The following is a 115,343-nucleotide window of genomic DNA, read 5'->3' as shown; positions in this document are numbered from 1 at the left end:
CGAACTGCGCGCCGAGTTCGCTCTTCAGATACGTGCGCGGCGCGTCGATGTCCTCGCAGATGCCTGCGCGCGTCGCCAGCGGATTACGCGGAATCCACATCCATCCGCCCGACCACGCGGTCGTGCCGCCGAATACGTCTTCCTTCTCCGCAACCATGACGTGCAAGCCCTGCGCCGCCGCCGTCACGGCAGCCGACAGCCCGCCCGCACCGGAGCCCAGCACCAGCACATCGCATTCGAGTATCGCTTCACGCTTCATCTTCGGCTCTGCTCTTTCAGAAACTATGGAACTAACTTTCTTTGTGGAATACTATTCCACAAATTGCGATCTTGCAAAGTTTTTGTGACGACGAGGAGAAACGACATGCGGGTACTGGTAACGGGTGGTAGCGGCTTTCTGGGCGCGTGGATCATGCGGCGGCTGCTTGCCAGCGGCATCGAATGCGTTGCGTTCGATCTGCAGGCGAAGCCGCAGTTGCTGCATGCGCTGTCGCCGGAGCAGGCGGAAACCGTCCAATGGCGAACGGGCGATATCGCGCAAGCCGCCGACGTCGCACGCGCGCTGGACGGCTGCGATGCCGTGATCCATCTCGCGGGCATTCTCACGCCGGATTGCGCGGCCAACCCCGTGCGCGGCGCGCAGATCAATCTGATCGGCACGCTGAACGTCTTCGACGCGGCACGCGCGGCGGGTCTGCAGCGTGTGCTCTACGCAAGCAGCGCTGGCGTGTTCGGCCCCGACGACGGCGCGACCCCGTTTCCGCAGACGCACTACGGCGCATTCAAGCTCGCCTGCGAAGGCTCGGCGCGCGCGTACTGGAACGACCACGGCATCGCGAGCGTCGGCTTTCGCCCGCTGGTCGTCTATGGCGCGGGACGCGAGACGGGATCGAGCGCCGGTCCGAGCCTTGCGTGCCGCGCGGCCGCACGTGGCGAGCGCTACACGATGCCGTTCACGGGTTCGACAGGTTTCGTCTACGCCGACGATGTCGCCGCCGCCTACGAGGCGGCCTTGCTGCGCGATGTGGAAGGCGCCCACGCGTTCACGCTCGCAGGAGAGATCGCTTCCGTGCAAACGGTGATCGACGGAATTGGCACGATCGTGCCGGGCGCGCGCATCGATGCCGCGGGTGCTGCGCTGCCCATCGCGACTGCGTTTCCGCACGATCCCGCCCTGGAGCACCTGTTGCCGGGTCTGCCGCAGACCTCGCTCGAAGCAGGTCTGCGGCAGACGGTAGCGTTCTACCGCCACACGCACGCCGCACATCACTGACAATAATTCGACCTCAAAGCGCGGGCGCGACGGGCGCGCGCGCCGCCACGGCCCGATGCACGGCGAGCGTCGCGGCCAGCGTGCGCGCGGCGTCCTCGACCGAACACAGCGGCGCCTCCTCACGCGCGATCACAGCGGCGAAGTGGCGCAACTGCTCGTGATACGGATCGGCGCTGTGCGGCGTGCTGCGCTCGACGGTCAACGGTTCGTGCCAGCCTTTGCGCGCGCGGTATTCCCATACGTCGAGTTGCGGCAGCGTCAGCGACGCGTCGGTGCCGATCAGAAAATGCGTGTTCACCTGCTGGCGCGGATAGTGCGCCGCTTCGCCCGCCGCAAGGTCCCAGTTCCAAGGTGCGGCCGCGCAGTCCGAAACGGCGAGCGTGCCCAGCGCGCCGCTAGCGAAGCGCAGCAACACGGCGGCCGTATCCTCGACGTCGAAACCCCGCACGGCATTCGACGTCAGCGCCTGCACCTCGACGATCTCGCCGAGTAGAAACCGCATGATGTCGATGTCGTGGATCAGATTGATCAGCACGGGCCCGCCGCCCGCGCGCCGCCGCCATTCGACGTCGAAATAGGCGTCGGGCTTGTAGAACGTCGCGAGCGCGTTCGCGGTAACGGGCGTGCCCAGCCGCCCGGACACGACGATTTCCTTCGCGCGCCGCAGGATCGGGTTGTGCCGCCGATGATGCCCCACCAGCAGCGGCACGTTCGCTGCGCTGGCTGCGCGGCTCAACTGTTGCGCCGCTTCCACGTCATCGGCCACGGGCTTTTCGATCAGCGCCGGAATGCCGCGCGCGAGGCATGCAAGGCCCACGTCGACATGCGTCGCGTTCGGTGTCGCGACGATCGCGCCTTCGGGACGTATTTCGTCGAGCATCGGCGTGTAGTCGGCAAACCAGCGCAACCCTTCCTGCCGCGCGAATTCGCGCGCGGCGGGCGACGGGTCCGCAATCGCCACCACCTCTGCCTGTGGATGCAGCCGCGCCCGTTCCACGTGCATCCGTCCGATCGCGCCCGCGCCGATCACCGCCAAACGTCTCCTTGCCATGTCCTTCATCTCCTCAGGTTGAACACAAGGGTTATTCGAGGCTTCCAGGTGAATACCCGGATTCTATGAAACATGCTTTAATTGTTGAATACTATTCCAATTCAAACTACAGTTCATCAAAAGTTTTGGTTGTCGAAAATTTGCGAACGGATACGGACAGGAGCGGAGAGACATGAAGGACGAACACACACAACTCAAGCACCACGAAGCGCAGAGTGCGCCTGACAGCGCGGGCATGACGCGGCGCGCATGGCTCGCCACGGCGGGCAAGACGCTCGCGAGCGGCGCGGCCGTGCTGGCGGCGCCCGCGATCGTGCGCGCGCAAGGCGAGCAGCCGCTCAAGCTCGGCCTGCTGATGGCCAAGCAAGGCGTGTGGACCGAACAGGGCGAAGTGATCGCGAATGGCGTGAAGCTGGCGCTCGACGATGCGAACAACCAGGCGCGCGGCCGCCGCGTGGATCTGGTCTGGTACGACGAGCCGAATCCCCAGTCGGCGCAGCAGAACATGCAGAAGCTGATCGAGCAGGACAAGGTCATCGCTGTGATCGGCGGCACGAATAGCGGCACGTCGCTGGCGATGTCGTCCGTCGCGGCTCGCACGAAGACACCCTATATCGCCCCGAACGCCGCCGCGCGCGAGCTGACGGGCAGCAGCTGCAATCCGTACACGTTTCGTGTGCTCAGTCCGACGCCCGTCACGTGCCGCGCGCTCGCGCCGTCGCTGCTCGCGATCGGCAAGAAGTGGCACTTCCTCGTCGCGAACTACGCGTATGGGCAGGATATCCAGCGCTCGATGTCCGAGTTGCTGAAACAGTCGGGCGGCACGATCGCGGGCGCGGATGTGACGCCGCTCAACACCACCGACTTCAGCTCGTTCATCCTGAAGATTCGCCAGTCGAAGCCCGATGTCGTGCTGCTCGGCCTGCCCGGCGGCGATCTCTCGACCTTCCTCAAGCAGTACGCGGAAATGGGCATGAAGGACAAGATCCCCGTTGCCTGTCCCATCATCGGCGATTCGGATCTGTGGTCGATCAACGTGGATGCGGCAACCGGCTACTACGGCAAGCCGTGGCACTACAGTTCGCCGGGCCATTCGCCCGAAGAACTCGCGTTCATCAAGAAGTACACGGCGAAGTACGGCAAGCCGCCCGCCGACAAGGCGTGGATCGGCTGGTTCACGACGCGCGCGCTGCTCGCGGGTGTCAACCAGGCAAAGAGCACATCCGGGCCGGACATCGTGCAGAGCCTGGAGACCGTGCAGTTCGGCGACAGCAGCGGGCCTGCCTATTTCCGCCCGTGGGATCACCAGATGTTGCGCCGCTGGACGGTCTTCAAGGTGAAGGATCACATCACCGACAAGTGGGACTGGCTCAACCAGGTGTCGGCCGTGCCGCAGAACCCTGCCGAACTCGACAGCCTTTACGGCACGAAACAGGAAATCGGCTGCACGATGGCTGCGCGGTAGAGCACGGCGAACCTTGCTGCGGCATCGGCGGGCCGTTGCGTGAACCTCATGCAGCGGCTCCATCCGTTCCGCAATGTCCTGCGGTTATCTGCATTCAGCTGGAGTACAGGCATGGCAGAAATGGTGTTGTCCCAGATCGCCAATGGGTTGGTGCTGGGCTTTCTCTACGTGTTGCTCGCGATCGGTCTGTCGATCATCTGCGGGCTGCTTGGCATCGTCAACTTCGCGCATGGCGCGCTGTTCGCGCTTGGCGCGTACTTCGCGATCGCGCTGTCGACGCAGTTCGGCTGGGCCGCGGTGATCGTCGCGCCCGTCCTCGTCGCGCTCGCGGGCATGCTGATCGAAGTGATTTTCATCCGGCGGCTTTACGGCAAGGAGCCTTTGCTCGGCCTGATCGTGACGTTCGCCCTGTCGCTGTTGCTGACGGCGCTGATCCGTCTGGTGTGGGGCGCGGGCGGCCTGCCGTTCAGCCCGCCTGCGGCGCTCAGCGGCTTTCTCGTCTATGGGCCGCTGCTCATCACGAAGTATCGTCTGTTCGTGCTCGCCGCGACGGTCGCGATTCTGCTCGCGCTGTGGTGGTTCATGAAGTTCACGCCCTATGGGCGCATCTTGCGCGCGGGTAGCCGCGACCCCGAGATGGTGGGCCTGCTCGGCATCAATCTGCCGCGCGTGCTGACGGGCGCGTTCGGTCTCGGCGCATTGCTCGCGGGCGCCGCGGGCGTGCTCGCCGCGCCGCTGCTCACCGTCACGCCCAGCATGGCGACGGCAGCCGTGATGCCCGCCTTCGTGATCGTGACGATCGGCGGTCTGGGCTCGTTTGCGGGCGCGGTCGTCGCGGGCCTGCTGGTCGGCGTGGTGACGGCGCTCGCCGTGCAGTTCTTTCCGGAAGGGTCGTCGGTAGCGATGTATGTCCTGATGGCACTCGTGTTGCTCGTGCGTCCGCGCGGGTTGTTCGGCGAACGCTGGGAGCGCTTCGAATGAATATCAAACTGTTGACCCGGCACCCCGTTGCGCTGCTCACCATGTGCCTCATCGTCGTGTCGATCGCGCTGACCGCGAGCGGCACGCCGCTGGAACGCGCGACGCAGATCGCCATCTACACGCTCTACGGGATGGGCGTTAATCTTCTGGTCGCTTATACGGGCCTCGTGCCGTTCGGCGCCTCGGTGTTCTTCGGCACATCGACGTATCTGGTCGCGATCTCGCTGCAACGCCTGATCGGCAACGAAATCGTTGCGCTGGCCGCGAGCGTGATAGTCACGGCCGCGATGGCCGCGTTGATCGGCGCGATCGTGCTCAAGCGGCGCGGGCTGTATTTCTCGCTGCTCACGCTCGCCTGCTCGCAGATCGCCTTCGAAATCGCCTTCAAGTGGACCGACGTGACGGGCGGCGAGAACGGCCTGCAAAACGTGCCGCGCCCAACCTTCGCGACGACCACGGGCTTTCATGTGTTCGCCTGCGTCACGGTAATCGCCGTCGCCTATGGCCTGTGGCGTCTCGTCCATGCGCCATTCGGGCGCGCGTTGCAGGCGCTGCGCGACAACGAGCAGCGTGCCGCGAGCCTCGGCTACGACACGTACCGCCTGAAGCTGTATGCGTTCGTGATCTCCGCGGCGGTGATCGGTTACGCGGGCGGGTTGCTGTGCCTGATGCTGCAAGGCGCGTATGCGAACAACCTCAGTTGGGAGCATGCAGGCGACAGTCTGCTGATGACCGTCCTGGGCGGCGTGCACCAGTTTCTCGGGCCGTTGTGGGGTGCGATTGCGTTCATCCTGCTCGAAGACAAGTTGAGCAGCCTCACCGAACACTGGTGGCTGATGTTCGCCCCGATCATCATTGCGTTCGCGTTCTTCTCGCCCGAAGGCATTCAGGGTCTTGCGCAACGCCTGCTGCGCCGGCCGCGCTGGACGCTCGTGCGCGACACCATTCCCGCGCGCCCCGAAGTGATCGCGCCGTATCGCGCGAGCCGCATCGATATGAATCCGGATGCGCCGATTCTCAGCGTACGCGGGCTGTCGAAACAATTCGGTTCGCTCGTGACAGCCGACAAGATCGACCTCGACGTCTATCCGTATCGACTGCACAGCTTCATCGGACCAAATGGAGCGGGCAAGACGACCTTCTTCAACATGCTGACGGGCGTGCTGCCGCCATCGTCGGGCACGATCACGTTCGACGGCAAGGATGTCACGCGGCTCGCGATGTTCCGCCGCGTGCGGCTCGGCATGAGCCGCTCGTTCCAGATTCTCAGCGTGTTTCGCAACCTCACCGTGTTCGAGAACGTGCGCGTCGCCGTGCAGGCCGCGCAGCGTGAACGGCTCGGCTTGTGGCACGACGCGCATACTATTGACAAGCAGAACGCGCAAACGTGGTCACTGCTTTCGGCTGTCGGCCTGGTCGAGCGCGCGGCGGATTCGTGCGAAAGCCTTTCGCACGGCGAACAGCGGCTGCTCGAAATCGCGTTGTCGCTCGCGACGCAGGCCCGTCTGCTGCTGCTCGACGAACCGCTCGCGGGCCTGGCCGAAGCGGATCGCGCCAACGTCGCGCGCATCGTTCGGGAACTCGCGAACCATCACGCGGTGCTGTTGATCGAGCATGACATCGACCGTGTGCTGACGATCTCCGACCGCGTCAGCGTGCTGCATCGCGGCCATCTGATCGCCGACGGCTCGCCCGCCGACGTCGCAGCGCATCCTGAAGTGATCGAGGCATACATGGGTCACGCAAAGGGCCAGCGCCCCGTCGATGCCCGTCTCGCCCAACGCGTCACGCACCGGCGCGACACGCCGGCGAGCAGGAATGTGCTTCTGCAACTGCGCAACGTGAAGGCGGGCTACGCGGGCAACACGATCCTCGACGGCATCGATTTCACGCTGCACGAAGGGGAAGTCATCGCAATTCTCGGACGCAACGGCGTCGGCAAGACGACCGCGTTGCGCGCGGCGACGGGCGTCGCGCAGATCAGCGCGGGCAACATCATGTTCGACGGACACGACATCACGACGCGACCCATGCACGAGATCAACCGGCTCGGTCTCGCGATGGTGCCCGAAGGCCGCCGCCTGTTTCCGAATCTGACCGTCTACGAGAACTTGCGGCTCGCTGCGCGCAAGGGCGGCGCGAGCGTCGACGAGATTTACGCGCTGTTCCCTCGGCTCGCGAATCGCAAGGACGTGCGCGCCGAACATCTTTCGGGCGGCGAGCGGCAGATGGTGGCCATCGCGCGCGCGTTGATGGCGCCCGCCAAAGCGATCCTGCTCGACGAGCCGTTTGAAGGTCTTGCGCCTGCCGTCGTGCAGGAAGTGCTCGACGCCGTCGTCAAGCTGCGCGAACGCGCGAGCGTCGTTATCGTCGAACATCAGGCGGATATGGTGTTGCCCATCGCCGACCGCGTCTATGTACTGGTCAACGGCCGCGTCGCCTATGAAAACACGGCTGACGCGCTCGCTCAGGACAGCGCGACGCAGGCCAAACTGCTCGGCATCGTGCATGACGATGCCCGTTCCACTCTGGAGGTGAAAACAGCATGACCCAATCGACTGCAACCGAAGTCGCCGTATCGCTCGACGAGGGACTCAGCGGCGCGACGCGCGTGTATTTCATTGTCGGCGATCCCATTGCACAGGTGCGCTCGCCCAAAGGCGTGACGGCGGCAATGCGCGAAGCAGGACGCGACGCGCTCGTGGTGCCCGCGCATGTCGCGCCGGACGACCTCGCGGCATTCTTCGCGGGTGTCGCGCCAATGCGGAATGTCGACGGCGTGATCATCACCGTGCCGCACAAGTTCAGCGCGACCGCCTTCTGCTCGAGTCTGTCGGATGAGGCCGCGTTTCTCGGCGCGGTGAACACGCTGCGGCGCACGGCCGATGGCGGCTGGCATGGCGGTATGTTCGACGGCACCGGCTTCGTCGCGGCGCTGGAAGATGCGGGCTGCGATCTGCATGGCAAACACGCGCTGCTGATCGGCGCAGGCGGCGCGGGCTCGGCCATCGGCCATGCGCTCGTCAGCGCGGGCGTTGCTTCTCTCGATGTGCGTGACAACGATACGGCGCGCACTCAATCGCTCGTGACCCGGCTCGCCGCGATGCAACGCGGCGCCGTGCACGTGGCGGCAGCCGACGTCGAAGCCGGTTCGTTCGACGTCGTCGTCAACGCATCGCCAATGGGCATGCGCACCGACGATCCGCTGCCCATCGACGTATCGCGCCTGCCCGCCTCCACCTTTGTCGGAGACGTCGTCACGAAGCCGCCGCTCACGCCGTTCATCGAAGCGGCACGCGCACGCGGTTGCACGACCGTGACGGGCACGCAGATGTTCGCGCGCGTGTGCGATCGCATGGTCGAGTTTCTGCTCGACGCCAACGCATGAACGCGGCGCAGCGGGTCGCCGTCGTCACGGGCGGCGCGGGCGGGATCGGCCGAGCGATTGCGGCGCGCCTGCAACGCGACGGGATGCGCGTCGCGCTGTGGGATCTCGATGCAAGCGCCGCACACGATGCCGCCGATAAGCTTTCCAACGGCAAGGACGACGCAGCCATCGGCGTGCACGTGGACGTGACGAACGAAGCCTCCGTTGCGGCCGCGCTCGACACGACGCTCGAACGCTTCGGCGCGCTGCATGTGCTGATCAACAGCGCGGGCACGACCGGCCCGATCGCGACTGTCGCCGACAGCGCGCTCGACGCATGGCAGCGCTGCATCGACGTCAACCTTCGCAGCGTGTTCCTGTGCTCGCGCGCCGCCGTCAAACCCATGCTCGATGCGGGCTTTGGCCGCATCGTCAATCTCGCGTCGATTGCGGGCAAGGAAGGCAACCCGTCGATGTCCGCGTATTCGGCAGCCAAAGCCGGCGTGATCGCGTTCACGAAGTCGATGGGCAAGGAACTGGCGCTGACGCCGGTGCGCGTGAACTGCATCGCGCCCGCTGTGATCGAGACACCGTTGCTGCAACAGATGACCCCCGACGCGCTCGCCGCGAGTCTTGCAAAGATTCCGATGCAGCGCGCGGGAACAGCCGACGAAGTCGCGAGCCTGGCGGCGTGGCTGGCATCGGGTGAGTGCTCGTTTTCGACGGGCGCGACCTTCGATCTGTCAGGCGGACGCGCGACTTATTGACGTCGGTTCGTCTGACGGACACAACCAACCCGACAAGGCAACGAAGGAGACATTGGACATGAATTCAGGCGGCAGTATCCATTGGGACGAAGAAGTCGACGTGCTCGTGTTCGGCGCGGGCGCGGCAGGCATGACGGCCGCGTTGATCGCGCATCATGAGGGCCTCGACGTGCTCCTGTGCGAAAAGACCGACGCGGTCGGCGGCATCACGTCGACGTCGGGCGGCACGACCTGGGTGCCGGGCACGCAATTGAGCGTCGATGCGGGCGTGCCCGACAGCGTCGACGACGCGCGCCGCTTTCTGCAATCGGTAGTCGGCGAACGCGGCGGCGACGAAGCGCGCGAAGCCTTCCTGCAAAGCGGTCCGCTCGCCATCGATGAATTGCAGCGCATCAGCGACGTGAAGTTCGTCGCAGCGGCCGCGCATCCGGACTATGTGACGGGGCCCGGCGCGGCATTCGGCGGCCGCGCGCTCGCGCCACTGCCGTTCGACGCGCGCGTGCTGGACAAGGATTTCGCGCGCGTACGACCGCCGCGCAAGGAGTTCATGGGTCTGGGCGGGATGATGGTCAATCGCAGCGACCTCGGCGCGCTGCTCAGTCCGTTCGGATCGTTCAGCAATTTCAGGCGCACCGTCGAAGTGGTCGGCCGTTATGTAATCGACCGCATGCGTTTTCCGCGCGGCACGCAGCTCGTGATGGGCAACGCGCTCGCCGCCCGCCTTTTCTACAGCCTGCGCAAGCGCGGCGTGGCCGTGCGCTTCGAAACACCGCTCGTCGAACTGGTTCGCGAACAAGGTCGCGTGACGGGCGCCGTGGTCGGATCGCGTGACGGCAAGCAGCGGCGCATTGGTGCGCGTCGCGGCGTCGTGCTCGCCACGGGTGGCGTCACCCGGCATCCCGCGTTGCGCAAACAGCTGTTTCCGGCTGCCGCTCAACCGCTGTCGCTGTCGCCCGACACCCACACGGGCGACGGTGTCGGCAGCGCACTCGCCGTCGACGCGCGACTCGAAAACGGCGGCGACAGCCCCGGGCTCTGGATGCCCTGCTCGATCCGCCGTTCGCCCGGCGGCGACGATAGCGTGTGGCCGCACATCATCCTGGATCGCGCGAAGCCGGGGCTCATCGCGGTGAACAGCCGGGGCGAGCGGTTCGTCAACGAATCCGGTTCCTATCACGACTTCGTGATGGGCATGTTGCGCGACGACGGGCATGGTCCAAGCGTACCAGCGCATCTGATCGTCGATGCTGACTTTATCCGCGACTATGGTCTGGGCCTGCTGATGCCGGGACGAAGCCGCGCGCGCGTTGCAGCGTTCGAGCGTGCCGGGTATCTGATCAAAGGCGATACGCTGGCCGCGTTGGCGGCGAAGTTGAACGTAGACGCGGCGGGGCTTGCGCGCACCGTCGAGACCTACAACCGCGATGCCGCGTTGGGCAACGATCCTGCGTTCGGCCGCGGTTCCAGCCCGATGAGCCGGTTCAATGGCGACGCGGCGCAGAAGCCCAATCCATGCATCCGCCCGTTGGGTAAAGGTCCGTATTACGCCGTGACCGTGTGGCCAGCCGACCTCGCGTGCAGTGCGGGACTCAGCGGCAATGCGAACGGCGAACTGCTCGATGTGAACGGCAACGTGATACCTGGACTCTTCGCGTGCGGCAACGATCTCGCTTCGATCTTTCGTGGCACGTATCCCGGACCCGGCACGACGTTGGGCCCGGCAATCGTGTTCGGATGGCGCGTCGCGAAGTACATGGCGGGTAAGCTGGATGACGCCGCTTCACATAGCCTGACGCGCAAGGATGCCTGCATGAACGATTTGCCTTGAGCGGTATCGTGATAGGGGCAACGGGTGACGCCACAAGCAGGCATCACCCTTGGCGTCAGCGCAATCAATGTTGGCCGTAATCAAGCGTCGCCGGATCGGTGCGCCCGAAGCTGAGATAGAAGGGGTTCACGAGGCCCGTGCCCGGATCGACGAGGGTCGAATAACCCAGCGTGAACAGGTTGTAGCGGCGCACCTCGCCGTACTGCGGCGCATTGCCGGGATCAGGGTCGTTCGTCACCGGCACGTAAAGCGCCCCGTCCGGCCCGAATACGAGCGATAGCGCGATGGCTCGCGGGAGGTGCCGGTCCAGGTCGATGCGCTCGAAATGCTCACGGTCGAATGCATACCAACGATGGCCGTCCCTGTGCGTTGCATGCGGGATGATCAGGATCTTGTCTGAATCCCATCCCTCGTATTTCACGGGATCCTGGCGAAGGCTCGTCACATAGAGATCGCCATTGCGCCCGAATGCGAGACCTTCTGGCCGTTGCAGATCGTTCGCGTTCTTGCTGCAATCGATCGAATTGGATATCAGCACGTCCACGAAAGCGAGGCGTCGCGGATCGAACCGCACGACGCCGCCGCCACACGGTTCCGGCAAGTTGCGCAGCGTCACGTACAGCAGACCATCCGGTCCGAGCACGATGCCACGCGGATGAAACTGCGGACCGGTCGTGCCCGGATGATCGATATTCGGGTCGAGATTCTTCCGGAACTTCGCCTTGTGTCCATCGATCCTGAACGCGAGGAGCGCGCCCGACGGTCCAGGCGTGTCGCCGAGATCGGCGATGAACAGCATGCGACCTGCTCTGCCCATGTCGACCAGCACGATGCCACGCGGCGCATAGGGTCCGTGCTCATCGTCACGCGAGATCAGCGGCGCGATGAAATGACCGTCGCTGGCGTCATAGCGAAAAATCTCGCCGTTGAAGGGCTGGCCGATATTCTGATTCGACACGAGCACTTCGTTCCAGCGCTGGTCGAAGATAATGCCCGTCGGGCCACGCAGCCCTCCGCTGCCCGGCTTGATTGATCGGTCTGGAAGATACTCGCCGGTTCGTGAGTCATAGAACCGTACGTCGTTGGCAGAGGCAGCAGGATCGGTTACCGCAAGCACGTCGGAAAAGCGACCTGTGCGTGCGTCGTCGGCCAATGCTTGCGGTGCGATGGCGACCTGCGCCGCCATCAATAGCCCAAGACCGGATGCGAAAATATAGTTCATGGCCATTCCTCGGTATGACTAACTAATTATTGACTCGATACGGCAAGACATTTAAAGCAGATCGACGGTTGACCGACCGTGAGCGGTCGTTGAAATTACACAAAAAATTCAGGCAAAAATTGCCCTCACCCGTCGTATCGACGACAGTGCAATGCGAGAAAATTCAACGGGTGTGCGGCGCCGTTATCTTGACTTCATGATTGGACGCAACCGGCATGACTGCATCATCAGGTTGTTGTCATGGTTTTCATGGGTTCGCGTAATCGCGCCGTAACTCTATTGATAGTGCAGATAGCTTAGGAAACAAGGGGTTTTATTCACAGCTTGTGGCCTTTTTATAAAGCTCGAAAGGTCGGTGTCGTTAAGGTCAAATTGTTCGCGATAGCCTTGAGTCCGAAGCACCCTGCCTAGCGACCGTGCGCCTCACGAAGGCACGCATCGCCTTTGCGTCTGGCGATGGCGGCGCTCGCCGCGGCATAGTCCTCCGAGAACGCTCGCTGCGCGAAACAGGGCGCCGACTGCGCGAGCAACGCATCGACCTTTGCGAACTGCTTGTCGAACACCCAGGGCCGGCGTGCAAGCGTACGGTCATTGAGCCAGTATGGACTCCAGTCCCGGGTCGTCTCGATGATCTCGCGCGCGAATTCCGGCCCGTACTCGAGCCCGCCCTCGATCACGACATCGACATACGACTCGACCAGCGGAAACCTGGCATCCGGAACCGGAAGTCCTTCGCCCGGTGCCTTGCCTTCGGCTTTCGGCACATAGACCCAGACGGTTCCCTGCGCCGGCAAAGGTTGCCACGACACGGGCTCGATGAGCGCGCGCGGCACTTCGACGCGCACGTATCCCTTCTCGCGCTCGTCGAATGCGGACATGTCGTTGCCGACGACGGGATAGATCACGCCGTTGATCGTCATCGGCGCCTCGCCTTCGAACGGACGCCGCAGGCCGAGCGCCGTGAAGCCGGTGCGCGCGCGGTCGCTCCAGCTGCGCACATAGCCGAAGGCCGCCGAGACGCGCACCGGAATGGCCGCAACCGGTTTGCCAGCTGTGTCGTTGCGCGAAGGCGTGTTGATCAGCGAGCCGTAGCCGAAGATGAACTGCGTCGGCTGATCGGGGAGACGCGTTCCCCAGAAGTCGGCGGTCTGTGCGTGCGCCGCCGAGCCAATGAGCGCCAGTGCGACAATGAATCCCCGAATCTTTGTCATCGCTGACATCGTCAGATCTCCGTCGAGTGCGTTGCCGTAGAGATGATTTCCCTTGCCTGTTTGCAAGGATAATCTCTAATGCGCTCCAGAGTTCACTGACGACAGTTGGTGCGTTGTACTCGTTGAATTCGCACACTCGCCCGAGTAAATGTTTCCGTCTGGCAGATGCCTCTCACTTGTTCTCTTCAGCGTTCCATGTGTGCGCAGTCGTGTGCCATTTTCCGTCCGCGCTCTTGGTCATCACCTTCAGCAGTACGCCCTTGAATTGCGTCTTTTTGCCGTCCTTCTCCAGCACAGCGGTCCAGTTGGCCGTTTCGTACATCACGTTGCCGGCCCGGCTCGCGTGCACGACGTCGATCGTATGGTCGTGAACGCCCGCATCGAAGTAACTCTTGAAGAGCTTTTCTATTTCCTCGCGCCCCTGCACGGTCTTGCCATTACCCGGCGACACGATCGCCTTTTCGTCGTAAAGCGCGGCGAGTCCGTGAGCGTCGCCTTTGTTGAAGTGCGAGTTCCAGGTTGAATTCGCCTCTTCGACGAGCTTGTCCTGAGCGAATGCTGGACGCAGAGCAACGAACGCGAACAGTGCAAAAAGACCGCACGTGCCGAAGTACCTCAAGGTCCTCTTCATCGCTTGTCTCCAGTGATGGAAATGGGTGAACGGCATGGATGCCAGTTACGCGCCGCACTTCCATTCGCGGTCGACTCACGTCGGTCGCTCGCAGTGCGTGGAGTATATGAATGGGTGTCGTCGTAATCAATTAATGGAGAATGTGGCGACGGAGTGAACCGGCTATTGGAATGACGGCTTTCTACGTTGCACTAACGACAATGATTGGGCGCCTCGTTTCATCGCGCGAAGGTCTTCACATACCGCCAACTCACAAGCTGCGAGACCGCTTACTCTTCCACGCCGTCATGCAGATGGCTTGCGAGGTAATCAATCAGCGCTCGCATCTTCGACGGAAGAAAGCGGTTAGGCGGATACAACAGCCAGACGGGGCCCATGTAAGAGCGCGCCTCGAATTCCCAGTCGACGAGCACCTGAACGAGGCTGCCTTGCTGTAGCGCCTCCGCAGCAGCGAAGTCGGGCAAGCCCGCAATGCCCAGATCCTGCAACGCTGCCTCGAGACGGGCACCCGCATGATTGGCGATATAGCGCCCGCTCACTTCCAGCGACTGCGTCTCGGTGCCGCGCCGGAAATGCCATCGGTTGTCGTCGACCGTTTCACCGAGATACAGGCAGTCGTGGCGGCTGAGATCGCGTGGCACGATGGGTGTCCCGTGCGCTTCGAGATAAGCGGGCGACGCGCACAGCAGCCATTTCACGGTTCCCAGCCGCCGCGCAGCCAGACCTAACGGCGGCGAACGCGTCAAGCGGATCACCATATCGACGTCGTCCCGCAGCGGATCGACTTCGCGGTCGGCGAAGATCAACTGGACGTCCACGTCCGGCAAGCTACGCAGAAAACCCGGGATGAGCGGATGGATGACGGCCTTGGCGAAGGCAACCGGCGCGCTGACGCTGACCTTGCCGCGCGGCTCGCCAAGCCCTTGTCCGGCCACATCGACGGCACCTGATGCCGCGCCCACCATGTCGCGGCAATAGCGGTAGACCTGCGCGCCCGAATCCGTGACCCGGATGCTGCGCGTGGACCGCTCCAGCAAGCGCGTGCCCAGCGCCTCTTCAAGGCGCTTGATCTGCCGGCTTACCGTCGACGGCGTGCTGCCCAACTGGCGCGCCGCCTCCGAGAAGTTGCCCGCATCGACGACGCGGGCAAAAGTCGCCATGTCCGGTAACAACGCAAAAAGCTCAGTGGGATTCATAGCCGTGCTCACGTCGACGCATTTGTGCATTCGCGACATAAAAGATGTTCCGCGAGACCCGATTATAGTTTCGCGCGCAATACTCGACAATCTGGACTGTTCGAATCGAGACAGAAGGTCCGCCATGTCGACACAAAAACGCCTGCTCTGGATTTCCGACCTGATGCTGCTCGCCGTCGCGATGGTGTGGGGTACGAGTTATGGGGTCGCGAAAGGCGCGCTCGCGTTCTATCCCGTGCTGGGGCTGTTGGCGCTGCGCTTCGGGATAACGTTTGCCGTGCTGTCGCCCGCGTTGGTGTGGCTGCGGCAGGCGAAGGCGTCCGAACTGGCCGGCACGCTTGGCACGGGTGCGCTGCTGCTTGGCATCCTGATGGCCGAGACGTTCGGCATATCGCTGACGCGTGCTTCGAATGCAGCGTTTCTCATCAGTTTGTGTGTGGTGCTCACGCCGCTCGTCGAATGGGCGTTGCTGCGGAGAAAGCCGTCGCGCGTCGAGCGTATTGCCGTCGTATTGTCGTTGGCGGGCGCCATGCTGGTGAGTGGCGGCGTGTTCACTCCGACTGCTGGCGACGCGCTCATCCTGCTGGCTGCGCTGCTCCGCGCGCTGATGATGTGCGTGACGAGGCGCGTGATGCGCGACTCGACGCTCGCTCCGTTGTCGGTGACGGCGGTCCAGGCGGGCACCGTCGCGTTCGGCAGCATCATCGTGGCACTCGTGTGCCCGTCGCAGCCGTGGCCTGCGCTGCCGACGTTAGCTGCGCATGGCAGCTTCTGGATGAGCATCGCTTATCTGGTGGCTGCGTGCACGCTGTTCGCATTTTTCGCGCAGAACTTCGCCGTCAAGCGCAGTAGCCCCACGCGTGTCGCGTTGCTGATGGGAAGCGAGCCGGCGTTTGGTGCGTTGTTCGCGTATGCGTGGCTTGGGGAACACCTGTCTGTCTGGGGTTGGGTCGGAGGCGGGTTGATGGTGTTTGCGTCGGTGCTTGCGACGGTGCGGTGGCAGAGGCGTGGTACGTCGGTCGAAGTGCGTGTGGTGGTTTCGAGTGACGCTTGATGGAGCGGCGGGTGTCCTGCGTCGGTAGCGAGTTACCTCGAATCGTTTTGCGGCAACCAACCCTCCAAGGCCATCGAACGAAATCCAACTGACGCTCACCGCACGTCACGCCTTCAATGCATCAATCACCGCGCGCAAGCCCGCAGGCTGATGCTTTCGACTGGGGTAATACAGGAAGATGCTCTCTTCAAGCGGGCACCAGTCTTCAAGGCAGCGCACAAGCCTGCCATCGCGCAAACAGGACTCGGCGCGCCGCTCCCATACATACGCAAGGCCAATTCCGCGTGAAGCGGCATCGACCATGAGTTCCTGACTGTCGACGGTCAACGGTCCATCGACCTCAACGTGAATGAATTCGCCATTGGCTTGAAACTCCCATTGAAGGATCGTGCCGCTCGGAAACGCGTAGCGGATGCAGGCATGGTCATGCAGGTCGTGAGGCGTAGACGGAACGCCGTGTTTCTCGAAGTAGGCAGGTGAACCGACCACAGCAAAGCGCAGATTCGAGCGTATGCGTACGGCAACCATGTCCTGCGACAGGCGTTCGCCAAGACGGATACCTGCGTCGAAGCCCTCCTCGACGATGTCCACGCGGCGGTCCGTCGCCACGATTTCCACACGCAGGCCGGGATTGGCTTTCAACAGTTTTTCAATCGCGTCACCAAACACGAACGGGGCAATGGTATTGGGGACGTTGAGCCGGACCGTGCCGAAAGGCGTATCGCGCCAGGAGTTCAGATCGTCGACGGCCACGCGGATATCCGAAAGCGCCGGACTCAGCTTCGCAAATAACATTTGCCCTGCATCCGTCAATGAAACATTCCGCGTGGTGCGATGGAGCAGGCGCACTCCGACGCGAGTTTCGAGGTTTCGGATCGCGTGACTTACAGCGGAGGCGGACGTACCGCGTTCAATCGCCGCTTTCCGGAAGCTGCGATGCGTCGCGACGGCGGCGAAGGCGGCCAGCTCCGATAGCTCACTATTTTCAATCATTCGTTTCGATCATTCGTGAATCTGGCTCAGCAACGCGTGCATGATTGACCATCTTATCTGATCGGTCGATCGCGTCCAGACTGACAGCGTTCATTGCAGACGTATGCACTGCGGTGCAAATGAACCGGGAAGACCGCAATGAATACTTCATTTCAAAGCTGGAGTCAGGACAGACAATCATGCGAGCACTTTTACTCGATTCTTACCAGAACGGCCGCTTTCGCGCAGCGGACATCGAGTCGCCCCTTCCCGCACACGGTCAGGTACGAATTCGTGTCCACGCAAGCGGCGTCAATCCAATCGACACAAAGATCCGCCGAGGCGAGGCGTCATTTGCGATGCCGGACTTGCCGGCTATTCTGGGCACGGACGTTGCCGGCGTCGTCACAGAAGTCGGAGCAGGCGTAACCACGCTTGCCGTCGGTGACGAAGTGTATGGCATGGCGGGCGGCGTGCGCGGACTACCGGGCTCGCTCGCGGAATTCATGACGGCCGACGCGTCGATGCTCGCGAAAAAACCTCGCAATCTCAGCATGCGAGAGGCGGCTGCGCTGCCACTCGTCGCGCTCACCGCATGGGAAGGTCTGGTAGACCGAGCAAATCTGCAACCGGGCACAAGGCAAAAGGTGCTGGTTCAGGGCGGTGCAGGCGGCGTCGGGCACATTGTCGTCCAGCTCGCAAATGCACTTGGCGCCGAGGTCTATGCAACGGCAAGCAAGGCAAAGCAGGAGCTAGTGCGGAAGCTGGGCGCCACGCCCATCGACTACACGAAAACGACCGTCGAGCAATACGTGCAGCAATATACAGACGGTAAAGGCTTCGACGTCATCTACGACACCGTCGGCGGCGACACGCTCGAGGCGTCGCTCGGCGCCGTTCGCCACTATGGCCGCGTCGTGAGCTGCGCCGCGTATGAAACCCACAATCTTGCGACGTCGTCTTTTCGCTGCGCGGATATCAGTGGCGAGTTCGTGCTGTACCCAATGCTAAGCGGCGAGCGTCGCGCGCATCAAGGCGCGATTTTGCGCAAGCTGACCGAACGAATCGAGACGGGTGAAATTCGCCCTGTGCTGGACCCGCGCCGGTTCACACTCGACACTGCCATGGAAGCGCACGATGCCGTGGAAAAGGGCGCCAACGTGAAGGTCGTTGTCGACGTGGTGACGGCCGCGTAAGCGGGTGTTCGATCGGCGCTTTCGCCGATGCGCAGATTAAGAGGAATCCAGAATGCCGAAGGAATACATCAATCCGCCAGATCTTTCCAGACATACGTACTACACCCGCATCCTCAGTATCACCGAGCCTTCGAAGCTGATCTATATTGCGGGGCAGGTGCCGGCCGACAAGCATGCGAAGCCCGTTCATGCCGGAGACATTCGCGCTCAGTTCATCGCGGTCCTCGATGCATTGACCGTGCAGTTGGAGGCTGTCGGCGCGACGTGGGACGACGTCGTATTCCGGCGTGCGTATGCGGTCGACGTTCCGGGTTTCGTCGAGCACTGCGTTCGTGACGAGACGTTCCCGGTGCCGTGGAATCGCGAACGTCCGTCGCCGAGCACGCTGATCGGCGTCACCGCGCTCGCTCACCCGGACTATCTGGTCGAACTCGAAATCGCGGCGGTGATGGCCGGTTGAGCGCCATGCGCACATGCGCAAGGCATTGCTGTGAGGTGAAATCGAAGTTTGAAGGAGGACGAAGATGAGTTCCGTTACACACCACGCTGGCGGTTTGCGCGAACGTCTGATTGGCGCATGGAAGCTCGTGTCTTATGAGGAGCGGCCTGCCGACGGCTCGCCGTCGATCTATCCGTTGGGCGAGCAACCGCAGGGCCTTATCATGTACACCCCGGACGGTTATATGTCGGCGCAGCTGATGCGCCGCGAGCGCAAGCCGTTTGCGGGCGGCGACTGGTTCGACGGCACGCCGGACGAATATCGTGAAGAAGGCACATCGTATATCGCGTACTCCGGTCGCTTCGATGTTGACGAGGACAACGAATCGTTGACGCATTCGATGTTCGTCTCGCTCTTTCCGAACTGGCTTGGCAATACGCAGCCGCGCGTCGTGCGGATGGAAGGGGACAGGCTGCAACTTCGCACTGCTTCCCCGTTCCCTTCCGGCGGCCACACGGTGATGTCCTATATCACGTGGCAGCGTGCGGAACCGAATTGAGGTGAAGCGCGAACGCCGGCGTTGCGGTTACATGGAATACGTGAAAGACATTGGCCGACTCGAATATTCGGAAGAACTGCCTAAGCCCACGAGCCCGCGTGAATCGAATCAGCCCCCGAGTTCAATGCGGCCATTCAGAATAGGCGTCAAAAACCATCCCGCAGCAAGAAGAACTGTAGCCTGGTTCCCGATTTAGACTCCCACTGCCCTTGCTGCGTGTCGGGCGAGCCGCTTCCCTTGAAGCTGGCACTTACCGCGCCGTTAACGCGATCTTCTTGCGGTATTTATTACAGAAATAGCACCCGCTCGCTGCTGAACGCTTCAGCGCCAGATTCATACTGATCCACGCTGCCGGTCCGATTCGACCCGTGAGCCGGGCATCGATACGACCAGGGGTTTTGCATCCTGAGGAGCAAAGCCTTTATCGGCCGCACGCCATTCCACGACCGACCGCGACGATCGCTTCGTGCGCGCGCTCAATGCCAAAAGCATAACTCGCTCTATCAGAAACAGTCAGGTTTCCGCCGGACTGTCACCGACCTGCTTTCCGCCATCGAGCAATAGCGCATAGTCATCAATCGAGCGTGATGCATCTCGGTTTGAAGCTTAAAGTTCACGCAAAGATCGCCGTTAAATAGGCTTGGCCGTGTCTGAATTGTGCCGTGAGGGTGACCTCCATCCAAAGACACTGGTCAATAGCGTCCGCACTCTCAATCCACAAATAAAAAATCATGGATAACAAAACGCTTTCAACTTCTGCCGTCGCGAGTTTGATCGTTGCAGCAACAGTACTGTCGGGCTGCGCTTCACTTCCGAAAACAGATCTCACCGCCAACAATCGTGAAAAGCTCCATTCGATCGCTATGCTCGATGTCCCCGAACCGCGCGGAGCGAGCGTGGTCAACCTCGGCGGTGCTGCCGGAGCATTTGGATTGATTGGTGGACTGGTGCAAGGTGGGATCAACGCCAATCATACGAGTACCTACACGCAGCGTGTGACAAGCGAAAAGATTGCCTTTGCGCCCGTCGTCAACGACAGCCTGACAACGCGACTGTCCAGCAACGGCTACGAAATTGTTTCGTTGCACGATCAGCACGTCAAGCTCTCGAGCGACGGCAAGTCCGACGACTTTTCCGATGTCAAGACCGACGCCGACGCCATCCTGAGCGTGTGGATTACTTCGTTTGGTTACGTATCCCCGCCGGAATCGAGCGATTTCATTCCGTGGGTCGTTGTCCGCGCTCGTCTGCTCGACTCGAAGTCCAGGCAGGACATGTACTTCAAGACATACGCCTGCGGCTGGGATATCAGGGGCAACTCTGTCCACGTCGTAGCGGACACGAAATATCACTATGGCAGTTTCGGCACCTTGATCGACCAGTTCGATCAGTCGGTCGCAGGTCTCAAGGATTGCGAGCAGGCGGTTGTCGCCGCAATTGGGCAGGATCTGATGAAGTCGCAGTAAGGGTGGTGATGCGTGCGGCCGTCCTCGGCATGGCGAAGCGCGGCCATGCCGACAATGGCCGCGCGTGATCGACGCGTGCGTGTGCGCAACCTGGCATCGTGATTCGACGCATAAGCCGAACGGTGGGCGAGGTTCGAGCGAAACATCCCGCCGTTGCCGGGGACGCAGTCGATGATGAGCTGCGTGTGCTGTCCGTATTCGAACTGCGATTCGCCCATACTGCTGAACCTATCATCGCCATATCGCCTATTGCATAAGCGAGGCAATATGCGGCTCATCGCATGGCGACGCGGCGACGCCTCGTTGACCACCGCTATATCCGTCCGTATATTTTGAAGGATCGTCTCATGTAACAGGGTTCAGATTGCGATGTCGAAGGAAAGCATCGACTCTCATATGCTCAGAGTCCTCCATACGCTGCTCACGGAATCGAGCGTATCGCGCGCCGCCTCACTGCTTGGCCAATCGCAGCCTACTGTCAGCCTGGCGCTTCGCCGCCTGCGCGAACTGACGGGCGACCCCTTACTCGTGCGTAGCGGCAGCCGCATGGTGCCGACCAGTCATGCGCTGACGCTGATCGCCCCCGCCGCGCAAGCATTGAGCCACATCGACGCGATTCTTCATCCGAATACCACGTTCGATCCCGCGACGACTACGGGCACCTTTCGCATCGGCACACCGGACTACCTCGACGTGTCGTTCGTGCCCGCCGTCATCGATGCGTTCCACTCGGCGGCGCCCAATGCGAAGCTCGAATTCAAGCATCTGATGATGATCGACGGTGGCTACGAGAATGGACTGGAAACGGGATTGCTCGACCTTGTGATCGGCAACTGGAAAACGCCGCCCGGGCATCTGCATTTGCAGCCTTTATGTCAGGACGAACTGGTTTGTCTCATGCGCAACGATCATCCGATCGCGCGCGGCAAACTGACGAAAGAGGCCTATGAAAGGGCGGAACATCTGGCCGTGACGACCGTCAATACAACCGCATGGGGCACCATCGATATCGAACTGGCGCGCAACGGCCTGTCGCGTACGGTCACCACGACACTGCCCTACTTCGGCATGGCGCCCTATGTGCTGGTCCGTTCGGATCTGCTCTTCACCACGACCCGTACGCTCGCAAGCCATTACGCGAGCGTCCTTCCTTTACGGATCGAAGCGATACCCGGCGGTGCACCTGCGCTCACGTACTATCAGCTTTGGCATGATCGCGCACATCGATGCGATGCGGCTGTCTGGTTGCGTCGACTAGTCGTGAATGTGGCAAGGACGCTTTCCGCCTGAACGGCTCGACAATTCAGAATGAGATCCCGCGTTCCAGACACGCAACGGAAAAAAGCGCCGCAAGCAAAACTTGCGGCGCAAGGACGGCCCTGTTTGCATGCCCGCGTGACAGGCCGCGAGCATGCAGCCGGAATGCCGTGACGCTGGTCGGTCGATCGGAAGCGGCGTTGTTGTAGTTGAAATGCGGGTTGGCGTGTCGATCGGCGTTCGCGCCGCGGCTCGTTTCACGCAGGCGCGGCCATCATTGCCTTGATCAGTTCTGCTTTTGCCGTCGTTGCCTCACCCAGCAATGCAAAGCCGAGAAGCCGGCGATCAAGCGGGTGTTCACAAACGGCTCGCAATCTGTCCGGCGAGACGCCGTCCGCGCTTTCGAACAACCATTCGCCCGCCTCAGCGGGCGGCACGATAATGGTCGGCGCCGCAGGCACTTTCACGGTGATCGGCATGACGGGAAAATCGACCCGCGTCGGTTCGACGGTTAGCGTGCGAGCCAGCGCTCGCGCCGCGTGCATGATGGGGAGCACATAGGGCTGCGCTTTGCCGTCAATTGCCGCGCAATCTCCTAACGCATAGATATCGGCGGCACTCGTTCGGCACCATGCGTCCGTGCGGATACCGTTCTCGATCGCGAGACCCGCATCGGCTGCCAGCGCAGTTCGAGGCGCCAGGCCGATCGCCGACACTACAAGGTCTGCGGCAAGTCGCTCGCCATCGGAACAGCTCAACTGGTACCCCTGTTCCGATCGCGTTATTGCAGTGACGCTCGTACCGAGGTGCGCTCGAACGCCGTGCCGTTCGAGCGCCGCGGCGAGTGCCGCTCCCACAGGCTCAGGAACCAGGCGCGAGAGCGGCGCAGCGGCAGGATCGATTAGCGAAACCCGATAACCGGCCAATGCGAGGTCATTCGCAAACTCGCATCCGATCAAACCCGCGCCGAGAATCGCGACGGACTGCGCGGACTGCAGCCGCTCCCTGAACCGCGCGTAATCGGCGAGGCTGTTGACCGAAAGCACGTCGGACGCGCCATCGCCCTGCATCGGAACACGACGCGCGTCGGCACCGATCGCGAGAACGAGCCGTGCGTACGAAAGCGGCTCCCCGCCGACGACAATCTCGCGACTGTCCGGCACGATCCGCTCCACGCTGCGATGCGTGAGCACGCAGGCGTTTAGTTGCATCGCCATCGTGCTCGCATCGAACAGAGCCAGCTCCGTTGGCTGCTTCTTCATCGCAAGCGCATTCGACAGCGTGGGCTTCGAATAGAAGCAGCCATCGCTTTCGCTGATCAGCACGATCGGCACGTTTGCGTCGAGCTTGCGCACTTCACGCGCGACCGTGTAGCCGGCCAGGCCCGTTCCGACGATGACGATTGCGTCAGTCGTCTCCATAGCGGACGTCTTCATGCTGTCACCAACTGCATGTCGAAATCCTGCTTTCCGGTACCGCAATCCGGGCACACCCAGTCTTGCGGCACATCCTCCCAGCGCGTACCGGCCGCAACGCCGGCTTCCGGTATACCGAGCGCTTCTTCGTATCGAAACCCGCAGATCACGCATTCCCAGATCTTCATGATGTCTCTTCCTGTTTTTCCATCAACGCACGTAGGCCTGACCCAACCCAATCTCCGACAGTGCGCGGCGATACGCGCCAGACGAACGATCAGCGAGGATCGGCGCCTCTGCCGTCCGATCGATCGGGAGATCTTCCGGCCGTTGAAGTTCGACGATCGCACGGTCCTCCTCGAACACCTGGCGGTTGAACTCGTAGACATCGTCGAGCGGCAAATCCGTATCGAAGTTTCTGGCAATCGGCACGAACAACCGCGTCTTGCGCGCGGACACGGGGCTAGCAGCGTTCAGGATGGAAAGACGCCCATTCTCCGGAAAGTGCACAGTCAAGCGGGCAAAGAACGGTGCATCGACTTCGAATACGCGCCGCCACAAAAAGCCTTCGGGCGCGCGATGCTGCATCGACTTCGGAAAATTGCTCACGGTACTGACATACTCGGCGTGCATGCCACGCTCACGCCGCTCGACGGAATATTGCGGCACCACCGGGTTGTGCCGGTCGGCGAAACTGCCGTGATGGATCCAGGCAAAGTGAGCGACGTCGATAAAGCCTTCCGTTTGCCGGCCCGCTGACGCATTGATATCGATCGATGGCGGCAGTATCTGTTGAAACCCTGCCGTGTTCCATGCGGGAAAATCGGGCAGTGGCTGCGCACCACCGCCCAGCGAGACCCATACGAGTCCGTAGGCCTCTTGCGTTGCATACGTCGTGAGTTGCAAGCGCTCAGGTATCGATCCTTCCGTTTGAGACGGAATGAATTTGCACTTGCCGTCCGCGCCATAAGCGAGACCGTGGTATGGGCACACGATCTGCCCGTTCTCGACCCAGCCGCGGCTCAACGGCGCACCGCGATGCGGGCAGATATCGCGCGCCGCGACGACCTGTCCGTTCGAACGAAACACCACGAGCGGTTCGTCGAGCAACGTCACGGCAAGCGGCTTGCCGTCGAGGTCTGAACTGAAGGCGACGGGATGCCAGTATTGGGCCAGGATATGCCAGTCGTGGGGATCGAAGGTACAGTCACGCGGCAAGTTGGGGAAGCGCTGAAACGTCAGCGGTGATGCGTTAGGCGTCGCCATGCATGTCTCCATGTTCTCGGAAGCTTTTGCAGTCTTGCGAACGACAACTGCGTGGAGACAACGATAGCTGCACGGCCCGGGCCGGCCAATCCGCAGGCGGACATTGACTTCATGTCGAACAGGTAATGTTCGGCTTAGCCGCGAGGGATGTGCACGCCCGCCGGCCTTCTGGCGTCGCCCCCTCGCGGTCACTCAAACTATGGCCAGAGCAACGACTGCTACCAAGACGGACCGGACCGTCGCACGGGTCCCGCAACCTGCATGTCGGACGATCGCGTACCACCCCTGTCGAATTTTCATGGTGGTGCCACACTGCGCAAGCAGGGAAACAGCACTCCCCCGCTTTCGCTCTCTGTGATTAGACTGTACCGACCGACCCGTCTTGCGCTTTTTGTCACCCAGCCGATTCGCCAGCAAGCGTCATGTTCGAAGGCGAATTGCCCCTAATAGTTGCAGTAACTGCAGCAAAGCAAACTATCTCGTTGTACCAACGGGCCATTCCGTTACCCCATATCCCGATAGCCGGCTCCGGAAAGACTCGATTGTCCCAGGAGCAAGCACCCAAAGTATTCACGGAGCATGAAAGGACAGTAACGAGCTTCCAGCGAGGGCCTAACGATGAGATTTTCGCGCAGAGATTTTCACCGTGTAAGCATGGCAATGGCAGTTGGGCTGGCTGCCAGCACCAAAGCCTCTGAAGTTGCAGCCGACGAATCGCCAACGCCTCTCGCGTCCGGGGCGGGTAGCGCGATGCAGCCGCTTGGCGGGCAGCCACCTGCCGGCTCGGCTCCATCGGTTAAGGATTTCGACTATCAGATCAAGTATCAACGGGCGTTCGAAGCGGTTCTGTGGAACATGCCCGCGATCGCCATCTACAGCTTCCGCCGGGCTGCCTTCGACAATCTGGGTGTCAAGGACAACGACATCATTTCCTATTCAGCTCCGGCTACGCCGAAGCTCGAGGCCATCACGGCGAATAGCACAACGCCCTATATCACCGCGTTTACCGATCTGAGGAAAGGCCCTGTGGTACTGGAGGTACCCGCTGCCGGCCCTGAAGGCAGCGTCTATGGGCAGGTTGTCGATGCCTGGCAATTCACGATCGCGGACGTCGGACCTTCCGGACTCGACAAGGGCAAAGGCGCGAAGTTTCTCTTCACGGCCCCGGGCTATAAAGGCACCGTTCCGAAGGGCTATCTTCACGTCGCGTCGCCGAACTTCAGGATCGCGCTGGCCTTCCGCTCCGTTCGCGCACCAGGCAAGAGCGCGACAGACGCTTATCACTATGCTCATCGGCTGCGGATGTACTACCTGTCGGAGGCAGCGAATCCGCCCAAGCAGCGTTTTATCGATCCCATCGACGAGCGCTACCCCACGCTACCGTTTTTCGACGAACGTCATTTTGACGACATGTACGCCATCATGAGCGTCGAGCCTGTGAATGCTCATGACAAGATCATGATGGGTATGCTCACGTCGTTAGGGATCGAGAAAGGCAAGCCTTTCGCGCCGGATGAAACGACGAGGAAAGCCATGCGCCAGGCGGCGATTGATGCGTGGTTTTACCTGCAACACTGGTACGACCATTTTCCGCGAGAGAAGCTGTTCTGGCCAGATCGGCACTACGCGTCGCTTCTTCAGGCGGACAAAAACAAAACCTTCACGTTCGTCTACGACGACAGAATCGACCTGATCAACCGCGCGGCCGAATATTTCTGGTGCACCTATATGCCGCGAAGGTTGACTGACGACCCCGCCACGCAGTATCTGATGGCGCTGGCGGATAACAACGGCAACCTGCTCGAGGCAGGCAAGCTCTACAAGCTGGACGTGCCGGCACAGATGCCCGTCAAGCAATTCTGGGCATTGACAGTGTATGACCGGGCGACGAACGCATTCATCTACAGCGATTCCAACCGCACGACGCTCTCGTCATACGACCTCGACTCGATGAAGAAGAATGCGGACGGTAGCGTCACGCTTTATGTCGGCCCCAAAGCCCCCGAGGGCCTCGCATCCAACTGGATACCAACCGAAGGGAGGCGTCCGCTACCCGCGATGCGTCTTTATGGCCCAACCGAAGCGCTCAACAACAAGACTTTCAAACTGCCAGACTTTCAACTTGCCTGACTCGTCTTGAATGGATTGGACCTTCGTCGGAGAGGATTGCGAAAGGGTCCGGATTTCTTTTCCATTATGTCGAAGGTCAAGCATTCCCCTCGCCACAGCAGGACTGCACTTTTCGATTTTGACGAAGTCAAAGGAGTACAGCCGTGAATACATCACAATCAGTTGTCGAAAGGAATCTTGCTGTCGCGCTGGTCGCGGTTGCCGTTGCGGGCTATTGCGCACAGGCATTCCCTCAATCACAGCAGCCAACACCCGTTCAGGCTCTTGCAGCGAGCCATGACGCGCTGGCGAACGCGCCGTTTTCCGGGGACTTTCCCACCAATGAATCGGCAGAACTGCTTCGGGACGAATTGTATTTCCAGCGAGCCGTCCAGGTTTATTTATGGTCCCTACCCGCCATCAACATGTTCGCGATGAAGGAGGGTTCGGAGAAAACCTACGGGGCTGGATACAACGTCCTTCCAGTCTGGAAAGAACGCCTTAACGCACAAACGAAAGTCACCACACCCAACTCCGATTGTCTTTACGCGATGGGTTACGTCAACCTTGCGAAAGACGGGCCCATCGTCGTCGAGGTTCCCCCCCGGAATCAGGGCATTCTTGACGACTTCTATCAGCGGCCGCTCTCGGGCCCAACGATCGGCGGCAAAACCTATACGGGCGATTTTGGATTTGCCGGGCCTGACGGCGGCAAGGGCGGCAAGTATCTGATCGTCCCATGGAACTACAAGGGAGCCGCGCCCAAAGGCTATTACCTATACCGCTCCCGTACCAACAATGTGTTCGTCTTTTACCGGGGCTTCTTCACCGACCCGAAAGATCTGAAACCCGCTAACGCCTTGATCGCGGGCACGCGCATTTATCCCTACGGCAAAAAGGATTCTGCCGCGCAGATGCAGTTTCCGGATGGGTCGGCAACACCGGCCGATATGCTGTTCCCGCATGACGGCACCTATTTCGACATGCTGGCCCGTTTTGTCGATCAGGAAACAGTCGACCCCGCAGATATGGACTGGCGCGGCATGATGGCGGCGATCGGCATTGAAAAAGGCAAGCCGTTCCAGCCCACGGCCCGGCAGCGCGAGTTGCTGGACAAAGCAGCCAAAACTGCGTTCAAGATGAGCAAGGTCGAAATATGGAACGGACTGGTGGATCAGCCCGAGGCCAAATACTATCCAGACCGGCAATGGGTCAACGTTTTCGCTGGCCAAAACCCGTTGTTTCAGGCAAGCGGTTCGTTCACCAATCTGGCTCAACGAGATGCGTACTTCACGACTGCTTACGCAACGAGCCCGGGAATGGTCGTAGACCTTATCGAAAAGGGCGCGAAATATCCGTCGACCTGGCGCGATGCAGACGGTAATTTTCTGGAGGGTGGAAGCAGCTATCAGCTTCATTTGCCGCGTGATATTCCTGCTGCCAACTTCTGGTCGGTCACAGTGTACGACTCGATCAACGCCTCTGGGCTGCAAAACGGTCAACCCTTGCCTTCCCTGAATTCAATGGACAAGCCGGTGCAAAACACCGATGGCTCGTACGATCTCTACTTTGGCCCGAATGCGCCGGCCGGTAAGGAGCGTAACTGGGTGAGGACGGTTCCTGGCAAGGGCTATTTCATTATTCTGCGTCTATATAGTCCCAAGGAGGCGTTCTTCAAGAAGACCTGGAAGCCTGACGACGTCAAGCACATGACGCAATAGACATGCAGCTGCGGCGAGGAGGCCGCTCACTTCGAGTTGGGTGAGCGGTTGCTTGCGAAGTTAAAGCTGACCTTTAAACGACCAGTGAGCGGCATATCCGAAGGGCCGGATTTGGCCGACTGCTGTGCGATGCGGTTGGCAGAACCCGATCCTTCTGAGCCGTTCAGGTTGTCCTGACGTCGATGGCTGCTGTGGGAGTGTTTCGGACATTTGAACGTCTCCGCCATCGCCCGCGCCACAAAGCCCCAACGCTGAATTCAGCGCGCGAGGCATAAGACGTCCCAGCACCAAGAAGCGCGTCCTGCGTTAACCGTGACGCCGAATTCATCGCACACGCGCCGCTTCGGGGCACGCCTTGCCTCCCGCGCCAGTCAGCACCGTAAAGACACCCCGGCTAACCAGATCGAGTGTGGAAACGAGCTTACCATTGCGCTCGATCCACGCCTGAGACGGATACTCGCCCGACGTCGTGGTAGGGTGACAGGTAGAGTTCGGGGTCGCGGGCCGGCGCAGGAAACGTGGCGGCATCACGCACGATCGCGGATGACGTCGTATAACACTGTCCCTGTTCGACACCATGGCAGTTGAACTGATAGTTCTGCATTTCCACGCTCTTGCAAGGCCTTAGAACGCCGCTTGCCCGTCTCGCCTGGTGAGAACAATTCGTCGAGGGAAGCCCAGCCGTCGGCAGCACTTTGACGTTCATTAAAACCGGCGCCTTCGTAATCGACAGCATTCCGACGACCGATGTAATCGCCTGACCAATGCACTCTGGGCAGCGACTGGCCCAGTATGATGGCATGGCATTGCCGCACTTGCGCGCCAGAAGCCGGTGCACCGCATGTGCCCGGCGAAGCGCGCAGAATCATGCCATTCAACTTATCCAGCGCGCGAGATCGCGCCACTCCGAGGAGTTACCCATGCCACTTGCCTCTGCCACTGCTCGCCTTGCGGCCGACGCGCCCAACTACCTCGTCGCCATCGAGGCTGGCCTTCACCCGCTGACGGGCGACGAAGGTCCCCACGAAGGGGGCGAGGATCGTGGCCCCGCGCCATTCGCGTTCGTGCTGTCCGGGCTTGCCGCGTGCACAGCCGCCACGCTGCGCATGTACATGCAGCGCAAGACATGGCCGGCCACCACGATCGCCGTCGAGGTCAGCCTGCACGCCGATCACGACGGGAACCAGTACATCCGCCGCGATGTGGCGATTGAAGGGCCGCTTGAAGAGGCGCCACGCGCGCGCCTGGCCGAAATCTGCGAAAAGACGCCGGTCACGCTGTTCATCAAGCGAGGCACGCGCATCGACACGACAGTGCGCATTGCATGACGCAAGCGTCAGTGCCACCCGCGTCGACGATACCGCGCCTGCATTCCTTCGAGCACTTATATCAGTTGACGCGAGTGACGCCGGGACATCCGCCAAAGTGGACTTACTGCTTCGCTACCGCGAATGCATAGAGCTTGTGGTTGTCGCCGGCATACGGCAGCCCGAGAACCTTGGTGTGATAGCCAGAGCCCCAGTAGACCGTTCCGTCGACGATCGCCGCACCGGACACGACCGCGCCGCCACTCTCGAAGCTCCACTTTATTTCGCCAGTAGCGGCATCGAGCGCATACATGTTCGCGCCACTACCTGCGAGCGAGCCGGCATAGACGATGCCGTTAGCTTCGGACATGGCCATGGTGTCCATCATGTCCTGCGGATCGGCGGTGCGCCACAGCACCTTGCCCGTTGCGGCATCTATCGCTGCCCACACGCCGCCCTTGGTCCTCGTCTTGCCCGGTGGCGAGTTGACGGAGATGGACTCGTGATTCAGGTTGCCGATCGACACGTAAATGCGCTTGCCGTCGGCGGCAGTTCCCCAGAGCATGCCGCCCAGCAGACTCCCGGGACCGACCTGCGTATGCCATACGACCTTGCCTGTCTTTGGATCGAGCGCCCAGTAGACGCCACTCTTCGCGCCAGCGCCAAGCAGCGTGCGCCTGTGACCGGCGACAGTGGTCGTATAGAGGTTGGGCCCCGAACCGAAGTCGTAGTCCGGGCCATCGTCGTGGTCATAGTTCGTCGACATGTCGGCTGCCAGCGTGCGGGTGGCCCACGCGATCTTGCCCGTCTTCAGGTTGAGCGCAACGAAGCTGTCGATGTGATTGGTCGCCACGTCCGGCTTGCAATTGCTTTGCCCCGGATAGCGGCAAACACCCTCCGGCACGGAAAAATTGTTGCCGGTCGTGACGTACAGCAGGCCCGTCTGATGATCGACGACGGGTGTGTTGCCCCAGACCGAACCGCCCGTATAGCCCTCGGGCACCATGTATGTTTGCCACAGCAGTTTGCCCGTGGTCGCGTCAAGCGACACGACGCTCCCGCGATATGTGGGCTTGTCCTTGAGCGCCTCGGCCCGCGACGATATCCCGACATAGATCACGCCGTCGTCGATGACAGGCGAGGCGGTGATGATGGCGCTCGGGTCCGTTTCCACCTGGGTGCGCCACAACGGCGAGCCGTCTTCGGCCTTGACGCCCAACACGTAAGCGCCCGTCGGATTGTTGGCGATCTGCGTGCCCTGGCCAATCACGAGCGTCCCCTTCCAGTAAGCGGGGCTGGTGCGCGAAGCGTCATTGGGAATCTGACTATAGTCGCTTACCTTCTTGTGCCATTTCACCTGTCCGCTTGCGGCATCAACGGCCCACAGCGAGCCGCCGAAGTCCGGCACGTAGACAACCCCATCGACCACCGTCGGCGTGGCGGAAACGTTGCCATCCGTCTCGACCGACCAGCGCGGCGCAAGCTTCGCCACATTGTTTAGCGCAATGGCGTGCTCGTCCTGCGCGCTACGCGTGTTGTGCAGATTCTGCCCGCCCATCGGCCAGTCCCCCGTGCCTTGTGCCACGGCGGAAGACGCGGGCATGACACCCGCCATCAGGGCAGCGGCTGCCATGATTGCCGTATTGCGCAAGCGCAGTTGCGACGGCCGATGATCGCCTTTCCTGTTGAACGCCTGTTTCATTTCCTTCTCCGGGTCGGTTGACTGCGTGAGCTATCACGATTGACATCGTGACTTCGAAGGGCGGACGGAGAGCGTTAATAACAGCATAGGCCTCGTTGCTTCAACTACAACAAAGACCAAATCACGCCCGGCGTCACGAACGAGGCAGCCACAAACCCGTCGAATGGCGGTACGCGCGCGGGTTGCCATACGCGTCAATAATCTTCGTCACCGGGAAGCTCGGCTCGCTCGATGAACGAAGATTAGAGAACTGGACGGATGCCACGGTAGATCGCCCGGCCGTACACAGTGTTCTATCGGAGGAACGATCAGGATGCGCGCCTCAGCCGGTCATTTCACGACGAAGCGTCACTCGTCTTTCTGTATATGTTCGGCGAGATAATCAATCAGCTGACGCACCGCGGGCAATAGACCCCTCCGTGACGGAAAGACCGCGTGAACCAGCCCCCCTTTGGGTTTCCAGCCAGGTATCACGTCGACCAGCGTGCCTTTTGCGAGCGCATCCTCGACGACCATGTACGGTAACTGCACGACGCCCACGCCTTTGATCGCCGCCTGGCGAAGCACGGTCATATCGTCAGTGATATAGCGAGGCGCGTGACTCACCCGCGCTTCCGCACCGTCCGGGCCGACAAGCGCCCATGCATGATCGCGCTGCGGCCCCCAATCGAGGCTCGGCATGCCGGCGAGATCGGCGGGATGCGCGACTGTCCCGTGCCGCTCCATGAGCGCCGGTGCGGCAACGAGACGCTGCGGACTTCCCGACAGGACACGCATGACGAGCCCGCTATCTTCGAGCGGTGGGAAACGCACTCGCAGCGCGAGATCCAGACCTTCGCCCAGCACGTCGACCCGTCGATTCGTTGCATCGAGAAGGATCTGCACCTTCGGGTATTGCGTCATGAAGTCGGCAACCAGATTGCCGATGCGGTACGCGAGAAGCGTCGTGGGGCAGCTCATCCGCACCACGCCTTGAGGCTCGGAGAGCCTTCGCTCCATCACCTCGCGGGCGGCATCGGCTTCCACGAGCACCGCGACACAGCGCTCGTAGAACTCCCGTCCCGTGTCCGTCATCGAGAAATGCCGCGTGGACCGGTTGAGAAGACGAACGCCATACCTGGCTTCGAGTTCGGCGATGCGCCGGCTCAGCTTGGACTTGGGCATGTTGAGCGCCCGCCCCGCCTGCGTGAAGCCGTGGTTGTCGACCACTTTCACGAAATAATAGATGTCGTTCAGGTCGTCCATGACTGTTCCTTCGGCAGAACAATAGCGGCATCTTAGAGCATTGAAGCCCGCACGGGACCACCATTGTTCCGCTCATAGAACACAGTCGGCATTTTTCTGGGACTGGAGGCGGGTTCGTCGACCGCATAGCATTGCCGTGGCATGCAGATCGGATGCATCACGCGTCGGATCACCGGGATCGATCCCCTTCCACTTTCCGCAGTATTTCGGAGGCAAACATGGCAAGCGAACCGATTCGCGACCCCGCGAACGATCATCTTCTGACGCCGCAGAACGCGGCATTCATCGTCATCGATTATCAGCCGGTCCAGGTGAATTCCATCGCATCGATGGACCGTCAGCTGTTGATCAACAACATCGTCGGTGCCTCAAAGGCGGCAATTGCCTACGAGCTGCCGATCGTCCATTCGACGGTCAACGTGAAAACCGGTCTCAACAAGCCGCCCATCCCGCAACTGCGCGCGGCGCTCGGCGACTATCCGACTTACGACCGCACCAGCATCAACTCGTGGGAAGACGTCGAATTCCGCAAGGCTGTCGAAGCAACCGGCCGCAAGAAGTTGATCATGACCGCACTCTGGACGGAAGCGTGCCTGACGTTCCCCGCACTGGATGCGCTGGCCGAAGGCTACGAAGTCTATGTCGTCGTCGACGCGGTCGGCGGCACATCCGTCGCGGCACATGAAGCCGCGCTGCGTCGTATCGAACAGGCTGGCGGCAAGATGATCAGCGTTGCCCAGATGTTCTGCGAGCTGCAACGCGACTGGGCACGCAGCGAGACCGTCCCGGCGTTCATCGACCTGTTCATCCAGACGGGCGGCACGGCCGGCATCCAGTTCTCGTACGACAAGAGCTGATGCGTCAAGCGCGCGGCCGGTTGTTGGTCCCCGTCCGCGCGCATTTGCCATGTCCGGCGAATGTCCGGCACCAACACGCAATGAACATGGCCTCGACGACAGTACAGTGTGCATCATGAAGAAACAGACCGCGCCAATAGGCCTCGCAGGCTGCGTGATCGCGGCATGCGTCCACACCAATCTGTATGCCCAGAGCAGCGTCACCTTGCAGGGCATGATCGACGGCGGCGTGACGTATGTGAACAACCAGCATGGTGGCGCAGTGACGCTATTCGACAGCGGAATCTATGCGCCAAACACGTTGACGTTCAGCGGAAGCGAGGTGCTCGGGGGCGGAACGAAGGCCATCTTCAATCTGACTTCGCAGTTCGACCTGGGCAACGGCACGACCATTCCGGGCGCGAACCAGATCTTCAATCGCACTGCCTATGTGGGTCTGTCCGATGAGCGGCTTGGCACCGTCACGTTCGGCAACCAGTACGACTTCATGTTCGACACGTTGACGCTCGGGCTCTTCGACGGCGCGTTCCTGTTTGGCGGCCTCTATGATTTTCGCCAGGGGCCGTTTAGCGCGCTGGGCATTCCGCAAAATCCGACCGGCTCATTCGATTTCGACCGCCTCGCCGGCGCCACGCGTGTGGCGAATTCGGTCAAGTATCGCAGCCCATCGTTCGCGGGATTCAGTTTTGGCGTGCTGTATGGCTTCGGTGGCGTTGCAGGTTCGTTTTCCGCCAATTCGACCATCAGCGCAGGGATGAACTACGATAGCGGCCCGCTGGGAGTCGGCGTCGCGTACATCGAAGCCAGATATCCCGAACTGGGTGACGGTCACGACGGCATCCGCAATTTTGGAGCTGGCGTGCACTACCGGTTCGGCAGCGTGCTCGCCATGCTGCTCTATACGAATACGAAGAATACGGCGAGTGGAGCAAGGATCGACGTCTACAAGGCGGGTGCGTACTGGACGGTCTCCGGCCCCTGGTCGGCAGGGCTCGACTACCAGTACATGAAGGGAAACGAGGTGCTCGATAACAATCAGGCGCACCAGATCGCCACAGCCGTGCAGTACCACTTCTCGAAGCGGACGATGGCGTACGTCGAGGCTGTCTATCAGCGCGCGAGCGGCGACGCCCAAACCACTCAAGCATGGATCAATGGACTGCTTCAACCCGGCGCGGCGGCCAGCAACCGTTCACAGTCACTGGCACGCATCGGGTTGCAGACCCGGTTCTGATCCTGCATCGCGCCCGTCTCATCGTTCTATCAGTGGGACACAGAAGTTGGCTCCCGGCCACTACTGCCGTCATCGTCCCGCCACTACTCTGTATCCATGCAAACAAGGCCGCCTGGCCTTTCAACAGGAACATTCGACGATGAAGACGATTCTCGGCACTTACGGCAACCCCAACTCGCATTGGGTCGGCGACGGCTTTCCGGTGCGCACGCTGTTCTCGCATCAGACGATGGGCCGCCACCTCAGCCCCTTTCTGATGCTCGACTATGCGGGCCCGAAACACTTTGCGCCGACAGCGCGCCGTCAGGGCGTTGGACAGCATCCGCACCGCGGCTTCGAAACGGTGACGATCGTGTATCAGGGCGAACTGGAGCACCTCGATTCGACGGGCGGCGGCGGCAAGATCGGCCCTGGCGACGTGCAATGGATGACAGCGGGCGCAGGGATTCTGCATGAGGAGTTCCATTCGCGCGAGTTCGCGAAAACAGGCGGGACGCTCGAAATGGTCCAGCTTTGGGTCAATTTGCCCGCGAAGGACAAGATGACGCCGCCAGGCTATCAGGGGATTCTCGCGAACCAGATTCCTTCGGTCGAGTTGCCCGAAGGCGCTGGACACGTGCGGGTGATTGCAGGCAACTACGCGGGAGACGCTGGTCCGGCGCACACCTTCACGCCGATGGACGTGTGGGACGTGCGGCTCAACACGGGACGTGGTGCAACGCTGACGCTGCCGGCAGGCAGGACGCTCGCGCTCGTCGTGCTGCGCGGCCAGGTCCGGGTCAATGGCGATGAGCGCGTCGTCAGCGACGCACAACTGGTTCTGCTCGGGCAGGAAGGCACTGACGTCCGGCTCGATGCCCTCAGCGAGGCAACCGTGCTGGTGCTGAGCGGTGAGCCCATCGACGAACCTGTCGTTGCACATGGTCCCTTCGTCATGAACACGACCGAAGAAATTCGCGAGGCGGTAGAGGATTTCAACAGCGGGCGTTTTGGATCGATGGTCGCGACACACGAGCGGACCGCAGCCACCTAAGCGTCGCCAAGGCAGTAGAAGCGCTCCTGTTCCGTGTTCTTCAAATTCGAAGGTGGAACAGGAGCGCCCGCCCCGCTCACGTCCCGACGTCCGGTTCCCGACTGTTGCGGTCATTGGAACGGCACGATTTCGTTACCTCCGAACGGCAGGTTGTGGCCGACTGCCGTCCCACTCGGTCGGCAGCAAGCCACCCACATCATTCATTTCACGTCCGACCCACGCCAAAGGGCTGCTTCCAGAATATTCCCGCCATCCGCCGTCTGAAATCAAGGAAGTCCATACATCGACGCCTTTTTCTCATCCTTGAAATGGGCCACCACATCTGCGTTCAGTCGAATCGGTGGCAGGCACGCGGCCTCTACATACGGAACATCGAAGTAAAGCTCGAGACTTCCATCCGGCCAGATGCTCATCGTGAATGCCTTCGACATAAAATAGTCGTTGTTAAATGCCGAGGGGTCGAGGCATTGAGGCCTCCCCGCGTTCACTCGCGTGTATTCCTTCATGACACTGCCAACAGACGTGTCCGTCAGAAACAGACTGCCGTCCTCCCTTCGGCCCACTGCGTATATCGCGTTCAAATCCAGGCGCTTCCCATCCTTGATGCTGTACGCAATACCATATTGATAGACAGAGGGGTGCACGCCGTCACATTGTGAATTCCCCGTCACTTCCAAAGCTACGAGCGTAGCCGTCTCGATCGTTTTGCGAATATCCGCGTGATAGATTGCCACAGCGCCCATTCCGCTCGCATTGCTCGCGCACTCTTTCGCGTCTTTCTGGATACCAGCACGCAGCGCGCGTAGAGCCGCGTCGAGCGCGGCGCTATGCTGCTGCAACGCTGGGACTAGCGAGACTGTGATCTCCTGACTAGAAGCACATGCAACAGAGAGCCACCACATCGCTCCGACCACGGAAAGGATCTTTCGAATGTTCATAGACAATTGCATCTGAAGTAGTTATGGACGTTGAGCGGAGTAGTCGACCATGACCGGCGTGGTCGTCGCGGACTGCCCCCACATAGGTGTCTGATGCGGATGCGTAACAATACGCTGCCTTGCGACAGTCAGCGTTCCAGAGGAAGTGCGCTCCGTCGAGTCCGACAAATAACGGGACACGAAAGCAGCGTATTGCTGTCGTTCGTTGTAGCCATTGCCGCCGCCGTTCACGAGAATGGACATGCGGCCGACCGATTCCGTCGTAATTCCCTCATCCGCGATACGATGAATGTTGGCCTGGCCCATGAAGTGTTTCCAAACCCAGAAGAAACCGGCACTATCACACGCGTCGAAGCTGTTGGTCGCGACGACGTCGGGATCGTATCGTGGTGCCCAGAGGCGTGTGTCGCTGTGCGCGTGGCCGTGTTGATCGACTGTTGGCGGACCACTCCAGTTGTGTGTCGAAGTCACAGTGATACGTGAATCGACATAGGCGCCAGTATGGTTGGGAAATTTTCGGAAGCTGCCATAGTCAGCATAGAGCGTTGGCCACGTAAGTTGCATCAAGCCTCGGCCATAGAACGCTTCATAGGCATGCCCTGCTCCCTCGCCGAGTTCCTTCGTGACACGCAACAATCCCGTCTCGATGTAGGTCTGACTAAGAAAGCCAGTCTGGCGCTCGGGCGTCGTCAGGCCGTAGCGGCGAAACATGCTGCCAATGTCGGTATGCGAAACCGGCGTCCCGCCTACCCGGGAGGACGCGGCCTGCCAACTGAGCGTCTGTGTGGGATGCGGCAGTCCGCTCTTGCGCGGAAGCAATTGCGCCAACTCGCTCTGTGAAAGCCAGCCACATTTGCGGAAATGACTAATGATCTCAATTGGATGGAAATACCAGACCTTTTCCGGCAAACCTGCTTCTTCCCAAAATGCGGCTTTCGCATAAAAGTCGAGAAACGCCTGAAAATTGACAGGGTTTTTGTCGAACACTTCGCCTTGCTGCGTCAGATCCTGATACCGCGTGACCTGGGTACGCTTGTCCCACTCACTTGAATGTTGAACAACTAGACGCCGCATCCGTTCACGGGCCGTAGGGTCACTGCGAAACCAGGCTTCGTATTCTTCGCCCGTCAATTTACCGTCGGCATTCGTGTCGACTGCACTCACCACATCGGCCAGGACATCGACGACGCCATGACCATCGTCGGCGATGTATTTGCCGTCTTCATTGATCTTGCGCCAGTGCATGAAATGGGGAAAATCGGCGTCTGAAAACTTCAGTACGGCAGCATCGGCAAGATTGACGTAGCCTGTCTCGGTCCCGCTGTATGGTATCGCCGCCCACGCAACATTCTGATCGGATGACAACCGCATACGGTCAGGGCCAAGATTCCGGCCAGTGCGTAGCAAGTCAAAACCTGCGCTAGGACACGAATCGTACAGATCCGCTGCCTTTTGGTACAGGCCGTACTCGTATTCGCGCTCGGCCTGTTCGCCGCCAAGCGGCGTAGCCGCTCCCGTCTGGTCGTTCCATGACCAGGTTTGCGTGTAGCGCGTACCACGCTCGTAACGCACACGCACATACAGCCTCTGGGCATTTTGCCCAGACTGTAGCGGTGGCACGTTGTAGTGACGCTGTTGTGTGGCAACACGCTGCGTGTAGGTCGAATGAAATTTCGTAGATGCCGGGATCATGAAATACGCGTCGCCCCAGTATTCATCGTCACCGTTTCGGTTCGCTTCCTGATACTTGACCTTGCAATCAGGAAAGAATGCATTTAGTTGGTCTTGAGTGCAGAACGTTTCGAAATGGACGTAGTGCTTGCCGCCCCATTGACCAATCAATCCGACCACTTCTTTCCGGTACACAGTGGGCGCGTCGTGTTCAGCGAACACCTTGACCTTGTCCCACTCAGGGCTCTGCAATGGCTTTGCATAGTGAGCGTGGGCACGGTCCACGAAACTCGGCGGAAAATCTGCTACGTTTCTTAAATGCATATAAAGCGAGTAGAACTCGACTCGCACACCGTTTCCCGTTTCAGTGCTGTGCTTGAGTAAAACGAAGCTGGTGTCCGATGGCTGCGTCTTGTTCTGATCATACGACTTGTACTCGGGCTGCGAAGCCTGACGATACGCGATCAGTTTGCCGTCGGCTATCGCGAGAACCGGTCTATCCGCACTCGCACCAGGATCCAGATGGACGCCACCGTGCCAACGATTGCGCCGACTGATCGGATAGAAGCCATGCGGCGCCAGGTCGGGTTCAGGTGCGCTCGCGCCCGTCAGGTGATCCGGCAGGATTGGATAGCTGATTAACATCTGCGTTCTTGTATAGCTTACTCTGACAGTTCGGCATCGCCGAGATTGATATCGCCAGCCGCAGTTCGGACCGGTTCAAGGAACGCCGCTGGCACGTCGGCGGCACGCTGGTTCTCGGCGCGGCGGCGCTGGCATCGACATCGTTTCTCGGCACCGCGATCGTCCCCGTCATGGTTCTGCTGTGCGTCGCCGCGTTCTTTATCTTCGGCGGTGGATCGCTCTTCTGGTCGATCCCGCCTACCTATCTCGGCCAGGAAGCGGCGGCGGCCGGCATTGCGGTCATCAGCTCGCTCGGCATTCTGGGCGGTTTCGCGAGTCCGACGCTGATCGGCTGGATCAAGTCGGTGACCGGCAGCATTCAGTTGGGCCTTCTCGCATTGACCGCGCTCGTCATCTGCGGCGGACTGACCATTTTGCTTGGCTTGCCGAAAAGCGCAGTCCGCGTCGGCACGATCGACGACGCAAGCGCGCACTGACCGCCCTCTTTTTTCAGAACCTCATTCTTCATCGGAGAACACCATCATGAGCAAGCCCAAAGTCATCGTGACCGTTGCGCCCACGGGCGGCATGGCCACCAAAAAGATGAACCCGAATCTGCCCACACAGCCCCAGGAAATCGCCGACGATACCTACCGCTGCTACAACGCAGGCGCGAGTGTCGTGGCGGTCCACGCGCGCCGTCCCGACGATCAGGCGACCTGCGATCCCGCCATCTACAGCCATATCAACCGGCTGATTCGCGACAAGTGCGACATCATTTTGAACAATTCGACGGGCGGCGGTATCGACGGCGACATGGTTCGCGAACTCGACAACGGCCTGTGGGAAATTCAGTGGGAAGAGCGTCTGAAAGGCATGCAGGGTGATGGCGTCGAAATGTGTACGCTCGACGCGCAGACGGTGATCGCGAGTTTTGGCGGCAAGGAGATTCTCGTCGCGACGCCGCCTTCGCGCATCCGCCAGATTGCCGAAATGATGAAAGCGCGTGGCATCAAGCCCGAATGGGAAGTGTTCGGTCTCGCCGATATCGTTCAGGATGTGCAGCGCGCGATCAACGACGGTCTGGACGACGCGCCGCATTTCATCAACATCGTGATCGGCGCGAATGCGTTTCAGGGCGCATTGCCCTACACGCCGCGTCTGTTGCAGGCAATGGTCGATCATCTGCCGCGCGACACCGTGTTCAACGTGAGCGCGATCGGCGCTGCGCAATTGCCCGCCGCGATGAATTCGCTCTTGCTGGGTGGCCACGTGCGCGTCGGGCTCGAAGACAACCTGTATTACCGGCACGGCGAACTGGCGACGAACGTGCAACTGGTCGAGCGGCTCGTTCGCATGGTGCGCGAGATGGGTTACGAACCGGCGACGCCTGACGAAGCGCGCGCGATCATCGGACTGCGGCCACTGCACGCAACCGTCGATGCCGCCTGTCTGGAGCACTGAGCCATGAAGAAGATCGCGATCGTCGGCACGGGCGTGATTGGCGCGGGATGGGCCACGCATTTTCTGGCGCATGGTTTCGACGTCATCGCGACCGATCCCGCCGAGGGCGCGGAGTCGCGCCTGCGCGGGTGGATCGACGAGAACTGGCCGGTTGTCGAGCGGCTCGGGCTTTCGGATGATGCCTCGCGCGAAAAGCTGGTCTTCACGACCGATTTAACCGCAGCGTTGCGCGACGCCGATTTCATTCAGGAAAGCGGCCCGGAGCGGCTCGACGTCAAACAGGCGTTGATCGCCGACATCGAACGCGCGGCGAAGACGGACGCGATCATCGCGTCTTCGTCGTCGGGATTGTCGGTCAGCGAGATTCAGGCTCACGCGCAGCATCCGGAGCGGATCGTACTTGGGCATCCGTTCAATCCATCGCACATCATTCCGCTGGTCGAGGTCGGCGGCGGAAGGCTCACATTGACGGAATACATAGACCGGGCGATGACGCTCTACGCGTCAACTGGCAAGAAAGTTATTCGCATCAACCAGGAAGTCAAAGGTCATATTGCCAATCGCCTGCAAGCGGCGATCTGGCAAGAGGCGATCAGTCTGGTACAGCGCGGCATTGCCTCAGTGGAGGATGTCGACACCGCAATCTCCTACGGCCCCGGTTTGCGCTGGGCGCTCCTCGGTCCGTTTCTCAACCTTCATGCTTCCGGCGGTCCCGGTGGCATCACACATGTGCTGCGGCATCTGGGCCCAGCTCAGCGCGAGTGGGCGAGAGATCTGGGCACGTACCCCGAGACGGACGACTACATCGAATCGATCGCGAAGGGCGTCGAAACGAAACTACAGTCGCACGACTTTGCCGAAATGATTCGCCAGCGCGATCAATTGCTGATCGAATTGCTGGAAGCGAAGCGCGGGCTCTCTCAGATTCCATAGCGCCAGCAAGGCGAGATGAAGAAGAAACTGTCTGCGCTCATCAGCCCTTCAGGGCGACAGAAAGTGAACCCGTCGATTCTGTCCGCGCCTACATTAAAGTAGTTTGCCTGACCGATCACGCAAGGTCGAGGTGCCCAAAGGCCTCAGCTTGCCATTGGACTTCAGGATAAGCACTCTTCTGATAAGGTCCGGCCGGTAAGTCTCCCACGTTTCGACCTCCGCGAAGTCCTGTCGATCGACACCCGGTGCGCTCGTGTTCGAGCGGCACTGGGCGTACGCATGTGCCAGCACATCCTCACGGTAGATCTTGTCGTACACAGCATAGAAACGGTACCCGGCTTCTGCCTTCGCTTTCGCGTGTAACGCCATCAGTCGCTTACGAACACGAATCGGAGTCGACAGGTTACCGGGCGGGACTTGCGCCCGCTGGAAAGCGCCACCGTTTCACGGCGCACACCTGATTCGGTCGGTCGATCTGTTGAAACGAAGTCGGCTGCCCGAGTGCTTCGAACGCCCGTCCTGCTCCGACAAGTCTCACGTACGCAGACGCGTCATCGTGGATGTCATGCCCGGCACGACAGCGCTTCACGGGGCGCCCTGCCCGTCAAAACGACTTTGATCGAACGAGGGCGCGACTCGCACAAGCTACTGCAGTGAGTAGGAGGCGACTTCAGCCTTCCCCCAGAAACCGTGCGTCTGAACACTTGTGCGCCACTTAATTCTGAGGGCGGATGCCTGTCGTCGAACGGCACACGGCGATCAGTTCGTCGGCCGCCATGGCGGTTTGCCGATGCTCCAACTAAAGGTTTTCCCTGATATTTGTTTTCTTGACTTGTCCAATCTGTGGCCGTACTTTTGCACATGTTCCTACTTGTACTTTTTTAAGGAACAAGCAGTTGAAACACAGCCCGATCCAACCGGTCACAAGGAACCCAATGTCCAACCGTTCGCTGCGCGTCGCGTGCATGCTTGCCGTCTGCGCGTTCCCGCCCCTCGCCCACGCCGATTCCAGCGTGACGCTCTATGGCATCGTCGACGAGTTCTTCCAGTACGTGAACACGGGTAACGGCTACACGGCTGCGATCGGATCATCGGGGCAATGGGCGAGCCGCTTCGGCCTGCGCGGCCATGAAGATATCGGCGGCGGCAACTTCGTCAGCTTCGATCTGCAGAACGGTTTCAATCCGAACGACGGCACGTTCGCGTCGCCGGGCTCGCTGTTCAATCGGCAGGCATGGGTAGGCGTGGGCGGCAACTGGGGCGAGGTACATGTCGGCCGTCAGAACTCGCCGATCTTCAACGATCAGGGCGGCCTGGATGCGTTCGGCGCATCGACGCAGGCATCTGGTTTCAGCAACATGATGACTTACGCGGTTCGCACCAGTAACACGGTGTCGTACACGTCGCCGACGCTGTCGGGCGTGCAGTTCAGCATTTATGTCGGCTTCGGCGACGCGGGCGGATTGCGCTCTGCCGGCGCGAGCTATCAGGCGGATATCACGTATTCGCACGGCCCCTTCTCTGCCGTCGCGGCGGCACAGGCCGTACGCAGCGCCGACAACAGCACACTCGATCGCACCGCCGAAGTCGGCGCGTCTTACCAGATTGGCAAGACGACGGTGTATCTCGGATGGAGCGGCGCGAAATGGGACGACCTTGCGCTCGACGTCAACGTGTACGGCATTTCGGCCGTGTACCAGCTGACGCCGGCCCAGGCCGTCTCGCTCGGCGGCACGCTGCTGCATGATGAAACCGGGCACGGCGACAACGCGCGGCAGATCGCTGCGCTCTACACGTATTCGTTCTCGAAGCGCACTTCCCTCTATGGCGCGGTGTCGTTCCTGCAGAACGAGGGCAATGCTTCCTACCGGCTCGCCGGATCGGCCAATGCAGGCCTGCCTCTCGCCTATGCGGGCGCAGACGCGCGCGGCTTCCAGCTCGGCATGGTGCATCGCTTCTGACACTGGTCAAACGCGAAGAATCCGCATGCGCCCGCGCCAACCATCCTCCAGTCGCCACCTGTCCGAAAACATGTGCATACTTGTGCCTTTTGCAAGGTGTGCTGCGCGCGCTGTCACGCGCTGGCGCGTGCGCGCACCGCTCTCTAACAGGAGACTGAAGATGGTCCGTAAATCGGCACGAGCAACCGACGTCGGGCGTTCGAAGGCACATATGGTCGCGGCCGCGCTCGAACGCGACATCCTGACGGGCAAGCTGCCATATGGGCAGCAACTGGAAAGCGAAAGCGAACTGGTCGAGCGTTTCGCCGTGAGCCGCAACACCGTGCGCAAGGGACTCGATCTGCTGACGACGAGCGGCCTGATCACCCGCAAAGGCGGCATCGGCTCGTTCGTGACCTTCCACGGGCAAACGATCGACGGCTCGCTTGGCTGGACGACGGCTCTCGAACGGGCTGGCGGCAATCCGCAAACGAAACTGCTGCAGATCGCGATCATCGAAGACGATGCGCTGGCACAGGAGCTTGGCCTGCGCCACGCGCGCTTCGTCGCCATCGACCGGATGCGTGTGATCGGCGACCCTGCCACTTCCATTTCCCTCGAACGCAGCCGCCTGCCATTCAGCGACGATCTCGCATCGCTGCCGCTCGAAGGGCTGGTAGGCGGCTCGCTGAACCGCACGCTCGCCGAACACGGCATGGTGGCCGATCACGGCGAGCAATGGGCCGAGGTCGTCGGCCTCGAAGCCGACGACGCGCGTCTGCTGAAGCGCCGCGCCGGCACCCCTTTTCTGCGCTCGCGACGCCTGACGCGCGACCGCAACAACGCGATCATCGAGTACGTCGTCAGTCTGCTCGATCCCGCGCACTTTGCCTTGCACCTGGAATTCTGATGTCTATGCCGTCCTCCGCTTTTTCTCCCCCTGATGCTGCGCGCTTCGACCGCGCACGCGGCGCGTTTTATGGCCTCGCACTCGGCGACGCTTTCGGCATGCCGACCCAGTCGTTGAGCCGCGCCGATATCCGCCAGCGGTTTGGCCGCATCACACAACTCGTCGATGCCGGCCCTGAACAGCCAATCGCGCCGAACATGCGCGCAGGCTCGATCACCGACGACACCGAACAGGCGGTGCTCGTTGCACAACTGCTGGTAGACGGACAGGGCTCGATCGAGCCGCGCGAATTCGCGCGTCGCCTGATCGAATGGGAAGCGCACATGAAGGCGCGCGGCTCGCTCGATCTGCTCGGCCCCTCCACGCGGCGCGCGACGCAGGCGATCCTCGACGGCGAAGACGTGATGCTCGCGGGACGCTTCGGCACGACCAATGGCGCGGCCATGCGCGTGACGCCTGTCGGCATCTCGGCATCGATTGCCAACCCTGAACCATTTGTCGATGCCGTGGTCGGCTCGTGCGTCGTCACGCACAACACCACGCTCGGTATCGCAAGCGCGGCGGCGGTTGCGGCGGCCGTGTCGGCGGGTATCGATGGCGCGTCGCTATCGCAGGCGCTCGAGGCAGGCGCGCAGTTCGCCGAACGCGGCGAGCAGCGCGGCTTCTGGGTGGCGGGCGCGCGCATCGGCGCACGTCTGCGATGGGCCGCCGAACTGACCACGCGCGTGACCGGCGATGCACTGGCCGATTACCTGTATGAAGTGGTCGGCACCTCGGTCGCGTCGCAGGAATCCGTGGTCGCGGCTTTCGCGCTTGCGCACGATGCCGCCCACCACGGCACCGACATCAACACTTCACTCGCGACAGCCGCGAGCCTCGGCGGCGATACCGACACCATCGCCGCGATGCTCGGCGCGATGCTCGGCGCGTGCGCCGGCTACGCGATGCTGCCGCAGGAACCCATCGAGACCGTGATGCGCGTCAATGCGCTCGATCTCGATCCTCTCATCCGGCAACTGCTCGAACTGCGCGCCTCGCGCGGCTAAAGCGCTGCTACAACCCGTCCCAGGAGACCAGATGGCTTCGTCAAGCAATTCCGCCAACGCAGGCAAGATCGAGGCGCGCGGCATCGAACCCGTGCCCGAGAACGAATGCCGCGGCCATCCGTTGCAACTGTTCTGGGTATGGTTCGCAGCGAACATCAGCATTCTCGGCTTGCCGCTCGGCGCGACGCTGGTCGCGTTTCAGCACCTCGCGATCTGGCAGGCCATGCTCGTCGCCGTGATCGGCGCGGCCGGCTCGTTTGCGATTGTCGGCGTGATTTCGATTGCGGGACGACGCGGCCATGCGCCGAGTCTCACACTGTCGCGTGCGATCTTCGGCGTGCGCGGCAACATCGGCCCGACCATCGTTTCGCTGATGTCGCGGCTCGGCTGGGAAACCGTCAACACGACGACGGGCGCCTACGTGCTGCTATCGTTGTTCTCGATCCTGTTCGGCACCTCGGCCGACGCGAAAGCGTCGCCCGCGCTGACGCTCGTGTTCATCGCCGTGTTCGTCGCCGCCACACTCGTCGTATCGGGGCTCGGACACGCGACGCTGCTGGTGATCCAGAAGTGGTCGACATGGGTGTTCGGTGCGCTGAACCTGGTCGTCGCAGCGTTCCTGGTCGGTTCGATCGACTGGCACGCGGTGTTTGCGGCAGCACCTGCGCCCGCCAGCGCGGTGATCATCGGTATCGGCACGATCGCGGCGGGCACGGGCATCGGCTGGGCCAATGCGGGCGCCGATATGTCGCGCTATCAGGCGTCGAATGTGAAGGGCGGTTCGCTCGTGGCTTCCGCCGCGTTCGGTGCGGGCATCCCGCTCGTGCTGCTGGTCACGCTCGGCGCATTGCTATCGGTTGGCAATGACAAGCTCGCGTCGGCAACCGATCCGATCGCCGCGATCCGCGATCTGCTGCCGCACTGGATGGCGATTCCCTATCTGATCGCCGCTTTCGGCGGGCTGCTGCTGTCGAACTATCTGTCGGTGTACTCGGCGGGTTTGACGACGCTGACGCTCGGCCTGAAAGTCAAACGCGTGCAGGCAGTCGTCGTCGACATCGTCGCGATCTCGACGGGCTCGGTGTACTTCATGCTGATCGAAGGCAGCTTCTATGGCCCGTTCATCGGCTTTATCTCGCTGCTCGCAGTGCCGATCACGGCGTGGGTCGGCATCTTCGTCGTCGATCTGTTCGGGCGCGACACCTATCGTGCCGACGCGTTGCTCGACGTCAGCCCGCGCAGCGCGTACTGGTATCGCAACGGCATCGAGTGGCGCGCGTTCGGCGCGTGGGCCATTGCGATCGTGCTCGGCTTCTGCTTCCTGTCGATCGGCGAGCACGGCTTTCATGGACCGCTCGCTGACACCTGGCTCGGTCGCAACCGACTGGGCTGGATCGTGACCTTCGTCGTCGGCGGCGGCCTCTACGCGCTGCTTGGCGGCGCTCGGCGCACTCAAGGTTTGCAGGAGAGCACGACATGACACAAGCAGTACCCCGTCTGATTCACACGGGACAGGTTCTGGTCGATCTGGTAATGCGCGTCAGCGCATTGCCGGCGCCCGGCGGCGACGTTCTGGCCTCGGACGCGAAATTCGAAGTGGGCGGCGGCTTCAACGTAATGGCAGCCGCGCGGCGCAGCGGCATGGCCGTCGTCTATGCGGCAGGGCACGGCTCGGGCCGCTTCGGCGACATGGCGCGCGCGGCGCTCGCAGCGGAGCAGATCGACGCGCCGGCCCCGCGCAGCACATCGCAGGACACGGGCATCTGCGTCGCGCTCGTCGATGCGACCGCCGAGCGCACCTTCGCCACGCATCTCGGCGCTGAGACTGAGCTGGATCGCACGGTGCTCGATGCGCTTGCCGTCACGGCGCGCGACATCGTCTATGTAAGCGGCTATAGCCTGTGCGTGGCCGGCAAGAGCGCCACGTTGATCGACTGGATCGAAGCCTTGCCCAGCGACGCACGCATCGCGTTCGATCCCGGCCCGCTCGTCAATTCAATCGATCCTGCACTGCTCGTGCGCGTCATGCGGCGCACGAGCATCTGGACCAGCAACTGCGGCGAAGCGCTCGCCTATACGACATCCGGGACCCCCGATGCCGCGCTCGCGCTGATTGCGCAGCAATTACACCCGGACGCGCTGACGATCGTGCGCGACGGCGCCCGCGGTTGTCTTGTGATGACGGAGGGTGTCGTTCACCGTGTGGCGGGATTCGCCGTTGAGCCCATCGATAGCAATGGAGCAGGTGATGCGCACACGGGCGTGCTACTCGCGTCGCTCGCGGACTACCTTTCGCCCGTCGACGCTGCACGCCGGGCGAACGCAGCGGCTGCGATCGCCGTCACGCGCTATGGACCGGCGACGGCGCCACGACGCGAAGAAATTGATGCGTTAATCGGTGAGTAGCTGCGCGTAGCTCACGACCGGCTTCACGCGGAGCGGCGATATGTGCAACACCCGCCGATAGACCGCGCCTGGCCGGGACGCGGAACGCCGACGGGATACCGCGATGATAAGCCGCCGGGGACGGCCGCCCGCTTTGCTTGCACGTCCACCGGCTGGCGCCTATGGACACTCAACTCTGCACGATCAGCCAAACAGATCGTCCACGATCGTGCACGCTGCGCTGTATCCGCCCGTCAGCGCGTCATCCTTGCTGGCGAATGCCCGACCGGCGGCTTCACCAAGCCGCAGCGGCGAAAACCTCGACACCAACGTGCCTGACTCACATATCCGGACGACGGCGACGTAGCCCGGGTTGCTGGTGCCAGCGCGCGCCTGGGCCGATCGAAAGTCGGACTCGACAGCAACGCGCAGTGTGAAGCCGTTGTACTCATAGGTTTGGGTCATGGGGCGCCTCTTACCTCTCGCAGGCACACGCGTCGCCGCGTGAGGAACCTGCACATCATCGACATCGAAACCGCAATTGTGACATTTTTATGACATATGGTTCAATGTGGCGTTGTGTCGTCGCACATTGACTATGTCGGCGCGGGACAACGGCAGATACCGCGTCAGTCTCGCCTGTCCGGTCGCCGACACGCGCGGCATGTGCACTGCTATCTGGGAGACGCTACCGGCGGCCGCGAAGCGACGCGCGACTCACTTCACGTTGCTTTTTGTCCGGCAGCAGATACCTTGAAGCGCGAAAACCAACTGACAGAAAGAATATGAAAAACAGGGCTACCGTACTGTGCGTCCGGGACGGCAAGATTCTGCTCGTCGCACGTGAGCGAGCGCGGTGGGCGCTGCCGGGCGGCAGGATAAAGCGCGCCGAACCGCCCGAAGCCGCCGCCAGCCGCGAGCTTGAGGAAGAGACCGGGCTAGTCGTCTCGCAAATGAGTTATTACTTCCAGTTTCAGGGGTTCAGCACATTGCATCATGTGTTCGTCGCCGACCCGCCGGCGGATGCTGTGCCGGAGCCGCTGAACGAGATCGCACGTTGCCGGTGGTTTGCGCCTTCCCAGATCGCATCGCTGTCTGCCAGTGTCCCGACCCGGGAAATTGTCGAACTCTTTGTCCGGCAAGTGGCGACGACGCTGGCGTAAGCTGCAGACAGTGACGACCGCGACAAAACCATGTGCTGCTAAAGCCTGCCCCGCGCGTCGCGCTGGGCGCGATCAGATCCCGGCTTTCGAAGTACACGGAGCGCCGATTGGACCGCAGTGTGGGCTCGGCCGGGCGGGAATGCGCGAGCGCGTCGAATCGCTCGGTGGCGAGTTTCAATTGGCCATCGAGCCGGGTGAAGGCTTCGCGTTCGTCGCGTGAGTGTCAGGAGAGGATGCTTGACCAGGTACGGCAGCGGCTGCCCGACGCATTCGCATCGGACAAGGCCCGAACGGTTGTTGAAGCCTCATCAGGATCAGCCATATGAAACCGCGGCTATCGATGTCGAAGTTCGTGGGCCGCATAGATAGCTGCGAATACGCCCACGAGCACCGCTGCTACCGCCAGCGGTTCGTCGAATCGGCCGGCAGCCTGTGACAGCTTCGCATCGCACCAGAGTCCCACTCCTGCGAGCGTTACGACCAGACCAAATGCGAGCCCCCATAGTGGTCCCGCGTTGTGCGAATCAAGTCTGTGAGAAAACTTCATCATTATTCTCCCTACCGCTTCCATCAACTGCAAACGTACTCCCGCAATCATCACGATCGCGATAGCGGCAATCGCGTCGGATGACCCGCCTGGCATCTGAACGGCAAACCGGGCTACTTCATATCGTGGAGTTGATTACGATAATACCGTATATACCATTTAGACAAAAATGGCATCGAATCGCTATGCACCAGACGACACGTTCATAGACGTCGCGCGGTACACAGGGCAAACAGAGGAAAAATGTCTGACAAGCACCGCTCCAGCCAGTTTGATGCCGCGCCGAATCTGCTCTCAACAAGGCTGCTTGAGATGGGCGGACTGGTTGAATCGCAGATATCGGCGGTGCTGACCCTGTTGAGCAGGTTCTTCCGCTCGAAGCCCACGACAATAACGTCCGCGTAGCGCACGACGATCATATTGCGCCGGTGGCTCCCCACCTCGCCATTGGCGGGTCCGATGCACTTCGCCGTTCCGGGCGATTGGGCGATTGTTCCGATCAGTTGGAATAGTTGCCGAGACGAATGACCTCCGCAGTGACTCGCCTAGTATTCGCTCGCGCAGCAGCAACGGCGTCCGTTGCTGCTGCTAGCGAAACAATAGCCCGGGACGGTATTGGCCTTCGGTCACCGTGAGCCCGCGGCAGGACGTCACGTGGACCAAAGTCCAATAGTGCTAATACGAGGCGTGACATATCCTTGGTAACGACTCCGCTTCTCCAGTGCGTCAGTGGGGCATTAAGTATCAGCCTAAGTTCGACTATCCATCATCGTTCTCGTCCCCACACCGCAAGAGGGAAATAAATGGGCGGCGTTGATGTCGACGGGATCGTGATTCGGTCTGACTTTGGGTGGAAGTGTTCCGGCGTTGCTCGCTGAAAACGGATATCGCGCTGTGGTTCCGGGCCAAGGCCCGCGCAGGACACGAGGATGTTCGCAAGTCCAGTTGGGACAAGTGCAAATTTGTCTGGCTGGCTGCAGCGCACCACACACACCGGCCTTCGCATCCATACGGCCGAGCAGATGAACGTATCGCGCACTCCTATGGGTCGTCCAGGCTGCGGCATCGGCTCAAACACCATGGCACGCGAGGCGCGTCTGTCCGACTAACCGGGTAAGCGTTCCCACACGAACGCGGAGCAGTTCATATCGATTTCCAGGCCCTGCAACGAGTGAATCCTCGTCGACGTGAAGCAGGACTGGAACCGGATATTCCCGGGCAATTAGCTCGACTCGGAGTGTCCTGCAAACGCACGTTGGCCTGGATGAGGTTGCAGACATGCAAACGAAATCGTCGCGGCGAATGGCAGCATGGATGGTCGGCGCATCGCTGAGCATTCCGACAATACCGGCACACACCGCAGAGCAGGCCGCATCAAGCTCGCAGGACGGCTGGCAGTTCTCGCTGACGCCGTACCTCTGGCTGGCTGGCCAGAGCGGCAACGTGAGAATCGGACAAGTGATTCCCGGTCAGAACGTGGATGCGCATTTCTCCAATATCTGGCAAGACCTCGACTTCGGGGTGATGGGCACGTTCGAAGCACGCAAGGACCGCTGGGCGATCATCGTCGACGGGTTCTACGTGAACGTCTCGACCACGTCGGACCCGATACTCGGCGGGCGACTGGGCACGGCGCGCCTGCAACTGGACAATGGAATCGTTCAGGCGGTGGGCGCCTATCGTATCCTGCCGGGCGAAAAGACCCCGGTGGACCTTATCGCCGGCCTGCGATACACCAATCTCAACGCCAAGCTTTCCTTCTCTTCCAGCCCCGTGTTTCCGGACGGTGTCAAACGAACCACGAGTGTCGACTGGGTCGACGGCCTGGTGGGTGTGCGTGCCTTTTACCGATTCACGGACAGGTGGTCGGTCATGGGCTATGCGGATGTCGGTACGGGAGGAGCCAAGTATTCGTGGCAATTGATTGCGTCGGTCTCGTGGGATGCATCAAAAACCATTGGCATGACCGCGGGATACCGGATACTCGCGCAAGACTACAACACCTCATCCTTTTACTACAACATCAGGACGGCAGGACCATTTGCTGGCGTGCACATCAGGTTCTGAGGCTGGGTGTCATGCTGTTCTGGCGAGTGAGCTTTCGCCGTGGAGGACTCGATCGTGAAACTACCCGGAGCGCGTGGGCGAGGTGTGCTGGCGATGTGCGCGGCGCTCTTCATCGGCGTCACACTATCCGCCATGGCCAGCGCGCAGTCCGTAGCCAAAGTTTCGGACCAGCAGCTCGATTCATTGACCGCGCCGATCGCGCTCTATCCCGATCCATTGCTGGCACAGGTGCTGATGGCCACGACGTTTCCGCAGGAGGTGGAATCCGCGGCCGCCTGGTCAAAGACGAACGCACAAATGACCGGCGACGAAGCCGTGAAGGCGGTCGCATCGAAACCATGGGATCCGAGCGTGCAGTCGCTCGTTGCGTTCCCACAGGTGCTCGCCACCATGGCGTCGAAGCCCGATTGGCTCAAGCAGCTCGGCAACGCGTTTCTCGCGCAGCCCAACGACGTGATGGATTCCGTCCAGCGGCTTCGCAAGCAGGCACACGAGGCGGGCAACCTGAAATCGGGAGAGCAGCAGAAGGTAGTGGTCGCTCAAAACACCATCCAGATTCAGCCTGAGAATCCGCAGATCGTGTATGTACCGGCTTACAACCCGGCGTACGTGTATGGGCCGTGGCTCTATCCCGCGTATCCGCCCGTCTATCTTCCACCGCCGCCGGGCTACGGGATCGCCACCGGTTTTGCTACGGGCCTTGCATTCGGCGCCGGCATCGCGGTGACGAACGCGTTGTGGGGCGGTTTCGACTGGAACAATCATGACGTCAACGTGAACGTGAACCGCTACAACAACATCAACGTCAACAACCGGATCAGCGGAAGCGCCAGTACGACCACCTGGAACCGCAACGCGAACTTCAGCAGTGTGCAAAACAAGGCGTACCGGGGATACGACGGCGCACGTAACCAGGCGATGCAGACCTTCGAGAGCCGCACCGGGGAAAACCTCTCAGGATCGGCGAGCCAGCGCTTGCAGGATATCGACAAGGGTGGCTTCAGCGCGAGAGACCTGCAGAGCAACGCAGACTATGTGAATCGCGACAATGCGCTGCGCGACGCCGGCGACGGCGACGGCGCGCGTCAGGACCTGCAGCGCGGGGAAGTGAGCCGCAGTTCGCTGGCGAGCAACTTCGGCGACTCAGGCGGATTCGGTGGCGACCGGTTCGGGGGAGCAGACCGGTTCGGCGGCGGCATTCGTGGTGGCGGCTTTGGTGGCGGCGGATTCGGCGGACGTTTTCGCCGCTAGCGCGTGACCCATCGAGTGGAGGTCCAATGATCCATCCTTCCGTACGATCTGCGCTGATAGCCGCATCGCTGTTGGTTGCCGGCGCGCAGCTGGCGCGCGCGCAAGCTCTTTTTCCGACGCCGGAAGCCGGCGCCGCCGCATTCGTCGATGCCCTCGCCTCCAACGACGATGCAGCGATGCGACGCGTACTCGGCAACGACTTCCGGCGTTTCATCCCTGCTCACGAAATTGGCGAGGACGATGTGTACCGGTTTCTTGGTGCCTGGTCGCAGGGTCATGAGGTCGTGGCTACCCCTTCGTCGGGCACGAACCGGCAAGTCGCCCATCTGGTGGTCGGCCCGAACGGATGGACGCTGCCCATTCCTCTGCTCAAAACGTCGCATGGCTGGCGCTTCGATCCGGTCGCCGGCCGTGACGAACTGTTGACGCGCCGGATCGGCCGCAACGAACGGGCGGCGATGCGGACTTCGCTTGCGTATCTCGACGCGCAAAATGACTATCGCGCACTCACGAACCACTACGCGCAACGGTTCGTCAGTACGCCCGGCCAGCGCGATGGTTTGTACTGGCCCGTCGCGAAGGATGAGGTGCAGAGTCCCCTTGGTCCGCTCGCAGTCGCGATGCAGCACGGTCACGGTCTATCGGCAGGCGGCTACCACGGCTATTACTACCGGATTCTCACGGCGCAGGGCGCACACGCGAAAGGAGGCCGGCAGAACTACCAGCGCAACGGCGTGCTCGACAGCGGCTGCGCACTCGTCGCGTGGCCGGTCACATATGGCACGACCGGCGTCATGACTTTCCTTGTCAATCAGGACGGCAAGCTGTATGAGAAAAACCTCGGCCCGCAAACTACACGCATTGCGTCAAGGCTTGAGTGGTTCGATCCTGACAGCTCGTGGTCTCCTGTGAAGCCTTGAGCGGCTTGCTTGCTGTGTGAATCGTTCGGTGTCGCCTGGCGTCGCGTTTGGCTCGTAGAGCACTTTATGATCGACAACGACATGACACGAGTGCACGAGGCCAAGACACTGTTCAATTCCGTCGCGGCCATTACGCTTGAGGATTATCGTCGTCGCCAGGTTAGATAGATACTCGAGACGATGAAAGCGGTGACAAAGTACGCAACGACAAGTACGACTGTTCTTACACCGACAAACTCAGTTGCGACGATCAGCGCAACGCCGACGTGCCGGGTTGCGCAGGCAATGGCCAGCGCCGTTCGGTCATCGCGATTGGGACCACCAAGAAGCTGACCAATGAACAGTGCGAAGACCAACAGTCCCACGAGCGCGAGCACGCCTTGCCAGGTGAGACCCACGAGATGCTCCCGATGGATGACCAGCAGGATGATGCCGGACGCTGCCAGGACAACCCCAGCAATCGTGATCACCCGGTCCGACAGCCGTTCAGACCAGACCGGGAAAATGGCACGAAGCCCCATGCCGATCATGATCGGCAGCAGAATGGTTTTAGCTATGTCTGACAAGACTTTGCTTTCGGATAGCTCGACCGTGACATCGAAATAGGCACCCAGCAATGCCGTCCACAGCGGTACAGCGACAATGGCGACGAGCGAGGATGTAATCAGCAAGCTAAAGATGTATTCCTGGCTGTTCAGTTTCTTGAGTCTTTTCGGAAGCAGTGGGGCTCCCGCAGACACTGCGAGCACCAGCATCGCCGCTTTGACCCCTCGCTCGATGGGTATGATCAGCACAAGGCCGAACGCGAACAGGGGAACCAGCAGATACATCGCCGCAAGGGAACGTAGTAACAGCCCGGGCCGCCGCCATAGATAGGTCAGCTCGGAAGGCGAGGTTCCCGCACCGACGCATGCGATAAGCGCGACAACGGAGACCTTCAGCAGGATCATCAGGGTTTCAGTCACGACACCGGTGCCTTCGAATAGGTACAGCGACGATGTGATCCCGAGTGCGATCTATCCGACATCGACCCACGATCCCGGCTGGCGGAGCCACTGCTGCACGCGGCGTCTCGCGTACGCTCAGAGAAACCTTCTGATGATGCTTAGAAAGATAAGGCTACCCGAACACGCCATGACCAGCGCAACAAAAAAAGCGGGCCGCCAGATACTGACTGGCTGATACTCGCGCAGACCGACGATGGTTCGCCAGTATTCGATCGTTCCCAGTACCATTGAAACCGTACCCATCCCGGTGAGAAAAACGCCGACGTTTCGAGGACTATGCGGATGGGCCAGATGAACGCCCGCTTCCATAAAACCCTCCAGCACCTTGTAGATCGTAAAGCCGAAGCTGATCATCGAAAGCGCGGTACGTGTCCACGCCATCAAGGTACGGTCGGCCGCCATCAGCGTGCGCGTCGTCGCGAGCTCAGTCCGCTCCTCCGCCAGCTGGTTCGCTGAGCGCGCTTCCACGTTAGTCACACAACTCTCCGGAAGGGTTTGTCGGCCCGACTTGCAACAGCGCGTTCCGGGCACCGTCACAAATGGAGATCAAGGCGCCTACATGCCTCAGCGTTAATCTAGTTCATGGGAAGCGCGATTGCGAGAATCCCCTGCTTCGAAGGCATGGGGCAACCTGACCTGGATAGCGCACGCCCCATGCGTACTTATGTACCTGCTTCTATAAGCACGACGGCGGCGCAATCACAGATATTCAACGCTTTGCAGGCCTGAACGGTGTGAGGACCAGCGTCGTGAGCCAGACCGGTGAGTTAGCGCAATGCGTTTGAATGGGGAATGACAAAATTGCGTTTGCTTTCCAGACGTAAGCTGACTTAAATACCAATCACGTTTGTGTCTGCAACTCGCTTCTTTCGGATACGTACCCACTGCGCCGTCTGTCGGACGGCGTCGGCAATCTTTTGGCACGCTGACAACCATAGGGGATCACAGCGATGCAGGCCACGTTGCTGTCCGGTACTTCAACATCGGGTAATGACGATCCCCAGGCGGCCGAAAGCCGACCATCGGATGCGCCGCCGTGCTTCCATTTGCTGGCCAAACCAAGCGGATCGACCTGTAACATCGACTGCAAGTATTGCTTCTTCCTGTCGAAAGAGGCGCTGTACCCCAACGAAAAGCATCGGATGTCCCAGGCGACGCTAGAGACATACATTCGCCAGTTGCTGGAGTCGCATCGCACCCCGGAGGTCACCGTGGCGTGGCAGGGTGGCGAGCCCACGCTGATGAAGGTCGAATTCTTCAGGCACGCCGTCGAATTGGTCGAAAAGTACCGCAGGCCTGGACAGGTTGTGAAGCACACGTTTCAGACCAATGGCATTCTTCTCGACGACGAATGGTGCGAGTTCTTCAAGCAGTACGACTTTCTCGTGGGCCTGAGTGTCGATGGTCCGCGTGAGCTCCACGACACCTTTCGCGTCGATCGTCGTGCGCAGGGTACCTTCGATCTGGTTATGCGCGGGTGGAACCAGCTGCGCAAGCATGGCGTCGAGTTCAACATCCTGTGCACGGTCAACGCCGCCAACCAGCACCACGGCCGCACGGTCTATCGCTTCTTTCGCGATGAACTCGGTGCAAGGTGGATCCAGTTCATCCCGATCATCGAGCGCGCAACGGAACAGACGATTCACCTGGCGAATAGGGGCTGGAGCGAACAGGCGGGCCATAAGCGCGTGCTGTACACACAGACCGGCAATCTGGTCACCGAACGTTCAGTCGGCGCAAAGCAGTATGGCCTCTTCCTCATGGACATCTTCGAAGAGTGGGTGCGTCACGACGTCGGTCGTGTCTTCGTGCAACTGTTCGATGTGACGCTAGAGGCCTTTTTCGGTCGCCATCTGTTGTGCATCCACGCTCCCACCTGCGGCCTCGGCCCTGCCCTCGAGTACAACGGTGATCTGTATTCCTGCGATCACTTTGTCGAACCCGGATACCGGTTGGGCAATATTCATGAAACGCACATGCTCGAGCTCATGGCGTCGCCCGAACAGCGCAAGTTTGGACTGGACAAGCGCGACTCGCTTACGGCCCAGTGCAGGAACTGCGAAGTGAGGGCGCTGTGCAATGGCGGATGTCCGAAGGACCGCTTCGCGCTTTCGCGGGACGGCGAGGCGGGACAGAACTATCTGTGCTCCGGCCTCGAATTGTTCTTCACCCAATCGCGCCATGCGATGGAGACCATGGCGAAACTCCTTCACGATGGCCGGCCTCCGTCCGACGTGATGGCGATTACCGCAATCGAAGATAAACGGCGCGGCCCATATGCGCCCTGTCCGTGTGGCAGCGGCAGGAAATTCAGATTCTGCCACGGTAATAGCGCACCGCGTCGCTCGTTCGACCCGGCGAGCAGCGAGGAGCAGCGGGCCTCATGACGGAAGGTTCTGCCAAAAGACGTCGGTGGCCGTGACATCCTCGCAGAGCCGGGACTGGGGAGCGACATGCTGGCTCAGTTCGGTGATTGATGCTGCCCGGGCCTTAACTGATAGGAGTGGAAGCAATCATGGCGACAAAGCAACCGAATATCCTGATTCTTTGGGGCGATGATATTGGATGGTGGAACATCAGCTTCAACAGCCGTGGGCAGATGGGTTATCGCACGCCCAATATCGATCGCATTGCCAATGAGGGCGTGGCATTTACAGACTACTACGCGCAGCAGAGTTGCACGGCCGGACGCGCCGCCTTCATTACCGGGCAGAATCCCGTCCGCACGGGACTGACCAAGGTTGGAATGCCGGGAGCCGATGTCGGCTTGTCGGCAGACGACCCCACCATCGCGGAAATGCTCAAGCCGCTGGGATATGTCACCGGGCAGTTCGGCAAGAACCATCTGGGTGACAAGGATGAGTTTCTGCCGACCATGCATGGGTTCGACGAATTCTTCGGCAATCTCTATCACCTGAATGCGGAAGAGGAGCCTGAGGATCCCGACTATCCAAAGGATCCGGCGTTCCGGAAACGTTTCGGTCCAAGAGGCGTGCTCCACTGCTGGTCAGATGGCAAGGGCGGTCAGAAGATCGAGGATACCGGTGCGCTGACCAAAAAGCGCATGGAGACGATCGATGAAGAAACGACCGAACTGGCCTGCACATTCATCGATAAGGCGCATAAGGATGGCAAGCCGTTCTTTCTCTGGTACAACACGACGGCAATGCACTTCCGGACCCACTGTGCCGAGAAGCACAAGGGCAAGAGCGGACAGGGCGACTATAACGACGTCATGGTCGCTCACGACGAGAACATCGGCAAAATGCTGGCGAAGCTGGACGCATTGGGGATTGCCGACGATACCATCGTCATGTACTCGACGGATAACGGACCTCACTACAATAGTTGGCCAGACGCGGGTATCACTCCATTCCGGTCTGAAAAGAACACCAACTGGGAAGGAGGCTGGCGTGTTCCTGCGTTCGTTCGATGGCCGGGGAAATTTCCTGCTGGTACCGTTCTTAACGGGATAGTCACGCACCAGGACTGGATGACGACCTTGCTCGCGGCGGCTGGCGAGCCAGGCATCAAGGAAAAGCTGCTTAAAGGACACAAAGCGGGCGAGAAAACGTACAAGGTTCACCTGGACGGTTTCAACATGCTCCCCTATCTGACTGGGGAAGTGAAAGAAAGTCCGCGCGAGTCGTTTTTCTATATCAGTGACGACGGCGACGTGATGGCAATCCGTGTGCGTGACTGGAAAATGGTATTGCTGGAACAGCGCGCCAGGCAGTTGGCGTGCTGGGCGGAACCCTTCGTTCGGCTGCGGATTCCGAAGATGTTCAATCTTCGACGGGACCCCTTCGAGCGCGCGGATGAAAGCTCCAACACATACTACGACTGGATGATATCCCACGCGTATCTGGTGTACGCGATGCAAGCGGTTGTGGCATCGCAGATCGAAAATTTCAAGGCATTTCCTCCGCGCCAGAAGCCTGCGTCGTTTAACCTCGACGCCGTGATGCGGCAACTGGACGATGCGGGCGGGGGAGCCCATCACTGAGCTTCGATGCATCGGCAACAAGGAATCGGCCCGGCGATCAGCCAGATCGTCGGGTGACTCCAGCTTGCTACGGAAGAAACATCATGTACGCCGTGATCACCTGCCCTTGCAGTCGACGGAACGATGAGGGCCCGGCGAAACGGGGCTCGTAAACCGCATCGCGAAGGCGCGCGCTCTCGCTTCGGATTCGGTCATCGTGCGCGCTCCTCTGGGACAGGGTTCATCGGAGTGACGTCGCAGACGTGGATGCCCTGTGCCAGCTCCACTGATTTATGCCACGCCTGCGTGGCGATCGCGCGGCGCACGTCGCCGAGCCCGCCTTCCCACAATTCCATGACGGTCGCGCGCGAGAACTCGAAGTCCTTGAAATCGGACGAGCGCGTGTTGTGGTGGTTCGTGAAGCGCATCAATGCGACCTCTCCGCGCGTGCTCACCGCCGCTAGCCGCTCGACATCCGGATCGGCGTGTGCGTCCTTCGGAAGCTTGTCGAGCACGCGGCGCAATGACGCGCGCAATTCCTCCATCTCCCTGAAGCGGGACGCGTTAAAGCGCGTCTTGCTTGCATACTGGAGATCCTTCATGCGCTCCTGCACCTGACGCAGATTCTGCGGCAATCCACCTGCACCACTGAACACATCGACCTGCAGGACAAGCGCGCTCTCCCGGTAGGCCTCGTCGACCACGTACCATAGCGGTGTATTGGAGGAGATGCCGCCGTCCCAGTACCACTCGCCGCCGACATTCACCGGCGGGAAGCCCGGTGGTAGTGCGCCGCTCGCCATCACGTGCTCCGGCCCGAGCACCATCTTTGTATTGTCGAAGTACACGGACTCCCCGGAGCATATATTGACGGCGCCGAGCGAGACACGCACCGACTTACGATTGATCATCTCGAAGTCGACCAGCTCATTGAGCGTGGCCCTGAGCGGCTCCGTATCATAGAAGCTCAATGCGGCGATCGAACCTTCGGCCGCCATGTAAGGCGCCGGCATGCGGGGCGCGAAAAAGCCCGGCACGCCGAATGCGACCGCCGACGCCGCGCTATACAGGTTGAACACCGGTCGCAGCGGGTCGAACGCCGCTGGCGGCATGAAAGCCGACCATGCCGAGGTGCGTTCCCAGAATTCGCGAAGGCGTTCGACACCGCGCTCGGGCGGATTGCCAGCGATCAGCGCCGCATTGATGGCGCCGATCGATACACCGGCGATCCAGTTGGGAACGATGCCCGCTTCGGAAAGGCCCGCAAATACGCCGGCCTGGTATGCGCCCAGCGCGCCACCGCCTTGCAGGACGAGAACGGTATTGTCGAACTTGCTGATGGGGAGTGGAGCGCTCGATGATTCCGCTTTGCGTACAGATGCCATGGCTGCTCTCTGCGGCACGCGATGCCGCGATCGACGAAGATGTCGCCCTCTCGGCGCGTATGAACAGGTCAGTGCGTTCGGTTGAACAATTCAACCTTAGGTCGAATGCCGCTTTTGTACAATTGGACTTTGGTCTTATCCCGTGGAAACGCCCTTATGGTCTAAATGCTCTATTCAGAGTCCTTAGCTTCGCAGTAAGAATGCTAGTCGATATCCACTTCCCGTCAGCAACTTCTGGCCGTCTCGTCGTTGCCGATCGAAATTCAGGTATGACCGGCGAGCACTTCACCATTGCGATTTGAATGTCCGGTTCTCTGAGTGGAACCGACGCCTGAATGCGTGAGCGACGGTGCGAGCAAACGACGCTTTATGGGCCGAATACTGCCCAACGCGGAACGAATAGGTCGATGCCATGAGGCGTCGTTGACACACTCCTGCTTCACATCTTTCCGTGCGCACGGAGATTGGAATAGTAAATGTTGTCGCACGCAACTGGGACTGGATCATTGAGATTTTCCACCCACTCGTCGGTCGACATCGTTGCCGCATACGCGGACTCCATAATGACGGTAATGATGCGATGCATCTCCTCCGCGGTCGCGCGGCCCGCCTTGTTCTGATACGACAGCGAACCCGCCGCATCCGGCAGGAATTCCACGCGATAGCCCTTGTGCATGGCTTCCCGGATCGTGGCGTCATTGCAGTTTTGCGTCATATAGCCGATGACGGTCAACGTATCCACCTCGTGTTCCTTCAGCCAGTCATCGAAGCCGGCACTGGAAAACGTGCTTGGCAAGACTTTGGTAACGACGCGGTCGTGAGGGCGGCCCGCAACGTCAGGATGCAATTCCGCACCAACGCTACCCTCTGCGAATATCGGTGCATCAGCGGGCAAGACGTGCTTTACAAGCACAACCGGAACGCCGTTTGCATTGGCGGCGTCAATCGCTTTGGCGATGTTCGGAAGCGAGGACGCGACAGGCGGGTACTCGATCCGGAAGTTACCTGTGATGTATTCATTCTGCACATCGATGACGATCAACGCGCGACGCGGTGCTTGCTTTGACATGGTGCTACCTCTAGTCCAAAAAAGAGGCCGTCGGCCAGGCGACGGCCAATGATCGACGACAATCAGATTGCGCTGGAGCGGTGAAAGATCACCGCCCGGCTCAGATGTTTGACAGATCGGGATAAAGACCACGCACCGGACTCACCGCTTCCAGCAGCGAAGCAAGGTGCAGAAGCGTCGATTCCGCCAGCCACGGTGCTACGAGTTGCACGCCGGCGGGCAGCCCTTCGCGGCTCGTACCGAAACGCAGCGTCAGGCCCGGAAGCCCCGTCACATTGAGCGGCGCAGTTGCAGTCATGACGTGCAGCGAAGATACCGACTGACCGTTGATGTTGAATTCCGCGGCGTCGTGTTCGTGTGCCGGCACCGGCGTCACCGGGCAGAGCAACGCGTCGTAGCGCTGGAAGTACTCCGCGAAGCCGTCGCGCAGTTGTTCCGCCTGCTGTTCTGCATCGACGAAATCGGCGATCGAAGTATCCGGTGTGTCATACACCGCCTGGACGTGTTTGAAGATTTTGTCTTCGTGCCCGGCCGTCACTTTCCGGAACGCAGGCTTGGTTTCCATAACCTGGAGTTTCCAGAGCACTTCGAGCGCGTTGATCTGCTCGATCACGGGAATACGCACCGGCTCCACGGTCACGCCCAAACCTCGCAGCGCTTCGGCCGAGGCTTGCACGGTAGCCGCGACGTCAGCGTCCACGGGCGCAAAAGCATCGATAAGCAAGCCCACGCGAAGCGGCCGCCCAGGTGTGGATCCCACGCCGGCATCCAGCTTGAGCGGGGCCGTCGAAAAACCGTCCGCGCCATCGGGACCTGCCAGCAGCGAATAGGCGAGCGCGATGTCGCGAACGCTCCGTGCAATCGGGCCGATGTGCCAGAAGCGACGGGGCACGCGCGGCCAGATGCCCGTCATCGGAATCCGTCCGTGCGTCGCCTTGAGTCCGACGACGCCAGTCAGGGCCGCCGGGCCGCGCACGGAGATAGCGACATCCGTTGCGAGACCGAGTGGCGACATCAGCGCTGCGACGGCCGCAGACTCGCCACCGCTCGATCCACCCGGCGTGCGATCCAGATTCCATGGGTTTCTCGTGCGTCCCGAAAGCAGGTTATCGGTTTCGATCCAGAACGAGAATTCGGGGTGGTTGGTTTTCGCGAGCAGGATGCCACCCGCCTTCTTCATGCGAACCACGCTGGTTGCATCGGTGTCGGGCACGCGGCCCTTGAAGATGGGCGAGGCGCGTTGCGTCAGCACGCCGGCCGTGTCGATGGAGTCCTTTGCCGTGAAGGGCACGCCATGCAGCGGCCCGAGTTCTTCCCCCGCCATCACCGCGGCTTCCGCGGCTCTCGCGTTTTTGAGGGCGTCGTCGGCGACCGTGACGATTGCATTGATCTTCGGGTCGACTGCACTGATGCGGTCGAGATGCGCCCGCATGACCTCTACGGGCGAAACTTCCCTGGTGCGGATCAATTCTGCGAGTCTGGTTGCGTCTTGCGAGATGAGTTCGATGGACATTACGGAGCCTTTCAAAGTGTCGGGAAAATAACTGGCAAAGTCAGGAACGAATTCTACCTAACGTTTGTTAGGGCGAAGATTAGGCGGTATAATCCGCCTTGTCAACATGCTTTGAGCTGCCCGGATGCCCGATCCGGGGGCGGCTTGTCTTCATCGAGGGGAAATTCGTGGCTAACGAAGCCGGTATCAGTTCCAGCGACAAAATCCTGGCGGTCGCGACCAAGATCGCGCAGGCGCACGGCTATGGCGGATTGAATCTGCGTACCCTGGCGGAAGAAGTCGGTATCAAGGCTGCAAGCCTCTACCATCATTTCCCGAGCAAGGCCGACCTCGCCGCCGCGGTTGCAAAACGGTACTGGGAAGATGCGGCGGCAGGGCTGGAAGTACTGTCGGCAGAGACGCCCGATGCCGCCGATCGCCTGCGCAAATTCCCGGGAACGTTCCGCGTCGCACTCGAGAACGACAACCGCATGTGCATGGCCAGCTTCATGACAGCGGAATATGACGACCTGCCCGACGTCGTGAAGAAGGAGGTCCAGAGCTTTACCGACGTCAATGTCGCGTGGCTCGGCAAGACGCTGGTGGAGGCGGAAATCGTCGGTCCCAGGGACGCTAAAAAGCGGGCGCGCGCCATATTCGCTGCAGTCGCGGGCGCGCAACTGATGGCGCGAGGGCGTGCCGATATCAAGCTCTACGATGCGTTGATCGAGAGTTATCGGGCGGCTGGGCTTTTACCGGAGTAGGAAAGTGCCACTTGAGCGGTGGCACGACGATAAACCGTAGAGCGTAGTAAATGTGCCAACACCCTGGCGTGGCAGTGCCGTGGCAAAGCGCAAACGCGTTGATACTTTTATGTTCCGCTGGACGATCGCTTGTGTTCTGAATGACCGTTACCGAGGGGCGCGACAGGCGCTTGTCGACCCATAAGAGACAACGATCTTTCTACAAAGCGGCCATTAGACTCGGCTACGTTTGCGACTCAAAGCAGGAGCAGCAGCGCACCGAAGAAAAACAGGAAAAATCCTGTAGCAAACTGGGCTTGGAGAAAGCCGCGCCATCCTGGATAGCCATATGGCACCGGTTGGGAGTATCGGGTCGGGATTGGCAGGCGCAAAAGCCAAGTGCGCAAGGCGTGTGTGAGCGCGAGCACGCCCCCGGCCAGGATAAAAAGCGAAAACGTCCGAGGCGTATCGAACGGAATCGGAATGTCAAATACTTGCATCACAATGGGCACAAGCGCGCCTAGTACTAAAAGTCCGCATAGCAAACGATAGAGCGGAGTAAGGCTCGTCTTTAACCACGTTGGCGCATTGCTCTTGCCTTGAGGTGGAGGCGTCCAGGTCATTCTGTTTGGCGGATGGGGTCCGTGCGTGGGGACGGGATTTGGCCGTGATTGAATTTAACCTCATCTCACGGTCCATCGCCTGATTGTTTACGATTCCGGGATTCCCGTCGAGTGTCCAATTCTGGCCGCGCACTGCCTCATGCACCGCGCTATCGACCTACTACACTGCGACGCACTTGGGAATCGCCAGCCCCAGACCCGAGTCCTTCAATATGACGGTCTAGCCGTTGAGCTCGTGGTACCAAAAGAGATTTCGACCAATAAAATCGAACGCTTCTGGCCATGAAGGCTCGTGATCTGCCTCTATGTAGAATGTCGCGCCATTAGAAAAATGAAGACAAAGGACGTAAGCGTCTGTCCGGGTCACAGCGACCACGCCCTGACCGATTAATCCGACGAGTTTGTCACAGAACCCTGTTGTCCCCTGCCAAGTGAGACTTTCGCCATTTGCAACTGCGGACCGGTTATAGACGCTGAGTCGCTCTTCCTGGAAAACAAGTTGAAAATAGTCGTGAATGAATACGACCTGCGACAACGGTTCAAGAGGTATTAGCCTGTTGTCCATGTATTCATCCCTCGGGTCGCAAATGTCGACAATTTACACGACGAGCGCGAATGACGGGTAGTGGTCGAATCCGGCACATCATTGCGACGTACTCTCTACCGTCACCTGCTGAAGCACCACGCCGAATGGTCCGCTTGTCTCGGTAATATGAAGTACACCCGAATTGGAATTTGCAGGAACATCCCAGCGTGGCCCACAGAAATGGATGTCTCCATGCAGCACAGAATCCATAAACACAATCCCATATGAACAGCTTCTTGATCCCGATGTACGTGAGTAAGTTGCTGTTTCTGTATGTGGTTGATCTGATGTAAAGCGCACCAATGTATCCAGCGCCACTGTTACCAACATACCCGCGACCATAGCACCGGTCACGAAAGACGTAGCGATATGCTTCAAAGGATTTTTTAAAGGCGGACGTAGTCCGCGCGACAGCCAGATGCTAATAACTCCGGCAACCACGCCACTGGCTATTGGCAGCCAGCGTCCAAGGACTGGCGTTGGGTAGGCATCCCGTGACAGGCACGCGAGCCAAAATAACAATGCCCCAAAAGCTATGACGGCGCTTACCCAAATAGTCGTACGTCGATTAGCCATATCAAGGAGATTGTGAAAATTAAGCGTCGTCGCCTGTTGGATTCTCTTCTATCTCGCCCGCTGTCGAACGGCTATGCTCTTGGCCGCATTGCGTCGCACGACCGAAGACGACGGTCACTCTCACTTTAAGCACGCGGCTTGCCGTTCATACATAGCTTGCGAATGGGGAAGGAGATCGTCGTCGTAACGGGAGCTGCATTTTCCGTAGCCGACGAACTCGTAGTAAATGTTCATCGTCTGAATATGTGACGATGCCCAGAACGTCCATACCCATTCACTGCCTGGCTCGTTGAGGCTCCGAGCGGCGTCTCCGTCCGGCCCATGCGGGATGCATGCGGGAAGATAGTTGCCGCGTCCGTCCGGGCAATACCAAACTTCATGAAGGTAACCTAGCGCCTTCGTCATCCAATACCGCCTTTGTGACTTTTTCTTTGGGTGCGCGAATTGTCGACGATTGTCCGGAAGACGTCGAGTGGCTGAAATTGGCCGCGCACTGCCTCATGCAAAACGCATCGTCGGCTTCCCGTCCGTTGGTTCTGATCGACGACAGGCGACCCATTTCGGTCGATCGGGTTGCGTTAAAGCGGACGCTCGCGGGCTATTCTGGCGACAATTTGATGTCGGCGTTTGCATAGCCGTCAAGCTCGTCGTCGCCAAGTACGCGGTGAGCGCATTCAAGCCATTCTGGAAAAATAGCAGCGTCCATAGGCGCTCCTTGTCCATGCGGGTCACCCCACAGAGCAAGGTTACTAACAAGTGCACCGAGCGCATCGGGTCTATCGAGACGCGTCCATTCCCGTTCAAGAAACTCAAACATGATCAGATATGCTTGGCGCAACGTAACGACAACTTCCATTGACGGTTTATCCATTTTGGTCGATTTCGTTGCAAAACTGCGAGTCTATCTCGGCTGTCCGGTTTTGGCCGTACACGGAAATTCGCCCATCAGCCCGATTGAAGGTTGGCCACGCAATCGTTGATTGCCTGTGCGAACTGTGGATTAGATAAATCGATACCGACACGCGCTAGCGAAAGCAACAATTGTTCGACGCCTTCAACAACCCCTACGATGCGTCCGTTTTCGACCGGATCGCTGAAGCTGGGGAGTGCTTTCGGCAAGTCGGATTCGATACTAACGATTCCGTCTTCAACCCTGAGATCGATTCCGAACGGTAGCAAGAATTCTCGAGTGTTGTTCATATCTGCGATCTCCACGTCGTCTGCAGCCTCATTGTCGACGATCTCGGGACCACCGTCGACTGACCGTAGTTGGCCGACTACTGTCGGAGTCGATTGACAACGGTCGAACCAATTGAAGACACCCAACCTTCGCAAACGACCAACTGCTCAACAATGCGAAGCGGACACGCCGTTCCAAGAGCACACAGACCGTGAACACGCTCAGCGGTCTACACATCTCGCCGCAGACGACGTGTGCTGCGACCAGGTCCTGGCTACAGGTGACCGGACTGCCACGACCATTTCCCTTCGACATAATCAAAGGTGAGTAAGGCCTCTTCGATCAGAGTAAAGAGGAACTGAATCGCACGTCGTGGGTTGCCTGCCGTCCTTGTTTCGACGACTTCCGCCAACGGGCCGACATCGTCGGGTTCGCGATGAAGCGAATCGGCGATCACGTTCTGCAGTTCGTTACGAGCCAACGGTGCAAGCACGATCTCGTGCACCTTTGCGCCAGACTGCGCCGCTTGCAACTTCCGTACGAGCAGATACTTCAGTCCGACTGCATCAGCCCGATGAGCGCCAATTAACATCAGGTGCGTCACCTCGGGGAGAGTGAGAAAATCCGTTATCGCATTGAATGTCGCTTCGTCAACCCATTGCAAATCATCGAAGAATAGAATGAGCGGATTCTCGCGCGCAAACACGCCAATCAATCGACGAAATACCTGTTGAATACGACGTTTCGCCTCCAAGGCCGGAAGCTGCGGCATCGGAGACTGCTTGCCAACGATGAGCGCCAACGCGGGAACCAGATCTACCAGGAACTGACCGTCCGATCCAAGCGCCTCCTGAATGACATCGCGCCATTGGACAAACTCGTGTTCGCTCTCCGCCAGAAGAGGGCAGATCAGACGCTCGACGACTTGTGCGAGAGGAGCGTACGGTATGTCGCGATTATGCGGATCGACTGAGATCGAAACAAAGCGCGCACTACACGGAATGAGGCGCTTACGGAACGCATCGACAAAGAAAAGACTTACCTACGCCGGCGTCCCCTGAAACAAGCACGAACTCGGGATTCGGGCCCGCGACAACCCGATCAAACGAAGACAGCAGCGCGTCTAATACGGTGGCTCGCCCGTGCAGTCTTTCCGGAATCAAAAGCCGGTCGGGCTTGTCTTGCTTGCCGAGCGCAAATGACGTGACGCGTCGATGAAACTCCCACTCGTTGACGCATCGCACGAGGTCGCGCAGCTGGCCTACTGCTGTCTGGTACCGCGCTTCTGATGGCTTGGCGAGCAACTTCATGATGATCGACGACACCACAGCCGGAATATCTGGAGTTCGTTGCTCGGGTGACAATGGCTGCCTTGCAAGATGGCAATGTATCCATTCCATAGGATCTGCACCCGTAAATGGAAGCCGACCCGTCGACAACACGTAGAGCGTGACGCCCAGAGAATAGAGATCGCTACGAGAGTCGATCGGGCGATTCATTCGCCCGGTCTGTTCGGGTGACATATACGCGAGTGAGCCCGCAACGACGTCGGGCGGTAAGAGCGAGCGGCCGTCGCGAGGCATGTGGGATGCGATGCTGAAACCGATAAGCCGAACCGAGCCGGCGTCATTGACAAGTACATTCGCGGGCCTGATGTCCTTATGGATAAGGCCTTGCTTGTGCACGCCGATCAGCGCTTCCGCTAAACCGATCGCGATGCGCAAAAAGCGAGTCAGGTTGAACGGCCGCCCCGCATTCGGTTCAACGAGCTTATCCAGGCTTTGGTAGCCCGTATGCTCGGGAGCGAGGGTGGCAGGCACCTGCTCACGCGCGCCCTCGCATGACAGCTCCGATTGAGAGGCGAAACCATTCATCGAACACCTCAACTACCCGCCCACTTCAGCAAACATCCTAGTGGTTATATGGGAATTGACGCAATTATTTTTTGGGTGCTCCTTGCTCCGCTCTCGCGCAAAGGATTGAAAATGGAACTGGATGCGCTCGACAGACAGCTTCTGGCGGAACTCGCCGCTCATGGCAGGCTCTCGAACATGGAACTCGCGCAGCGCGTCGCTCTGACTCACTCGGCGATTTCGCGGAGGATCGCGCGTCTAAAAAAACGGGGGGATTCTCGGCTATGGAGCGACCATTGATCCTGCCGCATTGGGCTTAGGCATCCGGGCATTCATCAACCTTCGAAAGGATCCGTCAATGCCAGTCGACCAGTTGGGCCGCCAACTGCGTGCGATCTCCGGTGTCGAGCACTGCTGGATTATCGCTGGCGAGTACGACATCATGCTCGATGTCCGTGCCACGGACATGCCGGCGCTCTCCGATATCCTGTTCAAAAAGGTCCAGAAAGTAAAAGGCGTGCAATCCACGGTCAGTATCTTCGTGCTCGACGAAAGCCGCTAAGGATGACGTGAGCGACATTGGAACCTCGGGTTCATCCGATGTCCTCGGTTTGATTGGCACACTTTCCAACCGGTACAGTCTGAATCCGAGCGGGGCACCACGCGGACGGTGGCCGTCAAAACACCATTGCCTGGTCGCGAATGCGCGACGGTAGCGTCCCATGAGGAGCGAACTTTGACGGATGATTGCCGCCTCAGCTCGCTCCTCAGCGGCCTTTCGCAGCGGCCTGCCCACGGACAGTTCCTCTCGTCGAAAGAGGCGGTGGGCCGGTCTGCAACGATCACTGCGCTACAATCGCCCCATGTAAGTGTGCTTGGCGTAACGGTCATGGCATTGTCGCCGGTCAGCAGTCAGTTCGCCCGACGCGCAGCTCAATCAGGCAGCGCTGTTTTTTTTCGACGAACGACCAGAGCCGTCGGTAAGAAAAGGGGATATATGCGATGGCTAGTCAGGTGATTTTCAGCGGCGCACCGTCACAGGCATGCAACCTTCCGGCTCTCCTTAAGGGGGGCTTTGTCATTTCAATGATTGGCGGAATACATCTCTGCACGTCGCACTCTTTCCCGCTTCAGTGGAATGTGCTGCTTGCACAAGCCGGCGCGGTTTTGATCGGTGTCGGTTTGCCGTTCGTCAAGACCGCGTTCACTCGAATCACCATCGATACCGCACGAATTACCTGGACGCAGGGCATTCTGCATCGCCGTGTGTCGACACTCGAGCTTTCACGGATTCAAAGCATCACCTCGATCCACCCATGGTGGCTACGCCTCTTCGGCACCGGCTCGATCATTCTGACGACCAACGATGCAGCGCATCCCGTGAGGCGATTGCCGGCCATCAGCAACGCGAACCAGCTCTGCAAGAGGCTCGACGAGGCGGTAGCAATGCATCACGGACGGCTTGTTTCCGCACGCACGAATGATCCGAACGCACGTGGTTACTCTGAGGTGCACAGTATTTGAACGGGCGAAACCAGTTCGCAAATGCCAGATCGTTGCTGACAGCTCAATGCAGGCCAGGCTCGGGCTGTCGGCATCGGCTGCACGCGACCCAGGCTGTGTGGAAACTCGGTGGAATTTCAATGCGATGCATGACCGCCGCCCCCAACGGCGCGTTTGGCTGCCTTTGCGGTCATACCACGGCGACGACGAGGAAGTGAGCCTCTGAGATGCCTTTTGGACGAGCTTAAGGGCTTTGTTTCGGGATCTACGGGGTGCTCACACACCCACCTGCCGCATCGCCTTCATCGTTTTCCTGAAGCCCAGGATTTTCATCACTCGTGCGAGATTGTAGGCGAGTACATTCAAACTCATTTCGGTACCTACGTTGGGCAACCTGCGCATCAGGAAGTGCGTGTAACCCATCCAATGCTTGAACGTTCCGAAGACATGTTCGACGGTTCGTCTGCGCACTGTCATCGCATCAGGTGTCTTGTCCAGCCGACGTTGAGCTGCTTCCAGCACCGACTCATGCTCCCATCGACTTATCCGTCGTTGGTCGCTAGGAGTGCACTTTGGCTTCATTGCGCATTGCGAACAGGCGCTGCTCCAGTAACGGTGTAGCTGCAGTCCGTGTTCCTCGCTGGTGTAACGGTAAATTGCCCGTTCTCCAGCTGGGCATAGGTATTCGTCGTCCCGTGCAATGTAGATGAAGTCTGCCTTGTCGAAACGGCCATGATATTTCGCGCCTGATGTTGTCGGCTTCGGTAGCATGACCGCAATCCCCGCATCGGCGCACTCCTTGATTTGAGGCCCACTGTAGTAGCCACGATCGGCGACTGCCCGCAGTCTGGTCTTGCCCATCGCGTCACGCGCAGCTTTTGCCATGGGGCTAAGCTGCGCCCGGTCGCTGCCAGAGTTTGTTACCTCGTGAGCGACGATAAGGTGGTGTTTGGCATCTACTGCTACCTGTACGTTGTAGCCCACCATTCCTGAGCCTTTGCCGCTAGTCGCCATGGAGCGTGCATCAGGATCGGTCATCGAGAACTGACCGTCTGGCTCAGTCTTGAGTCGCCCCTGATCTGCTCGAGGTTTCGCATCTGGTCGCGCAAGCGCTGGATCTTGTCCTTCAGTCTTGTCGTCTTCGCTTCCAGCTCTGCGGGTTGCGTACGAGCTGCGGTCTCCAGCGCATTCAGATAACGCTGGATGCTCTCTTCGATCTGCTTCTGGCGCTTATCAACCTTACCTTCGGTGAAGTTGCGATCGCGTGTGTTGACTGCCTTGAACTTGCTGCCGTCAATCGCGACCAGTGCTTGCGAGAACAGCCTCAGTTCACGGCACAGCATCACGAAACGGCGGCACACGTTACGAATTCCAGTGCCGTTGTCACGACGGAAGTCGGCAATGGTCTTGAAATCCGGCGCCAAACGTCCCGTGAGCCACATCAATTCAACGTTGCGCTGGCATTCACGTTCCAGGCGGCGGCTCGACTGGACGCGATTCAGGTAGCCGTAGATATAGATCTTCAGCAGCACGCCTGGATGATAGGACGGGCGACCAGTAGTCGACGGCATCGCACCATCGAAACCTAGTGATGCAAGGTTAAGCTCTTCAACAAACGCCTCGATAATTCTGACCGGGTTGTCTTCAGCAACGAAGTCATCCAGGCACTCCGGAAGCAGTGTCACCTGCTTGCGATCTTCACCTCCAATGAATCGCTTCATCCGGTCACCCATGCTGAATGAGTTAATCCAGTTTAGGTGATCAGCGTGTTTTCACACAAGCTCGACCCTTTCCTGCCGGTCAAACCAACATTGGGCCACGGGCAGCTGTCAAATGCAGACCTGCTATTCGAAATTCCAACTGAACCCTAACGCCAGCCGAGCCCAGGCGCGACGTGGGTCAAAATGGATTCGATCACGTGCGCGCAGTACGCCACGCCCAATTGATTCGGCACTGTCAGAAGTAACGTATCCGCCTCTGCGATTGCCTCGTCTCTGGCAAGTTGCTCTACAAGGACATCAGGCTCGGCCGCGTAATTGCGACCGAAAATCGTCCGGATGCTGTCTTCCAGCAGACCGACCGTGTCGGCGCTTTGACTGTCACGCCCGAAGTACATCCGGTCGCGGTCGTTCATCAGCGCAAAAATGCTCCGGCTGACGGACACGCGCGGTTCACGCGTGTGCCCCGCCTCTTTCCATGCCTGCCGATAAGCCCGGATCTGCTCTGCCTGCTGGACGTGTAGCGGTCGGCCCGACTCATCGTTCTTCAGCGTCGAACACTGAAGATTCATGCCCATCCCTGCCGCCCAGATCGCGGTCGCATCGGAACCCGAGCCCCACCAGATCCGGTCGCGAAGGCCTTCGGAGTGAGGTTCGACGCGAAGCAGCCCCGGCGGGTTCGAAAACATGGGGCGCGGATTCGGTTGAGCGAAACCCTCACCGCGCAGCACCTCGTAGAACACCTCGGTATGGCGTCGCGCCAGATCGACGTGCGTCTCCCCTTCACCCGGTGCATAACCAAAGTAGCGCCAGCCATCGATAACCTGCTCGCCGGAGCCCCGGCTGATGCCAAGCTGCAGTCGGCCTCCAGCGATCAGGTCCGCTGCGCCGGCATCCTCCGCCATGTAGAGCGGGTTTTCGTACCGCATGTCGATGACGCCTGTTCCGATTTCGATCGTCCTGGTTTTGGCGCCGACGGCAGCAAGAAGTGGGAACGGTGACGCGAGTTGTCGTGCGAAATGATGAACGCGAAAGAATGCGCCATCGGCACCGAGCTGCTCGGCTGCCACTGCCAGGTCGATCGATTGCAGAAGGACATCCGATGCCGATCGGGCCTGCGAATAGGGCGATGTCGCCCAGTGGCCGAACGAGAGAAAACCGATCTTTTTCATTTCAGATGCCCCTTTGGCAAGTTCAGATTCGAAAGCGTGGCATGCGCCGTTGTCCGTTAAGGGCGCAACGGCGTCGCCTTCAGGCCGGGAAATCCGTCGATGCCGACAGCGAGCTCCATGCCCGCGTTTCCGAGGTAACGTACTCGTTCTTATCTGCGATTGCTTTTAACGTGTCCGTGCCGAGCGCCAAACGTAACGGCGGAGTTTGCGCGTGAACCAGCGCGACAATGGCAGTTGCGAGCCTTTCGGGATCGCCCGGCTGGTTGTGGTTGATGCTGACGGCGAGTTCACGCAGCTTGCCTGACGTCTGCGCATAGTCGTCGATGATCTCCTTGCCGACCAGCAGCGACGACGTGTCGAGAAAATCCGTGCGGAAGAAACCCGGCTCGATCGTCGTCGCGTGAATGCCGAGCGGCTTCAGTTCGTCATGCAGGGCTTCCGTGATACCTTCAACAGCGAACTTCGTGGAGCTATAAACGCCAACCCCGGCAGCCGCGCGATAACCGACGATCGACGATGTGTTAATCACATGCCCCGAGCGCTGCCTGCGCATGATGGGCAGCACGGCACGGGTCACGTTCAGCAGGCCGAAGACGTTGGTGTCGTACATGCGTCGCACGTCGGCGTCGCTTGATTCCTCGACAGCGGCCAGCAGGCCAAAGCCCGCGTTGTTGATCAGCACGTCGATGCGGCCAAACTTCTCGACAGCCGCTTCAACGGCGGCTTTCGCTTGCGCTTCGCTGGTCACGTCGAGTTCGACGCTCAGCAGAGCAGGTGATTCACCCAGACGCTCGACGATCGCTGCCGTATTGCGACCCGTGGCGACGACGGCATTACCATCTGCCAGCGCTGCCCTGGCGATCAGCGCGCCCAGACCGCGCGTTGCGCCCGTGATAAACCAGACGCGTTTGAACTGCTGCTCCGTAACGTTACTCATGTCCTGCTCCTACGTATGTCTTTAAAGTCCGCCGCGAGCAATCGCCATGGATCACTCGCGGCCCGTCAAGCCAGCCGCGAACCTTAAAAATCCTGCACGGTCGGGCGGATCACGATCTCGTTGACGTCAACCGAATGAGGCTGCTCGATTGCATAAGCGATGGCCTGCGCGATGGCATCAGCGGGAATGGCCATCTTGTAGAAATCGACGACGAAATTGCGGCTGTCCTCATGTCCCGAGCCGAACTTGAGTTCGGTATCGATCGCACCCGGTGAGATCACCGTCGTGCGGATCTTGCCGCCCACTTCGTGACGCAAGCCCTCTGAAATAGCGCGAACCGCGAACTTGGTGCCCGAATAGACCGTGCCGCCGGGGCTGAAAACTTTTAGCCCCACCACGGACGCGATGTTGACGAAATGCCCCGACTGCTGCTTTTCAAACACGGGCAATGCCGCCGCAACGCCGTAGAGCAGACCTTTGATGTTGATGTCGATCATGCGATCCCACTCGTCCGTCTTACGCAGCGAGAGTGGCGCGATCGCCATCAGGCCCGCGTTGTTGACCATCACATCAAGCCGGCCGTGTTGCGACACGATGTCTTCGATCAGACGATTGACCTGCGCCTGATCCGTCACGTCGAGCGGGTGAACGGATGCCTTGCCGCCCTTCGCCGCGATTTCGGCGGCAATGCGTTGCAGCCTGTCGAGCCGGCGCGCAGCGAGGGCCACTGTGGCGCCTTTCGAGGCGAGGAGTTTGGCGGTGGCTTCTCCGATTCCGCTGGAAGCACCCGTAATGACGATTACCTGGTTAGCCATGGTATCTCTCCGAGGACTGTTGAATTGCGTAGGGCCAAGTCTCGCCCTCAAAAGCATTTTTGATTAGACTGGAATGCATGGAATCTCTTTTCCATCCATGCAAAAATCATTCATGACCGAACCCGCCGACCTGAACGACATCGCCGTCTTTGTGCGCGTGGCGCAATTCGAGAGTTTTAGTCGCGCGGCACGAGCACTTGGGATGCCTGTCTCCACCGTGAGCCGCAAGGTGTCGGCGCTCGAGGAACGGCTTGGTGTGACACTTCTGCAGCGCACGACCCGCAAGCTCAGCTTGACCGTGCAGGGACGCGCTTACTTCGATGAGTGCAGCGAGCCGCTGAGTCACCTGTACGATGCCGAGCGCGTGATTACACACACCCAGAAGAAGCCTGAGGGTCTGTTACGCATCTCTGGGCCCGTCATGCTTCAACAGAAGGCGTTTTACGACTTCCTGTCCTCCTTCCTGACGCGCTATCCGCATATCCAGGTGGACCTGTACTTCACCAACGTGTTCGTGGACCTGATTGCGGAGAACGTCGACGTGGCGATCCGCTTTGGCGATTTGCAGGACTCGAGCCTGGTCGCCCAACGGATCGGAAAAAGTGTTCGCCACCTCGCCGCTTCTCCTGCGTACCTCAAGAATCACCCGATCCCTTCCCGTCCAGAAGAACTCAGCGAACATCTTTGCGTGCTGAGCAACGCGAGAAACAACGAGACGGAGTGGCATCTGGTCAACGGAAGAAAATCGGCCAAGGTTCGTGTAACAGGCCCGGTTGCCGCCCGCGACTTTCACATCGTCAGCGCGTTCGCGCTTCGCGGACACGGCATCGCGCTACTTCCGTCGAGCTATTCCGATGCGCAGATTGCTCGCGGGAAACTGCGTCGCGTGCTGCCTGAATGGTCGTCACCGGAGATCTTCGTTCACGCTGTTTATCCGACGCGTCGCTTCATGCCTTCAAAGCTCAGCGCGTTTCTTGAAGCGCTCAAGGCATGGGAAGGACCGCTATGGCTTCCGTTGCGATAGAGCGCTGCGACACCGTTCATTTCCCGCTGGCGACCACCCGCCAGACCGTATTGCCAAGATCGTCGGCGATCAGCAGCCCTCCCGTCCTGTCGACCGCAAGCCCCACGGGCCGACCACGAGCGTGATTGTCGGGACTCAGGAAACCTGTCACGACATCCTGTGCTGGACCGCTCGGCATCCCGTCATGAAAGGGAATGTAGACGACCTTATAGCCGTTAAGCGGACTGCGATCCCAACTGCCGTGCTCTCCCACGAAAGCGCCGCCGCGGTATGCCGCGGGAAGATTCGTCCCGTGATAAAAAGCCATTCCGAGCGGCGCAACGTGCGAACTCAGTGCATAGTCGGGTGCAATCGCTTTGGCGACGAGGTCCGGTCGCTGCGGCATAACGCGCGGATCAACGTGGTTTCCGTAATAGCTATACGGCCAGCCATAGAACGCACCGTCTTTAACGGATGTCATGTAGTCCGGCACGAGATCCGGGCCAAGTTCGTCCCGCTCGTTCACCACCGTCCATAACTTGCCCGTCTGCGGCTCCCACTGGAAACCATGGGATTACGCAGGCCGCTTGCGAATATGCGATGCGCGCCCGTGACCCGATCCACCTCCCAGATGTCCGCGCGATCGATCTCGGCCTGCATGCCGTTCTCGGCTATGTTGCTATTCGACCCAATGCCTACATACAGTTTCGAACCATCGACGCTTGCAATCAGACTCTTGGTCCAATGGTGATTGATAGGCCCCGCTGGCAAGTCAGTGAGCTTCGTACCGGACGCCCTGATTTGCGTATCGCCGTCGTGATAGGGATAGCGGACGATTGCATCCGTGTTTGCGACGTACAGATCGTGTCCGACGAGCGCCACGCCAAAAGGCGAGGTTAGATGATCGAGAAAGACTGTCTGGGTCAGTGGTTGACGGTTCGTCCCGCCACGTAAGAGCGTAATGCGGTTTCCCGCCTGATTGAATTCACCCGCTGCGCCCAGCACTATCCCGACGACAAGATCCTTGGGGCGCGTCACAGGCGCATCGGGCCCACTCGACTCGATCACCAGGACATCGCCGTTCGGCAAGACGTAAAGCGATCTCGGGCGCTTAAGCCCCTTCGCCAGCGCACTGACGTGCAGGCCGTCTGGGACCGTGGGCGTCTCATCCTGCGTCCAGGTTCTCGGGGTCGCGATACGCATTGGTGGAAACAGATATTGCCTCAATGCAGGCAGCACTGGATTGGCACCAATCTGCAATTTCGGGTCGGCTGCCGTGTAGTCGTCGCAACCCGCAAGGGGAAACGTGAGCGTGAGTGTGAGCGCCATGGGAACGCTCGACAGCAACATGACCGCTGCGCGTCGGGTCAGGGATTGAGTCGGTTTCATCAGTTGGCTACTCCCACTCGATGGCGATAAATCATCGTCTTCCCAATCCATCCGGTGAACGACAGCAGACACACGACGAAGAACGAAAGCGTCAGCCCAGTCGGAACGATGGCCGTATATCCGTCCCGGCTATGCACGAACGCGTTGACGACTGCCAGGATGATCGCGAGGACATTTCCAGCAACGTGCAACCAGGCGACGCTCATGGTCCGAACCCGCCGGTTGCCGAGAAAGTCGATCAGCCCCGCAAGCACCGCGAATGCGGCCATCACCAGACCGGCTAACAACAGCCAGTCCGAGAATATTTCCCACTGCACGTCGGCGGTTTTCCAGTAAGCGAGGTCAGTCAGCAGCGTCCCCACGAAACATACGTAGGGAAATGGAACCAGCAATGCATGAACAGGATGACCACGCACGCTGGCAAGCGCTTTGGGGTTGTCTTCTGCCATTTTTGAATCTCCGCAAGTGATCGTTAAATACGAACGCCGACCGCTCCAGCGACAATCACGGCTGCCCACAGCGTCGATGCGACAATGAGCGCCCAACACACGGCACTCGCCCGGCAACGCTTTACCCGATGAGCGACCAGGACCACACGCAATCCGCAGGCGATATGGGCGAGTACTAGCCAGACACCAAGCACATAATGCGGAATCAGCCGTACATTCCATGGATCGGCGAGCAGGCCTTTGGGTAGCGCGGTCGCCCAGGTGTAGTCTGTCTCCGTGCCAAAGTACCGGGCGAGCACGAAGACCGCGTTGATATGCGACGCAATGAATACGGCCAGATAAGCGCCCGACGCAGTCTGGAGTACGTCCAGAATGCCTTGCCTTGATCTGATCTTCGATTCAACGAGAACGAGTCCGCTGATGATCTGGAAGAACAGCAGTGTCAGAAGAACCGGCTCGACCAATGGTGACCGGTAGACACTTCTTAGTACCAGCATCACCTCTCGATGCGCGTCTGCGCCCAGCATACCGAACGTATGGTTGACCAGATGCGCAACGAGAAAAACCAGCAGAATGACAAGCGCCGCTATGCCATGCATCACACGCACAGCCTTCATATGTACCGGCGAAGGCGCAGGCGCAATGGGTCCCCGACGGCCCAGCAAGACCAGTAACGCCGCGCATAGAATCGCCAGCCAGAACCCGACCCAGACCTGAACGTCCTTCCCATCGATCTTCATCAGGTAGAGAAACACGCCAACAATCACAAATAGCGACGGCGATACGAAAGCGAGATATGCCACCCTGCGAAGAACGACGCCTTCTGACCTCATCGACGGCGTGCGTCCAAGAGCGTAGAGACTGACGAAGGCACTGCCGGGAACTGCAAAGACCAGTCCCAACGACAGCAGTGCCTCCGCAATACGCTCAGATAGCCGGAATTGATAAAACATCGCGAGGTACCACGGATAACCCACCGCCATCAGCGCCGGAATCATGTGCAGACACACCCAAGCCTTTGGACACGATGGCTGAGAGGCGGGACTTTGCATGACAGTTCACCTGGAACCTGGACGGTTCGATTACGTGACCACCCTTCGCTGACCGGCGGTGCCCAGTGGAAACCGACGCCAGAATGAAATACTTAGAAGGGGATTTCGGTGTAGTGATGTTCGTCGTATTTCTCTTCCAGATAGTTATTCACCGTATCGTTAAAATGAATCCAATGCGATGTTTTTCCGTGATCGGTCAGCGTCGCCTGATCTCTCCAGTGTTCGATCAGTGAATAATGATCTGGATTTTTAGCGTCAATCCAGAGTTCGTAGTAAATACACCCATCTTCTTTGTTCGATTCAACAACCATATTTTCAAGCAGGCCCAGGAAATTCCGCTTTGAATCTTCTTTAACCTTGAAGAACACGTTGAGGATGATCATGTCAGACTCCTTTCATAAATCATGGTGAATGAAGCAAGGGCGATTGCCTTTCGATAAAGACCCGGCGGCGAATTGAATCGGTGAACCGCTCCTGGCAAACCGATATCGACGGGACGCCGCCGCGTGGCCCAGGGCCTGAGCCCGGGGCCAGTTATTTCCCGTCAGTTTCCTGGATGAATCTGCGTAGCTCGCGCAAGAACGTGTCCGGCTGTTCCTCTGCGATCCAGTGGCCAGAGTCTTCGATCGCTCTGACCGATACATTTTCAGCAACTTCCAAAAGCATCTCTTCTGCGAGTGGCAGGAAGAAACTCGCCGTCCCACCCAGACCGAGTACCGGCATCTTCAGTCTCCCCTTCTCCGACAGCATCCGCCGGTTGTCATCCTCGTCCTTCCCGAACGCACGATAGAGTTCAAGGCCAGCTCGCATTGCTCCCGGCGAGGTGTAGTCGGCAACATATCTCTGTACGTCGGACAGTGAAATAGCGTCGGGATTTGAACTCAGTCGCACATAGAAGGAGCGAAGATAGGAAAACTCGCTGCCAGCGATCAGCATCTCGGCAACGTTGTCTGCTGCGCCATGAAGATGAAAATGCCAAAGCTTTGCCTCGCTGAAACGGGTCGTTGCCACGCTCTGAAATGCCTTGGTGCCGGGGATCGGCGCTTCCATCAGTACGAGGCGCTCGACATCATCTGGATAGAGCGTTGCGAACGCGTATCCGACCAGCATTCCCAGATCGTGACTGACGAGCGTGATCGGATTCGTTACGCCGAGATGAAGGAGCAACGCCCGGATGTCTGCCGCCATCGTCTGCTTGTCATAACCGCTTGCGGGTTTCGAAGACCCTCCGGCGCCGCGATAGTCCGGTGCAACGACGAACCAGCCGTCGTTGCACAAAGGCTCCATGACGTGACGCCATTCCCACCATGTCTGAGGCCATCCGTGCAGCAACACTATCGTGCGGTCGTTATCGCTCTTGCCCGGAGGTGTGCCTGCGGTGACATAGTGGATTCGAACACCTTCGCGCTCGAACATGCTGTGGTGGACTCTTTGCATTCCATGCTCCTCGACGGAATCGATAACCTGAGTCTTCATAGTCCGCCCATCGGATCACATACTCAATCACCCCATGGGCTCGATGCGGCATACGAAGGTACTACGTAGCACGACGCACGACTCTTCTCTATCAAAGGCAACACAAGCTAATGCTTCGCTTTGACAGAGCGGCGTACTCAAAGACCGCACCCCTTAGGAGTTGGACGATTCCGTTGATCACCTCGTATCGGATAAGCAGCCTCAAAACGTTTAGTCGACAACACGATAATTCCGGCGACAACGAGCGCCAGTACTCCGCTCAATGCTCCCGCAACGCCAACCTCCTGCAAACCAGCCGCATCGATCACTTTGCCGCCGACGACAGCCCCCAATCCAATTCCGGCATTGAAGATCGAGACATTGAGCGACGCCGTCAGGTCCTGCAATGCAGCGGGAGCCGAGCGAATCGTTCGAACGTGATTCGTCACGAAGCCGGCCGCATGCGCTGCGCCCCAGATGGCAAGCGTCGTCATCGCTACCACGCGGTTACCGAGCAGGCCAGGGAAGGCGGCCATCGAAACAGCCGCGACGACGATAGCAACTACCGCTGAACGCAAAGGGTTTGAATCGACAAATCGCCCTGCAATCGCGTTACCGACGATACCCGCGACGCCAAACCCCATCAAAATCCAGCCGGTCGATGCGACTGTGAAGTGTCCGAGTCTGGTCAGCACATCGGCGAGGTAGGTGTAAGACGTGAACATCGCGGTCAATGCGAGCAGAGACATTACAAGATTGATCAGAATGAGCGGACAGGTCAGGATCTTGAGTGCGGAGGCCCGTGTCTCGTCTGGATCAATAGTGATCCGGGGAAAGAAAAACCAGATCAGCAACGCTATGCATGCGCAGATTGCGCCTCCTGCAGCGAATGCCATTCGCCATCCAAACTCGTCCGCCAGGATCGTCGTTATTGGCGAGCCCACCACACTTGCCACGGCGACGCCTGAAAACACTGTCGCTATCGCGCTCCCCGCTTTGGCCGGCCCCGCAATTTTCGCCGCAGTCGATGTAGCCATGCTCCAGTACACTGGCAGCGCCAATGCGGAGAGCACTCGCCCAACGGCAAGAAAGGCGTAGTTGGGCGCAAGGGCAGCCATAGCTGCGCCAATGACCGTCACCCCCAATACGCTCGTGAACAGCAGCCGCCGTTCGACGTGGCGCAATGCAAGCGTGAGAAAGGGGCCCGTGATCGCGACCGTGAATGCGAATGCGCTGACCAGCAACCCGACTTGCGAAACGGGTACGTTGAGATCGTGAGCAATCAGCGGAATGACGCCGATGATGTTGAACTCGTTGGTCAGCATCGCGAATGCTGCGGCAGCCAGGAGGGGAACGGCGAATTTCATATCGAACCTCGTGCACGGTGCCGATCTGACCGGAAACGCAACTGGATGATCCGATCAGATGACACACAAGAAATTTCGAACGGGAGTATTCAGAGCGGAATGAAACGGACAACGGTATAAAGGGCCATCAGAACCTCGTGCGCATGCCTACTGTCCCCACCACCTGATTGCTGCTGGATGATGCGCCGCCAGAGCCGTTGATATACGCGACGAAACCATGGCCAGATACGTGCTGGTACATCGCTTCTGCGTAGACATCAGTGCGCTTTGAGAACGAATAAACCGCCTGCACGTTGACTTGATTCCATTTCGGATCAGCGTCGAATGTTGTACTTTGAGTCACGTGTCCGTCTGTGTAGGTGTAAGAGCCACCCAGAGAGACCGAGTGCGTGAGCGCGTATTTGACGTTTAGCTCATAGTTGTCGAAGCGAACTGTTCCGTTCTTCGAGCCGAACGAGAGCGTGTTCTGAAACTGGCTATGCGAATACGCGAAGCCCGCAACGATCGGCCCATAAACGTAGTTGACGGCCGCAGACGCCGTGCGTTGCACGTCCGATCCAAGCTGGAATCCGCCCACTCCGTTTGAACCTGATTCCGCTGTGTCTATTGCGCCTGAGGGACTGGTGGTCGAATTGGACCCGTTTACCTGCAGGTAAGCGGCTGCAATGTTCAAAGGACCTTTGCTGTAAAACGCACCCAGGCTATAAGCACGGTTGTTGGCGAAATTCTGATTGTTAGAGAAGGCGTACATGCCGCCAAACCGGAAGCCGCGATAATCTTCACTGGTGTATTTAACTGCGTTGTTGATGCGAACCGAGTGATCGAAGTTGTCGTTATCAAACGGATGCGCGAAGCCCAGGTCCCCCAAAGTACCTGATACCCCAGACAGCGGTTCGACAAAGTCGGTGATGAAATCGTACTGGCGTCCTAGCGTCAAGGTGCCGAACATGTCGCTCTTGATACCCACAAACGCTTGTCGGCCGAATAACCTGCTGTTCTGTGACAGCTTGCCATTTTGCAGGTTGAATCCGCTTTCCAGCACGAAGATGGCGTGCAGGCCGCCACCAAGATCTTCGGACCCGCGAAGCCCAAACCGGCTGCCGCTAATCTCACCGCTGGTCGCCTGAAATAGCGAGCCGTGCGAAGTGCCCTTCGTCACGTTGTTGGTGTACATAAAACCTGCGTCGATCAGGCCGTAAAGCGTGACAGCGCTTTGCCCGTAAGCCGCAGTCGTTGCGACCGCCGATAGTGCGAGAACAGCTATTCGTTTCATTTGAAACCTCACGTTGCGATGTGATGGCTTTGTTTATCGCGCGTCGGATCCAGCGAAGCGTGCCCATGAGGTACGTCGCCGGATCGCGGCGAATGAGATATCCCCTCTTCAATCCGCATGACAGCCGAATTGGCGCGCGCGGTCGATCACGCCTTCGTATCGGTTGTCATACGTTGGTGTGATCTCAAACGGATGTGGGCCGCTCGGGGAAGTTGAGGTTGGCGCTGCCGGGAACGCGTAACACGAAGGTATGCGATACCGAACCCATCGCGTCATTGAGCACGACTTCGGATGGGTAGATGCTCTGTGCACACATTCCCAACGTCTGGAGGTTTCGATGTACTACACCAGCCCCACCGATGGCTATCGCCTCGCATACCACAAGAACGGCTCAGGCAGGCCAGTCGTCATGATCCACGGGTCACCGGGAGACAGCCATGAATATGACAGGCTCGCTGCGCTGGTGTCCGCCCGCGCGATGACGATCGTCCCCGATCTGCGCGGCTTTGGACTGTCCGACAAACAACTCGATAACGGCAGCGATGTCTTCTCGCGAGACGGCCAGGTCAAAGCCGTCATCGCATTGATGGATGAGCTCGAACTCACCGACGCAATTCTCGTCGGCTATGACATCGGTGGCTTCACTGTGCAGGGGGTCGCACATAAGCGGCCTGATCTGGTTGCGGCGCTCGTTCTCGCTCCGCCGATTCCGGGCGTTGGAAGACGCATCCTCGAAGTATCACCAGTCAACGAATTCTGGCACGCGACGTTCTTTCGGACCACGCTCGTCGAACAGGTCTTCGATGGCAACCCGGATGCTATCCGCGCGCTGCTGAAGATTCATCTCGACGGCTGGTCGGGTCCCGGTTCGACGGTCACCGACGAGCTGCTCGACAACATGGTGAAAGGCTGTTCGGCACCGGGCGCTTTCACCGCGAGTGTGTCCTGGTTCCGCCACCTGGAAAGCAATCCCGTCTCGGGCTACGCAGGGGAAACCGTGCCGGACATCGGCGATCGCTTCGACAAGCCTGTATCGATTCTGTGGCCTGAATGCGATCCGCTTTTCCCCGTTGCATGGTCCGATCAGATCGATCGGTTCATGAGCAATTTCTCGCTCAAGTTCATGCCGGGTGTCGGGCATTTTTCACCGACAGAGGCGCCCCAGTTGTTCGCGGCAGAAATCTTTGCGCATCTGTCCGGCGAATGGCGAGCCGACACCGCGCGCTGATCAATTGCCACGACGAGATCTGCGTCAGTGAAACCCATGCTTTCTGTCCTCGCCCTCGCCCTTGCACCGACCTTCTTCGTCATGGCGTTGGGCTATGGCGCCGGTAAAACCGGTCACATCAATAACTTTCACGTGAAGGAACTCAACACCGTCGTGATGAGTTATTGCCTCCCGGCCTCTTTGTTCGTCGCAACCGCGACGTCGAAGTGGTCGGACCTGATTGCGCAGTGGCCGATCCTGCTATCGCTGAGCATCACCATGATGGGCGTCTATGTTCTCTGGTACGTCTATCAGCGCTGGGCGCGTCGACAGAATTCGAGCGAAGCAGCGCTTCAGGCATTGGCCGTCGGGCAACCAAACTATGCCGCCGCGGCGTTTCCCGTCATCACCGCCTTGTTCGGCGCAGAGCATCTTTCGACGGTAGCAGTCGGCATTGCTGTCGGATCGTTGTTGCCTTCGCCTCTGACGTTAGCGCTGCTCGAACTGGACAGACCCACGGATAACCCGCACAGCATCAATGCGGCAACTCACCGGCACGCTGTCGGCGCCAGGCCCAAGCCGACAGCACTCACACAGATCGTCACGGCCGCCGGTCACGCGCTGTCCAAACCGATCGTGCTCGCCCCCGTGTTCGGCATGCTCGTATCGCTGAGCGGGTGGCACTTGCCCAACGTTGCGGCGGCATCGTTGCGAGAGATCGGCGTTGCGGCGGGCGGCATGGGCTTGCTGGTTACAGGCGTCGTTCTATCCCAGAGCAGATTCAGGTTGACGCTCAATACTGCATTTGGAGTCTGCGTTTCGAACATCGCGCAGGCACTGCTCGCTTTCCTGATCTGCCGTGCCGTCAATGCATCTGCCGACATCACCCGGCTCGCAGTCATCATGGCAGCCCTTCCCTCCGGCTTCTTCGGCATTCTTTTTGGCAATAGCTACGACCGCCTCTCAGGCGAAGCGAACTCGACCATCATCGCCAGCACCCTGTTTTCCGCGCTCACTCTGGCGATAGCGATTGCGTGGTCCTACACCTACGGTGGCTGACAGGCCACCTTTTCTTCCCGTCTTCCAGAAAGGAGCGATTCAAGTGAGTAAAACCATTCTTATCACGGGCGCAGGTTCGGGTCTCGGCGAAGGCGCAGCCATTGGACTGGCGAAAAACGGGCATACCGTTATCGCGACTGCCGAGTCCTGGCCGCAAGTCACGGCGCTTCGCGACAAGGTAGCCGCGATGGACCTGCCGAATCTGACGGTCACCAAGCTCAACATGCTCGACCCGTATGACATCGTGCACGCGGCAAAGCTCGATTTCGACGTCCTGGTGAACAACGCCGGCATTGCTGAGGGCGGCCCGGTTGCGGAAATTCCCATGCCGCTAGTCAAACAGAATTTCGAAGTGAACGTGTTTGCTCTGCTGGATCTCACGCAGCGCGTGGTGCGCCGTTGGGTCCGAACGCAGGTCAAAGGCAAAGTCGTGTTCATCTCGTCGATTGTCGGACTTGTCAGCCCTGGCATGATCGGCACCTACTCGGCGACCAAGCACGCAGTTCAGTCGATCGCCGAATCGATGCAGGAAGAGTTGAAGGAGTTCGGCATTCAGGTGCAGACCATCAACCCTGGTCCATTCTTTACCGGCTTCAATGAGCGCGGCGTGGAGGCGGCTTATCGCTGGCTCGATGATGACGTCAATTTCACGAGTCGCGCCTCGTACAAGGCGCAAACAGACGCACTGCTCGATAAACCGGAAATGCGCCTCGACCCTGACGACATGATTGGCAAGATGGTCGAGCTGATCCCTGCCAACACGGGTCCGTTCCGGACGATCTACCCGAAAGACACGGCCGACTGGGCCGTCGCCGCAGAGCAGGCGATGTTGACGCGAACGATCTGAGTGCGAGGCAGAAGAGGTGCGATATGAGCGTACAACCAATCCACACCGACAAGGTGAACTCAACACGTCGCGCGCTACTGTTCGGCGCGCTGGCAGGGACCGCGCTGCTTGCGATGGCGCCAATGCGAACCTGGGCGACCTCCAATGCCAGTGTGGCAGGAATCAAGGCACTGACCTTCGACATGCAGGGAACCGTGTTCGACTTCTACGATCCCGTGGTGCAACGCGCGCAGGCAATCGGCCGCAAGTACGGACTCGCCGACGACTGGGCGGCAACGCTGCCCGGCGACTGGAGCGGTGGCGCGCACGACATCATCGTCGATATCTCGGCCGGTCGCCGTCCCTGGATCTCGAACACCGAGGTCTACCGGGAAGCGTTGCTGCCGCTGCTCGTCAAGCGCGGCGTCGGCGACCGTCTATCGGACACGGATCGCGATCAGCTACTTGGCGAATGGGGAAAGATGGCGCCATGGCCGGACTCAGTGGCAGGTCTCACCCAGCTTCGCCGCAAATACACGCTCTCCACGCTGACCAACGCGTCGATGGCGCAAATGACCGCGCTCGTCAAAGACAGCAAGCTGCCCTTTGACGAGGTCCTGACGGGAGAACTGAGTCACGCTTTCAAACCCGATCCGAGGGTCTATCAATCAGCCGTCGACTACACGGGTTTTCGGCCCGATCAGCTATTGATGGTTTCGGCGCACAAGTGGGATCTGCATGCGTCGAAACAGGCGGGTTTTCACACGGCGTATGTTCCACGACCATTAGAACTCGGACCCGGCCATGCGGCTGACCGCAAACCGGAGAGCTTCATCGACATCATCGCCGACGATCTCGTCGATCTGGCCAACAAGCTCGGAATCTAGGCACCGTATTCTGCCGATTGTCACTCAAAACCGATTCCGCCTTCTCTATCGCAAATGCAGGAGCAACACATGGGCAAATCCTTCAAACGCGTCTGGTTCGTCACGGGCGCGTCCCGTGGTCTTGGCGCACTGATCGCACAGGCAGCGCTTGCCGATGGTAATGCCGTCGTCGCCACGGGTCGCAATACGGCAGCGATCGTCGAGCGTCTGGGTGAATCACCTGCTCTGCTGAGCGTCGAACTCGACGTGACCAGCGAAGCGCAAGCGAAAGCCGCCGTTGAAGCGGCTGTCGAGAAGTTCGGCCGCATCGACGTGCTGATCAACAACGCGGGCTTTGGCCTGCTGGCCGCTATCGAGGAATCAAGCGACGCCGACGTGCGACGCATGTACGACACCAACGTCTTCGGCCTGCTGAACGTGACCCGTGCCGTGCTGCCCATCATGCGCGGGCAGCGCTCGGGGCATGTGATCAACACATCGTCGATCGTCGGTTATCGCGCGGCTGCCGGGGTTGGCGTTTATAGCTCCACGAAGTTCGCTGTTGAAGGTATCACGGAAGCCCTGCATGACGAACTGAAGCCGCTCGGCATTCACGCGACGACGATCGAGCCGGGTTTCTTCCGCACGGATTTTCTCGACACGTCGTCGCTGCTGGTCGGCAAGGAGATCATCGACGACTATGCGCAGACGTCAGGCAAGCTGCGTGAACTCGCTGCCAGCATCAACCATAATCAGCCTGGTGATCCGCAAAGACTCGCGACGGCACTTGTGAAGCTCGTCGATGCGCCAACGCCACCATTACGTCTGCCGCTCGGCACCGACACGCTAAAGGCTATCGAGGACAAGAACACTTACGTGACGACCGAGACCAAAAAGTGGGAAGCATTGTCGGCATCCACCGACTTTCCTTCCTGAATGCAGCTTTCCTCGATTGCTGTAGAAGAAGGCGATAGTGCTGCTGCAAAATCAACGGTGCTGTTGTTCGTCTGGTGTCGATATCTCAGTCTTCGCGGACAGGCAAGGTGAACTGAAACGTCGCCCCCGATCCGACGTCGCTGGAAATCCACAAACGCCCGCCATGCGACTCCACGATCGACCGGCTGATCCGAAGACCCATACCGGTACCATGCGGCTTCGTCGTGAAGAATGGGTCGAAAATCTGTTCTGCCAGTTGAGGCTGTACTCCGATTCCGGTGTCCCTGATCGATATGAGTACTTCCTCGCCGGTCCGCTCGGCTGTCACAGCAATCTCTCTTAGGCCATCGATATCCTTCATCGCTTCTATGCCGTTGAGGATCAGATTCATCGCGACCTGCTGCAACTGCACACGATCCCCGACCACGCGAGGGAGAGCGGACTCCAGGTCGACTCCCACCGTTATGTTGTAGCGCTGGATCTCTCCGCGCAACAGGCCAACGGTGTCCCGGATGATCTCGCCGATCTCGAAGACTTCGCGATTCAAAGCCCCCTTTTCGAACTGTTTGCGGATTCTGACGACGATATCAGCCGCCCTGCGTGCGTCTTCCACCATATTGGTCGCAGCCGTGCGCGCCTCTTTCGTATGCGGCCTGTCCCGGGAAAGCCAACGCAAACAGGCACTCGCGTAGGCAACCGCGCCCGAAATTGGTTGACTGACTTCATGGGCCAGCGAAGCGGCCATTTCTCCCATGGTTGTCGCACGATTGATGCGCGCGAGATCGACCATCGCCTGGCGCAGGCTTTCTTCTGCCCGCTTGCGTTCGGTCACGTCACGAACGGCGCCGATAAACTCGAGGTTGCCTATACTGACTGCTTGACCCGACGCATGGATATATTTGATCCGTCCATCGGGCATGAGAAAGCGATGTTCGCTGTCGAAGTCCTTCTTTTCCTTCCTGGAGGCTTCCAGAGCCAGACGGACAGCATCCCGATCTTCAGGATGAACGCGCTGCAGTACGAGTTCGACGGAAGGTTGGATGCGTCGATCGTACTCGATGATGTTGTAGCCCTCTTCGGACCAGTAATGCTCGCCACCCGTCGCATTCCAGCCAAAGCTTCCTGTGTGACTGATCTTCTGTCCTTGCGCCAGAAATGCTTCACTGCGTTGCAAGTCGGAATAAAGTGTCGCGTTTTCCAATGAAATCGCTGCTTGCGAAGCAAGCAGTTGCAATAGTTCGACACGATCAGAAGTGAAAACGCCCGCCGCCAGGCCGTTTTCCAGATAAAGAACGCCGATGAGTTTCGCCTGCTTCACGATCGGCAAACACAATATGGATCGTGAATGTTTCTGGCGCACGTAGTCGTTTTCTGAATAGTAAATGTCGCTAGAAGCATCATCGAGCAAGACACGCTGCTGAGTGCGGATGACATAATCCAGCGCTGATTGCGGCAGGTCCGACGACGTGACGATGGTCTGCCGCACGATCACATCAATTCCCCCGGCCTGACTCGTCGCCTCGGCCTCGATCCGCAGTTCGCCGCCCTGCGCGGCACCGCGAAGCAGAATCAGCAAACCGCGCTCCGCTCCCGCATTTTCGACAGCGAGCCGAACCAGTTTCTCGATCAGGCTCGGTAGAACCATCTCGCTCGACAGTGTTTGCGAAACCTTGATGACCGTGGCCAGATCGAGAAGCGAGGACGGTGCCATGATCATGCCATTGAAGCCCGGCGCCGTCAGATCGTCATCGATATCGGGGTACAGTGTGTCGAGTTGCCTGACCTTGCCGTTCGCTCCCCAGCCGAGATAGCATCGGCGAGCGTCGCGCAAATATGTGCGTGCAATCTTGTCAAATCCCCGTGCCGCATAGAAGCGCCCGGCCACTTCGTTCGCTGTTGCCTCGTTCTGCACGAACCCGTTCGCACTTGCCGAACGAATGGCTTTCTCATAAGCGTGTTCGGCGTCGAGCAAACGCCCCTCGATGCGGGCAATTTCCGCTTCCACCAATACGGCACAGCTTTCGAAATTCTCGGGACAGTTCGTCGCCCAGATCGCAAGTTGACGGTGATGTCGGACTAGTGCCTGAGCATGCTCTCGTCGCTGGTCTTCGGTCGCGTCATCGATGGCACAGGCTCGCGCTAACGCGCTGTAAAAGTGATACTCCGCCACTTCAAAGTACGAGTGCGACTTCTCGAAGAGCCGCGCCGCGTTTTCCGACGCATGGATCGCACCCGCATAGTCGCCAGCAAAGAAGCGCGCTTGTAACTTGCGAATCCAATACCAGCACTCGGGTCTCGCTAACGTCGCGTTGCCAGACAGATGATGCTCGAATCGAAGTTCATCGAAGCGACCGTCGTTGAAGGTGCCGAACCTGCTGGTGAGGCCGCGAAGCGTCCGGATAAACATGATCTGCGTCGTGATCATGCTGATGACACGACCAAATTTCAGCTTTTCCGCGAATGCAAGACCCGTTTCCGCTTCCCGCTGAATCTCGGACAGCGCGTCTCCTGCCGCAAGCATGTTGGTGTACAGGTTGTTGCAGCTATAGGCCGCAAACGTCAGGTCGCCCGATTGGATCGCAGCGTCGAACGCGCGACGCACCAACTCCCGTCCCGCCTTGACATGGCATCGCCAAGGCATGATGAGACTTCCGAATCGCATGTAGACCCGCGCGCGAAACCGATGCAATTCATGCTTTTCGACCAGTTCGTAAGCGAGTTTTCCGAGTTGGTATCCCGCTTCGTAGTTGCCGAACTGAGGGCCGGCAAGATGCCCCAACGTGACGTATGCAAATGACGATGCGTCACTGTTGCCATAGTCGAGACTGAGTTCAACCATCCGGCAAAGGATGAGAGCGTGTAGGTTCTCATCGGTGAACTGCGCAGTCATGACAGCTTCGGTGAAGACATCCAGAACATCGAGCAATTCGCCATTGTTGACCAAAGGCAAGTCGACAAGCTCGTCAATTTTCCTCTCACTCACCCGCCTCCAGATCTGATTGAACTCTTTGGACACGTCGGCGCCGGATGGATGGGGTGACCAGTGCTCGCCACGATGTCGTTGATATTCAATGAATACGTCGATGCCGCTGTCGCTGCGATCCAGCAAGTTGTAGAGCGTCAGGCGCAGACGCGTGACCAGCGCCGTGTTGTGGGCACGCCTGGCCCGTTGTGCAAGCCTCGAAAGCCGCGTTTCCGCGGTAGCCAGATTCGCCGTCTGGACGTCGCATTCCGCAAGAAGACTTTCAATTGAAAAGACCAATTCATCGTTGCGCTTCCACGTGTCATCCGTCAACAGTTCGCGCCCGGCGTTGAGATATCCGATCGCCGATGCATACGCTGTCGACGCCTTCGCACGGCGCCCCGCAACAAGATTCAATTGAGCAATGCGCTCGCGCTCTTCAATCGACGCCACCAGATGCGCGCCACGATTGAGCTGGTTGACGATCTCGAAGATATGCTCATCCAGTGCTTCTGGCGATGCGCGCGACGCCATCAACATGCCGATGCGCAAATGCGCCTCCGCCCGCAGCACGTGAGGAATCAGCGAGTAAGCCGCTTCCTGCACACGGTCGTGAACAAAGCGGTAAGCGTCTTCAATCTGAAAAATGAGTCCCATCCGAACTGCCTGCCAAAGCTGGCCGTGCAGTTCATCAATGGAATCGTTGTAGACCGCCTGAAGCGTCTCGAAGTCAGCGCTAATTCCAAGGCAGGCAAGCTGCTGAAGCGCCTTTTTCGTTTCAGTCGGCAAACGGTTCAGCTTCGCCACCATCAGGTCCACGACGTTGTCGGTATAACCCTTGGCGTGGATGCGATTCAGATCCCAATCCCATCGCCCTCGGCTGTGATCGAAGACGAGCAGTTGTTCCTCGAACATCGCATAAATGAACTGGATGACGAAGAACGGGTTGCCGCGCGTCTTTGCCTCCACGAGTTCCGCTAACGGGCCGACATGCGCCCGCTCGCCATGCAGCGAATCCGCCAGTAACGCTTCCAGATCGTCATGCGCCAACGGCACGAGCACGATGTCGCGCACGATCACACCAGACCGGCGGATCGCCTCCAGCTTGCGCTTTAAGGGATGTTCCGGAGGCACCTCGTTATCGCGGTAAGCGCCGATAACAAGCAGATGCTCCACATCGGGTTGTATGAGAAGATCTTCGATTACGTCCAGGGTTGCCGCGTCGAGCCACTGCAGATCGTCGAGAAAAAGCGCCACCGGATGGTCCCGTGTGAAGACGCTGACGAATCGCCGAAACACCAGTTGAAGACGGCTTTGTGCGTCCCTCGATGCAAGCGCTGGAACAGGCTGTTGCTCTCCAATGATGAGTTTCAGCTCGGGGACAAGATCCACCATCAGCTGTCCATTGGGTCCGAGCGCTTCGCGAAATGCCGTACTCCACCGGTTGAGTTCGTCCTCTTCTTTCGACAAGAGTGGACGGATCAGGCCCTGAAACGCCTCTGCTAGCGTCGCATAGGGGATGTCGCGCTTGTATTGATCGAACTTTCCCGATGCGAAAAAGCCGCGAGGCAGCACGAGCGGCTTGTGAAGCTCATTGATGACGGAAGACTTGCCGACTCCCGAATAGCCGGACACCAGGACGAGTTCCGGCCTGCCTCCAGCAGAGATCCGTTCGAAGGATGCGAGCAGTGCATCGATTTCTGATTCCCGCCCGTACAATTTCTCGGGGATCAGAAGCCGGTCCGGCATGTCACGTTCCCCAGGCGGGAATGCATCGATGCGTCCATGCGCCTCCCACTCCTCAAGACATCGTCTGAAGTCACGCTCGACGCCTACGGCTGTCTGATAGCGCTCTTCGGCCGTCTTGGCCAGCAGTCGCATGATGATGGCCGAGACTGCCGAAGGAATGACTGATCCCCGTCCTTCGGGCATGCGCGGGTGCCTTGCGATGTGACAATGCACCCACTCCATCGGATCGGAAGCAGTGAATGGCAGAACGCCGGTGAATAGCTCGTACAGCGTGACGCCGAGAGAGTACAGATCGCTGCGAGAATCAATGGAGCGATTCATCCGCCCCGTCTGTTCTGGCGACATGTAAGCAAGCGTGCCAGCAACGATCTCAGGTGGCACAGGCGGCAGACGCTCTCGCGGCAACCGTGATGCGATCCCAAACCCCATCAGCCACACGCGTCCGGAACTATCGACGAGCGCATTGGCTGGCTTGACGTCGCGGTGTATGAGTCCGTGCCGGTGAACCTGGCCCAATGCCGTCGCCAACCCGATGGCGATGCGCAGGCGGCCCGTCAGATCGGGCGCATCGCTCGCTTGCTGCGCAATGATCCGATCCAGAGGCTCGCCGCCGGGATTATCGAGAATGAGTGCCGCGCGCCCTCGATGACTGGTCAGCGCGAGCGGTTGCGCAGCCCATGCCCGATCGAGTTCGGGCGCGAGCGACCATTCGTGTTCGAGTCGCCGCAGGATGTGTGACGGTGGCTGAGCGACGGCGGCAGCGAGCGCCAGGACCGGCGTCGAAGTGCGGGATTCCCTGCCACGGTAGAGCGTGAGACCTGCCTCTTCGCGAAGCGGCTCAAGCGTGTACCCAGAATCCTCTGCCATGGAGAACACCCGTCGTCAGTCAGGAAGAGAAAGCGTTCCTGTCAAGGTGAGAGGAACGGGTTCTGGGATTACGTAGCATCCCGCAAATTCTTCGGCACAAAAAGCACGAGGCAGGCGGCGATAAACAGCGCAATCGAAATCCCACACAAACCGGACCGTGAATTGTTTGTGGCCATGCTCGCCGCACCGAAGGCACACTGGCTCGCATAGGTGGCGAGAGACGCGACAGCATTGAGCGCGCCAATCCCGACTACCGCCGCCCGGCTCTTAAGGTAAGTCGTCGTGTAAGCCCAAAACACGCTGACACACGACATGATTCCCGTGTAAGCCAGCGACAACCCGCCTATTGCGACGTAAAAACTGATCCCGTCACGGGAAGCCACGAGTAACGCGAAGCCACTCACGCAGGCAGCAATCGCGTAGTGCCAACGGCGTTCCCGAAACCAGTCGGATGAATATCCCCATATGATCATTCCGACACTCGCGCACAGATAGGGAATCGCGGTGACCAAACCATTCCGGCTAAACGTGCGGACGCCAAGGTCGTGAACGATCTGGGGAAGCCAATACGCGAAGCCGGCGACAGCAATACCTCCGATGATTTCAATGAAAGCGAGGATCAGAAACGTCTTCGATGTCAACGCTTGCCGTATGTCGGACCTACGCTCACCTACTGTTTGCCCGGCAGTATCCGATGCCAGAGACATCGCTACCCACTTCTTCTCGGCTGCGGTGAGCCATCGCGCGGATTGCGGCGTGTTCTCGATCAGAAAGTAGACCAGTATGCCGACAATGATCGAAGGAATACCTTCTATCAGGAACATCCATTGCCAACCTGCAAGGCCATTTACATTGTGCATGGTCTCGAGCAGATAGCCCGATAACGGCGCGCATAAGACGCCAGCGACGGGAACGGCGGCAAGGAATACAGCGATCATTCTTGCGCGAAGCGCCTCGGGAAACCAGTATGTCAAATACAGGTAGACGCCTGGCGCAAGTCCGCCTTCAGCGACACCCAGCAGAAATCTGAGCAGATAAAACTGCGCCGGCGAGGAAATGCACATCATCAGCGACGAGACGACTCCCCACGTAATCATGATGCGCGAAATCGTCGCCCGAGCCCCGATGCGGGCAAGCGCCAGATTGCTGGGAATGCCCGACACGAGATACCCAATAAAGAATATCCCCGCGCCCATCCCGTACATCGCGTCGGTTAGTCCCAGTTCGTGCGCAAACTGGAGCTTCGCGTACCCAATGTTGACGCGATCCATGTAGGACAGCACGAAGATCAGAAACAGCACCGGCATGGTTCGCCAGACTATTTTTCTAAAGACCTTATCCGGCTCACTCGAACGGGTCGACGTGGGTTCTCCGGAAGGCACGGGCCGCCCCTCGACATGCAACACAAGCCACCTCCTCCGCGGCATGACCTGAAAACTGGCATTGTGTAATGCGGTTGCAACACGCCGGGATAGTATTGCAGATGCACAACTCTAGCGCCGTTCCAGACAGAACACATCGGAAGGCTCATGACGTCTGCATTTTTTCGGCCACGGGGAGCACTGTGAAGAAATCATGGCTCACCGGCGCTTCGATGATGGCGATAGCGAGCGGCGCGCTCGCTCAAAGCGCCGTCACGCTGTACGGGTCGATCGATACAAGCTTGCTGCTCAACACGAACAATAACGGAGGCCGCTCCATCAGCCTCAGCGATAACGGCATACAAGGGAACCGGGTTGGGCTGTTCGGAACCGAAAACCTGGGCAACGGACTCAGCGCGGTATTCAGACTGGAGAACGGATTCAATGCGTCGAATGGCGTGATGGGCCAAGGCGCTCGTCTGTTTGGCGGTCAGGCTTACGTTGGGCTTGCCGGCAACTTCGGCTCGTTGCTTGCCGGGCGGCAATTGAATACAGACGTCGCACTGATCGCACCGGACTTCGCGGCGGCGTCGCAATGGGCCGGCATTCTTGGCTCTCACCCAGGCGACGTCGACAACTTTTACGACACATTCCGGGTGCCTGGCGCGTTGAAGTACATCGCGCCGAAAGTCCGGGGCGTCAGCGTTCAGTTACTGTATGCGCCAGGAGGCGTTGCAGGGCACATCACACAGGGGCAGGTTGCGTCCATTGCAGCCACGTATGAAGTCGGGGCAGTTGTCGTAGGTGCAAGCTACAACAACGCCCAATTGCCCAATCAGGGACTGGCGGCCGGAACTGCAAACGTCAACACACCAGTTACACCGGCAGGTGTCTACTTTTTGTCGCCCGTCGATAGCGGATTCGTGTCCGCCCATACCTATCAGGTTTTTTCGGGCGGAGCTTCCTGCAATATCGGCTCGGCCATATTGGGCGTGCTCTACACGAATACGCAGTTTCGCGGCCTCGGCGATCTCAATGCCGGACCCAATCCGCACCAATATACCGGGGACGCGACATTCCAGAACATCGAGTTCAATGTCAGGTACTCGATTTCACCGTCGTTGATCGTTGGATCTGCCTATAACATCACCACCCGAAATAGCGTTTCCACCGCTGATAATCCGGGTGGACTCGGTTCTGCGCGCTACATTCAGGCGACGATCGGCATCCAGTATTTTCTTCAGAAGACGAGCTTCGTCTACGCCGAAGCGATGACACAGAGAGCGTCTGGAGTCGACTCGACCGGACAAAGCGCGGTCGCGGCCAATAACTTTATTGGCCGGTCGTCCAACTCAAGGCAGAGTGCCGTGCGCATCGGACTCAATGTTCATTTCTAAACAGGACCCGAACGAGACACTATCATTCGCCCTTGCTCAATAGCTCGGCGACCAGTGCAAGCAGCCGTTCGTCGTCCACCGGCTTCGGAAAGAACCCGGCGGCGCCATCGGCGCTCGCACGCGCAAGCACGGCTTCCGTCGCATAAGCCGTAATGCAGATCACCGGTATGGAACGCTCCCAGAGCTTGATGGCATTGAGCAAAGCAAAGCCGTCGATGCCAGGCATCTGGATATCCGTAATCACCAACTGAAGCTTTGACCGACGGGTATCGCCCAGAAGCTGATCGGCCGAGGCGTAGGCAGCCGAACTCCACCCTTCAGCGCGAAGCATGCTTGACAGACCCATCCTTACGGATTCGTCGTCGTCGACCACGCCGATGACTGCGGAAGAGCGTTTTGCTTTCATCTCTGGTCCGGACACCGTTGGATGGATTCTGGGAGCTGAACCTATGGCAAGTTACAGTCCAGCAGACGACACGGCAATAAGACCTTCGAATGATGCAGATACAGTGACACTATCCTACGGGGAGTTTCTGGCAGCCGACAGTTGCGCACAACGTCAATGCGCAGACGAATACCTATTCCGATTCTTGCTGCGACGGTAATACCCGTTGAAGCATCTTGACCAGATCGGCTACGGAGCGAACCTGCAGCTTGTGCATGGCCCGTCCGCGATGGATCTTGACTGTCACCTCGCTCAGCCCAAGCTGATCGGCAATCTGTTTGTTCAGAAGCCCTTCAGTCACCAGCACGATGACTTCCCGCTCGCGCGCGGTGAGCGACTCATAAGCATCGCGGATGTCGGCGGCGACCCGTTCCTTCTGAAGCGCTTCACCGTCTCGCCGCAGGGCGGCCGTGACAGTGTCGATAAGAGCCTGATCTTTGAACGGCTTGGTCATAAAATCGAAGGCACCCGCTTTCATTGCCTTCGTCGCCATTTCTATATCGCCGTAGCCTGTCAAAAAGACGATCGGGAAGCGTATCTTTTTCCTGACTGACTCTTCCTGCAGAGCCAGGCCGCTGCCTCCCCGCAGGCGAATATCCAGGATGAGACAACTCGGCACCTCGGGCTTTTTCGCAGCCAGAAATTCGTCTGCAGTTTCAAACGCCCGGACCTGGAGTCCCACCGAAGCAAGCAGCGTAGTGAGCGACCCCCGAATTGACGGATCGTCATCGACCACATAAACGAGCGAGCCAGGTGCCGCTTCTTGCCCGACTCGAATGGCATCGTGTTTCATTATCGAAGACCGGAATGTGCGCTGACAGGGACGGCTGGATAGCTTCTCCTATGGTAAGCAATCCGGACTCTCGATGCCACGTAGGGTCAACAATGCCGCATATCGTGCTTGGATCGGCGTGTGTATAAGCGCACGCTTGTTCATCAGTTTTTCACCCGCCGGCAAGCATCGAGCCGTCTGAGCAATCGCGGGCGATAACGCAGATTCAACAGCGGGAACATGGGAAAGAAGCGCTTCGTGACCGTGCTGTCCAACGGCTGCTGACCACGGTCCAGAAGTGCTAGCATGGTCCTTGCGATGCCCTCAGGCGGAGCCCGTTTGTCACACGGATGCGCCTAAGGCGGCAGTCGGAAATTCCAGAATACAGGTATGACTCGAGTGCGTGAATCGCAACTCCCGCAGCGCTTATATCTCGACAATTTCAATTGCTGCCCAACAAAGGGCAACACCGCCACGCAGAACCCGCGAGACGACAACCGTCAAGGTTCACTGCAATGGACAACAGACTCCAGATGTCGTGGGACGATGGCGAGCGCGTCTTCTGGCGCGGACGGAGACCGAGCCACATCGACGGTCCCGATGTCCTGCTCGCCCGCCCGGCCGCCGAACATCCGCGGCCAGCCAGCCTTGATCGGCTCGCACATGAGTTCGGCCTGAAAGACGAACTGGACGGAAGGTGGGCAGTGCGGCCACTCGAACTTGTACGTGAAAACGGCCAGACCATGCTGGTGCTCGAAGACCCCGGTGGCGAGCCCCTCGCGCGACTGCTCGGCGCGCCCATGGAAATCGAGCACTTTTTTCACCACGCTGTCGGGATAGCATCGGTACTGGGGCAACTGCACCAGCGTGGACTCGTCCATAAGGATCTCAAGCCGGCACATATTCTTGTGAATTGCACGGGCGGCCATGCCCGCCTCACTGGGTTCGGCCTCGCGTCGCGCCTGCCTCGCGAGCGACAGGCGCCCGAGCCCCCCGAGACCATTGCCGGCACGCTTGCGTACATGGCGCCCGAGCAGACAGGACGAATGAATCGCTCTATCGACTCGCGAAGCGACCTCTATGCATTCGGCGTGACGCTATATCAGATGCTGACGGGCGCGCTGCCGTTTACTGCCGCCGAGCCGATGGAATGGGTGCATTGCCACATCGCCAGAATGCCTGTACCGCCCAGCGAGCGAGTACGGCACGTGCCCGCCGCGGTCTCGCGCATCGTCATGAAGCTGCTCGCCAAGACGGCCGAAGAACGCTATCAGACAGCGTCGGGTGTGGAGCACGATCTGCGCCATTGCCTTGCGCACTGGCAGCGTCAGCGATTCATCGAAGCGTTTCCGCTCGGCGAACGCGACGCTTCCGACAGGCTGCTGATTCCCGAAAAGCTGTATGGGCGAGATCGCGAGGTCGATACGCTGGTCGCCGCATTCGACCGGATCGTCAAGAGTGGCACGCCAGAGCTGCTATTGGTCTCGGGGTATTCCGGAATCGGCAAATCGTCGGTCGTCAATGAACTGCACAAGCTGCTGGTGCCGCCGAGAGGTATCTTCGCGTCGGGCAAGTTCGACCAGTACAAGCGCGACATTCCCTACGCCACACTGATACAGGCGTTCCAGAGCCTGGTTCGGCCGCTGCTTGGCAAGCCCGATGCAGAACTGGCCCGTTGGCGCGCGGCGTTACTGGAGGCGCTGGACATCAACGCGGGGCTCATGACCGATCTGATTCCGGAGCTGAAGCTCATCATCGGCGAGCCGCCGCCCGTTCCAGAGCTCGAGCCGCAACAGGCGCAGAGCCGTTTCATGCAGGTTTTCCGGCGTTTTATCGGGGTTTTCGCGCGTGAGGAACATCCGCTCGCCCTCTTCGTAGACGACCTCCAATGGCTCGATACGGCAACGCTCGACCTGCTCGAGGATCTGTTGACCCGTCCCGACCTTCGACATCTGATGCTGATCGGCGCTTACCGCAACAACGAAGTCGATGCCTTGCATCCATTAACGGGCAAGCTCCTCGCCATTCGCAAGGCGGGCGTCGTTGTCAGCGAGATCACGCTCGCGCCGCTGGCCATATCGCACGTCAGACAGTTGACCGAAGAGGCGCTTCATTGCGAGGCCGAGTTGGTTGAACCTTTGGCTCAACTCGTGCATGACAAAACGGCTGGCAACCCGTTCTTTGTGATCCAGTTTCTCCAGACGCTCGTCGAAGGCGATCTGCTGACCTTCGATCACGATGCGGGGCAATGGTGTTGGGATCTTGATCTCATCCACGCCGAAGGCTACACCGACAACGTGGTAGATCTGATGATCGGCAAGCTGAACCGCTTGCCGCCGGGAACGCAGCAGGCCTTGCAGCAACTCGCATGCTTGGGGAACATCGCGGGTATCACGGCGCTATCCACGGTTCTTGGGATTCCCGTTGAACAGGTTCATGCGGAACTGTGGGACGCCTGCCGTCAGGAACTGGTGGAGCGGCTCGAAGGCTCTTACCGGTTTGGCCACGACCGCATTCACGAAGCCGCCTATTCGCTGATACCGAAGGCTTCACGCGCCGAGGCGCATTTGCGGATCGGACGGCTGCTCGCTGCGCAAACGGCGCCGGACAAGCAGGAGGAAGCGATCTTCGAGATCGTCGGGCAACTCAATCGCGGTGCCGCGTTGATGACTTCACGCGACGAGCGGGAACAGCTTGCCAGCTTCAACCTGCTCGCGGGACAGCGCGCCAGGGCGTCGACTGCCTATGCGTCAGCGCTCACCTATCTCGTGACGGGCGCGGAACTGCTCGGCGACGGCAGTTGGAACCGCCAGCACACGCTGAGTTTCGAACTGGAGTTGAACCGGGCCGCGTGCGAATTTCTGACCAGTCAGTCATCCGTCGCGGACGAGCGCCTCACCGCACTATCGACGCGCGCCACGTCGACCGTGGAGCAGGCGAGCGTTGCATGTCTGCACACGGAGGTCTGCACGACGCTCGACAAGAGCAGCCGCGCCATCGCGGTCTGCCTTGATTATCTGCGGCACGTTGGCATCGACTGGTCACCTCATCCAACTGATGAAGAAGTGCGACGCGAATATGAGTTGATCGGATCGCAGTTGGGGCAGAGGACGATTGAAGCGCTGATCGATTTGCCGCTGATGGACGATACGGCGTCGCTCGCGACGGCTGAAGTGCTGACCAAGCTTTTCGCGCCCGCCTTGCAGACAGATGGCAATCTCGTCGCGCTGATGAGTTGCAAAGCCATCAATCTGAGCCTCGAACGTGGCAACTGTGACGCGTCGTGTTTCGCCTATGTCCTGCTTAGCCGTGTGGCGGGTCCGCGCTTTGGCGACTTTCAATTCGGCTTCCGATTCGGCCAGCTTGGCTACGATCTCGTCGAACAGCGCGGGCTCAAGCGCTTCGAGGCAAAGACCTATCTGTGCTTCTCCATTTTTTCCGTTCGCTGGATGAAGCCAGTGCAGGCCTGCCGCGATCTGCTGCGCCGCGCCTTCGCCGCTGCAAACCGGCTCGGCGACATTCCTTATGCCGCCTATGCGTGCAACAGCATGAACTCAGATCTGCTGTTCGCCGGCGAGCCGCTGCCTGAAGCACAGGCCGAAGCAGAACGCGGACTGGCTTACGTCGAGCGGATGCACTTCGGGCTCGTGATCGATTTCATCGCCACACAACTTGCGCTGATCCGGACGCTGCGCGGCCTGACGTCGACATTCGGCTCATTCGATGATGCACGCTTCGACGAGCGTCAGATTGAGCGTCACCTGACGGACAATCCGGCGCTCGCCGTCCCCGCGTGCTGCTACTGGATACGCAAACTGCAGGCACGCTATCTGGCCTGCGATCATGTGGGCGCGCTCGAAGCCGCCGCCAGGGCACAGCCGCTTCTGTGGACTTCATCGTCGTTCTACGAGGAATCCGACTACCATTTCTACACCGCGCTGGCATTGTCGGCACGCTCGAACACTGCCCCGCACGACGAGCGGTCGCAACACCTTGCCGCGATGAAGATCCACCTCCGCCAGCTAAAAATCTGGGCGGAAAACTGCCCGGAGAATTTCGCTGACCGCGCGGCACTGGTCAGCGCGGAAATTGCTCGCATCGAAGGGCGCGACAACGATGCCGAGCAAAGCTACGAACAGGCAATCCGCGCAGCACAGCAAAGTGGCTTCGCCCACAACGAGGCACTCGTCAACGAACTCGCATCCCGCTTCTATTCGGCGCGCGGTCTGGAGAAGATTGCGCGCCTGTACATGCGCGACGCACGTTATGGTTATCAGCGTTGGCGCGCCGATGGCAAGGTAAGGCAGCTCGAGCAGATGTATCCTTATCTTGGGACCAATGATCCCGTGTCTGACTCAACGAGCACGATTGCAACGCCCGTCGAACAGCTCGATCTCGCGACGGTGCTTAAGGTCTCGCAGGCGGCATCCAGCGACATCGTGCTGGAAAAACTGATCGACACAATCATGCGCACCGCCATCGAGCAGGCGGGCGCCGAGCGTGGCCTTCTGATCCTGACCCACGGTGGCGAACTGCGCGTGGCAGCGGAGGTGACGACGGGTGACGACACCCCGCATATGCAACTGCGAGATGTCCCCGTTAGCTCGACGCTACTACCGGAATCGGTCCTGTATCACGCGATGCGCGCGAGAGAGAACGTTATCCTCGATGATGCTGCAGTCGACCCCCGCTTCGAAGCAGATTCATACGTCCGTCAGTTTCGCGCCCGCTCGATTCTCTGCCTGCCTTTGACGAACCAGGCGAAACTCATTGGCTCGCTTTACCTCGAAAACAATCTGACTGCTTGTGTCTTCAGCCCCGCCCGGATTGCCGTGTTGAAGCTGGTGGCATCGCAGGCTGCGATCTCGCTGGAGAACGCACGTCTCTATCGCGAGCTTGCGGAACGCGAAGCAAAGATCCGGCGTCTCGTCGATGCGAACATCATTGGGATAATCGTCTGGAACGCCGATGGAGTCATTCTCGAGGCCAATGACGCATTCCTTCGCATGGTCGGATACGAGCGGGAAGATTTCGTATCAGGCGTCGTGCGATGGCGCGATCTGACGCCGCCGGAGTGGCGGCCGATCAGTATGGAAGCGCTCGAACAGACTGCGCAGACGGGACGAGCCCAGCCATACGAGAAGGAATATTTCAGAAAGGATGGCAGCCGCGTACCCGTCATAGTCGGCCTTGCGACGTTCGAGGCAAGCCGCAAAGAAGGTGTTGCCTTCGTGCTGGATCTGACCGAGCGCAAGCTTGCTGAACAGGAAGCGCGTCAGAGTGAGCGTCGGTATCGCGAAGTGCAATCAGAACTGGCGCATGCGAACCGGGTCGCAACGGTGGGGCAACTCGCGGCTTCCATCGCTCATGAGGTCAATCAACCAGTCTCCGCAGCCGTGATGAACGCACGAGTCGGGCTGCGCTGGTTGCGCGCCGAGCCGCTCGAAGTCGAGGAAATACGACAGGCGTTCGAGCGTATCGTGAGCGATGGCAACCGGGCGGTTAGTGTCGTCGGCAGAATCCGCCAACTCATCAAGAAAGCACCGCCGAGCAAGGAACTGGTCGATGTCAATTCGACGATTCGCGAAGTAATCGAACTGACGCGAGCCGAGGCATCGAGAAGCGGCGCATCGGTGCGGAGTCAGCTCGCGGATGGTTTGCCGTCTATCGAAGGAGACCATGTACAGTTGCAACAGGTACTGCTCAATCTGGTAATCAATGCGCTCGAAGCCATGACCGATGTCAGCGACGGCGAACGGCATGTGCTGATCAGCAGCAAGCGCGTTGATTCTGATGCCGGCGGCATCCTGGTGACGGTGTGTGACACAGGGCCGGGGTTCGCTCCGGGGAGCGTCGAGCAGATATTTAATCCGTTCTATACCACCAAGCCAACTGGGCTGGGCATGGGATTGTCGATCTGTTCATCGATCATCGATGCCGTTGGCGGCCGGATGTGGGCGAGTGCAAACGCACCTCGAGGCGCTATTGTCCAGTTCACCTTGCCGACACACTCAATCGTTTGATCACGATCGATACCAGGCTGCATTGGCGATGAGATCACATGCTGTGGTAACCGTTGCCGCAATCTGGCAACATCTTCTTCACTTTCATCATCGCAACCATCGCACGCCTTGCAACATCCCGATCATGGGCACGCGAATATTCCAACAGAGCTTACTTCTTCCCCATTGCAACGCGCATTACAGGAACCGTCATCGCGAGCTTTTCCGCCAGCAGGTCCGCACATGCCCACTTCGCGTAGGTAATCGTGTATGAACCGATTCGATTGTCTCGTTCTCCCACCCTGGTCAACATCACCGGGATTTCCTCACCACCTTCAAAACTGCAAGACGTCCGCGAGCGTGACGGCGAGCTTCACGCCGTGCTCGCAGTGCATGCAGCGCCTTCATCAACGACTCACCGTCGAATCCGTTTCGATAGTCGAAGTCGACATGCGCAAAGACGACAATTCCCTCCTCGTCGAGAAGATAAGTCGCGGGCACGGGAACAGGAAATTCTCCAGACTTTCGTGTCCTGGCCGGTTCATAGCCGAGACCGAGATAACCGTCGCGTAGTGCCTCGGGTAGATCAAACGTCAAGCCAAATGCTCGTGCGATCCGAAGGTCCGTATCGATGAGTTCAGGAACAGGCAATCGTTCAGAGTTGCGCTTCGACGCATCCGGCGGAGCAAGGGCAACCGCCTTCGCACCGGTAGAAGAAATGCGCTCATGCAGCGCCGAAAACCGCGCGAGACTCTCTTCGCCAAACGAGCACCAGGAGCCTCTCAGGAAGTTGAGCACAACAGGACCGGCGCGCAAAAGCTGATCCAGCACCACTCTGTTGCCGAGCTTGTCGGGCAGTGCAAACGTCGGCGCCCGAGCGCCAGCATGCAACGGGTTGGTGATGGTCGCCAAAGCAGATGTCATCGCGAGTTCAGCCGCAGCATACGTATGTCCATCCGAAATCACCAGGCCTTTCCTCATGATCGATCCACCTCCAGGGAACTGGCCGCACTCATCGCAACGTACAGCGTGCGGCCAGCTTGTTGCTGTCAGGCTCGATCCTGCCCACGCAGGCACACGCGGTTAAGCCGCCTCCGCACTTTCTTCGTCCTGCACCGCACGAAGATCCGCTTGCTGAACTTCGTAGGCGGGAAAGTCGGAGTAGTTCTCTTCGTTTCCACCCCAGAACGCAGCGCGCACGTAAGGCGTAAGTGGCAGATCGTGTGCAAGGCGATACGGAAGATCCGGATTCGACGAGAAGTGGCGTCCGAACGCGACCAGATCGGCCACGCCTGAATCGACGATCTCAATTGCGCTCTCGCGATCAAACCCGCCCGCGGCGATGATCGGACCGGGGAAGTGAGGGCGCAAATAGGCAGCCGCAACGGCGCCATGCCCGTGGTGCAACGTGTCGTCGCCCTTGACGCGCGGCTCGATAACGTGGAGGTAGGCAATCCCGTACGAACCCAGCACCTTGGCGACATAACTGAAAGTGGCTTCGGGGTCGCTGTCGGAGACACCGCCCCATTCGCCCGACGGCGAAATGCGTACGCCGACGCGATCCGCGCCGAACACGGAGATCAGCGCTTCGAGTGCTTCGCGCAGGAAGCGGACGCGGTTTTCGATCGGGCCACCATATTCATCCGTTCGCCTGTTCGTGCCGTCCTGAATGAACTGGTCGACGAGATAGCCATTGGCGCCGTGCAACTCGACTCCATCAAAGCCCGCCTTCTTTGCGCGTTGCGCAGCCCGCCGGAAATCGTCGACGATGCCCGCGATCTCGTGGGTCTCCAGCGCACGGTGCGGCGATACAGGCACGAACCCATCCTGGGTCAATGCAACCCCGTCGAACGGGACCACGGAAGGAGCAACGGGGTCGCGGCCGTCGTTGACTTCCACGTGGCTCTGACGGCCGCCATGAATCAGTTGCAGGAACGCGCGGCCACCCTTGGCGTGGACGGCGTCGGCGATGGCCTTCCAGCCAGCGTCCTGACCATCATGGTAGATGCTTGCCGCACCAAGATATGAGCGCGCCTGCTGCGAAATACTCGCAGCTTCGATAATGACGAGACCGCCTTCCGATGCACGTTGACCGTAGAAATCCGCCATCATCGGGCTCGGAATATCGTCCGGCTGAATCGTGCGCAGGCGGGTCATCGGAGCAAGAACGACGCCATGATCGAGGTCATATGCACCGACGTTTCTGGAGGTGAACAGCTTGGCCATGATGTTTCCTTTGAGAGTTGGGTTGAGCACCTCGGGGAGGGGTGCGTCACGCGATGCGTTGAGATCAAATGTAGAGAATTCGCTGCGCTTGAAATAGGCCGCTATCAGCATGAGGCCTATTCCATGTCGGGATAAGTCAGCGCACGCGTTGTCCAGTCGAAATGAATCTGCGCGTGCGCGCCCGAACCAGGCGCACACGAGGACAGGCTTCAGACCAGATCGGAGGGAGGTGACAGCGCAAGCGCAGAGTGCGCGGAGAGACTGCATGTCGCCGATGCGGACGCATCGACAGGCATTGTTCTTTCGCTAGCAACACAGAACGCGTTGAAGCGTGCACAACGAAAAAGCGCGTGAGACAGCGACGCGCTAGCTCAGTAGCGCGCCGGAATCGGATGGATCAGATGTTCACTACGATCTTGCCGAACTGGCCATTCTGTTCGAGATAGCGATGTACCTCGACCATGTCATCGAACTTGAACTCCCGATCGATGACGGGTTTGAGCTTGCCCTGCTCGATTCCCTTCAGGATGAACTCGACGGCTTCTTTGCGCCGCACGGCGTCGCCGGTGGTCACCCAAAGGTTGTGCGCCCTGACGGTCTGCAGCTTCGCGATCATCGACAAGACGGGAATCTCGGTCGGGCCTTGCGCAAGCGCACCGTAGATGAATGCGATGCCCTGGAACGCAAGCGCGGAAATCAGCTTCGCGAAGTTCGGGCCACCTACCGGATCGAAGACGACACGAGCGCCGTTGCCCCCGGTGATGCGCAGGATCTCTGCGACAAAGTCCGTTTCATTCGTCACGATCACATGCGCCGCACCGGCATCCAGCAAAGCCTGACGCTTTTCCGCTGTGCGCGTCATCGCAATGGCCGTCGCACCCGCATAGTTGGCGATCTGAATCGCAGCCAGACCCACACTGCTCGAAGCAGCCGGGATCACGACGAAGTCGCCCGTCGTCACCCTCGCGTCTTCGATCAGCGCGCTATATGCCGTAACGAACATCATCCAGATGGACGCGGCCTCCGCATGCGACAGTGACTTCGGATGCGCGACGACGGCGTGCTCGGGAACGATGATCACTTCCCCGTAGGTCCCGTATTGATTCTGTGAAAACGATGGAATGACGTTGACCTCGTCCCCAATCGCGATCCCTTCGACACCGGGTCCGACGGCATCGACGATACCTGCTGCTTCATATCCCAATCCTGCCGGAAAGGTAACGGGTTCGATGTAGTCGTCGAGGCGCCACATCGATTCCGCGCGGTTGATGCCGATCGCCTTCACCTTGATGCGAACTTCGTTGGCGAGTGGTTCACGTACGGGCGCGTCGACGAACTCGAGAACGTCGGGGCTACCCGCCCTGGAAAACTGAATGATGCGAGGCATGGCTCTCTCTCTTAAGTGAGGAAAATGAAACGCACGGGTTACGCTTCCGTGGCGGCGTCATATGTCGGAAAGTCTGAATCGTGCCGCTCAGTGTCACCCCAAAATGCTGCGCGCGCATACGGAGTGAGCGGAAGCCGCGCTGTCGCGAACGCAGCTTTGATGTCCCCGACTGTAGTTATTTCGGCGCGGATCGATAAGAGCCGCTATTTGCATAGGGCCTATTCCGTATTGGGATAAATCGCGATGTCCAATGCCACAGCCCTGAAGAACGGGGCGGGAACGTCACCCGGACGCATTGGGACAGGTGAGGTACGCTATCGGCAACCAGACACGCCGCCAGATTGTTTCTGGCTCTAACCCGCGCAGACCGCGACCCGGCAGGCTCGCGTGGCTCAGGAGAACGCCGATGGACCGCCTTGCAGCATTCGAAATTTACATCCGCGTCGTCGACGCGGGCTCGTTTTCAGCGGCGGCAAGACACTTCGACATTGGTCAACCCGCCGTGTCCAAAGCCGTGGCGCAACTGGAGGACTGGCTTGGGGTCAAATTGCTACTGCGTTCAACGCGTGCACTGACGCCGACCGAAGCGGGCCAGAATTTTTATGCGCGGGCAAAGCGCGCGGTCGAGGAATCGGGCGAAGCCGTGCTTGCCGCACGAGGCGCCGCCGCGGGACTGACAGGCAAGCTCCGCGTGTCAGCCGCAGTCTGCTTTGCCAGGCTTCACATCGTTCCAAAGTTGCCCCAATTTCTGAGTCAGCATCCCGAACTGGACGTCGAACTCGTACTGGACGATCGCAATATCGACCTGGTTGAAGAAGGCGTGGATCTGGCGTTGCGAATGGGCGATCTGGCGGATTCGAATATGACGGCAAGACGCATTGGTGAGGCCCGGCGGCGCGTGCTCGCTACGCCCGCGTACTTCGAAAGATGCGGCAAGCCATCGACGCCTGCGGATCTGCTGGAGCATCACGCGATAGTCTATTCACGCGACATCGACGGTGGCGAAGGCTGGACTTTCCGCAGGGACACCGTTGAACAGTCGATCAAACTGCAGAGTCGCGTCAGGATATCCGCGACGGAGGGACTGCGCGCCGCGGTTTTCTCGGATATCGGGCTAGCCGTAGCGTCCGAATGGGCGTTTTCCCCGGAGTTGAAATCGGGGGCTGTCGTCGCGGTAATGGATGACTGGAATCTGCCGACCATCGCGCTTTCGGCGCTTTACCCGACGGGACGGATGGCGAGCAGCAAGGCTCGTCAGTTCGCTGCCTTCGTCGAAGAATGTCTCGCGCCCGAATTCGCCCCGACTTTACTGTCTGCGTGAAGGCCAATGGCTGTCAATACAATCCCTGATCCGTCGATCCGCGCCCACCAGCGAGCGTGACCTGGCGAACCGCCGTCAGGGAACCATCGGTGCGCAAGCCCTTTAGAAACGAAGCGATATCGAATCCATGCGACTCGAGCAGCCGGTAGAGCGTGACGCGCGAAACACCGAGATCGCGCGCTGCGTCGGCGACTCTGCCGCGATGACGCAGCAAGGCCCTTTCAACTGCCTCCTGCTCGGCGCGGCGCCGCACCTGGTCGAGCGACGTCGTGTGCGCATCGACATAGTGCGCAAGGCCAAGGTCGCTCGCGGCGATGACAGAGTTGTCGAACAGTACAACCGCACGCCACACGCGATTTCTCAATTCGCGCACGTTACCGGGCCAGTCGTGCGCACGCAGCGCCCGAACGGCGTCGTCCGAAAAGCCGCGAATCCGGCGACGCGAATCCGCACGCAACTGCTCGAGCAGATGCAGCGCCAGGAGTTCGACGTCGGCACCTCGTGCGCGCAGCGGCGGCTCTTCCATCTGAAGCACGCTCAGCCGATGATAGAGATCCTCGCGAAACCGTCCTTCGCGCGCCGCGCGCCCCAGATCGACGTTTGTCGCGCAAACGATCCTCACATCCACATCGATCGGGCACACGCCTCCGAGTCGTTCAATGCTGTTCTCCTGCAGAAAGCGCAGTAGCGTCACCTGGCTTTCCATCGGGAGATCGGCGATTTCGTCGAGAAATACAGTGCCGCGGTTCGCCAATTCAATGCGCCCCGTCTTGCGCTCATTCGCCCCCGTGAACGCGCCACGCTCATAACCGAAGAGTTCCGAAGTCACGAGATGCACCGGGATCGCACCGCAGTTGATCGCGACAAACGGCGCGTGACGTCGATCCGAGTGCCGGTGAATGGCAAGTGCAGTCAGTTCCTTGCCCGTACCCGACTCTCCCTGGATCAGAACGGGCGCATTGCACATCGCAAATTTGCGCACCGTGCGAAAGAGCTGGCGCATCGCATCGCACGAGCCGATCATGTCGCAATCGACGACGGTCATCGATCCATCTGTCGTGGTTTCGGCCAGTGAGCACATGCCGCGGGCGTGACCGACGGCGTGTCCGAGTTCGACGGCTGTCGTCGGTAGCGTGATGTAGCTGATGCAGTGACGGCGGACAACGGAGCGGACCGCAGGGTCTTCCAGTTGGCCGTGCTGGAGCGCCGCGACCCAGCCGACATCCCGCGTCGCCAGCACTTCCGTGAGCGCGTCCGTGTCACGCGGAAACTTCATCGACGCAAGATCGAGCAATCCACCCGCGCCCGCAACGAGTCGCGTACGACGCTTCGTCCGCGCGCCAATGTCGATCCTGTCGATCACCCATTTCGTCGTCGGCAGCAGCGCATCCGGCAGCGCGCGGTTCCCGCGGCAAACGTGATAAAGCTTCCTCGTCACCGAGTCCATACGAAGCCTCTCCGTCTGATTCTGATTCGAAAGAAAAGCTGATCGACCTGATAAGGAAGCGAAAATTCGCCGTAATGGAAGTGTCGGAGAATGCGGCTTAAGAACGCCTTAAGATCTGTTTTCTATTCGAAACGGAATGGGTTATTTGCGCGCAAATCATTCGCCATGTGTGCGGTAAACCTCATAAGCTGCAGTGAACAGCCAGGTAATGAGAATCAATGACACGACCTTGACGTTGGACCTGCAACGATGAAGATGCAAACAGGGGGATTTCAATCAGCTTGATGCCGATCGTCAATGCGATGCGCCGAACGGACGTGGCGTGTAGTGGGTCAATCCGTCGTTCATCGGATCGAATGGCGCGCCTGCTGTACCCGGTCTCGCTGGCTTCGCGGGGGTATCGCTGTTGGAGTAGGTGCGCTGCATCGGCGGAAGATAGAAGAACTGCCAGCCTGCGTAGGTCTGCTGTCCTTCGAAGTCTTCGAACTGCCGCGGAAAGTTGGAGCGCTTGATCGGCGCATCCGTTGAATTGCTGTGCAAGCCCGCCATCCGTCCCGCCTGATACATATAAACCCAATCGTTCTGCCCGGTGATGGGGTCGGCATACGCGCGCCGCAAATGATGCAGCGGCTCGGGAACACGCGTGTCGTTGAGCAGTTCGTCGACGGAAGCGGGCAGCGCGCGCCCAGCGCGGTAGTAGCGCAATATCGCGAGCCGGTACTGGTTGCCGACGAACAGCAGTTGCTGTTCGTTTTCCCGTTTGCGTTGCAGCGACCAGACATCGAGCGCGCCCATCAGCGCGACGGAAAGCAGCATCAACGCGATCAGCAACGTCAACATCACGAGACCGCGATCCCGCGCGACACGCACGACATGCGCAGTCGTGCGGCGGCCACGCGCTGCGCCGGACTTCATTTGCCCGCTCCCGCGTCACCGGAAGCCGTGCCCTGCGGGCTGCTGGCAGGGACGATATCGTAGACACCCGGCTTCGTGTCATCCGGCGACGCGACGACCGCCCATTTGTCGTCACCGTTGACGGGATCGACGGGAATCGCGCGCAGATAGTGGCGCGTCACAAGTTCGTCGAGCGTGTCAGGATAGGCGGCGTTGTCCCCGTAGTACTTGTCGATCGCATCGCGCATCACAGCGAGATTCTGCGCGCGCACCTGTTCCTTGCCGCGATCGATGCTGTGCATGTAACTCGGCAGTGCGATGGTCAGCAACAGCCCGATGATCGCCATCACGACCACCAGTTCGATCAGCGTGAAGCCGGCATCGCGCCGGCGCATATCGATGCGTTTCATGGTCGCGCTCACCACTGTCGATAGGGAATGCCATTAATACCGACGCGCTCCGACTTCGACGTGACGTCGAACACGTCCTTGCCCGCGTTGCCGCGTTCCGAAGCATCACTGCCGTCGGCATGCACGGGCGGGTCGCCGAACGCACGCAGGCTCCAGGTGTCTTCGGGCGGTGTCCCGACGTCGCCAGCGAAGAACGGGTCGCGCGGCACGCGGCGCAGGAACATCAGCAGGCCGCCCTTCGGGTCCTTTACGTTCTTCACGCCGTCCACCAGCACCGCAAGCGTAGGCGGATAGCCGGACGCTTCCGCTTCCCGCTCGATAAGACCGGCGTCGCTTGCTTCCTTATACGCGTCGAGAGCGGTGCGAATCTCGCGCAATGCTGCGCTCAGTTGCTGCTCCTTTTCGCGCTGCACGATCAGTTGGGAAAACGGCACGACGGCAAGCGCGAGAATGCCGACCAGCGCAAGCGTGATCACGAGTTCGACCAGCGTGAAGCCACGCGGCCTCGCATGGCGCGCAATGCGAACACGGTCCGGACGCACAAGGCGAGGCATCGCTCAGTACCCGCCGTTCTGCACCGGACGCAGCGGGTTGTCGCTCGGCATATCGCCTGGCGGCATCACGAGGTTCGACGGAGGCGCGGCCGGCGCTGACAGCGCGGGTGCGGGCGCAGGCGGAGGCGCCATCTGCGCGCCGGGTGCGGCGGACGGGATCTGTGGCGCGTTCCCGTTGCCGTTCTCGCCGCTCGACTGCGCCTCGGGAGCGCCTTGATCGGCCGGCGGCGTGGCGCCGTTAGCGGGCGGCACCGGCGGCGCAGGCAAGGTCGAATAGCGGCCACCGTACGGCTGCTGCGGCGGCGCCGTGCGGGGTGCCGGCGGCAACTGGCCAAACGCGCTCGCGGGCGGCTGGGTGGTCGGCCGGCCCTGCGTGCTGCTGTGCGGCGTAGAGGCCGCGCCGCCTGTCGTGCCGCCGCCCACACTGCCGGGCGTACGAACGACGGGACGCGGCACCGCCGGTTCCAGTTCCGCGACGACCGGGTCGAGCCGCAGTTGCTCCGAGTGCACGTTGACGTCGGTGCCCGACCAGACTTCCTGCGTATCCGCGTCGGCGGCGATCTGCGGACGCACGATATGCGGCGTGATCTGCAGCACGATCTCCGTCTTCACGTGGTCGCCGTTGTGATTGGAGAAGAGCCGTCCGAGCACGGGCAACTGGCCGAGGCCAGGCACCTTGTCGGCCGTCGTTCTGTCCTGGTCGGAAATCAGGCCGCCGAGGATCTGCGTTTCGCCGTCGCGCAAACGCAGACTCGTCGACGCGTTGCGCGTGCCGATCTGATAAGCGAGTGTCGTCAGCCCTGCCTGCGAACTGTCGCTCTGGATAACCTTGGTGATGTTGCTCACTTCCAGGTTCAGCTTGATACCGACATCGCCGTCCCGATACACCTGCGGCTCGACTTCGAGCTTGATGCCGACGTCGAGGTACTGGACCATCTGCGTATAGGACGGTCCGCTCGTGCTCGGCGTGCTCGAACTCGAAATCACGGGCACCTTGTCGCCGATCAGGATGCGCGCCTTTTCCTTGTTGCGCGCACGAATGCGCGGACTGGCGAGCAGATTGGCATCCGTGTCGCTCAGCTTGAAATTGGCCGTCGCGGACAGGCCGCTCACATTGAGCGCATTGATGGGCAGATGATGCAACTCGCCCCAGGTATTGGCCGTGGCGGGCGTCGACACGGTGAACGAGTTCGGCCATTCGATGCCAAGGTCGGTCATGCGATCGTGCGAAACCTCCAGCACCTGCACTTCCATCATCACCTCGGGCTCGGGAATGTCCTGCGCGGCGATCATTTCCTCGGCCACGCGGATCGTATCGGGCGTGCCGCGTATCGTGACGGTGTTCGACCGTTCGTCGACCACCACTTCCTTCAGTTTCAGCAGGCTCTTCAGCAAGCCCTGAATCTGCTTCCCATCGACATTGGACAACTGGAACGTGCGCACCTTCAGTTCCTGATACTCCAGTTCCTTCGCTGGCGTCGCCGGATAGATGAAGAGCGTGTTCGCGTTCAGTTGCTTCTTGTCGAGCTGACTCTGCATCAGGATCATGTCGACGGTGTCCTGCAGCGTCGCGTTGGTCACGAAGATGGTCGTCTTCAGGTCGGCGCGTACGTCGCGATCGAAAATCACGTTGAGACCCGTCGTTTTCGACAGCGCTTCGAACACCATCCGCACATTGGCATCGCGAAACTGCAGCGTGACGGGCGTCCGCATGATGGACGAGGCGGTGATCTTTTCCTCCTTCAGCGCGCGCTGCTGATTACGCTTGTCCTGGATATCCCTGAGCATCTGCTGCGCCATCGGATTGGTCGGGTTCTGCGCCAGCACCCGATGCACGCGCTCTTCCGCGACCGCATACGAGCCGCGCTGCATCATGCGGTCGGCTTCCTGCAAACTCGTGAGGTCGCGCCGGTCGCGGTCGAGCGCGGCGCCGATCTTGCGGCCACGCTCGCTGGTCGGGTCGATCTGGTAGGCCTGGCCAAGCGCCTTGACCGCGAGGTCGTACTGATAGCTCGCGCGGTACGCGTCCGCATCGTCGAGCAACGCATTCACGCGCGCGTCGCGATCGTGCAGATAGTCGATCTGCAATTGTGCGTTGGTGGGATCGTTCTGACGCGTGGCGGGCGGCGTCACACAACCGCCCAACGCCAGCACGGCCAGGGCGATGCACGCAGCCTGGCGCTTCGAGATCGGCACACGGGGCGAGCCATGCGTGAGGGGCGCGGACTGCGGTGGATAGCGCGTAGATGAGCCGCTGTCCCCGTTGCGGCTCCGATCGCGGCTGCATGCGGCTGTCATTTATTTTCCTTCCCTCATTTTCCTTCGCTTTGCATCGATATGACCTGCCTCTGATTCAACGGCAGATACATCAGTACGATGTCGGCGTCGGAAATCGACTCGACGCGGTACTGTCCATCGACCACTTCTCCCTGAGACACGATCAGCAACTGATCGCCACTGCTCAGGAAGACGCGTGGCTTGAGCGTCGAGCCGTCCAGTTTGCCGAGGTACACATAAGGCACGGGCGGCGCGGTCGGCGGCGGCGGGGGCTCGGGCGCGGCCTGTACCGGCGGGGGCGGAGGCGGCAGCCACGACGACGCGGCAAACGGGTTGTTGCGCGATTCGAGCGACATGGGCTTTCGCAATGCCGCGAGCTTCTCGTTCGAAGTCTTTTCGCTCGCTGCCTGGGTTGCTTTGCCGGGGGATTTCGCGCGGTCGTGCCTTGCCGTGGACCGAACCGAAGAAGCCATCGACGCGGCGTCATGACGCGCGACACTCACCGCCGCCATCGCCGACTGTCCTTCCGGCGCGCGCCACGCCTTCACAGAAAGCGCGATCGTCGCGATCAGGCACATGCCCAGCACAGAGCGGCGAAGGAGAACGGAACTCATGGCCGCGCCGTCCCGTATACGAGTTCGAACCGGACGCGCGCATCGAGCACACTGCCGTCCACGGCGGGCCGTTCGACGTGAATCTCGCGCAGCGCCGCGTTCGGCACGCTGTTGAGCACCGACGCGAGAAAGCGGCGAATCGTGACGTACTGATCCTTGACGGGAAGCAACATCTGATAGCGCACGTAGCGTCCGCCCGGATCGGCAACGATGACGTATTCCGCCGAGCCGACTGCCAGATTGCTGTCGCGGGCGTGCGCGAGTATCGCGGCGATATCGTCCGCGCTATGCGCGAAACGCGGAAACAGATCGGGCAAGCTCGCGAGCACGGCGGTATCCGCGTATGAGCCCGCGTCGCGGGCAACGTCTGCTTTCTTCGCGCCACGCGCAGGCCGAACCTCGTTCGACAGCGCGAGCGTGTCGCCTCGCATGCGTATCGCGTTATCGGCCACGACGGCAGACGCACACAACAACGCGATGCCTGCGATGCCCGCTACGCCGAAGCGCCGCATCCATTCGAAACGCAAAGTCAGGCAGCGCTCGCGGAGAAACTCGACGTTCATGAGCGGCTCCACACGGCGGTTACCTGAAACCGGACGGGCGTGCCCGGAACATTGGCTTCGATCTCGTGATCGTTGAGCACGGCCTCGCGCAACAGCTTGCTCGATTGCAGATAGCGCAGATACGCGATCATTGCGTCGAAATTCTTCGCTTCCGCCGTGATGCGAATCTGGCTCTGTACCGGGTTCTGATCGATGCCGATCAGCGCGACATCATGGTCCGGACAGTCCTCGACGATCGACAACAGGTCTTGCCACGGCACCGTCAGTTCACTCAGCACCGCAAGACTCTGCTTCTCCGCATGCATCGCGGCAGGCGTTGGTTGCGCCCTGACGAGATGCGCTTTGGCGAGCACACGATGACGCGCTTCGTCCAGTCGTTCCTGCGCCTGCTCGTTGTCGTCGAATGCCTGCCACAGCCGCACACCGCTCGCAAGCAGCGCACAGATCGCGATGCACAGCACGACGAGTCCCGCTGGCGCAAGGCGCGGCCGGCGGCGAGCGAAGTCGATGTCGAGTCGCTGGATCATTGCGCGTACTCCAGCAGATGATGCGCGAGGCTATCGCCGCCCTCGGGTGCCTGACAGGCATTGGGCGCAGCCAGCGTAGTCACGCTCGCGAAGCGCGCCTGCAGCGCGGCGAGATCGACTGCAATGCCGCAGCCAAAGAAGCCCAGCGCGCAATCCTCGCGTTTGAGCGTCGTGCGTTCCGCGCAGCGCTCGAACGCCTGTTCCGCGAGCAGCGTGACTTTTGCGGGATCGCATTCGTCTCCCGCGAAAAGGCGCTGCGCGTCATAACAGGCCCAGCCGCCCGCTTCTATCAGCACAGCCTGGATCAGCGCGTCCGCGGCGAATACGACCAGCGCGTTTGCGCGAGGCATTTGGGGCAG

The 115,343-nt window shown here is 59.9% G+C and carries 98 protein-coding genes and 4 pseudogenes (2 of these 102 running past the window's edge); 48 read left to right on the top strand and 54 right to left on the bottom strand.

Annotated elements, in window-relative coordinates; genetic code table 11:
* Nucleotides 1-259: the start of an FAD-dependent oxidoreductase gene (locus tag PPGU16_RS29800; protein ID WP_180726337.1), read on the bottom strand. Its footprint begins 1,487 nt before the window's first position; only the first 259 of its 1,746 coding nucleotides appear in the window; the start codon lies at nt 257-259; its stop codon lies off the left edge, out of view.
* Between the two features lie 105 nt (nt 260-364).
* On the opposite strand from PPGU16_RS29800, the gene PPGU16_RS29795 reads away from it, so the two are divergent.
* Entirely contained in the window at nt 365-1,273 is a 909-nt protein-coding gene (locus PPGU16_RS29795) for an NAD-dependent epimerase/dehydratase family protein (RefSeq protein WP_180726336.1), read from the top strand.
* A 13-nt stretch (nt 1,274-1,286) separates the two neighbouring features.
* On the opposite strand, the gene PPGU16_RS29790 is transcribed toward PPGU16_RS29795, so the two are convergent.
* Nucleotides 1,287-2,324: a Gfo/Idh/MocA family protein gene (locus PPGU16_RS29790; RefSeq protein WP_180726335.1), complete on the bottom strand. Its 1,038-nt coding sequence runs from the start codon at nt 2,322-2,324 to the stop codon at nt 1,287-1,289.
* Nucleotides 2,325-2,496: 172 nt separating this feature from the next.
* Between PPGU16_RS29790 and PPGU16_RS29785 the strand changes: the two genes are divergently transcribed.
* The 6 genes from PPGU16_RS29785 to PPGU16_RS29760 all read left to right on the top strand — a co-directional run bounded on the left by PPGU16_RS29785 (nt 2,497) and on the right by PPGU16_RS29760 (nt 10,732).
* Nucleotides 2,497-3,789: an ABC transporter substrate-binding protein gene (locus PPGU16_RS29785; protein ID WP_180726334.1), complete on the top strand. Its 1,293-nt coding sequence runs from the start codon at nt 2,497-2,499 to the stop codon at nt 3,787-3,789.
* A 111-nt stretch (nt 3,790-3,900) separates the two neighbouring features.
* A complete protein-coding gene (locus PPGU16_RS29780) occupies nt 3,901-4,770 on the top strand; it encodes a branched-chain amino acid ABC transporter permease (protein ID WP_007584162.1) in 870 nt (289 codons plus the stop codon).
* Complete coding sequence (locus tag PPGU16_RS29775; RefSeq protein ID WP_180726333.1) at nt 4,767-7,319, top strand: branched-chain amino acid ABC transporter ATP-binding protein/permease; 2,553 nt, start codon at nt 4,767-4,769, stop codon at nt 7,317-7,319. The genes PPGU16_RS29780 and PPGU16_RS29775 overlap by 4 nt, the downstream gene beginning before the upstream one ends.
* On the top strand, nt 7,316-8,158 hold the full coding sequence (locus PPGU16_RS29770) for a shikimate dehydrogenase family protein (RefSeq protein WP_180726332.1): 843 nt from the start codon (nt 7,316-7,318) through the stop codon (nt 8,156-8,158). Before PPGU16_RS29775 ends, PPGU16_RS29770 begins: the two co-directional genes overlap by 4 nt.
* Nucleotides 8,155-8,904, top strand: a complete 750-nt coding sequence (locus tag PPGU16_RS29765; protein WP_180726331.1) for an SDR family oxidoreductase — start codon at nt 8,155-8,157, stop codon at nt 8,902-8,904. The genes PPGU16_RS29770 and PPGU16_RS29765 overlap by 4 nt, the downstream gene beginning before the upstream one ends.
* Before the next feature lie 58 nt (nt 8,905-8,962).
* Nucleotides 8,963-10,732, top strand: a complete 1,770-nt coding sequence (locus PPGU16_RS29760) for an FAD-binding protein (RefSeq protein WP_180726330.1) — start codon at nt 8,963-8,965, stop codon at nt 10,730-10,732.
* 64 nt (nt 10,733-10,796) lie between these two features.
* Here the strand turns inward: PPGU16_RS29760 and PPGU16_RS29755 are convergent, their stop codons facing one another.
* The 4 genes from PPGU16_RS29755 to PPGU16_RS29740 form a co-directional block, all read right to left on the bottom strand.
* A complete protein-coding gene (locus PPGU16_RS29755; RefSeq protein ID WP_180726329.1) occupies nt 10,797-11,954 on the bottom strand; it encodes an NHL repeat-containing protein in 1,158 nt (385 codons plus the stop codon).
* 407 nt (nt 11,955-12,361) lie between these two features.
* Nucleotides 12,362-13,174 (bottom strand): gamma-glutamylcyclotransferase family protein, encoded by an 813-nt coding sequence (locus PPGU16_RS29750; protein ID WP_180726328.1) that lies wholly within the window; start codon nt 13,172-13,174, stop codon nt 12,362-12,364.
* 163 nt (nt 13,175-13,337) lie between these two features.
* Nucleotides 13,338-13,796 (bottom strand): YybH family protein, encoded by a 459-nt coding sequence (locus PPGU16_RS29745; protein ID WP_180726327.1) that lies wholly within the window; start codon nt 13,794-13,796, stop codon nt 13,338-13,340.
* A gap of 269 nt (nt 13,797-14,065) precedes the next feature.
* Nucleotides 14,066-14,992: a LysR family transcriptional regulator gene (locus PPGU16_RS29740; RefSeq protein ID WP_180726326.1), complete on the bottom strand. Its 927-nt coding sequence runs from the start codon at nt 14,990-14,992 to the stop codon at nt 14,066-14,068.
* Between the two features lie 124 nt (nt 14,993-15,116).
* Here PPGU16_RS29740 and PPGU16_RS29735 point away from each other — a divergent pair, with 124 nt between their 5' ends.
* Nucleotides 15,117-16,046 carry a DMT family transporter gene (locus PPGU16_RS29735; protein ID WP_180726325.1) on the top strand — a complete coding sequence of 310 codons (930 nt, stop codon included), beginning with the start codon at nt 15,117-15,119 and terminating at the stop codon, nt 16,044-16,046.
* A 105-nt stretch (nt 16,047-16,151) separates the two neighbouring features.
* Here PPGU16_RS29735 and PPGU16_RS29730 read toward each other — a convergent pair whose 3' ends face one another.
* Nucleotides 16,152-17,036: a LysR family transcriptional regulator gene (locus PPGU16_RS29730; protein ID WP_180727098.1), complete on the bottom strand. Its 885-nt coding sequence runs from the start codon at nt 17,034-17,036 to the stop codon at nt 16,152-16,154.
* 182 nt (nt 17,037-17,218) lie between these two features.
* On the opposite strand from PPGU16_RS29730, the gene PPGU16_RS29725 reads away from it, so the two are divergent.
* The 4 genes from PPGU16_RS29725 (at nt 17,219) to PPGU16_RS29710 (ending at nt 20,678) form a co-directional block, all read left to right on the top strand.
* Entirely contained in the window at nt 17,219-18,214 is a 996-nt protein-coding gene (locus PPGU16_RS29725) for a zinc-dependent alcohol dehydrogenase family protein (protein ID WP_180726324.1), read from the top strand.
* Nucleotides 18,215-18,266: 52 nt separating this feature from the next.
* On the top strand, nt 18,267-18,674 hold the full coding sequence (locus PPGU16_RS29720; RefSeq protein ID WP_180726323.1) for a RidA family protein: 408 nt from the start codon (nt 18,267-18,269) through the stop codon (nt 18,672-18,674).
* Nucleotides 18,675-18,738: 64 nt separating this feature from the next.
* Entirely contained in the window at nt 18,739-19,212 is a 474-nt protein-coding gene (locus tag PPGU16_RS29715) for a lipocalin-like domain-containing protein (RefSeq protein WP_180726322.1), read from the top strand.
* A 731-nt stretch (nt 19,213-19,943) separates the two neighbouring features.
* On the top strand, nt 19,944-20,678 hold the full coding sequence (locus PPGU16_RS29710) for a hypothetical protein (protein ID WP_243460722.1): 735 nt from the start codon (nt 19,944-19,946) through the stop codon (nt 20,676-20,678).
* Between the two features lie 140 nt (nt 20,679-20,818).
* Here PPGU16_RS29710 and PPGU16_RS42740 read toward each other — a convergent pair.
* A pseudogene (locus PPGU16_RS42740) lies at nt 20,819-20,896 on the bottom strand (DUF779 domain-containing protein); the annotation flags it as partial.
* A 145-nt stretch (nt 20,897-21,041) separates the two neighbouring features.
* Here PPGU16_RS42740 and PPGU16_RS29705 point away from each other — a divergent pair.
* Nucleotides 21,042-21,968, top strand: coding sequence for a LysR family transcriptional regulator (locus tag PPGU16_RS29705; protein WP_180727096.1), 927 nt, complete (start codon nt 21,042-21,044; stop codon nt 21,966-21,968).
* 224 nt (nt 21,969-22,192) lie between these two features.
* Here PPGU16_RS29705 and PPGU16_RS29700 read toward each other — a convergent pair whose 3' ends face one another.
* Genes PPGU16_RS29700 through PPGU16_RS29690 form a run of 3 tightly spaced genes read right to left on the bottom strand, consistent with a single transcriptional unit; the run spans nt 22,193 to nt 24,616 of the window.
* On the bottom strand, nt 22,193-23,371 hold the full coding sequence (locus tag PPGU16_RS29700; protein ID WP_243460721.1) for an NAD(P)/FAD-dependent oxidoreductase: 1,179 nt from the start codon (nt 23,369-23,371) through the stop codon (nt 22,193-22,195).
* The gene (locus tag PPGU16_RS29695; RefSeq protein WP_180726321.1) at nt 23,368-23,538 is read right to left on the bottom strand and encodes a rubredoxin; all 171 of its coding nucleotides are present in this window, start codon (nt 23,536-23,538) and stop codon (nt 23,368-23,370) included. The genes PPGU16_RS29700 and PPGU16_RS29695 overlap by 4 nt, the downstream gene beginning before the upstream one ends.
* Before the next feature lie 22 nt (nt 23,539-23,560).
* Complete coding sequence (locus PPGU16_RS29690; protein WP_180726320.1) at nt 23,561-24,616, bottom strand: aromatic ring-hydroxylating dioxygenase subunit alpha; 1,056 nt, start codon at nt 24,614-24,616, stop codon at nt 23,561-23,563.
* 660 nt (nt 24,617-25,276) lie between these two features.
* Between PPGU16_RS29690 and PPGU16_RS29685 the strand changes: the two genes are divergently transcribed.
* The 3 genes from PPGU16_RS29685 to PPGU16_RS29675 all read left to right on the top strand — a co-directional run bounded on the left by PPGU16_RS29685 (nt 25,277) and on the right by PPGU16_RS29675 (nt 29,774).
* The gene (locus PPGU16_RS29685; protein ID WP_434064451.1) at nt 25,277-26,746 is read left to right on the top strand and encodes a DUF1254 domain-containing protein; all 1,470 of its coding nucleotides are present in this window, start codon (nt 25,277-25,279) and stop codon (nt 26,744-26,746) included.
* Between the two features lie 143 nt (nt 26,747-26,889).
* Nucleotides 26,890-28,446 (top strand): DUF1254 domain-containing protein, encoded by a 1,557-nt coding sequence (locus PPGU16_RS29680; RefSeq protein WP_434064442.1) that lies wholly within the window; start codon nt 26,890-26,892, stop codon nt 28,444-28,446.
* 920 nt (nt 28,447-29,366) lie between these two features.
* Nucleotides 29,367-29,774, top strand: coding sequence for an OsmC family protein (locus PPGU16_RS29675; protein ID WP_180726318.1), 408 nt, complete (start codon nt 29,367-29,369; stop codon nt 29,772-29,774).
* Nucleotides 29,775-29,877: 103 nt separating this feature from the next.
* On the opposite strand, the gene PPGU16_RS29670 is transcribed toward PPGU16_RS29675, so the two are convergent.
* Entirely contained in the window at nt 29,878-31,455 is a 1,578-nt protein-coding gene (locus PPGU16_RS29670) for an outer membrane protein assembly factor BamB family protein (RefSeq protein WP_180726317.1), read from the bottom strand.
* A gap of 348 nt (nt 31,456-31,803) precedes the next feature.
* The gene (locus PPGU16_RS29665) at nt 31,804-32,700 is read right to left on the bottom strand and encodes a LysR substrate-binding domain-containing protein (RefSeq protein ID WP_180726316.1); all 897 of its coding nucleotides are present in this window, start codon (nt 32,698-32,700) and stop codon (nt 31,804-31,806) included.
* Nucleotides 32,701-32,918: 218 nt separating this feature from the next.
* On the opposite strand from PPGU16_RS29665, the gene PPGU16_RS29660 reads away from it, so the two are divergent.
* The 3 genes from PPGU16_RS29660 (at nt 32,919) to PPGU16_RS29650 (ending at nt 35,824) form a co-directional block, all read left to right on the top strand.
* Nucleotides 32,919-33,557, top strand: coding sequence for a hydrolase (locus PPGU16_RS29660; RefSeq protein WP_180726315.1), 639 nt, complete (start codon nt 32,919-32,921; stop codon nt 33,555-33,557).
* 115 nt (nt 33,558-33,672) lie between these two features.
* Entirely contained in the window at nt 33,673-34,791 is a 1,119-nt protein-coding gene (locus PPGU16_RS29655; protein WP_180726314.1) for a porin, read from the top strand.
* 139 nt (nt 34,792-34,930) lie between these two features.
* Entirely contained in the window at nt 34,931-35,824 is an 894-nt protein-coding gene (locus PPGU16_RS29650) for a pirin family protein (protein ID WP_180726313.1), read from the top strand.
* Between the two features lie 266 nt (nt 35,825-36,090).
* On the opposite strand, the gene PPGU16_RS29645 is transcribed toward PPGU16_RS29650, so the two are convergent.
* On the bottom strand, nt 36,091-36,762 hold the full coding sequence (locus tag PPGU16_RS29645) for a hypothetical protein (protein ID WP_180726312.1): 672 nt from the start codon (nt 36,760-36,762) through the stop codon (nt 36,091-36,093).
* 21 nt (nt 36,763-36,783) lie between these two features.
* Entirely contained in the window at nt 36,784-39,078 is a 2,295-nt protein-coding gene (locus tag PPGU16_RS29640; protein WP_180726311.1) for a hypothetical protein, read from the bottom strand.
* Between the two features lie 170 nt (nt 39,079-39,248).
* Here PPGU16_RS29640 and PPGU16_RS29635 point away from each other — a divergent pair, with 170 nt between their 5' ends.
* From PPGU16_RS29635 to PPGU16_RS29600, 8 genes are all read left to right on the top strand, one after another.
* A complete protein-coding gene (locus PPGU16_RS29635) occupies nt 39,249-39,554 on the top strand; it encodes an MFS transporter (protein WP_243460720.1) in 306 nt (101 codons plus the stop codon).
* 46 nt (nt 39,555-39,600) lie between these two features.
* The gene (locus PPGU16_RS29630) at nt 39,601-40,521 is read left to right on the top strand and encodes a beta-keto acid cleavage family enzyme (RefSeq protein WP_180726310.1); all 921 of its coding nucleotides are present in this window, start codon (nt 39,601-39,603) and stop codon (nt 40,519-40,521) included.
* A gap of 3 nt (nt 40,522-40,524) precedes the next feature.
* Nucleotides 40,525-41,454, top strand: a complete 930-nt coding sequence (locus PPGU16_RS29625) for a 3-hydroxyacyl-CoA dehydrogenase NAD-binding domain-containing protein (protein ID WP_180726309.1) — start codon at nt 40,525-40,527, stop codon at nt 41,452-41,454.
* A gap of 935 nt (nt 41,455-42,389) precedes the next feature.
* Nucleotides 42,390-43,415 carry a porin gene (locus PPGU16_RS29620; RefSeq protein WP_180726308.1) on the top strand — a complete coding sequence of 342 codons (1,026 nt, stop codon included), beginning with the start codon at nt 42,390-42,392 and terminating at the stop codon, nt 43,413-43,415.
* 160 nt (nt 43,416-43,575) lie between these two features.
* The gene (locus tag PPGU16_RS29615) at nt 43,576-44,304 is read left to right on the top strand and encodes a GntR family transcriptional regulator (RefSeq protein ID WP_180726307.1); all 729 of its coding nucleotides are present in this window, start codon (nt 43,576-43,578) and stop codon (nt 44,302-44,304) included.
* A gap of 5 nt (nt 44,305-44,309) precedes the next feature.
* Nucleotides 44,310-45,350 (top strand): ADP-ribosylglycohydrolase family protein, encoded by a 1,041-nt coding sequence (locus PPGU16_RS29610; RefSeq protein ID WP_180727093.1) that lies wholly within the window; start codon nt 44,310-44,312, stop codon nt 45,348-45,350.
* A 31-nt stretch (nt 45,351-45,381) separates the two neighbouring features.
* Nucleotides 45,382-46,830 carry a purine-cytosine permease family protein gene (locus tag PPGU16_RS29605; protein ID WP_180726306.1) on the top strand — a complete coding sequence of 483 codons (1,449 nt, stop codon included), beginning with the start codon at nt 45,382-45,384 and terminating at the stop codon, nt 46,828-46,830.
* On the top strand, nt 46,827-47,756 hold the full coding sequence (locus PPGU16_RS29600) for a PfkB family carbohydrate kinase (protein WP_180726305.1): 930 nt from the start codon (nt 46,827-46,829) through the stop codon (nt 47,754-47,756). The genes PPGU16_RS29605 and PPGU16_RS29600 overlap by 4 nt, the downstream gene beginning before the upstream one ends.
* Nucleotides 47,757-47,939: 183 nt before the next feature.
* Here PPGU16_RS29600 and PPGU16_RS29595 read toward each other — a convergent pair whose 3' ends face one another.
* Nucleotides 47,940-48,200, bottom strand: a complete 261-nt coding sequence (locus PPGU16_RS29595; RefSeq protein WP_079495157.1) for a hypothetical protein — start codon at nt 48,198-48,200, stop codon at nt 47,940-47,942.
* 320 nt (nt 48,201-48,520) lie between these two features.
* Here PPGU16_RS29595 and PPGU16_RS29590 point away from each other — a divergent pair, with 320 nt between their 5' ends.
* The 5 genes and pseudogenes from PPGU16_RS29590 to PPGU16_RS29570 all read left to right on the top strand — a co-directional run bounded on the left by PPGU16_RS29590 (nt 48,521) and on the right by PPGU16_RS29570 (nt 53,683).
* Nucleotides 48,521-48,898, top strand: coding sequence for an NUDIX hydrolase (locus tag PPGU16_RS29590; protein WP_180726304.1), 378 nt, complete (start codon nt 48,521-48,523; stop codon nt 48,896-48,898).
* Nucleotides 48,899-49,688: 790 nt separating this feature from the next.
* Nucleotides 49,689-49,820 (top strand): annotated as a pseudogene (locus PPGU16_RS29585) (phosphate signaling complex protein PhoU); the annotation flags it as partial.
* A gap of 903 nt (nt 49,821-50,723) precedes the next feature.
* Nucleotides 50,724-51,512, top strand: a complete 789-nt coding sequence (locus tag PPGU16_RS29580; RefSeq protein ID WP_180726303.1) for a hypothetical protein — start codon at nt 50,724-50,726, stop codon at nt 51,510-51,512.
* A gap of 93 nt (nt 51,513-51,605) precedes the next feature.
* Nucleotides 51,606-52,763, top strand: coding sequence for a DUF3300 domain-containing protein (locus PPGU16_RS29575; RefSeq protein ID WP_180727092.1), 1,158 nt, complete (start codon nt 51,606-51,608; stop codon nt 52,761-52,763).
* Between the two features lie 26 nt (nt 52,764-52,789).
* Nucleotides 52,790-53,683 carry a DUF2950 domain-containing protein gene (locus tag PPGU16_RS29570; protein ID WP_180726302.1) on the top strand — a complete coding sequence of 298 codons (894 nt, stop codon included), beginning with the start codon at nt 52,790-52,792 and terminating at the stop codon, nt 53,681-53,683.
* A 143-nt stretch (nt 53,684-53,826) separates the two neighbouring features.
* Here PPGU16_RS29570 and PPGU16_RS29565 read toward each other — a convergent pair whose 3' ends face one another.
* Nucleotides 53,827-54,648 (bottom strand): bile acid:sodium symporter family protein, encoded by an 822-nt coding sequence (locus tag PPGU16_RS29565; protein WP_180726301.1) that lies wholly within the window; start codon nt 54,646-54,648, stop codon nt 53,827-53,829.
* A gap of 117 nt (nt 54,649-54,765) precedes the next feature.
* The gene (locus PPGU16_RS29560) at nt 54,766-55,167 is read right to left on the bottom strand and encodes a YidH family protein (protein WP_224030779.1); all 402 of its coding nucleotides are present in this window, start codon (nt 55,165-55,167) and stop codon (nt 54,766-54,768) included.
* Between the two features lie 473 nt (nt 55,168-55,640).
* On the opposite strand from PPGU16_RS29560, the gene PPGU16_RS29555 reads away from it, so the two are divergent.
* Together PPGU16_RS29555 and PPGU16_RS29550 are read left to right on the top strand one after the other, a co-directional pair.
* A complete protein-coding gene (locus PPGU16_RS29555; protein ID WP_224030780.1) occupies nt 55,641-57,077 on the top strand; it encodes an anaerobic sulfatase maturase in 1,437 nt (478 codons plus the stop codon).
* Between the two features lie 128 nt (nt 57,078-57,205).
* On the top strand, nt 57,206-58,696 hold the full coding sequence (locus PPGU16_RS29550; RefSeq protein ID WP_180726300.1) for an arylsulfatase: 1,491 nt from the start codon (nt 57,206-57,208) through the stop codon (nt 58,694-58,696).
* 191 nt (nt 58,697-58,887) lie between these two features.
* Here PPGU16_RS29550 and PPGU16_RS29545 read toward each other — a convergent pair whose 3' ends face one another.
* Nucleotides 58,888-60,060, bottom strand: a complete 1,173-nt coding sequence (locus tag PPGU16_RS29545) for a patatin-like phospholipase family protein (RefSeq protein WP_180726299.1) — start codon at nt 60,058-60,060, stop codon at nt 58,888-58,890.
* Here PPGU16_RS29545 and PPGU16_RS29540 point away from each other — a divergent pair.
* Entirely contained in the window at nt 60,033-60,362 is a 330-nt protein-coding gene (locus PPGU16_RS29540) for a hypothetical protein (RefSeq protein ID WP_180726298.1), read from the top strand. The two genes, PPGU16_RS29545 and PPGU16_RS29540, sit on opposite strands and share 28 nt — an antisense overlap.
* A gap of 137 nt (nt 60,363-60,499) precedes the next feature.
* Here the strand turns inward: PPGU16_RS29540 and PPGU16_RS29535 are convergent, their stop codons facing one another.
* Both PPGU16_RS29535 and PPGU16_RS29530 read right to left on the bottom strand, forming a co-directional pair.
* Nucleotides 60,500-61,129 carry a cysteine hydrolase family protein gene (locus PPGU16_RS29535; RefSeq protein WP_180726297.1) on the bottom strand — a complete coding sequence of 210 codons (630 nt, stop codon included), beginning with the start codon at nt 61,127-61,129 and terminating at the stop codon, nt 60,500-60,502.
* Between the two features lie 100 nt (nt 61,130-61,229).
* Complete coding sequence (locus PPGU16_RS29530) at nt 61,230-62,642, bottom strand: amidase (RefSeq protein ID WP_180726296.1); 1,413 nt, start codon at nt 62,640-62,642, stop codon at nt 61,230-61,232.
* A 167-nt stretch (nt 62,643-62,809) separates the two neighbouring features.
* Here PPGU16_RS29530 and PPGU16_RS29525 point away from each other — a divergent pair, with 167 nt between their 5' ends.
* The gene (locus PPGU16_RS29525) at nt 62,810-63,385 is read left to right on the top strand and encodes a TetR/AcrR family transcriptional regulator (protein WP_180726295.1); all 576 of its coding nucleotides are present in this window, start codon (nt 62,810-62,812) and stop codon (nt 63,383-63,385) included.
* Between the two features lie 236 nt (nt 63,386-63,621).
* On the opposite strand, the gene PPGU16_RS29520 is transcribed toward PPGU16_RS29525, so the two are convergent.
* The 6 genes from PPGU16_RS29520 to PPGU16_RS29495 form a co-directional block, all read right to left on the bottom strand.
* The gene (locus PPGU16_RS29520; protein WP_060608618.1) at nt 63,622-63,864 is read right to left on the bottom strand and encodes a hypothetical protein; all 243 of its coding nucleotides are present in this window, start codon (nt 63,862-63,864) and stop codon (nt 63,622-63,624) included.
* Nucleotides 63,865-64,207: 343 nt separating this feature from the next.
* A complete protein-coding gene (locus PPGU16_RS29515) occupies nt 64,208-64,552 on the bottom strand; it encodes a hypothetical protein (RefSeq protein ID WP_180726294.1) in 345 nt (114 codons plus the stop codon).
* Between the two features lie 1,195 nt (nt 64,553-65,747).
* Nucleotides 65,748-66,005, bottom strand: a complete 258-nt coding sequence (locus PPGU16_RS29510) for a hypothetical protein (protein WP_180726293.1) — start codon at nt 66,003-66,005, stop codon at nt 65,748-65,750.
* Between the two features lie 89 nt (nt 66,006-66,094).
* Entirely contained in the window at nt 66,095-66,349 is a 255-nt protein-coding gene (locus PPGU16_RS29505) for a hypothetical protein (protein WP_180726292.1), read from the bottom strand.
* Between the two features lie 254 nt (nt 66,350-66,603).
* Entirely contained in the window at nt 66,604-67,305 is a 702-nt protein-coding gene (locus PPGU16_RS29500; RefSeq protein ID WP_243460765.1) for an ATP-binding protein, read from the bottom strand.
* 34 nt (nt 67,306-67,339) lie between these two features.
* Complete coding sequence (locus PPGU16_RS29495) at nt 67,340-68,203, bottom strand: serine/threonine protein kinase (protein WP_180726291.1); 864 nt, start codon at nt 68,201-68,203, stop codon at nt 67,340-67,342.
* 111 nt (nt 68,204-68,314) lie between these two features.
* Here PPGU16_RS29495 and PPGU16_RS29490 point away from each other — a divergent pair, with 111 nt between their 5' ends.
* The 3 genes from PPGU16_RS29490 to PPGU16_RS29480 all read left to right on the top strand — a co-directional run bounded on the left by PPGU16_RS29490 (nt 68,315) and on the right by PPGU16_RS29480 (nt 69,706).
* Complete coding sequence (locus PPGU16_RS29490) at nt 68,315-68,482, top strand: Lrp/AsnC family transcriptional regulator (protein ID WP_180726290.1); 168 nt, start codon at nt 68,315-68,317, stop codon at nt 68,480-68,482.
* Nucleotides 68,483-68,540: 58 nt separating this feature from the next.
* Complete coding sequence (locus tag PPGU16_RS29485; RefSeq protein WP_180726289.1) at nt 68,541-68,744, top strand: Lrp/AsnC ligand binding domain-containing protein; 204 nt, start codon at nt 68,541-68,543, stop codon at nt 68,742-68,744.
* Nucleotides 68,745-69,184: 440 nt separating this feature from the next.
* Nucleotides 69,185-69,706 carry a PH domain-containing protein gene (locus PPGU16_RS29480; protein WP_180726288.1) on the top strand — a complete coding sequence of 174 codons (522 nt, stop codon included), beginning with the start codon at nt 69,185-69,187 and terminating at the stop codon, nt 69,704-69,706.
* A 255-nt stretch (nt 69,707-69,961) separates the two neighbouring features.
* Here the strand turns inward: PPGU16_RS29480 and PPGU16_RS29475 are convergent.
* From PPGU16_RS29475 to PPGU16_RS29460, 4 genes and pseudogenes are all read right to left on the bottom strand, one after another.
* Nucleotides 69,962-71,406, bottom strand: a pseudogene (locus tag PPGU16_RS29475) (IS1182 family transposase).
* A 146-nt stretch (nt 71,407-71,552) separates the two neighbouring features.
* Complete coding sequence (locus PPGU16_RS29470; protein ID WP_180726287.1) at nt 71,553-72,575, bottom strand: LLM class flavin-dependent oxidoreductase; 1,023 nt, start codon at nt 72,573-72,575, stop codon at nt 71,553-71,555.
* 79 nt (nt 72,576-72,654) lie between these two features.
* Complete coding sequence (locus PPGU16_RS29465) at nt 72,655-73,512, bottom strand: oxidoreductase (RefSeq protein WP_180726286.1); 858 nt, start codon at nt 73,510-73,512, stop codon at nt 72,655-72,657.
* An 83-nt stretch (nt 73,513-73,595) separates the two neighbouring features.
* Nucleotides 73,596-74,327: an SDR family oxidoreductase gene (locus PPGU16_RS29460; protein WP_180726285.1), complete on the bottom strand. Its 732-nt coding sequence runs from the start codon at nt 74,325-74,327 to the stop codon at nt 73,596-73,598.
* A 112-nt stretch (nt 74,328-74,439) separates the two neighbouring features.
* Between PPGU16_RS29460 and PPGU16_RS29455 the strand changes: the two genes are divergently transcribed.
* Nucleotides 74,440-75,351: a LysR family transcriptional regulator gene (locus PPGU16_RS29455; protein ID WP_180726284.1), complete on the top strand. Its 912-nt coding sequence runs from the start codon at nt 74,440-74,442 to the stop codon at nt 75,349-75,351.
* 16 nt (nt 75,352-75,367) lie between these two features.
* Here the strand turns inward: PPGU16_RS29455 and PPGU16_RS29450 are convergent.
* The 7 genes and pseudogenes from PPGU16_RS29450 to PPGU16_RS29420 all read right to left on the bottom strand — a co-directional run bounded on the left by PPGU16_RS29450 (nt 75,368) and on the right by PPGU16_RS29420 (nt 82,315).
* Nucleotides 75,368-76,680 (bottom strand): annotated as a pseudogene (locus PPGU16_RS29450) (PQQ-dependent sugar dehydrogenase).
* A gap of 38 nt (nt 76,681-76,718) precedes the next feature.
* Nucleotides 76,719-77,168 (bottom strand): DUF2231 domain-containing protein, encoded by a 450-nt coding sequence (locus PPGU16_RS29445; protein WP_180726283.1) that lies wholly within the window; start codon nt 77,166-77,168, stop codon nt 76,719-76,721.
* A gap of 23 nt (nt 77,169-77,191) precedes the next feature.
* Nucleotides 77,192-78,166: a hypothetical protein gene (locus PPGU16_RS29440; RefSeq protein WP_180726282.1), complete on the bottom strand. Its 975-nt coding sequence runs from the start codon at nt 78,164-78,166 to the stop codon at nt 77,192-77,194.
* A gap of 146 nt (nt 78,167-78,312) precedes the next feature.
* Nucleotides 78,313-78,603 carry a putative quinol monooxygenase gene (locus tag PPGU16_RS29435; RefSeq protein WP_180726281.1) on the bottom strand — a complete coding sequence of 97 codons (291 nt, stop codon included), beginning with the start codon at nt 78,601-78,603 and terminating at the stop codon, nt 78,313-78,315.
* 151 nt (nt 78,604-78,754) lie between these two features.
* Nucleotides 78,755-79,696, bottom strand: coding sequence for an alpha/beta fold hydrolase (locus tag PPGU16_RS29430; protein ID WP_243460719.1), 942 nt, complete (start codon nt 79,694-79,696; stop codon nt 78,755-78,757).
* Nucleotides 79,697-79,833: 137 nt separating this feature from the next.
* The gene (locus tag PPGU16_RS29425; protein WP_180726280.1) at nt 79,834-81,042 is read right to left on the bottom strand and encodes an MFS transporter; all 1,209 of its coding nucleotides are present in this window, start codon (nt 81,040-81,042) and stop codon (nt 79,834-79,836) included.
* Between the two features lie 127 nt (nt 81,043-81,169).
* On the bottom strand, nt 81,170-82,315 hold the full coding sequence (locus PPGU16_RS29420; RefSeq protein ID WP_180726279.1) for a porin: 1,146 nt from the start codon (nt 82,313-82,315) through the stop codon (nt 81,170-81,172).
* A 337-nt stretch (nt 82,316-82,652) separates the two neighbouring features.
* Here PPGU16_RS29420 and PPGU16_RS29415 point away from each other — a divergent pair, with 337 nt between their 5' ends.
* The 5 genes from PPGU16_RS29415 to PPGU16_RS29395 all read left to right on the top strand — a co-directional run bounded on the left by PPGU16_RS29415 (nt 82,653) and on the right by PPGU16_RS29395 (nt 87,209).
* Nucleotides 82,653-83,543, top strand: coding sequence for an alpha/beta fold hydrolase (locus tag PPGU16_RS29415; RefSeq protein ID WP_180726278.1), 891 nt, complete (start codon nt 82,653-82,655; stop codon nt 83,541-83,543).
* A 36-nt stretch (nt 83,544-83,579) separates the two neighbouring features.
* On the top strand, nt 83,580-84,581 hold the full coding sequence (locus PPGU16_RS29410) for an AEC family transporter (RefSeq protein WP_243460764.1): 1,002 nt from the start codon (nt 83,580-83,582) through the stop codon (nt 84,579-84,581).
* Between the two features lie 43 nt (nt 84,582-84,624).
* Complete coding sequence (locus tag PPGU16_RS29405) at nt 84,625-85,428, top strand: SDR family oxidoreductase (protein ID WP_180726276.1); 804 nt, start codon at nt 84,625-84,627, stop codon at nt 85,426-85,428.
* 23 nt (nt 85,429-85,451) lie between these two features.
* Nucleotides 85,452-86,294 carry a haloacid dehalogenase type II gene (locus PPGU16_RS29400; RefSeq protein WP_243460718.1) on the top strand — a complete coding sequence of 281 codons (843 nt, stop codon included), beginning with the start codon at nt 85,452-85,454 and terminating at the stop codon, nt 86,292-86,294.
* Nucleotides 86,295-86,363: 69 nt separating this feature from the next.
* Entirely contained in the window at nt 86,364-87,209 is an 846-nt protein-coding gene (locus PPGU16_RS29395; RefSeq protein WP_243460717.1) for an oxidoreductase, read from the top strand.
* 85 nt (nt 87,210-87,294) lie between these two features.
* Here the strand turns inward: PPGU16_RS29395 and PPGU16_RS29390 are convergent, their stop codons facing one another.
* Both PPGU16_RS29390 and PPGU16_RS29385 read right to left on the bottom strand, forming a co-directional pair.
* Nucleotides 87,295-92,787, bottom strand: coding sequence for a trifunctional serine/threonine-protein kinase/ATP-binding protein/sensor histidine kinase (locus tag PPGU16_RS29390; RefSeq protein ID WP_180726274.1), 5,493 nt, complete (start codon nt 92,785-92,787; stop codon nt 87,295-87,297).
* A gap of 68 nt (nt 92,788-92,855) precedes the next feature.
* Nucleotides 92,856-94,193: an MFS transporter gene (locus PPGU16_RS29385; protein WP_243460716.1), complete on the bottom strand. Its 1,338-nt coding sequence runs from the start codon at nt 94,191-94,193 to the stop codon at nt 92,856-92,858.
* A 158-nt stretch (nt 94,194-94,351) separates the two neighbouring features.
* Here PPGU16_RS29385 and PPGU16_RS29380 point away from each other — a divergent pair, with 158 nt between their 5' ends.
* A complete protein-coding gene (locus PPGU16_RS29380) occupies nt 94,352-95,545 on the top strand; it encodes a porin (protein ID WP_180726272.1) in 1,194 nt (397 codons plus the stop codon).
* A 22-nt stretch (nt 95,546-95,567) separates the two neighbouring features.
* Here the strand turns inward: PPGU16_RS29380 and PPGU16_RS29375 are convergent, their stop codons facing one another.
* Both PPGU16_RS29375 and PPGU16_RS29370 read right to left on the bottom strand, forming a co-directional pair.
* Nucleotides 95,568-95,951 carry a response regulator gene (locus tag PPGU16_RS29375; RefSeq protein ID WP_180726271.1) on the bottom strand — a complete coding sequence of 128 codons (384 nt, stop codon included), beginning with the start codon at nt 95,949-95,951 and terminating at the stop codon, nt 95,568-95,570.
* Between the two features lie 172 nt (nt 95,952-96,123).
* Nucleotides 96,124-96,783 carry a response regulator transcription factor gene (locus PPGU16_RS29370; protein WP_180726270.1) on the bottom strand — a complete coding sequence of 220 codons (660 nt, stop codon included), beginning with the start codon at nt 96,781-96,783 and terminating at the stop codon, nt 96,124-96,126.
* A gap of 494 nt (nt 96,784-97,277) precedes the next feature.
* Between PPGU16_RS29370 and PPGU16_RS29365 the strand changes: the two genes are divergently transcribed.
* Complete coding sequence (locus PPGU16_RS29365; RefSeq protein WP_180726269.1) at nt 97,278-102,785, top strand: trifunctional serine/threonine-protein kinase/ATP-binding protein/sensor histidine kinase; 5,508 nt, start codon at nt 97,278-97,280, stop codon at nt 102,783-102,785.
* Between the two features lie 291 nt (nt 102,786-103,076).
* Here PPGU16_RS29365 and PPGU16_RS29360 read toward each other — a convergent pair whose 3' ends face one another.
* From PPGU16_RS29360 to PPGU16_RS29350, 3 genes are all read right to left on the bottom strand, one after another.
* Nucleotides 103,077-103,745: a peroxiredoxin-like family protein gene (locus PPGU16_RS29360; RefSeq protein ID WP_180726268.1), complete on the bottom strand. Its 669-nt coding sequence runs from the start codon at nt 103,743-103,745 to the stop codon at nt 103,077-103,079.
* A gap of 102 nt (nt 103,746-103,847) precedes the next feature.
* A complete protein-coding gene (locus PPGU16_RS29355; protein ID WP_180727086.1) occupies nt 103,848-104,990 on the bottom strand; it encodes an alkene reductase in 1,143 nt (380 codons plus the stop codon).
* Between the two features lie 397 nt (nt 104,991-105,387).
* Complete coding sequence (locus PPGU16_RS29350; protein WP_180726267.1) at nt 105,388-106,377, bottom strand: zinc-dependent alcohol dehydrogenase family protein; 990 nt, start codon at nt 106,375-106,377, stop codon at nt 105,388-105,390.
* 406 nt (nt 106,378-106,783) lie between these two features.
* Between PPGU16_RS29350 and PPGU16_RS29345 the strand changes: the two genes are divergently transcribed.
* Entirely contained in the window at nt 106,784-107,698 is a 915-nt protein-coding gene (locus PPGU16_RS29345) for a LysR family transcriptional regulator (RefSeq protein WP_180726266.1), read from the top strand.
* Nucleotides 107,699-107,711: 13 nt separating this feature from the next.
* Here PPGU16_RS29345 and PPGU16_RS29340 read toward each other — a convergent pair whose 3' ends face one another.
* From PPGU16_RS29340 to PPGU16_RS29300, 9 genes are all read right to left on the bottom strand, one after another.
* The gene (locus PPGU16_RS29340) at nt 107,712-109,145 is read right to left on the bottom strand and encodes a sigma-54 dependent transcriptional regulator (protein ID WP_180726265.1); all 1,434 of its coding nucleotides are present in this window, start codon (nt 109,143-109,145) and stop codon (nt 107,712-107,714) included.
* A 294-nt stretch (nt 109,146-109,439) separates the two neighbouring features.
* Nucleotides 109,440-110,060: a type II secretion system protein gene (locus tag PPGU16_RS29335; protein WP_180726264.1), complete on the bottom strand. Its 621-nt coding sequence runs from the start codon at nt 110,058-110,060 to the stop codon at nt 109,440-109,442.
* On the bottom strand, nt 110,057-110,449 hold the full coding sequence (locus PPGU16_RS29330) for a type II secretion system protein (protein WP_180726263.1): 393 nt from the start codon (nt 110,447-110,449) through the stop codon (nt 110,057-110,059). Before PPGU16_RS29330 ends, PPGU16_RS29335 begins: the two co-directional genes overlap by 4 nt.
* A gap of 8 nt (nt 110,450-110,457) precedes the next feature.
* Nucleotides 110,458-111,003 carry a type II secretion system protein gene (locus PPGU16_RS29325; protein WP_180726262.1) on the bottom strand — a complete coding sequence of 182 codons (546 nt, stop codon included), beginning with the start codon at nt 111,001-111,003 and terminating at the stop codon, nt 110,458-110,460.
* 3 nt (nt 111,004-111,006) lie between these two features.
* Nucleotides 111,007-113,301 (bottom strand): secretin GspD/PilQ domain-containing protein, encoded by a 2,295-nt coding sequence (locus PPGU16_RS29320; protein ID WP_243460715.1) that lies wholly within the window; start codon nt 113,299-113,301, stop codon nt 111,007-111,009.
* A 14-nt stretch (nt 113,302-113,315) separates the two neighbouring features.
* Nucleotides 113,316-113,894, bottom strand: coding sequence for a hypothetical protein (locus PPGU16_RS29315; protein ID WP_180726261.1), 579 nt, complete (start codon nt 113,892-113,894; stop codon nt 113,316-113,318).
* Complete coding sequence (locus tag PPGU16_RS29310) at nt 113,891-114,457, bottom strand: hypothetical protein (protein ID WP_180726260.1); 567 nt, start codon at nt 114,455-114,457, stop codon at nt 113,891-113,893. Before PPGU16_RS29310 ends, PPGU16_RS29315 begins: the two co-directional genes overlap by 4 nt.
* Nucleotides 114,454-114,984 (bottom strand): hypothetical protein, encoded by a 531-nt coding sequence (locus PPGU16_RS29305; RefSeq protein ID WP_180726259.1) that lies wholly within the window; start codon nt 114,982-114,984, stop codon nt 114,454-114,456. The genes PPGU16_RS29310 and PPGU16_RS29305 overlap by 4 nt, the downstream gene beginning before the upstream one ends.
* Nucleotides 114,981-115,343, bottom strand: partial view of a hypothetical protein gene (locus PPGU16_RS29300; RefSeq protein WP_180726258.1) — the 3' portion only. 552 nt of this gene lie beyond the right edge of the window; only the last 363 of its 915 coding nucleotides appear in the window; its start codon lies off the right edge, out of view — the gene reads right to left on this strand; the stop codon is at nt 114,981-114,983. Before PPGU16_RS29300 ends, PPGU16_RS29305 begins: the two co-directional genes overlap by 4 nt.

Origin of the sequence: Paraburkholderia largidicola (assembly GCF_013426895.1) — a bacterium.
Classification (GTDB): Bacteria; Pseudomonadota; Gammaproteobacteria; order Burkholderiales; family Burkholderiaceae; genus Paraburkholderia; species Paraburkholderia largidicola.
Note: the sequence above shows the minus strand (reverse complement) of the source record. Positions and strands in the feature narration are given on the sequence as shown.

Coding starts and splice junctions, on each gene's coding strand:
- PPGU16_RS29795 (WP_180726336.1), top strand. CDS start 365: ATGCGGGTACTGGTAACGGGTGGTAGCGGCTTTCTGGGCGCGTGGATC.
- PPGU16_RS29790 (WP_180726335.1), bottom strand. CDS start 2,324: ATGGCAAGGAGACGTTTGGCGGTGATCGGCGCGGGCGCGATCGGACGG.
- PPGU16_RS29785 (WP_180726334.1), top strand. CDS start 2,497: ATGAAGGACGAACACACACAACTCAAGCACCACGAAGCGCAGAGTGCG.
- PPGU16_RS29780 (WP_007584162.1), top strand. CDS start 3,901: ATGGCAGAAATGGTGTTGTCCCAGATCGCCAATGGGTTGGTGCTGGGC.
- PPGU16_RS29775 (WP_180726333.1), top strand. CDS start 4,767: ATGAATATCAAACTGTTGACCCGGCACCCCGTTGCGCTGCTCACCATG.
- PPGU16_RS29770 (WP_180726332.1), top strand. CDS start 7,316: ATGACCCAATCGACTGCAACCGAAGTCGCCGTATCGCTCGACGAGGGA.
- PPGU16_RS29765 (WP_180726331.1), top strand. CDS start 8,155: ATGAACGCGGCGCAGCGGGTCGCCGTCGTCACGGGCGGCGCGGGCGGG.
- PPGU16_RS29760 (WP_180726330.1), top strand. CDS start 8,963: ATGAATTCAGGCGGCAGTATCCATTGGGACGAAGAAGTCGACGTGCTC.
- PPGU16_RS29755 (WP_180726329.1), bottom strand. CDS start 11,954: ATGAACTATATTTTCGCATCCGGTCTTGGGCTATTGATGGCGGCGCAG.
- PPGU16_RS29750 (WP_180726328.1), bottom strand. CDS start 13,174: ATGTCAGCGATGACAAAGATTCGGGGATTCATTGTCGCACTGGCGCTC.
- PPGU16_RS29745 (WP_180726327.1), bottom strand. CDS start 13,796: ATGAAGAGGACCTTGAGGTACTTCGGCACGTGCGGTCTTTTTGCACTG.
- PPGU16_RS29740 (WP_180726326.1), bottom strand. CDS start 14,992: ATGAATCCCACTGAGCTTTTTGCGTTGTTACCGGACATGGCGACTTTT.
- PPGU16_RS29735 (WP_180726325.1), top strand. CDS start 15,117: ATGTCGACACAAAAACGCCTGCTCTGGATTTCCGACCTGATGCTGCTC.
- PPGU16_RS29725 (WP_180726324.1), top strand. CDS start 17,219: ATGCGAGCACTTTTACTCGATTCTTACCAGAACGGCCGCTTTCGCGCA.
- PPGU16_RS29720 (WP_180726323.1), top strand. CDS start 18,267: ATGCCGAAGGAATACATCAATCCGCCAGATCTTTCCAGACATACGTAC.
- PPGU16_RS29715 (WP_180726322.1), top strand. CDS start 18,739: ATGAGTTCCGTTACACACCACGCTGGCGGTTTGCGCGAACGTCTGATT.
- PPGU16_RS29710 (WP_243460722.1), top strand. CDS start 19,944: ATGGATAACAAAACGCTTTCAACTTCTGCCGTCGCGAGTTTGATCGTT.
- PPGU16_RS29700 (WP_243460721.1), bottom strand. CDS start 23,371: ATGAAGACGTCCGCTATGGAGACGACTGACGCAATCGTCATCGTCGGA.
- PPGU16_RS29695 (WP_180726321.1), bottom strand. CDS start 23,538: ATGAAGATCTGGGAATGCGTGATCTGCGGGTTTCGATACGAAGAAGCG.
- PPGU16_RS29690 (WP_180726320.1), bottom strand. CDS start 24,616: ATGGCGACGCCTAACGCATCACCGCTGACGTTTCAGCGCTTCCCCAAC.
- PPGU16_RS29685 (WP_434064451.1), top strand. CDS start 25,277: ATGGCAGTTGGGCTGGCTGCCAGCACCAAAGCCTCTGAAGTTGCAGCC.
- PPGU16_RS29675 (WP_180726318.1), top strand. CDS start 29,367: ATGCCACTTGCCTCTGCCACTGCTCGCCTTGCGGCCGACGCGCCCAAC.
- PPGU16_RS29670 (WP_180726317.1), bottom strand. CDS start 31,455: ATGAAACAGGCGTTCAACAGGAAAGGCGATCATCGGCCGTCGCAACTG.
- PPGU16_RS29665 (WP_180726316.1), bottom strand. CDS start 32,700: ATGGACGACCTGAACGACATCTATTATTTCGTGAAAGTGGTCGACAAC.
- PPGU16_RS29660 (WP_180726315.1), top strand. CDS start 32,919: ATGGCAAGCGAACCGATTCGCGACCCCGCGAACGATCATCTTCTGACG.
- PPGU16_RS29655 (WP_180726314.1), top strand. CDS start 33,673: ATGAAGAAACAGACCGCGCCAATAGGCCTCGCAGGCTGCGTGATCGCG.
- PPGU16_RS29650 (WP_180726313.1), top strand. CDS start 34,931: ATGAAGACGATTCTCGGCACTTACGGCAACCCCAACTCGCATTGGGTC.
- PPGU16_RS29645 (WP_180726312.1), bottom strand. CDS start 36,762: ATGAACATTCGAAAGATCCTTTCCGTGGTCGGAGCGATGTGGTGGCTC.
- PPGU16_RS29640 (WP_180726311.1), bottom strand. CDS start 39,078: ATGTTAATCAGCTATCCAATCCTGCCGGATCACCTGACGGGCGCGAGC.
- PPGU16_RS29635 (WP_243460720.1), top strand. CDS start 39,249: ATGGTTCTGCTGTGCGTCGCCGCGTTCTTTATCTTCGGCGGTGGATCG.
- PPGU16_RS29630 (WP_180726310.1), top strand. CDS start 39,601: ATGAGCAAGCCCAAAGTCATCGTGACCGTTGCGCCCACGGGCGGCATG.
- PPGU16_RS29625 (WP_180726309.1), top strand. CDS start 40,525: ATGAAGAAGATCGCGATCGTCGGCACGGGCGTGATTGGCGCGGGATGG.
- PPGU16_RS29620 (WP_180726308.1), top strand. CDS start 42,390: ATGTCCAACCGTTCGCTGCGCGTCGCGTGCATGCTTGCCGTCTGCGCG.
- PPGU16_RS29615 (WP_180726307.1), top strand. CDS start 43,576: ATGGTCCGTAAATCGGCACGAGCAACCGACGTCGGGCGTTCGAAGGCA.
- PPGU16_RS29610 (WP_180727093.1), top strand. CDS start 44,310: ATGCCGTCCTCCGCTTTTTCTCCCCCTGATGCTGCGCGCTTCGACCGC.
- PPGU16_RS29605 (WP_180726306.1), top strand. CDS start 45,382: ATGGCTTCGTCAAGCAATTCCGCCAACGCAGGCAAGATCGAGGCGCGC.
- PPGU16_RS29600 (WP_180726305.1), top strand. CDS start 46,827: ATGACACAAGCAGTACCCCGTCTGATTCACACGGGACAGGTTCTGGTC.
- PPGU16_RS29595 (WP_079495157.1), bottom strand. CDS start 48,200: ATGACCCAAACCTATGAGTACAACGGCTTCACACTGCGCGTTGCTGTC.
- PPGU16_RS29590 (WP_180726304.1), top strand. CDS start 48,521: ATGAAAAACAGGGCTACCGTACTGTGCGTCCGGGACGGCAAGATTCTG.
- PPGU16_RS29580 (WP_180726303.1), top strand. CDS start 50,724: ATGCAAACGAAATCGTCGCGGCGAATGGCAGCATGGATGGTCGGCGCA.
- PPGU16_RS29575 (WP_180727092.1), top strand. CDS start 51,606: ATGTGCGCGGCGCTCTTCATCGGCGTCACACTATCCGCCATGGCCAGC.
- PPGU16_RS29570 (WP_180726302.1), top strand. CDS start 52,790: ATGATCCATCCTTCCGTACGATCTGCGCTGATAGCCGCATCGCTGTTG.
- PPGU16_RS29555 (WP_224030780.1), top strand. CDS start 55,641: ATGCAGGCCACGTTGCTGTCCGGTACTTCAACATCGGGTAATGACGAT.
- PPGU16_RS29550 (WP_180726300.1), top strand. CDS start 57,206: ATGGCGACAAAGCAACCGAATATCCTGATTCTTTGGGGCGATGATATT.
- PPGU16_RS29540 (WP_180726298.1), top strand. CDS start 60,033: ATGATTCCGCTTTGCGTACAGATGCCATGGCTGCTCTCTGCGGCACGC.
- PPGU16_RS29545 (WP_180726299.1), bottom strand. CDS start 60,060: ATGGCATCTGTACGCAAAGCGGAATCATCGAGCGCTCCACTCCCCATC.
- PPGU16_RS29535 (WP_180726297.1), bottom strand. CDS start 61,129: ATGTCAAAGCAAGCACCGCGTCGCGCGTTGATCGTCATCGATGTGCAG.
- PPGU16_RS29530 (WP_180726296.1), bottom strand. CDS start 62,642: ATGTCCATCGAACTCATCTCGCAAGACGCAACCAGACTCGCAGAATTG.
- PPGU16_RS29520 (WP_060608618.1), bottom strand. CDS start 63,864: ATGCAAGTATTTGACATTCCGATTCCGTTCGATACGCCTCGGACGTTT.
- PPGU16_RS29515 (WP_180726294.1), bottom strand. CDS start 64,552: ATGGACAACAGGCTAATACCTCTTGAACCGTTGTCGCAGGTCGTATTC.
- PPGU16_RS29510 (WP_180726293.1), bottom strand. CDS start 66,005: ATGGAAGTTGTCGTTACGTTGCGCCAAGCATATCTGATCATGTTTGAG.
- PPGU16_RS29505 (WP_180726292.1), bottom strand. CDS start 66,349: ATGAACAACACTCGAGAATTCTTGCTACCGTTCGGAATCGATCTCAGG.
- PPGU16_RS29495 (WP_180726291.1), bottom strand. CDS start 68,203: ATGAATGGTTTCGCCTCTCAATCGGAGCTGTCATGCGAGGGCGCGCGT.
- PPGU16_RS29490 (WP_180726290.1), top strand. CDS start 68,315: ATGGAACTGGATGCGCTCGACAGACAGCTTCTGGCGGAACTCGCCGCT.
- PPGU16_RS29485 (WP_180726289.1), top strand. CDS start 68,541: ATGCCAGTCGACCAGTTGGGCCGCCAACTGCGTGCGATCTCCGGTGTC.
- PPGU16_RS29480 (WP_180726288.1), top strand. CDS start 69,185: ATGGCTAGTCAGGTGATTTTCAGCGGCGCACCGTCACAGGCATGCAAC.
- PPGU16_RS29470 (WP_180726287.1), bottom strand. CDS start 72,575: ATGAAAAAGATCGGTTTTCTCTCGTTCGGCCACTGGGCGACATCGCCC.
- PPGU16_RS29465 (WP_180726286.1), bottom strand. CDS start 73,512: ATGAGTAACGTTACGGAGCAGCAGTTCAAACGCGTCTGGTTTATCACG.
- PPGU16_RS29460 (WP_180726285.1), bottom strand. CDS start 74,327: ATGGCTAACCAGGTAATCGTCATTACGGGTGCTTCCAGCGGAATCGGA.
- PPGU16_RS29455 (WP_180726284.1), top strand. CDS start 74,440: ATGACCGAACCCGCCGACCTGAACGACATCGCCGTCTTTGTGCGCGTG.
- PPGU16_RS29445 (WP_180726283.1), bottom strand. CDS start 77,168: ATGGCAGAAGACAACCCCAAAGCGCTTGCCAGCGTGCGTGGTCATCCT.
- PPGU16_RS29440 (WP_180726282.1), bottom strand. CDS start 78,166: ATGATTCCGGCGCTGATGGCGGTGGGTTATCCGTGGTACCTCGCGATG.
- PPGU16_RS29435 (WP_180726281.1), bottom strand. CDS start 78,603: ATGATCATCCTCAACGTGTTCTTCAAGGTTAAAGAAGATTCAAAGCGG.
- PPGU16_RS29430 (WP_243460719.1), bottom strand. CDS start 79,696: ATGAAGACTCAGGTTATCGATTCCGTCGAGGAGCATGGAATGCAAAGA.
- PPGU16_RS29425 (WP_180726280.1), bottom strand. CDS start 81,042: ATGAAATTCGCCGTTCCCCTCCTGGCTGCCGCAGCATTCGCGATGCTG.
- PPGU16_RS29420 (WP_180726279.1), bottom strand. CDS start 82,315: ATGAAACGAATAGCTGTTCTCGCACTATCGGCGGTCGCAACGACTGCG.
- PPGU16_RS29415 (WP_180726278.1), top strand. CDS start 82,653: ATGTACTACACCAGCCCCACCGATGGCTATCGCCTCGCATACCACAAG.
- PPGU16_RS29410 (WP_243460764.1), top strand. CDS start 83,580: ATGCTTTCTGTCCTCGCCCTCGCCCTTGCACCGACCTTCTTCGTCATG.
- PPGU16_RS29400 (WP_243460718.1), top strand. CDS start 85,452: ATGAGCGTACAACCAATCCACACCGACAAGGTGAACTCAACACGTCGC.
- PPGU16_RS29395 (WP_243460717.1), top strand. CDS start 86,364: ATGGGCAAATCCTTCAAACGCGTCTGGTTCGTCACGGGCGCGTCCCGT.
- PPGU16_RS29390 (WP_180726274.1), bottom strand. CDS start 92,787: ATGGCAGAGGATTCTGGGTACACGCTTGAGCCGCTTCGCGAAGAGGCA.
- PPGU16_RS29375 (WP_180726271.1), bottom strand. CDS start 95,951: ATGAAAGCAAAACGCTCTTCCGCAGTCATCGGCGTGGTCGACGACGAC.
- PPGU16_RS29370 (WP_180726270.1), bottom strand. CDS start 96,783: ATGAAACACGATGCCATTCGAGTCGGGCAAGAAGCGGCACCTGGCTCG.
- PPGU16_RS29365 (WP_180726269.1), top strand. CDS start 97,278: ATGGACAACAGACTCCAGATGTCGTGGGACGATGGCGAGCGCGTCTTC.
- PPGU16_RS29360 (WP_180726268.1), bottom strand. CDS start 103,745: ATGAGGAAAGGCCTGGTGATTTCGGATGGACATACGTATGCTGCGGCT.
- PPGU16_RS29355 (WP_180727086.1), bottom strand. CDS start 104,990: ATGGCCAAGCTGTTCACCTCCAGAAACGTCGGTGCATATGACCTCGAT.
- PPGU16_RS29350 (WP_180726267.1), bottom strand. CDS start 106,377: ATGCCTCGCATCATTCAGTTTTCCAGGGCGGGTAGCCCCGACGTTCTC.
- PPGU16_RS29345 (WP_180726266.1), top strand. CDS start 106,784: ATGGACCGCCTTGCAGCATTCGAAATTTACATCCGCGTCGTCGACGCG.
- PPGU16_RS29340 (WP_180726265.1), bottom strand. CDS start 109,145: ATGGACTCGGTGACGAGGAAGCTTTATCACGTTTGCCGCGGGAACCGC.
- PPGU16_RS29335 (WP_180726264.1), bottom strand. CDS start 110,060: ATGAAGTCCGGCGCAGCGCGTGGCCGCCGCACGACTGCGCATGTCGTG.
- PPGU16_RS29330 (WP_180726263.1), bottom strand. CDS start 110,449: ATGAAACGCATCGATATGCGCCGGCGCGATGCCGGCTTCACGCTGATC.
- PPGU16_RS29325 (WP_180726262.1), bottom strand. CDS start 111,003: ATGCCTCGCCTTGTGCGTCCGGACCGTGTTCGCATTGCGCGCCATGCG.
- PPGU16_RS29320 (WP_243460715.1), bottom strand. CDS start 113,301: ATGACAGCCGCATGCAGCCGCGATCGGAGCCGCAACGGGGACAGCGGC.
- PPGU16_RS29315 (WP_180726261.1), bottom strand. CDS start 113,894: ATGAGTTCCGTTCTCCTTCGCCGCTCTGTGCTGGGCATGTGCCTGATC.
- PPGU16_RS29310 (WP_180726260.1), bottom strand. CDS start 114,457: ATGAACGTCGAGTTTCTCCGCGAGCGCTGCCTGACTTTGCGTTTCGAA.
- PPGU16_RS29305 (WP_180726259.1), bottom strand. CDS start 114,984: ATGATCCAGCGACTCGACATCGACTTCGCTCGCCGCCGGCCGCGCCTT.